We start from the raw sequence: 112,687 nt of genomic DNA, 5'->3' as shown, positions 1-112,687 counted from the left end.
GCGAGCGAGTACGACCCTCCTTCTGACCCCACGGGCTGACCGGGTGGCGACCACCGGAGGTCTTGCCCTCACCACCACCGTGCGGGTGGTCGACCGGGTTCATCGCGACACCGCGGACGGTCGGGCGTACGCCCTTCCAGCGCATACGGCCGGCCTTGCCCCAGTTGATGTTCGACTGCTCGGCGTTGCCGACCTCGCCGATCGTGGCGCGGCAGCGTACGTCGACCATCCGGACTTCGCCGGAGGGCATACGAAGGGTGGCCATGGAGCCCTCCTTCGCCAGCAGCTGGACCGAAGCGCCCGCGGAACGGGAGATCTTCGCGCCGCCGCCGGGACGCATCTCGATGGCGTGGATGGTCGTACCCACCGGGATGTTGCGCAGCGGCAGGTTGTTGCCCGGCTTGATGTCGGCCCCGGGGCCGTTCTCAACCCGGTCGCCCTGGCTCAGCTTGGCCGGGGCGATGATGTAGCGCTTCTCGCCGTCTGCGTAGTGCAGCAGCGCGATGCGGGCGGTGCGGTTGGGGTCGTACTCGATGTGCGCGACCTTGGCCGGCACGCCGTCCTTGTCGTGACGACGGAAGTCGATCACGCGGTAGGCGCGCTTGTGGCCACCACCCTGGTGGCGAACGGTCACACGACCGGCGTTGTTACGGCCGCCCTTGCTGTGCAGCGGGCGGACCAGCGACTTCTCCGGCGTGGACCGCGTGATCTCGACAAAGTCGGCGACGCTGGAGCCACGACGGCCCGGAGTCGTCGGCTTGTACTTGCGGATACCCATTGTCTCTCAGTCCTCGGAAGAATTCCGGATCCTGGACGTCTCGACCTCCGTCAGGAGGTCGGGCCGCCGAAGATGTCGATACGGTCGCCCTCGGCAAGGGTCACGATGGCGCGCTTGGTGTTGGCGCGCTTGCCGAAACCGGTGCGGGTGCGCTTGCGCTTGCCCTGGCGGTTGATCGTGTTGACCCCGGCGACCTTGACCGAGAAGACCGCTTCCACGGCCTGCTTGATCTGGGTCTTGTTGGCGTGGGGCGCCACGATGAACGTGTACTTGTTCTCGTCGAGCAGCGCGTAGCTCTTCTCGGAGACCACGGGCTTGACAAGAATGTCGCGCGGGTCCTCGAAGGTCTTGCTGGTGATCTCGGCCATCAGGCTTCGTCCCCTTCGTTGTTGTCGGCCTTGGGGCCAGACACGAAGGACTCGAAAGCGGCCTGGGTGAAGACCACGTCGTCGGAGACGATCACGTCGTACGTGTTCAGCTGGCCCGGCGCCAGGATGTGCACCTGGGGCAGGTTGCGGGCGGAGAGCCACGCGGCCTCGTCGGAGCGCTCGGCGATCAGGAGCACGTTCTTGCGCTCGGAGATCTTGCCCAGCAGCGTCTTCGCGGCCTTGGTGGAGACCGCGCCGTCGACCACGCCGGACACGACGTGGATACGGGAGTGACGGGCCCGGTCGGTGAGGGCACCGCGCAGGGCGGCGGCCTTCATCTTCTTCGGGGTCCGCTGCGAGTAGTCACGCGGCACGGGGCCGTGGACGACGCCACCACCGGCGAACTGCGGAGCGCGGGTCGAACCCTGACGGGCGCGGCCGGTGCCCTTCTGGCGGTACGGCTTCTTGCCACCACCACGGACTTCGCCGCGGGTCTTGGTCTTGTGCGTGCCCTGTCGGGCAGCGGCCAGCTGGGCGACAACGACCTGGTGGATCAGCGGAATGCTGACCTTGGCGTCGAAGATCTCCGAAGGGAGTTCGACGGTCCCGGCCTTGTCGCCTGCCGGCGAAAGGATGTCAACGGTGCTCATCAGTTACCTCAGGCCCCCTTGGCCGCGGTACGGACCAGGACGAGGCCGCCGTTCGGACCAGGAACCGCACCCTTGATCAGGATGAGGCCCTTCTCCGCGTCAACGGCGTGAACGGTCAGGTTCTGGGTGGTGACCCGCTCGTTGCCCATACGGCCCGCCATGCGGAGGCCCTTGAACACACGGCCCGGGGTGGCGCAGCCACCGATGGAACCGGGAGAGCGGTGCTTGCGCTGGGTGCCGTGACCGGCGCCGAGGCCCTTGAAGTTGTGACGCTTCATGACACCGGCGAAGCCCTTGCCCTTGCTCTTGCCCGTGACGTCAACCTTGACGCCGGACTCGAACGTGGCGGCGGTGATCTCCTGGCCGAGCGTGTACTCGCTGGCGTCGGAGGTGCGGAGCTCCACCAGGTGGCGGCGGGGGGTCACGTCGGCCTTGGCGAAGTGGCCCTTGAGGGGCTTGTTCACCTTGCGAGGGTCGATCTCGCCGAAGGCGATCTGGACCGACTCGTAGCCATCGGAGTCATTCGTACGGACCTGGGTAACGACGCAGGGTCCGGCCTTCACCACGGTGACCGGGACGACGCGGTTGTTCTCGTCCCAGACCTGGGTCATGCCGAGCTTCTCGCCCAGGACACCCTTGATCGGCTTAGTCATCTCTTCCGTGCCTCTCAGAGCTTGATCTCGATGTCGACGCCGGCCGGAAGGTCCAGGCGCATCAACGAGTCAACGGTCTTGGGCGTCGGGTCGAGAATGTCGATCAGGCGCTTGTGCGTGCGCATCTCGAAGTGCTCGCGCGAGTCCTTGTACTTGTGCGGCGACTTGATGACGCAGTACACGTTCTTCTCAGTGGGCAGCGGCACCGGGCCCGCGACCGACGCACCAGTACGCGTCACCGTCTCGACGATCTTCTTCGCCGAGGAATCGATGACCTCGTGGTCGTAGGCCTTGAGCCGGATGCGGATCTTCTGTCCCGCCATGGCTGCTTCGTAGTCCTGTCTCTCGTAACGCTCTGGGACCCGGTAGTTCCGGGCTCTTCTCCGACCCACGCGGTCGGGCGTGTCGCGTCCCCGCCACGAAAATTTCCCGAAGGAATTCCCTGCGAGGGGCGCGGCCCAAGTCCGCGGGCCGGGGTAGAACCGCGACCGCGCAAGCAGTCACATCTCCGCCACCGGGAGCCTGGTCGGTACCCCACTGACACTTCCCGGAAGATTCCCGTACGTCCGTCCCAGCGCTGCCCCGTAAGGCAGTTGGAGACGACGAGTACTGTGGGACTCGCTTCCGGTCCTCCCGGCGGGAGGCGCACAGCATTGGCACTCAACCGAGCAACCTGAACAGTGTGCCACAGGCGCCTCGGCCCTGGCCAATCAGGGTCCAAAAGGGTACCCCACCCCCGGATACCCCAACCCCCGGCCACGCCCCGGGGCGCAGCGGACCGCCCTCTCGGCCGATCTCCGCCCGGGTGCCCGTCGTGGCCTCCAGCGTCCGGATGCGGACCCGCGCCTGCACCCGGGACGCGTACGGGTCCCGCTCCACCACGATGCGCGGATCGCCCGCCCCCAGCCGCTGCCGCACGGAGTGCTCGACCAGGTCCATGTCTGTGACAGCGCCATCACACGGAGCCATGAGCAGCGATCCGCCCAGGTCCGTTTCGCGCAGCGCCCAGGGCGCTCCACCGAGCGCGGTCTTCCGCGGCACGCTCATGAACGTGCCTTCTCCCCTCGTGAACGAGGGGGCTTCTCGCTACGCCGGTTGGGTTTCGCGACGGACCAGCCCGGCCCGTAGAACGTCGAGTGCGCCCACGGTGCCAGCGTGCGTCTGGTGGTCGCAGTTCTGGCAGTGGAACTTTCGGGGCAGGTACGGGAGGTGGAGCACAGCGCAATCGGCACAGCCGACGCGACGCGGGAGCGCCCTTGGCGCCCGGCCCGCAACCACCACACTCAACCGCAAGGGGGCGGCCCCACCCGCCATCCACGTCACCGGCCCACCTCTCACCCCGCCCGCCAGCTCTCCCCCGGTCCCAGGTACGTCGGCGTCAGGCCGCCCGTGTCCACCACCAGCCGTTGCAGGACCACCGTCGGGTCCACCATCCAGAACGACAGCCGGTGTGTTCCCGCCCCGCTCAGCCTGTGCCGGGTGGCGGTGCGGTTGATGTTGTCGGAGGTGTGGCGGGCCCACTGGCGGTTCATGGTCCCGTCGTCGGCACCGGTCGCGGCGATGATGTCCACCGTCTGCGGGGCGTCGTCGTCGAAGGAGACCGCGTACCGCAGACCCTCGACCGGCAGCGCCGGGTTGCGCGGGGATACGTACGCCCAGACCGTCACAGGACCGGGCGCCAGCAGGCCGATCTCGTACTCCAGCCGGGGTGAGCCGCCGCGCGGGGTCTGCCGGGGGGCGGTGACCGGGAAGGGGGTCATGCCCGCGCCCGTACGCCCGATCCGGTCGACGCGCCGCCACGTAACACCCCCACCGCCCCCAACACTCCCGCTGCCCCCGCCGTCCCCACCCACCGCCCGCGTGAAGTGCTCCGCGTCGATGGCGGCATAGCCGCCCGCCGCCACGAAGCCCCGCAGCCCGCGCAGCCCCCGCACCTCGCTCGGCGTCGGGCGCGCCGCGACCGCGCCGACCGTGACCACGGCGCCGTCCGGGCCATGGACGGCGATGTCCGCCTCCGTACGGCCGTAGGGCGCACGGGACCAGTCCACCCGCAGGGTCACCCGTACCTGCTGGTCGACCCGGCCGCTCGGGTGGTCCGCCGTGATCCAGTCCACCGACGGCACCACGCGGTACGCGAACGGCCGCCGCCCCCGGTTGAACACCTCGATGTACTGGTCGGGACAGGTCTGGTACGGACTGAACTCGGCCAGCACGAGAGGCACACCCTCCCGAGCCCCTCCCTCCCCCGGCCACCACCCCGCCGACCCGTCGACCGCCACCCCCAGCGCCGCCGTGTCCGGCGGTTCGACGCGCTGGACGGCGGGGAAGATCTCGTCGGGCAGGGCCACATGGTTGCGCTCGGGCTGCTGCCAGGGCGCGTCGGGGCCGTACCGCTCGATGTCCCCGTATCCGATGTGCGGCTGGGTCTGGAAGCCCCGCCACTTGCCACCCGCGACCTGGCGGTTGTAGTGGTCCGCGAGGGCGAGGTCGTCGGCGAGCCGGGCCTCGGCGGCCGACGCGCGGTCGTTCGTGGCGGCCCGGCCCTGTGCCGCGTACAGCAGGTTGGTGAACTGCGCCTCGCGCAGCGCGTAGACGTTGGCGGTGGCCACGACCGCGTACCCCACCAGCTCGAACCACGCGTCCCGGGCCTCCGCCGGCAGCCGCCGTTCGATCCGGCGCGCGTCCTCGGCCAGCCGGCGCCATTCGCCGGTGACCCGCTCCAGCTCCCGGTGGCCGGTGAGCGAGAACGGCGTGGCGCGGTCGTCGTACACCACCGCCGACCGGTCCCGGGCGGGATCCTTCGCGGGATCCAACGTGATGGCCCGGTTGAGGAGTTCGGGCTTGCGGCGCGACTGGAGCTGGCCGTAGGTGGCGAGTACGTCGGCGACGGCGGCGGCCTGTGCCTCGCCGAAGTTCTGCCGGGCGTAGCGCAGTTCCCATTCGGGGAGCCGTTCGAGCGGCCAACGGTCCGGGTTCCAGGCGTAGTCGAGGAAGAACTGCGTCGGCAGTTCGTTCCCCTTGAGGTCACCCACATTGGTGACCCACAGCCCGTGATTGCCGTACGCGACGGCCTGGTACAGCTGATCCCACAGGTTGGGGAGGGAGGTGGTGTCGACCCACTTGTAGTTGCGGCCGAGGCCCACGTAGTCGAAGTGGTAATACAGCCCGTAGCCACCGCTCCTGGCGGGTTCGGCCGGGTCCGGGTGCTTGCGGATGTTGCCCCAGTTGTCGTCAGTGAGGACGACGGTGACGTCCTCGGGGGCGCGCAGCCCTCGGTCCCAGTAGTGCTGGACCTCCTTGTAGAGCGTCCACACCTGCGGGATCCCGGCGGGGTCCCGGCCGGTGACCTCCGCGAGGATGCTCCGCTGCGCGGCGATGATCTCCCGCATCAGCTCGATGCCGTCGCCGTCCGGCAGCCCGGTGTCACCATTGCCGCGCATGCCGAGGGTGACGACGCCCTCGAAGTCCTCCTCGACCATCCGGACGATGCCGTCGCGCCAGTACGCCCTGATCGCCTCGGCGTTGCGGACGTACGACCACTCGCCCGTACCGCCGTACGGATCGCGCCCGGGGGTGACGATACGGCCCGCGCTGTCGCGTACGGCGGGGACGGCGTGCCGGTTCCACTCCTCGATGCCCCGCATCATGGGCGCCTCGTGGGAGGTGCCCATGACGATGCCGTACTCCTTGGCGCGGGCGTGGTTGAGCGGATCGTCCTCGGCGAACGCGCGCCCCCACACCGCCGGCCACAGGTAGTTCGCCTTCAGCCGCAGCATCACCTCGAAGACCTTGGCGAAGAAGTCCGCGTTGAAGCCGCCGGGGCGGCCGGGCGCCTTGCCGGGACCGAAGAACGCGGGGGCCCAGGTGCCGAGCGCCGGGTTCTCGTCGTTGAGGAAGATGCCGCGGTACTTCACGGCGGGCGTGCCCTGCGTATGGCGGCCGGGCAGGACGTGGAGCGCGTCGCGGCGGACCGGGACCACGTCGTCCCACCAGTACCAGGGCGAGACACCGATCCCGAGGGAGACGTCGTACACCCCGAAGATCGTCCCGCGCGGATCGCTGCCCGCGACGACGAACGCGCGGTCCACCCCGGGCAGCGGGTGCTCGACCACGGTCTGCAACGAGGTCTCCCACTTCCCCTCGATGCCGCTGACGTCCAGCGTCCCGGCCGCGACCAGGCCGTCGATCAGCGCGCTGCGCCCGATCGTCCCGACGAGGACCACCTCCCGGTGCCCACGCACCCCGCGCGCCGTTCCGCGCCGGTCGGTGTCGGGCCGTATCCCTGTCACCCGTTCGATATCGTCCCGCAGGTCCCCCACCACCCGTACGACACCCGGATGGTCGTCCGCCGCGACCACCAGGGCTGCCGCCCGGCCCGAGCTCACCAAGGGGAAGGCCCCGGGCCGGGCACTGAAGGAGATGTACGAGCCCGGGTCGGTCGGCTGCGTACTGCCGCCCGGCGTGGCGGCCGGCGCCTCCCCGGAGAGTCCCGCAGCCCCCGCGAGCGCACCGAGGGCCGTGAGGCTCCCCCACCCCAGCCCCACCCCCGCCCCGGTGCCGAGAACGGCTCTGCGGCTGGGCTGCTGGGGAACATCGCTACCCATGACACTCCTCCAGTCGCTGACGTCACTCACTGACGTCACTTGCATACTGGGTCGGAAAATTCACCGAAACAATGGGTGTGCAGCCTCGAAAACTTTCGGTCTCGGCGCAAAGGCCCCATCCCGGCCAGAGCCGCACCTCCCCCTCCACCGAAGGCAACGCGGCCCCGGAAGCGGGCGCGACCTCGAAGACAACGCGACCCCGGAGGCAACGCGAAAGGCCCCGCCCACCGTCCGTGAGGACGGTGCGCGGGGCCCTTGCAGGTTGCCCGGGGGACGACTCCCCCGGATCACCAGGTCGGATCAGATCCGATCATCCGAGGATGATCAGACGTTGATCTTGGTGACCTGGCCGGCGCCGACGGTCCGGCCACCCTCACGGATGGCGAACTTGAGGCCCTCCTCCATGGCAACCGGCTGAATCAGGTTGACCGTCATGACGGTGTTGTCGCCCGGCATGACCATCTCGGTGCCCTCGGGAAGGGTCACCACGCCCGTTACGTCCGTGGTACGGAAGTAGAACTGCGGGCGGTAGTTGTTGAAGAAGGGGGTGTGACGGCCACCCTCGTCCTTCGACAGGATGTAGGCCTGGGCCTCGAACTCGGTGTGCGGCGTGACCGAACCGGGCTTGATGATGACCTGGCCGCGCTCGACGTCCTCGCGCTTGATGCCACGGAGGAGCAGACCGACGTTCTCACCGGCCTGGCCCTCGTCGAGCAGCTTGCGGAACATCTCGATGCCGGTGACCGTGGTGGTGGTCTTCTCCTGCTTGATGCCCACGATGTCAACGGTCTCGTTGACCTTGAGGACACCACGCTCGATACGACCGGTGACGACGGTGCCACGACCGGTGATCGTGAAGACGTCCTCGATCGGCATCAGGAACGGCTTGTCGACGTCGCGCTCGGGCTGCGGGATCGACTCGTCGACAGCGGCCATCAGCTCGAGGACGGTCTTGCCCCACTCCTCGTCGCCCTCAAGGGCCTTGAGCGCCGAGACCTTGACGACCGGAAGGTCGTCGCCCGGGAACTCGTACTCGGAGAGCAGCTCGCGAACCTCGAGCTCGACGAGCTCGAGGATCTCCTCGTCGTCCACCATGTCGGCCTTGTTCAGCGCGACAACGATGTACGGCACGCCGACCTGGCGGGCCAGGAGCACGTGCTCCTTGGTCTGCGGCATCGGGCCGTCGGTGGCCGCGACCACGAGGATGGCGCCGTCCATCTGCGCCGCACCCGTGATCATGTTCTTGATGTAGTCCGCGTGACCGGGGCAGTCGACGTGCGCGTAGTGACGCGACTCCGTCTGGTACTCGACGTGCGCGATCGAGATCGTAATACCGCGCTGGCGCTCCTCGGGAGCCTTGTCGATCTGGTCGAAGGCCGAGGCCTCGTTCAGGTCCGGGTACGCGTCATGCAGCACCTTGGTAATGGCGGCCGTGAGGGTCGTCTTACCGTGGTCGATGTGACCGATGGTGCCGATGTTGACGTGCGGCTTAGTCCGCTCGAACTTCGCCTTCGCCACTGGGGTCCTCCTGGAGTGGTTCTGTACGCCTTACTCATCGGCGCCAGGTGATCTTTGCTGGGATGCCGGGGCCCTGCGTATCCCCACCGCGGTGCGGCGGGGATACTCCAGGACTTCCGGTGACAAGCCTAAAGCGTGGACTCGGAAGAGTTACTCGCCCTTGGCCTTCGCGATGATCTCCTCGGCGACGTTCCGGGGAACCTCGGCGTAGGAGTCGAACTGCATCGAGTAGCTTGCGCGACCCGAGGTCTTGCTGCGGAGGTCTCCGACGTAGCCGAACATCTCCGACAGCGGTACCAGGCCCTTGACGACCTTGGCGTTGGCCCGGTCCTCCATGGCCTGGATCTGGCCACGGCGGGAGTTGATGTCGCCGATGACATCGCCCATGTAGTCCTCGGGCGTGGTGACCTCGACGGACATCATCGGCTCGAGGAGTACGGGGGACGCCCTGCGGGCACCCTCCTTGAACGCCTGCGAACCGGCGATCTTGAAGGCCAGTTCCGAGGAGTCGACCTCGTGGTAGCCACCGTCGAGAAGCGTGATGCGCACACCGGTCATCTCGTAACCGGCGAGGATGCCGAACTGCATGGCCTCCTGCGCGCCGGCGTCCACCGAAGGGATGTACTCCTTCGGGATACGCCCACCGGTGACCTTGTTCACGAACTCGTACGAGGTGTCGCCACCCTCGATGGGCTCGATCATGATCTGCACCTTGGCGAACTGCCCGGTGCCACCGGTCTGCTTCTTGTGGGTGTAGTCCACGCGCTCGACGGTCTTACGGATCGTCTCACGGTAAGCCACCTGCGGCTTGCCGACGTTCGCCTCGACCTTGAACTCGCGGCGCATCCGGTCGACCAGCACCTCAAGGTGGAGCTCGCCCATGCCGCCGATGACGGTCTGGCCGGTCTCCTCGTTGCTGTGCACCTGGAAGGAGGGGTCCTCCTCCGCGAGAGACTGGATGGCGACACCCAGCTTCTCCTGGTCACCCTTGGACTTGGGCTCGATCGCGACCTCGATGACCGGGGCCGGGAAGTCCATGGACTCCAGGATCACCTGGTTCTTGTCGTCGCACAGCGTCTCACCGGTGGTGGTCTGCTTCAGGCCCATGACGGCGACGATGTCTCCGGCGCCCGCCGACTCGATCTCCTCACGCTTGTTCGCGTGCATACGGTAGATCTTGCCGATGCGCTCCTTGCGGCCCTTCACCGAGTTCAGCACCGCGGTGCCGGACTCCAGAAGGCCGGAGTACACCCGGATGAAGGTGAGCTTGCCCAGGTGCGGGTCGCGCATGATCTTGAACGCCAGCGCGGCCAGCGGCTCGTCGACGGAGGGCTTGCGCTTGACGACCAGCTCGGGGTCCTTCACGTCGTGGCCCTCGATGGCCTCGACGTCGAGCGGGGTCGGCAGGTAGCGCACGACCGCGTCGAGCAGGGGCTGGACGCCCTTGTTCTTGAACGCGGTACCGCAGAACACCGGGGTGACGGTGGTCGTGTCGGCCTTGCCGGAGGCGATGGTGATACGACGGATCGCCGCGTACAGCTGCTCCTCGGTGGGCGTGGTGCCCTCCAGGTACAGCTCCATCAGCTCGTCGTCGTTCTCCGAGACGGTCTCCAGCAGCTTGCCGTGCCACTCCTCGGCGGCCTCGGCGTACTCGGCCGGGATGTCGACGACGTCGTACATCTCGCCCTTGGCCGCCTCGGCGGACCAGACGAGCGCCTTCATCCGTACGAGGTCGATGACGCCCTGGAAGTCGGCCTCGGCACCGATCGGAAGCTGCATGACGATCGGAACCGCGCCCAGGCGGTCCGAGATCATCTCGACGCAGCGGTGGAACTCCGCGCCGGTCCGGTCGAGCTTGTTGACGAAGCAGATGCGGGGGACACCGTAACGGTCCGCCTGGCGCCATACGGTCTCGGACTGCGGTTCCACACCGGCGACACCGTCGAACACGGTGACAGCACCGTCGAGGACGCGGAGCGAACGCTCCACCTCGACCGTGAAGTCCACGTGGCCCGGGGTGTCGATGATGTTGATGGTGTGGTCGACGTCCTCGAGCGGCCAGTGACAGGTCGTCGCGGCGGACGTGATGGTGATGCCGCGCTCCTGCTCCTGCTCCATCCAGTCCATCGTGGCAGCGCCATCGTGGACTTCACCGATCTTGTAGCTCACACCGGTGTAAAACAGGATGCGCTCGGTGGTCGTCGTCTTGCCCGCGTCGATGTGGGCCATGATCCCGATGTTGCGGACCTTGGCCAGGTCAAGCGAAGTGGTGGCCATAAGGCTCAATCTTCTCTCGGTCTCGATGTGGGGAGCGACTACCAGCGGTAGTGCGCGAAGGCCTTGTTGGATTCGGCCATCTTGTGCGTGTCCTCACGCTTCTTGACCGAGGCGCCGAGACCGTTGGAGGCGTCGAGCAGCTCGTTCATGAGGCGTTCGGTCATCGTCTTCTCGCGACGGGCGCGGGAGTAACCCACGACCCAGCGCAGGGCGAGGGTGGCGGCGCGACCGGGCTTGACCTCGATCGGCACCTGGTAGGTGGCGCCACCGACACGGCGGGACTTGACCTCGAGCGTGGGCTTGACGTTCTCAAGCGCGCGCTTCAGGGTGATGACCGGGTCGTTACCGGTCTTCTCGCGCAGGCCCTCCATGGCGCCGTACACGATCCGCTCGGCGGTGGAACGCTTGCCGTTGAGCAGAAGCTTGTTGATCAGTGACGTGACAAGAGGAGAACCATAGACCGGGTCGATGATGACCGGGCGCTTCGGGGCGGGGCCCTTACGAGGCATTCTTACTTCTCCTTCTTGGCGCCGTAGCGGCTGCGGGCCTGCTTGCGGTTCTTGACACCCTGGGTGTCAAGGGAGCCGCGGATGATCTTGTAGCGAACACCCGGCAGGTCCTTCACACGGCCACCACGCACGAGCACGATCGAGTGCTCCTGCAGGTTGTGTCCCTCGCCCGGAATGTAGGCCGTGACCTCGATACCAGAGGTCAGACGCACACGCGCGACCTTCCGGAGAGCGGAGTTCGGCTTCTTCGGGGTGGTCGTGAAGACGCGCGTGCAGACGCCACGACGCTGGGGCGAACCCTCAAGCGCGGGCGTCTTGTTCTTCTCGACCTTGTCCTGCCGGCCCTTCCGGACCAGCTGCTGGATCGTAGGCACTACTTCTCCGGTTTCTGTGTGCCGTTAGTGAAACTAACCTGGAACACCTCCGACCCACGCGGTCGGGTGTGTCGAATACTGCATGACCCCGCGAGAGGCGGAGAGAGCACAGATTGCGGCGGGCCCGTACTCGGACCCCCGATGCGGCTGAAGACACGCACAGGAGCCCAGGCACACCCCAGGCACAAGGTCTGAGCGTACCTACCTCATCGACTCCGGTCAAAACAAATGCCGCGGACCCCGGATCGACCGCACCGCGTACCCACGCGTTGACGCCGCGTACCCGCCCTCGTCACCGTCTCCGAACGCCGGAGGGCGGTCTCCCCGTACCCACTGGTACGAGGAGACCGCCCTCCGGTCCGCTCACGCCTTACTGGTTGTACGGACCGTAGTCGTAGTCCTCCAGCGGTACGGCCTGGCCGGAGCCCGTACCGAACGGCGAGTAGTCGATGTCGTCGTAACCGACGGCCGAGTACATCGCGGCCTTGGCTTCCTCGGTCGGCTCGACCCGGATGTTGCGGTAGCGGGACAGACCCGTACCGGCCGGGATGAGCTTACCGATGATGACGTTCTCCTTGAGGCCGATCAGGGAGTCCGACTTGGCGTTGATCGCCGCGTCGGTGAGGACCCTGGTCGTCTCCTGGAAGGACGCCGCCGACAGCCACGACTCGGTGGCCAGCGAGGCCTTGGTGATACCCATCAGCTGCGGACGGCCGGAGGCCGGGTGGCCGCCTTCCGTGACCACACGACGGTTCTCGGTCTCGAACTTCGAGCGCTCCACCAGCTCGCCCGGCAGCAGCTCCGCGTCGCCGGACTCGATGATCGTCACACGGCGCAGCATCTGCCGGATGATGATCTCGATGTGCTTGTCGTGGATCGACACACCCTGCGAGTTGTAGACCTTCTGGACTTCGCCGACCAGGTGGACCTGGACCGCGCGCTGACCGAGGATCCGCAGCACGTCGTGCGGGTTGGTGGCACCGACGGTGAGCTTCTGGCCCACCTGGACCGGGTCGCCCTCGCCCACCAGCAGACGGGCGCGCTTGGAGATCGGGAACGCCGTCTCCTCGCTGCCGTCGTCGGGGGTGACGACGAGCTTCTTGGTCTTCTCGGTCTCCTCGATACGGACGCGGCCCGCCGCCTCCGAGATCGGGGCGACACCCTTGGGCGTACGGGCTTCGAAGAGCTCGACGACTCGGGGCAGACCCTGGGTGATGTCGTCACCGGCCACACCACCGGTGTGGAAGGTACGCATCGTCAGCTGGGTACCGGGCTCACCGATGGACTGGGCGGCGATGATGCCGACCGCCTCACCGATGTCGACCAGCTTGCCGGTGGCCAACGAGCGGCCGTAGCAGAAGGCACAGGTGCCGACCGCGGACTCGCAGGTCAGGACCGAGCGGGTCTTGACCTCCTCGACCCCGGCGGCCACGACGGCGTCGATCAGGACATCGCCCAGGTCGACATTGGCCGGCGCGATGACCTTGCCGTCGACGACGACGTCCTCGGCGAGCATCCGCGCGTAGACGGACGTCTCGACGTCCTCCGCCTTGCGCAGGACACCGTCGGCGCCGCGCTCGGCGATCCGCAGCTTCAGACCGCGGTCGGTGCCGCAGTCCTCCTCGCGGATGATGACGTCCTGCGAGACGTCCACCAGACGACGGGTGAGGTAACCCGAGTCGGCGGTACGCAGGGCGGTGTCGGCCAGACCCTTACGGGCACCGTGGGTGGAGATGAAGTACTCCAGCACGGACAGACCTTCACGGAAGGACGCCTTGATGGGACGCGGGATCGTCTCGTTCTTGGCGTTGGACACCAGACCACGCATACCGGCGATCTGACGCATCTGCATCATGTTTCCGCGAGCACCCGAGTTCACCATCATGAAGATGGGGTTGGTCTTCGGGAAGTTCGCGTTCATCGCCTCGGCGACCTCGTTGGTCGCCTTGGTCCAGATCGCGATGAGCTCCTGCGTGCGCTCGTCCTTGGTGATCAGACCGCGCTCGTACTGCTTCTGGACCTTCTCGTCCTGCGCCTCGTAACCCTGGACGATCGCCTTCTTCGCCTCGGGCACGACGACATCGGAGATGGCGACGGTGACACCGGAGCGGGTCGCCCAGAAGAAGCCGGCCGCCTTCAGGTTGTCGAGCGTCGCCGCCACGATGACCTTGGGGTAGCGCTCGGCCAGGTCGTTGACGATCTCGGAGAGCTGCTTCTTGCCCACCGAGTAGTCGACGAACGGGTAGTCCTCGGGCAGCAGCTCGTTGAAGAGCGCGCGGCCCAGGGTGGTGCGGAGACGGAACGGGTCGCCCTGCTGCCACGCGACGGCGGTGCCGTCGGTGTCGGCCTCGGCGCTGACCGGCGGGGTCCAGCCGCGCGGCGGGATGGTGCCCACCGGGAAGCGGATGTCGACCTTCGCCTGGAGCGACAGCTCCCGGTTGTCGAACGCCATGGTCGCCTCGGCGGTGGAGCCGAAGGACCGGCCCTCGCCGATGACCTTGCGCTCTTCCTCGTCCGTGGTGAGGAAGAAGAGACCGAGCACCATGTCCTGGGTCGGCATGGTGACCGGACGGCCGTCGGCCGGCTTCAGGATGTTGTTCGAGGACAGCATCAGGATGCGGGCCTCGGCCTGCGCCTCCGCGGAGAGCGGCAGGTGGACGGCCATCTGGTCACCGTCGAAGTCCGCGTTGAACGCGGTGCAGACGAGCGGGTGGATCTGGATGGCCTTGCCCTCGACCAGCTGCGGCTCGAAGGCCTGGATGCCCAGGCGGTGCAGGGTCGGCGCACGGTTCAGCAGCACCGGGTGCTCGGCGATGACCTCTTCGAGCACGTCGTACACGACCGTGCGGCCGCGCTCGACCATGCGCTTCGCCGACTTGATGTTCTGCGCGTGGTTCAGGTCCACCAGGCGCTTCATCACGAACGGCTTGAAGAGCTCCAGTGCCATGGCCTTCGGCAGACCGCACTGGTGCAGCTTGAGCTGCGGGCCGACGACGATCACGGAACGGGCCGAGTAGTCGACTCGCTTGCCGAGGAGGTTCTGACGGAAACGGCCCTGCTTGCCCTTGAGCATGTCGCTCAGGGACTTCAGCGGACGGTTACCGGGACCGGTCACCGGGCGACCACGGCGGCCGTTGTCGAACAGCGCGTCGACGGCCTCCTGGAGCATCCGCTTCTCGTTGTTCACGATGATCTCGGGGGCACCGAGGTCGAGGAGACGCTTGAGGCGGTTGTTGCGGTTGATCACACGGCGGTACAGATCGTTCAGGTCGGAGGTCGCGAAGCGGCCGCCGTCCAGCTGCACCATCGGACGCAGGTCCGGCGGGATGACCGGGACGCAGTCCAGCACCATGCCCTTGGGGCTGTTGCTGGTCTGGAGGAACGCGGAGACGACCTTGAGGCGCTTCAGCGCACGGGTCTTCTTCTGGCCCTTGCCGGTACGGATGATCTCGCGGAGGCGCTCGGCCTCCTCGTCCAGGTCGAAGGACTCCAGGCGCTTCTGCAGCGCCGCGGCACCCATCGAACCGTCGAAGTACGTGCCGAAGCGGTCACGCAGCTCGCGATAGAGCAGCTCGTCGCCCTCCAGGTCCTGGACCTTGAGGTTCTTGAAGCGGCTCCACACCTCGTCGAGGCGGTCGATCTCGCGCTGCGCACGGTCGCGCAGCTGCTTCATCTCGCGCTCGGCACCTTCGCGCACCTTGCGGCGTACGTCGGCCTTGGCGCCCTCGGCCTCCAGCTCGGCCAGGTCGGTCTCGAGCTTCTTGGCGCGGGCTTCGAGGTCGGAGTCGCGACGGTTCTCGGTCTGCTGACGCTCGACGGAGACATGCGCCTCCAGCGACGGCAGATCGCGCGTACGGCGCTCCTCGTCCACGAACGTGATCATGTACGCGGCGAAGTAGATGACCTTTTCGAGGTCCTTCGGCGCCAGGTCCAGCAGGTATCCGAGGCGGGAGGGAACGCCCTTGAAGTACCAGATGTGGGTGACGGGCGCGGCCAGCTCAATGTGGCCCATCCGCTCACGGCGCACCTTGGCGCGCGTGACTTCCACGCCACAGCGCTCACAGATGATGCCCTTGAAGCGGACACGCTTGTACTTGCCGCAGTAGCACTCCCAGTCCCGGGTCGGACCGAAGATCTTCTCGCAGAAGAGTCCGTCCTTTTCGGGCTTGAGCGTGCGGTAGTTGATGGTCTCCGGCTTCTTCACTTCGCCGTGCGACCAGGTCCGGATGTCGTCCGCGGTGGCAAGGCCGATCCGCAGCTCGTCGAAGAAGTTGACGTCGAGCACTTGTCGTCAATCCCTCTTTCGGGGGTTCGAGCCCCTCGCGTCAGCGAGAAAATGGGGCACTTCAGCAATGGTCTGAACGGGTCCGGGGAGAGCCGGCCGGATCGGTGATCCGGCCGGCGAACCCGTCAGACCTCTTCGACGCTGCTCGGCTCGCGCCGGGACAGGTCGATACCGAGCTCCTCCGCCGCGCGGAAGACGTCCTCGTCCGTGTCACGCATCTCGATGGACATGCCGTCCGAGGACAGCACCTCCACGTTGAGGCAGAGCGACTGCATTTCCTTGATGAGCACCTTGAAGGACTCGGGAATGCCGGGCTCGGGGATGTTCTCGCCCTTGACGATGGCCTCGTAGACCTTCACGCGGCCGGTCACGTCGTCGGACTTGATCGTCAGCAGCTCCTGGAGTGCGTACGCGGCGCCATAAGCCTCCAGCGCCCACACCTCCATCTCACCGAAGCGCTGACCACCGAACTGGGCCTTACCACCCAGCGGCTGCTGGGTGATCATCGAGTACGGACCGGTCGACCGGGCGTGCAGCTTGTCGTCGACCAGGTGGTGGAGCTTGAGGATGTACATGTACCCGATCGAGATCGGGTCCGGGAACGGCTCACCGGAGCGGCCGTCGAACATCCGGGCCTTACCGGAGCCCTTGACCATCCGCTCACCGTCGCGGTTCGGGATCGTGGACTCGAAGAGTCCGGAGATCTCGTCCTCGCGGGCGCCGTCGAAGACCGGGGTCGCGACGTTGGTGCCGGGCGCGACCTCGTCGGCGCCGATGGACTTCAGCCGCTCCATCCACTCCTCGTTGCCCTCGACCTTCCAGCCCTGGCTGGCGAGCCAGCCGAGGTGGATTTCGAGGACCTGTCCCGGGTTCATTCGGGACGGCACGCCGAGCGGGTTGAGGATGATGTCGACCGGGGTGCCGTCCTCCAGGAACGGCATGTCCTCGATCGGCAGGATCTTCGAGATGACGCCCTTGTTGCCGTGACGGCCGGCGAGCTTGTCACCATCGGTGATCTTGCGCTTCTGCGCGACGTACACACGAACCAGCTGGTTCACGCCGGGCGGCAGCTCGTCGCCCTCCTCGCGGTCGAAGACGCGGACGCCGATGACCTTGCCGACCTCACCGTGCGGCACCTTCAGCGAGGTGTCGCGGACCTCACGGGCCTTCTCGCCGAAGATCGCGCGGAGCAGCCGCTCCTCCGGGGTCAGCTCGGTCTCGCCCTTGGGCGTGACCTTGCCGACCAGGATGTCCCCGGCGACGACCTCGGCACCGATACGGATGATGCCGCGCTCGTCGAGGTCCGCGAGGACCTCTTCGGAGACGTTCGGGATGTCCCGGGTGATCTCCTCGGGGCCGAGCTTGGTGTCACGGGCGTCGACCTCGTGCTCCTCGATGTGGATCGAGGAGAGGACGTCGTCCTGCACCAGCCGCTGGCTGAGGATGATCGCGTCTTCGTAGTTGTGGCCCTCCCACGGCATGAACGCCACGAGGAGGTTCTTGCCGAGCGCCATCTCACCCTGCTGGGTGGCGGGCCCGTCGGCGAGGACCTGGCTCTCGACGACCCGGTCGCCCTCGTTGACGACGACCTTCTGGTTGACCGAGGTGCCCTGGTTGGAGCGGGAGAACTTGGCGATGCGGTACGTGGTGTACGTACCGTCGTCGTTGGCGACCGTGACGTAGTCCGCGGATACCTCCTGGACCACACCCGTCTTCTCCGCCTTGACGACGTCACCGGCGTCGACCGCGCAGCGGTACTCCATGCCGGTGCCGACGAGCGGCGCCTCGGACGTGATCAGGGGCACGGCCTGACGCATCATGTTCGCGCCCATGAGGGCACGGTTGGCGTCGTCGTGCTCCAGGAAGGGGATCATCGCGGTCGCGACGGACACCATCTGGCGCGGCGAGACGTCCATGTAGTCGACGTCGTCGCCCGGGATGTAGTCGACCTCGCCGCCACGACGGCGGACGAGCACGCGGGGCTCCGTGAAGCGCATGTCCTCGGAGAGCGTCGCGTTGGCCTGGGCGATGACGAAGCGGTCTTCCTCGTCGGCCGTCAGGTAGTCGACCTCGTCGGTGACGACACCATCGGTGACCTTGCGGTACGGCGTCTCCACGAAGCCGAACGCGTTGACCCGGCCGTACGAGGCGAGCGAGCCGATCAGACCGATGTTCGGGCCTTCGGGGGTCTCGATCGGGCACATGCGGCCGTAGTGCGACGGGTGCACGTCACGGACTTCGAAGCCGGCCCGCTCACGGGAGAGACCGCCGGGGCCCAGCGCCGACAGACGGCGCTTGTGGGTCAGACCCGACAGCGGGTTGTTCTGGTCCATGAACTGGGACAGCTGGCTGGTGCCGAAGAACTCCTTGATGGAGGCGACGACCGGCCGGATGTTGATCAGGGTCTGCGGCGTGATCGCCTCGACGTCCTGGGTCGTCATGCGCTCGCGCACGACGCGCTCCATCCTCGCCAGACCCGTACGGACCTGGTTCTGGATGAGCTCGCCGACGTTACGCAGACGACGGTTGCCGAAGTGGTCGATGTCGTCGGTCTCGACGACGATCTGGGTGCCGCTCTCGCCGACCGTCTCGGTCTCCCCGGCGTGCAGCTTGACCAGGTACTTGATGGTCGCGATGACGTCGTCGGTGGTGAGCACGCCGGCGTCCAGCGGCTCGTCCGCGCCGAGCTTCTTGTTCACCTTGTAGCGGCCGACCTTCGCGAGGTCGTAGCGCTTCGGGTTGAAGTAGAGGTTCTCCAGCAGCGTCTGAGCGGCTTCGCGCGTCGGGGGCTCGCCCGGACGCAGCTTGCGGTAGATGTCGAGAAGCGCGTCGTCCTGGCCCTGGGTGTGGTCCTTCTCCAGGGTGGCGCGCATGGACTCGTACTCGCCGAACTCTTCGAGGATCTGCTCGGTCGTCCAGCCGAGAGCCTTGAGGAGGACGGTGACGGACTGCTTGCGCTTGCGGTCGATGCGGACACCGACCATGTCGCGCTTGTCGATCTCCATCTCCAGCCAGGCACCCCGGGACGGGATGATCTTGGCGGAGAAGATGTCCTTGTCGGACGTCTTGTCGATCGAGGAGTCGAAGTAGACACCCGGCGAGCGGACCAGCTGGGACACCACGACACGCTCGGTGCCGTTGATGACGAAGGTGCCCTTGTTCGTCATGAGCGGGAAATCGCCCATGAAGACCGTCTGGGACTTGATCTCACCGGTCTCGTTGTTGGTGAACTCGGCGGTGACGAAGAGCGGGGCGGCGAACGTGAAGTCGCGGTCCTTGCACTCCTCGATCGAATTCTTGGACGGCTCGAAGCGGTGGTCGCGGAAGGTCAGCGACATCGACCCGGAGAAGTCCTCGATCGGGGAGATCTCCTCGAAGATCTCCTCCAGACCTGACTTCCTGGGGACGTCCTGCCCACTCTCGACAGCCGCCTCGACACGAGACTTCCAGGCGGGGTTGCCGAGGAGCCAGTCGAAGCTCTCGGTCTGGAGCGCCAGGAGGTTCGGAACCTCAAGCGGCTCCTTGATCTTTGCAAAGGAGATGCGCAGCGGGGCAGTGCTTGCGCCATTGTTCGTATTCGTGGTCGAGGCGTTGCGCGAGGCGGCCAAGAGGGGGTCCTTCCGAGGGCTCGGACTCACTACGCGCGTACCGGTCCCAAGCGGGGCATCGAGAGGGAAAGCCCAGTTCAGGGCTTTTCATTCACCGATGCTCGTGCGAGGGGGTGCCCCTGGTGACGGGCAGGGAGCAGCTAACAGGCAGCGCAAAGGGTCAGTGTAGCCACTTGGCACACTGATGTCCAGAGCGGGTTTTCCGACACCCTCGTTTTTCTCAACACCCTTGTCTCAACTGCGTGTCTCTACAGCAATCATCGCGCCGAAGGCGCACATCGTTACTGCCCTCTTCGCCGCCGATCCATGCCTCGGATCCGGATCGGTGTGACGACGCGTCCTGAGAATTGCGCGCTGCGTGCGGTTCGTCAAGGCCCCCCACCCCATGCGGACCGTCACGGGGCGTACGGAAGCACGGCGATGATCACGATACTCGCAGCGGGCCGAAGAGCAAGGCACCCCCCGCGGGAACGGCGAAGGGCGACCACCCGACTGGGTGATCGCCCTTCGCGTCAACGCTGCGCCTCACGGCGCCGAGACTGCCTCCGTACGCCTACAGGCGGGCGGCTGCGGACTCGCGTGAGGTCACTTGACCTCGACGGAGGCGCCGGCGGCCTTGAGGGACTCGGCGGCCTTCTCGGCGGCCTCCTTGGCGACCTTCTCGAGGACGGGCTTGGGGGCGCCGTCCACGAGGTCCTTGGCCTCCTTGAGGCCCAGGGAGGTGAGCTCGCGCACAACCTTGATGACCTGGATCTTCTTCTCGCCGGCACCCGTGAGGATGACGTCGAACTCGTCCTGCTCCTCGACGGCGTCGGCGACGGCGGCAGCGCCACCGGCGGCGGCAACGGCGACCGGGGCGGCGGCCGTGACGTCGAACTTCTCCTCGAAGGCCTTCACGAAGCCAGCGAGATCGATGAGGGTCATGTCCTCGAACTGCGCGAGCAGCTCGTCCTGGGTGAGCTTCGCCATGATGGCGGTCCTTCCACTATTCGGCTGGTGCCGTATGTACAGTTCCGCGGGCGTACCGGCCCGCTGTGGCCGACCGAGCGTGATTACTCGGAGTCGGCCTCGACGGGGGCCGGCGTACCGGCACCGTCCTGCTCTTCCTTCTTGGCACGAAGCGCTTCCGCGGTGCGGACGAACTTCGACGGAAGCGCCTGGAAGAGCGCGGCAGCCTGGGACTGCTTGCCCTTCATGGCACCCGCCAGCTTGGCGAGCAGAACCTCACGGGACTCGAGGTCCGCGAGCTTCTTGATCTCGTCGGCGGACAGCGCCTTACCATCAAGGACACCGCCCTTGATGACGAGATTCGGGTTGTCCTTGGCGAAGTCACGAAGACCCTTCGCCGACACCACCGGGTCACCGGTGACGAAGGCAACCGCCGTCGGACCTGCGAACAGGTCGTCCAGCGCGTTGATCCCGGCCTCGTTGGCCGCGATCTTGGTCAGCGTGTTCTTCACCACGGCGTACTGGGCGTTCTCACCGAGAGAACGACGCAGCTCCTTGAGCTGCGCCACGGTGAGACCCCGGTACTCGGTCAGCACGGCGGCATTCGAGCTGCGGAACTTGTCCGTCAGCTCGGCTACCGCGGCAGCCTTGTCGGGCCTTGCCATGAGCGTCGGCCTCCTTCCGGGTGATGAGGACCGCTCAGAAGGGGCTGGGCAAAACGAAACGCCCCGGCGCAGGCGCACGGGGCGTAGCTCAACCGAATGGAATCCGGGAGCTTTCCACAGTCACCTACGCGGGTCGTCCGCAGCTAGCGGATCCTTCGGCCACCGCACCCTCTTACGAGCACACGGCAACGACCAGCGGTCTTTGGCTTCTGGAGCAGAGTACGTGAACGGGGCTTCGACAGGCAAATCGCACCCTGGCGACGGCCTCAGCCCGCCGCGCTCTCCTTCATCATCTCTTCGAGATCCGCGACCTCGGCGGCCGGCGGGGCCTTGATCTCGACCGGCTTGTTGTAACCGGCGAACTTGATCGTCAGGTCCAGCGGACCCTTGTCGGAGGCGCCCCGGACGCGGAACTGCTTGGTCCGGTCGTCCTGGTCGATCCACATGTCCATCGTCAGCTTGTCGACGCCCATGTCCTCGTACCGTTTGAGCGTCTTCTCGGTGTTCTCCCTGGCCGCGGCGGGCTTCTCCGCCAGCGCCGCACGGACCTCGTCGAAGGGGAGCGTGCCCGAGTAGTGCGCGGTCCCGACCCCGTCGATGGTCTCGTCGCCGACCTTCTTCAGGTCTTCGGCGGCGGTCAGCGAGCCCGCCTCGGCCGCCGGGTTCTGGTCGGCCTGACCGGCCATGCCGCCCAGCGGATTCTCCCCGCCCTTCTCGGCGAGCGCGCCGACGGGGAATTTGAGCCAGCTCTTGCCGTCCATCTCGGCGGCGGCTTCCTCGCCCCCGTTGAGGTACAGGCCGTCGGAGGTGAGACGGATCTCCATCTCCTCCCGCTCCCCCTCGACCTCCATGCGCATCGTCATCCGCATGGCCAGGGGCTTCAGGCTCATCGACGCCTCCGCCTCGACGTCGCCCTCCCCGGGCACCTTCCCGCTCATCGTGTACGCCATCGAAGTGAGCTTCTCGTTCTTGTCCGCGGCCCGCTGGACGGCCGCCACCGGCGTCAGCTCCGCCTCGGCGGGCTCGGACCCACAGGCCGCGGTGGAGCACAGCAGAGCGCCCCCGAGCACGGCCACAGCGGCTCTGCGGTACATCGTCTTCATCAGGTTTCCCCCCGGAAATGAATGTGCGCAGACTCTATCTGCCACCACTGACAACGCCACCCGAATAAAAAGCCGGTCCCCGCCCCTCCGAAGAGGCGCGGGGACCGGCTTTCTGTACGGGTGACCCGTGGCTGCCGTCAGTGTCAGACGGCAGCCGGGTCCTCCTCGACGAGGAGGTTACGGGTGCGGTTGGCGTCCAGCGGGATGCCGGGGCCCATCGTGGTGGCCAGGGTGGCCTTCTTGATGTAGCGGCCCTTGGCGGCGGACGGCTTCAGACGGAGGATCTCCTCCAGCGCCGCGGCGTAGTTCTCGACCAGCTTCGTCTCGTCGAAGGAGACCTTGCCGATGATGAAGTGCAGGTTCGAGTGCTTGTCGACGCGGAACTCGATCTTGCCGCCCTTGATGTCGTTGACAGCCTTGGTGACATCCGGGGTGACCGTGCCGGTCTTCGGGTTCGGCATCAGACCACGCGGGCCGAGGACGCGGCCGAGGCGGCCGACCTTGCCCATGAGGTCCGGGGTGGCGACGACGGCGTCGAAGTCCAGACGGCCCTTCGCGACCTCGTCGATCAGTTCGTCGGCGCCGACGATGTCGGCGCCCGCGGCACGCGCGGCCTCGGCGCGGTCACCGGTCGCGAAGACCAGGACCCGGGCGGTCTTGCCGGTGCCGTGCGGGAGGTTCACGGTGCCACGGACCATCTGGTCGGCCTTGCGCGGGTCGACGCCCAGACGCATGGCCACCTCGACGGTGCCGTCGAACTTGGTGGTGGTGGTGTCCTTGGCGATACGGACGGCCTCGAGCGGGGCGTAGTTGCGCTCCCGGTCGATCTTGGCCTCCGCGCCACGGAGTGCCTTGCTGCGCTTCACTTCGTCTCCTGGTGATTCATCAAGTGTGGAGTTCGTGGTCCGGACCGCGCATGGTCCTGCCACTGGATGGAGCTGCCCGGCTGGGTCAGCCCTCGACCGTGACGCCCATGGAACGGGCGGTGCCGGCGATGATCTTCTCCGCGGCATCCAGGTCGTTGGCGTTCAGGTCGGGCATCTTCGTCGTGGCGATCTCGCGCACCTGGTCGCGGGTGAGCTTCGCGACCTTCTTGACGTGCGGCTCGCCGGAGCCCTTCTCCACACCGGCAGCCTTGAGGATCAGCTTGGCGGCGGGCGGAGTCTTGGTGATGAAGGTGAAGGAGCGGTCCTCGTAGACCGTGATCTCCACCGGCACGACCATGCCACGCTGCGACTCGGTCGCGGCGTTGTAGGCCTTGCAGAACTCCATGATGTTGACGCCGTGCTGACCCAGCGCGGGGCCGACCGGCGGGGCCGGGTTGGCCGCGCCGGCCTTGATCTGGAGCTTGATAAGCCCCGTGATCTTCTTCTTCTTGGGAGGCATTTCTCTCTCCGGGTCCTAGTGAGAGTGTTTCGGCCACCATCCGGTCATCCGGACGGAGGCATACCGCACAACGATAACGGGTATGGCCTCGCAGCCAAAAACCAACAGGTCAGACAGGTACGAAACCCCGCCCGACCTGTCGAAACCACTGGCTGCTACATCACCTGCCGCGCTCAACCGGTCACACGGCCCGCTTGGAGCGGCAGTTGGTCACCGCGTAGCAGCGCGCCCCTTCGGGGGCCTCGAACCGGACCGGACGGCTGTCGACGACGTTCCCGTCGGCACGACGGCACCGCGCCCCGCGATAGCTCTGTCCGCGTCTGTCCGCGCACGAAGAAGTCCCCACCCGCGGGCAGACCGCTGGTGGGGACTTCTCGAAAACTGTGGTCCGGCTAGTTCTTCTGGATCTGGTCGAAGCTCAGCTCGACCGGGGTCTCGCGGCCGAAGATCTCGACCAGCCCCTTGACCTTCTTCGAGTCGGCGTTGATCTCGTTGATCGTCGCCTGGAGCGTGGCGAACGGGCCGTCGGTGACGGTGACCGAGTCACCCACCTCGAAGTCCAGCACCTGGACCTCGACCTTGCGGGACGGAGCCGGCTTGCCCTCGGCCTCGGCGGCCTCACGGGCGGCCTTCTCCTCGGCCTCGGGGGCGAGCATCTTGACGATCTCGTCCAGGGTCAGCGGGTACGGGTCGTAGGCGTTGCCCACGAAGCCGGTGACGCCGGGGGTGTTGCGGACGACGCCCCAGGACTCGTTCGTCAGATCCATGCGCACCAGGACGTAGCCCGGAAGCTTGTTCTGGCGAACGTTCTTGCGCTCGCCGTTCTTGATCTGGACGATCTCTTCCTCGGGGACTTCGGCCTGGTAGACGAACTCCTCGACGTTCAGCGAGACGGCGCGCTGCTCCAGGTTGGCCTTCACGCGCTTCTCGTAGCCCGCGTAGGTGTGGATCACATACCACTCGCCGGGCAGCGCGCGCAGTTCCTCGCGGAGCGCGGCGACCGGGTCGACGGCGGGAGCGTCGGCCTCGGCCGCGTCCTCATCGTCCTCGGACTCCTCGTCGGAGTCGATGTCCTCGGAGGACTCGACAGCGTCGGTCTCCTCGTCGGAGTCGGCCTCGCCGGACTCGTCGTCCGTCTCGTCCTCGGCGCGTACGGCGGCCTCTTCGGCCTGCTCGCCCGCAGCGATGTCAGCGGCTTCGGCCCGGTCTGGCTCGACAGCGTCCGCCGCCTCGACGATGCCGGTCTCGTCCTCACGGGACTCCACCGACTCTCGGGCGTCGTTCAGTTTCGGGTCAGACACGGTGGCTGCTTCTTCCTGGCTCAATGGGTGGAACACGCGAAAGGGGCGCCGCACCGGGCGCCACTACGCGGGATCAGCCGAAGACGTACTTGATTGCTTGCTGGAAGCCATAGTCAATCACGGTCACCAGACCGATCATGACGACAACGAAGACAATCACCACTGTGGTGTACGTCGTCAGCTGGCTACGAGTCGGCCAGACGACCTTGCGCAGCTCTGCGACGATCTGGCGGTAGAAGAGCGCGAGACGGCCCAGAGGCCCCTTCTTGCCGCGCTTGCCACCTTTACGGGGCTTCTTCGACTCGGCGGACTCATCGTCGGCATCAGGCTTGTCGATGGAGCCCACGGCGTCCGTCACGCTCTCTCACCTGATTCCGGGTCGTGACCGTGCCGCGCCCGGGGGAGCCGCACGGCGATGCATTGAATGTACGTACATGCGCACACAGCCTGGCGAAGGTGTGTGTAGCAGGGCCGGAGGGACTTGAACCCCCAACCGCTGGTTTTGGAGACCAGTGCTCTACCAATTGAGCTACGACCCTTTGTGGTTTCCCCAACCTACCGCATCCGACCGGATGCGTGGAGTGCCCGGTATGGACTGGCGGCTGAAGGCCAACGACGAGTGAGTGTACGTGGTCGTCGGCCCTGCGTCGAACAGCTCCCCCCGACGGCTCGTCCGGCGGTCCTCCCGGCCCCCCGTCCGCTCGTATGTCCAATCCGCGAAACTTGTGTGCCGCGGAGGTTTCGGGTCTGGGACCATGGCCCCATGAGCGCTGCTGCAACCCCTCCGACCGAGCGCCGGGTCTCCGCCCGTATCGGCGCGATCTCCGAGTCCGCGACCCTCGCCGTGGACGCCAAGGCCAAGGCACTGAAGGCCGCCGGGCGTCCGGTGATCGGCTTCGGCGCGGGCGAGCCCGACTTCCCGACGCCCGGCTACATCGTCGAGGCCGCCGTCGAGGCCTGTCGTAACCCCAAGTACCACCGCTACACCCCGGCCGGTGGGCTCCCCGAGCTGAAGGCCGCCATCGTCGCGAAGACGCTGCGCGATTCCGGTTACGAGATCGAGCCCTCCCAGGTCCTGGTGACCAACGGGGGCAAGCAGGCGATCTACGAGGCGTTCGCGGCGATCCTGGACCCGGGCGACGAGGTCATCGTCCCGGCTCCGTACTGGACGACGTACCCCGAGTCGATCCGGCTGGCCGGCGGTGTCCCGGTAGAGGTCGTGGCCGATGAGACCACCGGCTACCGGGTCTCCGTCGAGCAGTTGGAGGCGGCCCGTACCGAGCGTACGAAGGTCGTGCTCTTCGTCTCCCCGTCCAACCCGACGGGCGCGGTCTACAGCGCGGCCGACACCGAGGCGGTCGGCCGCTGGGCCGTCGAGCACGGCCTGTGGGTGATGACGGACGAGATCTACGAGCACCTCGTCTACGGCGACGCCGCCTTCACCTCGCTGCCCGCCGTCGTGCCGGAGCTGCGCGACAAGTGCGTCGTCGTCAACGGAGTGGCCAAGACCTACGCCATGACCGGCTGGCGGGTGGGCTGGATCGTCGGCCCCCAGGACATCGTCAAGGCGGCGACCAACCTCCAGTCGCACGCCACCTCCAACGTCTCCAACGTCGCCCAGGTCGCGGCCATCGCCGCCCTCACCGGCGACCTCACCGCCGTCGCCGAGATGCGGACCGCCTTCGACCGGCGCCGCCAGGCCATCGTGCGGCTGCTGAACGAGATCGACGGCGTGCTCTGCCCGGAGCCCGAGGGCGCCTTCTACGCGTACCCCTCGGTGAAGGGCCTGCTCGGCAAGGAGATCCGCGGCAGGCGCCCGCAGACCTCCGTCGAGCTGGCGGCGCTGATCCTGGAGGAGGCCGAGGTCGCGGTCGTCCCGGGCGAGGCCTTCGGCACCCCGGGGTATCTGCGGCTGTCGTACGCGCTCGGTGACGAGGATCTCGCCGAGGGCCTCGCGCGGATGCAGAAGCTCCTCGCGGAGGCCCGCGACTAGCGGTTCGCACCATCGGAAAACGGGCTCCTGGACATGTCCAGGAGCCCGTTTTCCGTTCGGACAAGACCACGATCAGGGAAAGTGGCTGCCGCTTCGCCGATCCGTACGGCAGGATCTATGGATGGAGAGCACCATCCCTCGCGATCTCAGCCTGCTGCCCAAGGCACATCTGCATCTGCACTTCACCGGTTCGATGCGGCCCACCACCCTGCTCGAACTCGCCGACAAGTACGGCGTCCGGCTCCCCGACGCGCTGACCGGCGGCGAGCCTCCCCAGCTGCGCGCGACCGATGAGCGCGGCTGGTTCCGCTTCCAGCGGCTGTACGACATCGCCCGGTCCTGTCTGCGCTCGCCGGAGGACATCCAGCGGCTGGTGCGCGAGGCCGCCGAGGAGGATGTGCGCGACGGCTCCGGCTGGCTGGAGATCCAGGTCGACCCCACCTCGTACGCCCCTCACCTCGGCGGACTGATCCCGGCGCTGGAGGTCATCCTCGACGCCGTGGACTCGGCGTCGCGGGAGACCGGGCTCGGTATGCGCGTCCTGGTCGCGGCGAACCGGATGAAGCATCCACTGGAGGCCAGGACGCTGGCCAGGCTCGCCGTGCGGTACGCGGACCGGGGAGTCGTCGGCTTCGGGCTCTCCAACGACGAGCGCCGTGGCATGGCCAGGGACTTCGACCGCGCGTTCGCCATCGCCAGGGAGGGCGGGCTGCTGGCCGCTCCGCACGGCGGCGAGCTGACCGGGCCCTCGTCCGTACGGGACTGCCTGGACGACCTGCTGGCCGCCCGCATCGGGCACGGCGTACGCGCCGCCGAGGACCCCGAACTGCTGCGCAGGCTCGCGGAGCGCGGGGTGACCTGCGAGGTCTGCCCGTCCTCGAACGTCGCGCTCGGCGTCTACGAGAAACCCGAGGACGTCCCCCTGCGAGCCCTCTTCGACGCGGGCGTCCCCATGGCGCTCGGCGCGGACGACCCGCTGCTCTTCGGCTCCCGGCTGGCCGCGCAGTACGAACTGGCGCGGCGCCACCAGGGCTTCGACGACACCGAACTGGCCGAGCTGGCACGCCAGTCGGTACGGGGTTCGGCGGCGCCCGTGGAGGTACAGGAGAAGCTGCTCGCGGGCATCGACGCCTGGTTGGCGACCTGACGCGCGGTGTCCGGTGGGCGGTCCCCCGGCGCCGTCGGAGGCGACTCAGAGGTCGACGCCGACCGTCACCGGTTCGTTGACCAGCGTGATCCCGAACGCGTCCGCGACCCCGGCGACCACCTCGCGGGCGAGCGCCAGCAGATCCTCGGTGCTCGCCCCGCCCCGGTTGGTCAGGGCGAGGGTGTGCTTGGTGGAGATCCTGGCCGGGCCGCTGCCGTACCCCTTGGTGAAACCCGCCTTGTCGATCAGCCAGGCGGCGGAGGTCTTCGTGCGCCCCTCCCCCTCCGGGAATCCGGGCGGGGTCACCGTGTCGCCGAGGCGGGCCCTGGCGCGGGCGACGAAGTCCGCGTACTGCTGGTCGGTGAGGATCGGGTTGGTGAAGAAGGACCCGGCCGACCAGGTGTCGTGGTCCTCGGGGTCGAGCACCATGCCCTTGCCCGCCCGCAGCTTGAGGACGACGTCCCTGGCCTCGGCGGCGGGCACCCGGTCCCCCGGTTCGACGCCGAGCGCGCGGGCCGTCTCCGCGTACTTGAGGGGCGCGGAGAGCCCGCCCGCGTCCTCCAGGCCGAACCGGACCCGCAGAACGACCCAGCGCTCGGGCTGCTCCTTGAAGAGGCTGTGCCGGTACGAGAAGCCGCACTCCGCGTTGGAGAGCGTGACCGTCCCGCCCGTGGACCGGTCGTAGGCGACCACCTCGGTGATCGTGCCGGCCACCTCCTGGCCGTACGCGCCGACGTTCTGGATCGGGGTGGCGCCGGCCGAGCCGGGGATCCCGGCGAGGCACTCGATCCCGGCGAGGCCCGCCTCCACCGTACGGGCGACTGCGTCGGTCCAGATCTCTCCGGCGGCCAGCTCCAGCGTGGTGCCGTCGAGGATGAGGCCCTTGGTGGCGATGTGCAGGGCGGTGCCGTCGAAGCCCTTGTCCCCGATGACCAGATTGCTGCCGCCGCCGATGATCAGGAGCGGGGTGCCGGTGGTGTCCGCCTCACGGACGACGGCGATCACTTCGTCATCGGTGACGGCCGTGACGAGGCGCCCCGCGGGGCCGCCGAGGCGGAAGGTGGTCAGGGGCGCGAGTGGAGCGTCGTGGAGTTCCTGCACGGGGACAAGAGTACGGTCCACGGGGTTTCCCGGCGGGACCACGGGTTGCCCTGCGGAACGCGGGTTCTCGTGGAACACGGGTTCTCGTGGAACGCGGTAAGGGGCGCCTGCCATTGCGGGCGCCCCTTACCGAAGTGCCTCTGTTCAGGCGAGCTGGATGACGGCGCGGGACATGCCCAGCACCTTCCGTCCCGCGCTCATGGCCGTCAGATCCACCCGGACCCGGCTGTCGTCCAGCTTGGCCGCGACCTTGGCGCTGACCTCGACCAGCGCGCCCTCGTCGTCGTTGGGCACGACCACGGGCTTGGTGAAGCGGACGCCGTACTCGACGACGGCTCCCGGGTCGCCCGCCCAGTCGGTCACCACACGGATCGCCTCGGCCATGGTGAACATGCCGTGGGCGATGACGTCCGGGAGCCCGACCTCCTTGGCGAACTTCTCGTTCCAGTGGATCGGGTTGAAGTCCCCGGAGGCGCCCGCGTACCGCACGAGCGTCGCGCGCGTGACGGGGAACCGCTGGGACGGCAGCTCCGTGCCAACCTCGACCTCGTCGTAACCGATCTTCGCGGTCATCGGCTCACGCCTCCACGGCGGCGCGCGCCACCAGCTTGGTCCACGCGGTCACGACATGTTCGCCGGCCTCGTCGTGCACATCGCCGCGGACATCGATGATGTCGTTCCCGGCGAGGGACTTGATCGCCTCGATGGTGGAGGTGACCGTCAGCCGGTCCCCCGCGCGCACCGGGCGGGAGTACGCGAACTTCTGGTCGCCGTGTACCACTCGGCTGTAGTCCAGACCGAGCTGCGGATCGGCGATGACCACGCCCGCGGCCTTGAATGTGATCGCGAACACGAAGGTCGGCGGGGCGATCAGATCGATGTGCCCGAGAGCCTTGGCGGCCTCCGGATCGTTGTACGCCGGATTGGGATCGCCCACCGCCTCGGCGAACTCACGGATCTTCTCCCGACCGACCTCGTACGGCGCGGTGGGCGGATACGTACGCCCCACGAAGGACTGATCAAGCGCCACTGACTCGCTCCCTCCTGATGTAGCTGACCACAACAGATGATCACAGCAAACGACACGAGGCCGCCCCCAGTGGGGACGGCCTCGCATACGAGCCTGTTTCAGCGCGTTTCGCGGTGCGCGGTGTGCGAGTTGCAGCGCGGGCAGTGCTTCTTCATCTCAAGACGGTCCGGGTTGTTACGCCGGTTCTTCTTGGTGATGTAGTTCCGCTCCTTGCACTCCACGCAGGCCAGCGTGATCTTCGGGCGGACGTCGGTGGCAGCCACGTGAGTGCTCCTTGGACGGACAACGGATGAACGGATGAACGCATAAAAGAGTAGCCGATCGAAGGACCGACCCCACAATCGGCTACTTTTGTGTAGCGGTGACCGGACTTGAACCGGTGACACAGCGATTATGAGCCGCTTGCTCTACCGACTGAGCTACACCGCTTCGATGCTGGATCCCCTCGCCCGAAGGCGAGGTTCACCGAACATCTGAGCCCCAATACGGAATCGAACCGTAGACCTTCTCCTTACCATGGAGACGCTCTACCGACTGAGCTATTGGGGCGAGCGATGAAGACATTACACGCTCGGTCGCCGATCGCCCAAATCCGTTTCCCCGCCCCTTGCGCGTGCTTCTTCCCGGCCGTCCCGGAGCCCTCGTCCGCACCGTCGATACGCCACCAGTGGGCACGCCGGTACGACTATTTCGCTCCTCCGCGAAGCCCGGCGGAGGCGCCCCTAGGCTCGACCCCACCCTGAGTGATCTTGCACACCTCGGGTCCCGTCGCAGAGCCTCTCCAGGAGCCCGATGCCCGACAGCCAGCCGCAGCCCTCCGACGGTGCCACGGCCGACACCACCGCGCTCGTCCTCTGCGGCGCCCGTCTCACGGACGGCCGCACCGTCGACGTACGGCTGAGCGCGGGCCGGATCGAGGCCGTGGGCACGGTGGGCAGCCTCAGCACGCACGGCGCCCGGGTGGACCTCGCCGGCTATCTGCTGCTCCCCGCCCCCGCGGAACCGCACGCCCACGGCGACACCGCGCTCACCTCAGGGCCCCCGGGCGCGCCGGTCTCGTACTCCCCCGAGGAGGTGCAGCGCCGCGCCACCGAGGCCACGCTGCTGCAACTCGGCCACGGCGCGACCGCGCTGCGCTCCCACGTACGGATCGGGGACGCCCAGCGCCTCGGCCGGATGGAGGCGGTGCTCCAGGCCCGCCGCTCGCTGCGCGGGCTGGCCGATCTGACCGCCGTGGCCGTGCCCCGGCTGCTGACCGGGGTGGCGGGGGCGGACGGGCTGGCGATGCTGCGGGACGCGGTGCGGATGGGTGCGGGGGTGGTGGGCGGCTGCCCCGATCTGGACCCCGATCCGGTCGGCCATCTGGAGGCGGTCCTCGGTCTCGCCGCCGAGCACGGCTGCCCGGTGGATCTCCATACGGACGGCGCCGACCCGGCCGGGCTCGCCCGGCTCGCGGCGATGGCGGGCGGGATGCGCCAGGGCGTGACGCTCGGGCCCTGTGCGGGGCTGGCGCGGCTTCCGGCCGAGGTGGTGGCCCGCGCCGCCCAGCGGCTCGCGGCGGCCGGTGTGGCGGTCGTCTGCCTGCCCCAGGGCGGCTGTGGGGGCGTCGAGCGGGCCGGGGGCCCCGGTCGTACGGCCGCGGAGCGGGGCATGGCCCCCGTACGGCTGCTGCGGGCGGCCGGGGTGCGGGTCGCGGCGGGCGGTGGCGCGCTGCGGGACATCTCGAACCCGGTGGGGCGCGGCGACCCCCTGGAGGCCGCCTATCTGCTGGCCTCGCAGGGCGGGATGCGCTCGGCGGACGCGTACGGCGCGGTGAGCGCGGCGGCGCGGGCGGTGATGGGGCTGGCCGAGGTGCGGGTGGAGGCGGGTTTCCCCGCGGAGCTGCTGGCCGTGCGCGGGGAGCGGATCGAGGGGGTGCTGTCCCTCGCGTACAGCAGGATCGTCATCCACCGGGGGCGGGTGGTGGCGCGGACGAGCGCGGTACGGGAGTACTGCGACTCGGCGGCGGAGGTGGCGCTGGAGCTGCCGCGACAGGGCCGGTCGGACCTCGGTGCCTGAGCTCCACGCGCGCGTGCGGCGTACGGTCGTGACCATGCGAATGGTGATTGCCGGAGGACATGGTCAGATCGCGCTGCGCCTGGAGCGGCTGCTCTCGGCGCGCGGACACGAGGCGGCGGGCATCGTCCGCGATCCCGGGCAGGCGGACGATCTGCGGGCCGCCGGCGCCGAACCGGTCGTCCTGGACCTGGAGTCGGCCACGGTCGACGAGGTCGCGGCGGCGCTGGCGGGCGCGGACGCGGCGGTCTTCGCGGCGGGCGCGGGCGGCGGCAGCGGCGCGGCCCGCAAGGAGACGGTGGACCGCGGCGCCGCGGTCCTCTTCGCGGACGCCGCGGAGCGCGCGGGGGTACGGCGCCTGGTCGTCGTCTCCGCGATGGGCGCGGACCCGGATCACGCGGGCGACGAGGTCTTCGACGCCTACCTGCGCGCCAAGGGCGCGGCGGACGCGTACGTACGGTCAAGGGCCGCGCTCGACTGGACGATTCTGCGGCCGGGGATGCTGACGAACGACGCGGGGACGGGGCTTGTCGCGCTCGCGGGGTCGACGGGGCGCGGTCCGGTGCCCCGTGACGATGTGGCAGCGGTGCTGGCGGAGCTGTTGGAGACCCCGGAGACGGCCGGTCTGACGCTGGAGCTGATCAGCGGATCGGTGCCGGTGGCCGAGGCGACGGAGGCCGCCGTCGAGCGCTGAGCCGTTGCTCCACCGACTTCACTGGCTCAGCTGGCTCCACGAAGATGGCCCCTGATCCGCGTTTCCGCAGATCAGGGGCCATCTCTATCACGTGGCGGCGCTAGGATTCGAACCTAGGAAGGCTAAGCCGGCGGATTTACAGTCCGCTCCCATTGGCCACTCGGGCACACCGCCATGGGATGTTCGCTGCCGCTGGATGACCACTGGTGGGCGGCGCTCCTTGGCAACGACGTAAACAATACCCGATGCCCAGGGGTGCTCCGCCACTGGATTGATCAGCCCTCGGGGGCGGCTCGGGTAACTAAGCTTTACGCCGAGCGACTGGCGGTGTCCGGTCGCGCACGATCATGTGACGAGTACCCCACAGCACCCCACAGCACCGATTACAAGGAGCCCACAGGACATGGCCGACTCCAGTTTCGACATCGTCTCGAAGGTTGAGCGGCAGGAGATCGACAACGCTCTCAACCAGGCATCGAAGGAACTCGCCCAGCGGTACGACTTCAAGAACGTCGGGGCGTCGATCGGCTGGTCCGGCGAGAAGATCCTCATGCAGGCGAACTCCGAGGAGCGCGTCGCCGCGATCCTCGATGTCTTCCAGTCCAAGCTGATCAAGCGCGGTATCTCGCTGAAGGCGCTGGACGCCGGCGAGCCGCAGCTGTCCGGCAAGGAGTACAAGATCTTCGCCTCGATCGAGGAAGGCATCTCCCAGGACAACGCCAAGAAGGTCGCGAAGTTCATCCGCGACGAGGGCCCGAAGGGCATCAAGGCGCAGGTGCAGGGCGACGAGCTGCGGGTCAGCTCGAAGAGCCGTGACGACCTCCAGACCGTGATCGCCCTGCTCAAGGGGCAGGACTTCGACTTCGCCCTCCAGTTCGTGAACTACCGCTGACGGCCGACGCTGATCGAGTGATCCGGCCTGTACGGACGGATGTCGCCGGGCAGGCCGGTGTCCGCGGACGGAGTGGGCGACATGGGCGGAGAGCTGTTCCCGAGGTCGCGTGCGGTGATCGCGCCGGGGGCGGTGCATGTGCCTTCCTGGTTGCCGGAGGAGCGGCAGCGGGAGCTGGTGGCCGCTTGCCGCGACTGGGCGCGTGGGCCGGTGCCGATCCGGCACACCATCCTGCCGAACGGCGGTGTCATGTCCGTACAGACCGTGTGTGTGGGCTGGCACTGGCAGCCGTACCGCTACACCCGCACCGCCGGGGATGTGAACGGCGCCAGGGTCGCGGAGTTCCCCGACTGGCTCGTCCTGCTGGGGCGCGCCGCGGTCGCCGAGGCGTACGGGGATCCGGGCGCCGCCGCTTCGTACACCCCGGACACCGCGCTCATCAATTTCTACGGGGCGGACGCGCGGATGGGGCTGCACCAGGACAAGGACGAGCGGTCCGACGCCCCGGTGGTGTCCCTGAGCATCGGTGACAGCTGCGTCTTCCGCTTCGGCGGTACGGAGCACCGGGGGCGGCCGTACACCGATGTCGAGCTCTCCTCCGGTGACCTGTTCGTCTTCGGAGGAGAGTCGCGCTTCGCGTACCACGGCGTCCCCAAGGTCCGTCCGGGAACGGCCGATCCCGCGACGGGGATGAGCGGCGGACGGCTGAACATCACCCTGCGGGAGACGGGGCTCGGCCGGGCCGGGTGAGGCGGGGCGGGCTCCGCCGTCAGCGGGATCGCGAGTTGCCGAAGAGGATCCGGTACGCGATGAGCAGGATGAGCGCCCCGCCGATGGCGGCCAGCCAGGTGGCCCCGTCGTAGAAGTTGTTGTTGATCGGGTGGTCGAGCCAACGCGCCGATACCCAGCCGCCGATGAAGGCTCCCGCGATACCGATGAGGGTCGTGCCGATCAGGCCGCCGGGGTCGCGGCCGGGGAGCAGTATTTTGGCGACGGCCCCGGCGAGCAGTCCGAGAATGATCCAGCTGATGACGCCCATGCCATGGACCTGCCTTTCGCTCCGTGTTGCCGTTGTCCTGAAGGACGCCGCCGGGACGGACGACGGTTGCGCAAAACCGCAACTCACGGCGCGTGCACAGGAACACACAGGAACGCGGGAACCGCGCGGGACACTCCGGCGTATCAGCCGACGGACGCCGGCTGTTTCGCGGCGTGTCGTCCGGGCCGGATACTGGCCGCGGACAGTGACGACCGACAGCGCACGCGGAAGGCAATACCCATGAAGCTCATCGAGCTGATCCTCAACGTCCTCTGGCTGGTTTTCTGCGGGATCTGGATGGCGCTCGGGTACGTCATCGCGGCCGTCATCTGCTTCGTCCTGATCGTGACGATCCCCTTCGGGATCGCCTCCCTGCGGATCGCCGGATACGTCCTGTGGCCCTTCGGCCGTACGACGGTCGAGCGCCCGGGTGCCGGGGCACCCTCCCTCATCGGCAACATCATCTGGGTCATCTTCGGCGGCTGGTGGCTGGCGCTCGGTCACCTGCTGACCAGCATCCCGCTGTTCGTCTCGATCATCGGGATCCCCTTCGGCTGGGCGAACCTGAAGATGATCCCCATCTCGCTGATGCCGCTGGGCCGGGAAATCGTCTCGACGGACGAGCGCTTCGGCGGCCGCTAAGTGCCGTGACCGGCAATGTTTGCCCCATGAGGAGCGTCGTCCAGCGTGCGACCGCAAGGCGGCCGGGATCCCTCGGTGGGGGCACCTTCCATGCCCTCAAGGCTATGGGGGAGGAGCTACTGGGTCGTGTCGCGAAAGTCCCCGTATCTCTGCCGGTCAGGGGCGGTGGCCCGCCATCTTCTCCAGTCGCGCGATGCGCTCCGCCATCGGCGGGTGGGTGGAGAACAGCTTCGAGACGCCGGCTCCGGGCCGGAAGGGGTTCGCGATCATCATGTGGCTCGCGGCCTCGATCCTCGGCTCGGGCGGCAGCGGGAGCTGCTTCGTACCGGCCTCCAGCTTGCGCAGCGCGTCGGCGAGGGCGAGCGGGTCACCGGTGAGCCGCGCGCCCGAGGCGTCCGCCTCGTACTCGCGGGAACGACTCACCGCGAGCTGGATCACCGAGGCGGCGAGCGGCCCCAGCAGCATGATCAGCAACATGCCGACCAGGCCGGGGCCGTCGTCGTCGTTGGAGCGGCCGATGGGGATGAGCCAGGCGAAGTTGACCAGGAACATCACCACGGAGGCGAGCGCCCCGGCGACGGACGAGATCAGGATGTCCCGGTTGTAGACATGGCTCAGCTCGTGGCCGAGGACCCCGCGCAGCTCGCGCTCGTCGAGGATGTGCAGGATGCCGTCCGTGCAGCAGACCGCGGCGTTGCGCGGGTTGCGGCCGGTGGCGAACGCGTTGGGCGCCTGCGTCGGCGAGATGTACAGCCGAGGCATGGGCCGGCGGGCGGCGGTCGAGAGTTCGCGGACGATCCGGTAGAGCTGTGGTGCCTCGAACTCGCTGACGGGGCGGGCCCGCATGGCGCGCAGCGCGAGCTTGTCGCTGTTCCAGTAGGCGTACGCGTTGCTGCCGATCGCCACGACGAGCGCGATGATCAGGCCCGTACTGCCGAAGAAACTGCCGATCCCGATGATGAGCGCTGACAGTCCCCCGAGGAGTACGGCGGTCCTCAGCCCATTGTGCCGACGGTGCACGGTACGCCCTCCAAGTGGTGCGGCAGGGGAACCCTTTACGTGGTGCTGCTCCACTCTCCAGTGGACCCTTCCTCACCGGTCAACGCCAGGCGAGCGGTCCGGGTTCCCTGCGGCTCCGGGCAGGGGCGTACACCTGTCCGGGGGAGGTGACGGAGAAGCGGGCTGTCCGGGAGGGGCTGCAGCGGTTCGGGAGGGGCTGCAGCGGCCCGAGGGCTTCAGAAGAGGCTGACTCCGGCGAAGCGCAGCACCAGTTGCGGCAGTCCCGACAGGACCACACCGGCGGCGGCGGTCAGCGCGATGGCCGCGGTGACGGCCGGGGCCGTGGCTACGGGGGCGGCCGGTTCGCCCGTACCGGCGTCCTCGGGGGCCTGGAAGAGGACGGCCGTCCACCGGAGGTAGTAGAAGAGCGCGATGACGACGTTGACGGCCATGACGACGGCCAGCCAGCCGAGGCCCGCGTCGACGGCCGAGGAGAAGACCGTGACCTTGGCGAACAGGCCGATGATGCCCGGGGGCAGCCCGGCCAGGCAGAGCAGGAAGAAGCCCATGGAGAGGGCGACGAGCGGCCGGCGGGCGTAGAGGCCCCGGTAGTCGGAGACGCGGTTCAGCGGTTCCGTACGGGCCACCAGGGTGACGACGGCGAAGGCGCCGAGGTTGACGACGGCGTACATCAGGGCGTACGCGACGGTGGAGCCGACCCGGTCCTCTCCCGCGTACGCGGCGGCGGCGATCGGCACCAGGAGGTAGCCCGCCTGGGCGACGGACGACCAGGCCAGGAGCCGTACCGCGCTCCACGCGCGCGTGGCCGACTGGCGCACTGCCGCCACGTTGCCGAGGGTCATGGTGAGCGCGGCGAGGACCGCGAGGGCGGGGCCCCAGACGTTTCCGTACGAGGGGAACGCGATGACGGTCACCAGGATGAGGCCGGAGAAGCCGACCGCCTTGCCGACGACGGAGAGGTACGCGGCGATGGGCAGGGGCGCTCCCACATAGGTGTCGGGGACCCAGAAGTGGAACGGGGCCGCGGCCGTCTTGAAGGCGAAGCCGACCAGGGTGAGGGCGATGCCGGCCTTGGCGAGGGTCTCCAGCCGGCCGGGGACGTCGTCCAGGTGGGCGGCGATCTCGCCGAGGTGCAGGGTGCCGGTGGTGGCGTACACGAAGCTGACGCCCAGCAGCATCACGGCGGTCGCGGTGACGGAGGAGAGGAAGAACTTGAGCGCCGCCTCGGAGGAGAGCCGGTCGCCGCGCCTGAGCCCGACCAGGGCGAAGGCGGGCAGGGAGGCGACTTCGAGGGCGACGACCAGGGTGACGAGATCGCGCGAGGCGGGCAGCAGGGCCGCGCCGGACGCCGAGGCGAGCAGCAGGAACCAGTACTCCCCCACGGGGAGGTCCTTGCTGTCGTGGAGGGAGAGCAGCACGGTCAGCAGCGCTCCGCCGAGCACCAGCGCCTGGACGACCAGGGCGAAGTGATCGGCGGTGTAGCTGCATACGTCGGCGTTGTCCGTCAGGCAGAACGTCGTGCGGTCGCCGGCGCGCAGCGGTACGAGCGCGAGGAGCGCGGCGGCGAGTCCGGCGACCGCGACACCGCCGAGGAGCGGCTTGCGGTGTTCGGGGACGAAGAGGTCGGCGACCAGCACGATCAGGGCGACCGCCGCTGTGATGGCGGGGGGCGCGATGGCCTGCCAGTCGATCGACTGGACGAGGCCGGCGGCGCTCTCGGTGGCCACGGTCACGACTTGCCTCCTGCGAGGAGCTTCTGCACGGCGGGGTCGGTGAGGCCGAGCAGGATCGCGGGCCAGAGTCCGGCGAGGACAGTCAAGGCGACGAGCGGGGTCCAGGCGGCGAGTTCATAGGGCTGGACGTCGGCGAAGCGCGGGGCGTCGCGCGGCGGCTCCTCCTGTGGCGTCGTGTCCTCCTGTGGCATCGCGGCTTCCCGTGGCGTCGCGCCCATGCAGACACGGCGTACGACCACCAGGAGATAGGCGGCGGTGAGCAGGGTGCCGAGGCCCGCGACCGCCATGAAGGTGCGGAATGCGGGGCGGCTGAGTCCTTCGGCGGGGTTGAACGCGCCGAACATGGTGAGCATCTCGCCCCAGAATCCGGCCAGTCCCGGCAGTCCGAGGGAGGCGACGGCCGCGAAGGCGACCAGCCCGCCGAGGCGGGGCGCCCGGCCGTAGAGCGCGGCGCCCGTCGCCCCCGCGAGCGTGTCGAGGTCGGCGGTGCCGTAGCGGTCCTTGAGAGCGCCGACCAGGAAGAAGAGCAGGCCGGTGATGAGGCCGTGGGCGATGTTGGCGAAGAGCGCGCCGTTGACCCCGGTGGGTGTCATGGTCGCGATGCCCAGCAGGACGAAGCCCATGTGGCCGACCGAGGAGTAGGCGATCAGCCGCTTGAGGTCGCCGCCCGCGCCCATCGGGGGGATGCGCGCGGAGCCCGTCGACGAGGGGTGGCGGTCGGGTGATGGGAGGGCAAGGGCGAGGCAGGCGAGGGAGCCGTAGACGATGCCGACGACGGCGAAGGCCCCGAGGTAGGGCGCGAAGGTCCGCATCCCGTCGGGGGCGATGGGCAGGATGATACGGACGAATCCGTACGTACCCATCTTGAGCAGGACTCCGGCGAGGAGTACGGATCCCACGGTCGGCGCGGCGGTGTGGGCGTCCGGCAGCCAGCTGTGCAACGGCCACATCGGGGTCTTCACCGCGAGCCCGACACCGATCGCCAGAACGGCGATGACCTGCACGGATGTACTGAGTCCCCGGCCGTTGTCAGTGGCGAGTGCCATCATGTCGAACGTGCCTGCGTCGAGCCCGATGAGCAGCAGGCCGAGCAGCATGACCACGGAACCGAGCAGCGTGTAGAGGATGAATTTCCAGGCGGCGGCCTGCCTGCCGCCGGTGACTCCTTCCGAGCCGCCCCAGCGGGCGATCAGGAAGTACATCGGGATCAGCACCATCTCGAACGCCAGGAAGAACAGCAGCAGATCGAGGACGGCGAAGGTGGCGAGCGTGCCGGATTCGAGCACCAGGATCAGTGCGACGAACGCCTTGGGCGAGGGGCCCTCGGGCATTTTGAAGTAGCTGTGGAGCGCGCACAGGAAGGTCAGCAGCGCGGTCAGGACCAGGAGGGGGAGGGAGATGCCGTCGATGCCGAGGTGGATCCGCACGTCCAGCGCCGGGATCCAGCTGATGTCGGTCGTGGCCTGCATCCTCGACGCGTGGTGGCGGTCGAAGCCGAGCGCCAGGACGACCGTGGCGAGAAGGATCGCGCCGGTGACGGTCACGCCGTGGCGGAGTACGGCCTGGTCGGGGTTCTTCCCCCGCAGTCCCGGCGGTGCGGGCAGCAGGGCCGCCACGGCGCCGACGAGCGGCCCGACGATGATCAACGCGAGAAGGAGCTGCATCACGGACTCACTGATATCGATCACGGCTCACGCTCCGGCTGCGACGAGTACGACGGCGATGGCCAGGACGACGGAGCCGGCGAGCAAAGCGCTGAGGTAGGTCTGTACGTTGCCGGTCTGCGCACGGCGTACGGCGGCGCCGAGCCAGCGGGTGCCGGTGCCCGCGCCGCGTACGTAGGTGTCGACGACCTCGCGGTCGAGGAAGCGGACGAGCTGGGCGGCGGCCAGCACGGGGCGTACGAACAGCTGGTGGTAGACGGCGTCGAGGTGGAAGCCGGCCGCCGCGTGCCGGTGCAGCGGCCCCAGCAGGAGCCGACCGGGGTCGGCCGGGTCGTGGGCGCTCGCGGCCGAGCCGTAGCTGCGGGCGTGGGCCTCCATGGCCTCGACCTCCGCGAGGGCGGGTTCGGCCTGGGGGTGGGCGACAGCGGCGGCCATCGGGGTGCGGGCGGCCAGCGCGGTGGTGTGCCGCCAGACCGCGTAGGTGATCAGGCCGCCGACGAGCGCGACCCCGGTGCCCAGGACGGAGGTGGTGAGGTTCGGGGCGAGGCTGTGTCCGTCGAACCAGTCGGTGAGACGGCCGACGGTCAGACCGAGAGCGAGGGAGGGGATCGCCAGCACCCACAGGACCATGTTCATGGCGAGCGGCTGCCTGCCGTGGTCGGGCGCCGGGCGGGCTCCCCGGCCGCGGAAGGCGAGCAGCCAGAGACGGGTGGCGTAGGCGGCGGTGAGCAGCGCGGCGAGCAGACCGGCGATCAGTACGGTCCAGCCCGCGGCGCCGGGGGCGGTGCTCCCTTCGGCGACCGAGGTGCCGAGTGCGGCGTGCTCGGCGGCGACGAGCACGGACTCCTTGGAGAAGAAGCCGGCGAAGGGCGGGATCGCGGCCAGCGCCAGCAGGGCGACAGTCATCGTCCAGTAGGCGTCGGGAATGCGTTTCGGCAGGTCGCGCATGCGGGACATGGTGGCCAGCGAGTTGGTGCCGGCGGCGTGGATGACCACACCGGCGCCAAGGAAGAGGAGTGCCTTGAAGAAGCCGTGCGAGAGGAGATGGAAGACGGCCGCGCCCCGGTCGCCCACCGCCAGGGCGCCCGACATGTAGCCGAGCTGACCGATGGTCGAGTAGGCGAGGACCCGCTTGATGTCGTCCTGGGCGAGGGCGGCGAGCGCCGAGCCGACCATGGTGACCGCGGCCATCGCCGCCAGCACCACCAGGGCCGCCGCCGAGGCGGCGAACACGGGGAGGAGCCGGGCCACGAAATAGATACCGGCGGCGACCATCGTCGCGGCGTGGATCAGCGCGGAGACGGGCGTGGGGCCCGCCATCGCGTCGGGCAGCCAGGTGTGCAGCGGGAACTGGGCGGATTTGCCCGCCACCCCCGCCAGCAGCAGGAGCGCGATCAGGGTGGGGTGGGAGAGGCCACCGTCCTCGACGGTCTTCAGGATGCCGGTGATCCGGAACGTACCGGCGTCGGAGGCGAGGGCGAACAGCCCGATGAGGAAGGGGACATCGCCGAGCTTGGTGACCAGGAACGCCTTGAGGGAGGCCGCGCGGGCCTCGGGGGTCTCCCAGTAGTGGCCGACGAGGAAGTACGAGCAGATGCCCATGATCTCCCAGCCGACCAGCAGCACCATCAGATCGCCGGAGTAGACGACGAGGAGCATCGCGGAGGTGAAGAGGGAGACCAGGGCGGCGTACGACGGATAGCGCGCGTCGTCGCGCAGATAGCCCGTCGAGTAGATCTGCACGCACGACGCGACGACGCCGACGAGGACGGCGACCAGGGCCGCGAAGCCGTCGATGTGCAGGGCGAGGTCGATGGGGACCGATCCCGTGGGCGTGAGCCGGGTGACCGCGTCCAGCGGCGCCGTACCGCTCCCCGCGCCGCCGCCCTGACGTACGGCCACCACGACGGCGAGCGCGGCCGCGCCCAGCGCCGGCAGCACGGCCAGGGGGCGTACGAACCCGGGCGCGGCACGTCCGGACAGCAGTCCGGCGACAGCGCCCAGGAACGGAAGGAGGGGGACGAGCACGGCGAGGGTCGTGGTGGTCACGCGGTGGCCTCAGCCTTCTGTGCCGGAGCGGCGGGGTCTTCCGGCTCGCCGGACCCGGTGTCATCGGTGCCGTCCGGGCCTTCGGCGGTGTCGCGGAGCCTGTCGATGTCCGAGGTGCCACGGTTGCGGTACACCATCAGGACGATCGCCAGACCGATACCGATCTCCGCGGCGGCGATGGCGATGACGAAGAGCGTGAGCGCCTGGCCGGTGTGCAGGGTGTCGCGGAGCCAGACGTCGAAGGCGACGAGGTTGAGGTTGACGGCGTTGAGCATCAGCTCGACGGACATCAGGACGAGGATCGCGTTGCGGCGCGCGAGCACCCCGTACAGCCCGACGCAGAACAGGAGGGCCGCGAGCACGGCGGGATAGGCAAGATGCATCAGCGCTGCTCCTTACCTTTGCCGGTGCTGTTCTTGCGGGACAGGACGATGGCGCCGACCAGGGCGGCCAGCAGCAGCACGGACAGCGCTTCGAAGGGCAGCACCCAGTTCCGGAAGAGGAACTGGCCAGAGACCTCGGTGGAGCCCTGGGTCGGTCCGTCCAGCTCGATCCAGGTCGTACGGAACGCGTCGACGACCACCCAGACCAGCGAGGCGGCCGCGACCACGGCCACCGCCAGAGCGACCGGGCGGTTGCCCGAATCGGCGTCCGGGGAACGGCCGATGGGCGCCTTGGTGAGCATCAGCCCGAAGAGGAGGAGGACCACGATGGACCCGACATAGATCAGGACCTGCACCCAGGCGATGAACTCCGCCGTCAGCAGCAGGTATTCGACGGCCAGCCCGCCGAGCGCCACGACCAGCCAGAGGGCCGCGTGCACCAGCTGCTTGGTCGTGACCGTGACAAGGGCCGCGCCGAGAGTCAGCAGTCCCACGAGGAGGAAGGCGATCTCCACTCCGGTCGGTGACAGGAAACCGGGTCCGGCCGCCGCGATGGTCAGGGGGGTCACTCGCCGGCCCCCGGCTCCCGCTGGGCCGCCTCGGCCGCCGCCGCTTCAGCCGCTGCCGTCTCGGCCGCCGCTGCTGCCGCTGCTGCCGTCTCGGCCGCTGCTGCTGCCGCCGCTGCTGCCGCCGCCGCGAGTTTGTCGGCGGTCTTGCGGGCCGCGCCCAGCTCCTTCGGCTCCTCGGCACCCGGGTCGAGCGCGGGCGGCGCGGGGACCGTCCACATCCATTCGCGGAGTTTGTCCCGCTCGTGGGTGAGTTCCAGGATGTCCGTCTCCGCGTACTCGAACTCCGGTGACCAGAAGAGCGCGTCGAAAGGACAGACCTCGATGCAGATACCGCAGTACATACAGAGCGAGAAGTCGATGGCGAACCGGTCGAGGACGTTACGGCTGCGCTCGCGCCCGCCGGGGGCCACCGCCGGGGCCGTCTCCTTGTGCGAGTCGATATAGATGCACCAGTCGGGGCACTCACGGGCGCAGAGCATGCAGACCGTGCAGTTCTCCTCGAAGAGCCCGATCACCCCGCGGCTGCGGGGCGGGAGTTCGGGCTGTGCTTCCGGGTACTGCTCGGTGACGGACTTCCTCGTCATCGTACGAAGCGTGACGGCCAGGCCCTTGGCCAGGCCGGAGCCGGGGATGGGAGGCATGGTTAGTTGATCGCCACCTTCACGATGCCGGTGAGCGCGATCTGCGCGAGAGCGAGCGGGATGAGAACGGTCCAGGCGAGTTTCTGCAGCTGGTCCTCGCGCAGCCGCGGATAGCTCACGCGCAGCCAGATGACGACGAAGGCGAGCACGGCCGCCTTGAGCAGGGTCCAGACCCAGCCGAGCCCGTCCTCACCGAACGGCCCGTGCCAGCCGCCGAGGAAGAGGACGGTCGTCAGCGCGCAGAGGACGACGATGCCCGCGTACTCGGCGAGCAGGAACAGCGCGAAGCGCAGACCGGTGTACTCGGTGTAGGCGCCGAAGATGATCTCGGAGTCGGCGACCGGCATGTCGAAGGGCGGTCGCTGGAGTTCCGCGAGCCCCGCGACGAAGAAGACCAGGGCTCCGACGATCTGCCACGGCAGCCACCACCACTCGAAGGCGTTGAGGATGCCGGGCAGCGACACGGTTCCGGCCGCCATCGCGACGGACGCGGCGGCGAGCAGCATCGGCAGCTCGTACGCGAGCAGTTGCGCGGCGGTGCGCAGACCGCCGAGGAGGGAGAACTTGTTGGCCGAGGCCCAGCCCGCCATGAGCGAGCCGAGCACGCCGACCCCCATCACCGCGAGCACGAAGAAGACGCCCGCGTCGACGACCTGGCCGACCGCGCCCTCGCTCGGGCCGATCGGGATGACGAGAACGACGAGGAGATACGGCAGGAGCGCGACGGCGGGGGCGAGCTGGAAGACACGGCGATCGGCGTTGGCCGGGATCACATCTTCCTTCTGTACGAACTTCACACCGTCCGCGACGAGCTGGGCCCAGCCGTGGAAACCGCCCGCGTGCATAGGGCCGAGGCGGCCCTGCATATGGGCCATCACCTTGTGCTCGGTCTGGCCGACCACGAGGGGGACGACCATGAACACGGTGAAGACGATGGCCAGCCGGAGGGCGACGTCGAGTACGTCGTTCACGCGTCTCCTTCGGGGCGGTCGCTCTCGGGGGTGGCCGGGTGCGGCGGTTTGCCGGGCTCGGGCGTGCTGCCACCGCCCTCGTCGCCGAAGGCCGGACGCGGCTGATGCCACGGCGCGTCCGCCCCCGCGGCCGACGGAGCAGCGGGGGCGGCCGGGGGCGGCGGAGAGGCGGGCGCGGCAGGCGCGGTGGTCTCCTGCTGCTGGCTCGCCGAGCCGCCCGTGACGCTGCGCGCGCGGCGGACCGGACGGTCCCGTACGGGCCGGTCACCGGCACCGGCGGCGGCGCCTGCTGCACCCGCGGCGCGCGCACCACGGGCCGGGCGGGCCGGGGCCGGGGGCAGCTGGCCCTTGAGCGGACCCCACTCGTTCGGGTCGGGGACCCCGGGCGGGAGCATCTGCCGGCGTTTGGGGCCGCCGTGCTCGGACTCCCCCGGCTCCTTCGCGCCGGGCCACGCCTTGGCGACCCGGGCCGCGAGGACGAAGTCCTTGCGCAGCGGATGGCCCTCGAAGGTCTCCGGGAGCAGCAGGGGTACGAGGTTCGGGTGGCCGGTGAAGGAGACGCCGAACATCTCGTGCGTCTCCCTCTCGTGCCAGTCCGCGCCCGCGTAGACCTCGACGGCCGTCGGCAGGACGGGCTTCTCGTGGGGCACGGTCGTACGGATCAGGAGGCGCCGGACCGTACCGCCGCCCAGGGCGACGAGATGCGCGCAGACCCGGAAGCCGGTGCCCGGCTCGTCGACGGCGCTCAGCCAGTCGAAGTAGGTGCAGCCGAGCCGGTCACGGGCCGTTTCGAGCGCGGTGGTCCAGGAGTCGGCGGGGACGTCGACGGTCAGGAGGTCGTAGGCGCGTTCTGCCGTGGCGGCGGCGCCGAAGATCTCGGCGGCGGTGTCCGGGAGCCCGTCGTACGGGTGCGCGTTCACGGAGCGGTCTCCCCCGGGGTCGTACCCGGCGCGGTTCCCGGGGTCGCACTTGACGCCGTGCCCGAGGCCACACTTGACGCCGTACCCGAGGCCACACTTGACGCCGTACCCGGGGCCGCACTTGACGCCGTACCCGAGGCCACACTTGACGCCGTACCCGGGGCCGCACTTGACGCCGTACCCGGTGTCGGTGGGGCCGTGACCAGGCCGCTGCGGAGCGCGGCGGTCGAGGGGCGGCCCGCCGGGGCGTACCGCTCGCCGAGCGACTCGCGGGCGATCTTCTCCTGGAGCTTCAGAATGCCCTGGAGCAGCGCTTCGGGGCGCGGCGGGCAGCCCGGCACATAGACGTCGACCGGGATGATCTGGTCGACGCCCTTCGTCACGGAGTAGGAGTCCCAGTACGGGCCACCGCAGTTGGAGCAGGCGCCGAAGGAGATCACGTACTTGGGCTCGGGCATCTGCTCGTACAACCGCTTGACCGCCGGTGCCATCTTGTCCGTGACCGTGCCGGACACGACCATCAGGTCCGCCTGGCGGGGGCCCGGCGCGAAGGGGATCACGCCGAGCCGGATGAAGTCGTGCCGGGCCATGGAGGCGGCGATGAACTCGATCGCGCAGCAGGCGAGCCCGAAGTTGAAGACCCAGAGGCTGTAGCGGCGGCCCCAGTTGAGGACCACCTTCATGGGTTCGGGGGCCAGCCGGGAGAGTACGCCGAGCCGGGGTTCCGGCAGCGGTACGGGGGCGGTCGCGCGGGCGGTGGGGGGCGTCGCGCCGGGGGTCACGTCCATTCGAGGACGCCCTTCTTCCATGCGTAGAGCAGTCCCACGGCCAGGAAGCCGAGGAAGACGAACATCTCGACCAGTGTCGTGGCGCCGTATCCGGGGGCGGCGAAGACGGTCGCCCAGGGGAACAGGAAGATCGAGTCGACTGCGAAGATCACGTAGAGAAAGGCGTAGATGTAGTAGCGGACCTGGGTGTGGGCCCAGCCCTCGCCGACCGGGTCGACACCGCATTCGTAGGTGAGCAGTTTCTCCGGCGTCGGCACTACCGGCCGCAGCAGCCGTCCCGCTCCGAAGGCCACGGCGACGAACAGCACACCGACGACCGCGAGCAGTCCGACCACTGAATAGCTCTGGAAGTAGTCCGACGCGAGAACGGTCGGTTGCGACACGTCCGCCCCTCGCTCCCTGACCTCGTAGCAACTTCATCGGCGTTTCCGACGATCTGTACGGACCGGAGTCTAGGCCCTGTTAAAGGGGCCGTAAGCAGTCGCGTCCGAAGAGCGGAGCGAAGGGTGGGGTCATCCCTGGTTCGGGGTGGGGTTGTCCCTGACCGGGGTGGGGTTACCCCTACCCCGCCTCTCCGAGCCGCCCCATGGCGTACGGCACATGGGGCGGGCAGGCTGGGCGCGACTGACCGTACGGCCTTATGCGGCCACGCCACCGCCCGGCCGCCCCTCCCCCTGTCCTGTCCGGCTGTCTCCTCGCGGCGGGCCGGAGCCATCCAGATGCTGGAATGCTGGAGCGCACGGATGGACAGGCTTCGGCAGTGGGGGAATTCAGGACCGTGAAGGACGCGCGGGACAAGGTGCGGGCGGTCATCGCCGAGGACTCGGCGCTGCTCCGGGAGGGGCTGACACGGCTGCTGACCGACCGAGGACACGAGGTGGTCGCCGGGGACGGGGACGGGAGGCGTTGACCAAGGCCGTCGACGAGCCAGCGGACCAGGGCGCGCTGCCCGATGTGGTCGTCGCGGATGTGCGGATGCCGCCGACCCACACCGACGAGGGCGTACGGGCGGCCGTGCGGCTGCGCCGGGACCATCCGGGGGTCGGGGTGCTGGTGCTGTCGCAGTACGTCGAGGAGCAGTACGTCGAGGAGCAGTACGCCACCGAGCCGCTGGCCGGCAGCAGCCGGGGCGTGGGGTATCTGCCTCAAGGACCGGGTGGCCGAGGTCCGGGTGGCCGAGGTCCGGGAGTTCGTGGACGCCGTGGTCCGGGTGGCCAGGGGCGGCACCGCGCTGGACCCCGAGGCCGTGGCCCAGTTGCCGGGCCGCAGCCGCAAGCAGGACGTGCTGTCCGGGCTGACCCCGCGTGAGCGGGAGGTCCTGGGGCTGATGGCCGAGGGACGGACGAATTCGGCGGTGGCGAAGGAGCTGGTGGTGAGTGACGGAGCGGTCGAGAAGCAGGTCGGCGATATCTTCCTGAAGCTCGGCCTCTCGCCGAGCGTAGGGGGACCACCGCCGGGTCCTGACCATGCTGACGTATCCCAGGAACTGACACCTGTCGCTCCCGGGAACGCCCCCACGACCGTCCTCTGTTCGCCGGATCACGGTCGGACCGGATGCGCAGGGAATGCGGTGGACCGGAAGTCCTGGAACCAGAAGTCCTGGAACCAAAGGATGAGAGCCGATCGAGCCTTCACCGAGGCGACCCGGAGCGATTCAGGGGTGACCAATCATGACAGAACCGCACATTCCCGCACCCCGAAAGGGCTTCCACCCTACGCTTGGTAAGGAGATCGTGACTCTTATCGACGTAGGGTGGAATCCGGGACCTCCGGGCAGCCCGCCGGTCCCGAGCCGCCGCCTCGAAGGAGGTCCATTCAGTGACCAGCCAGGTCAGTAGCCCGGCCGAGCAGGCCGATGAGGCCGACGACGCGAGCGAGAACGACCGCGCCGTCGGCGAACAGCGCACCCCGCCGACGGCGGGGGCAGGCGAGAAGCAAGTGCGTCGTCTCGATCGAGTGATTATCCGTTTCGCGGGTGACTCGGGTGACGGGATGCAGTTGACGGGGGACCGGTTCACGTCGGAAACGGCGTCGTTCGGGAACGATCTGTCGACGCTGCCGAACTTTCCGGCCGAGATCCGGGCGCCTGCCGGAACCCTGCCGGGTGTCTCCTCGTTCCAACTGCACTTCGCCGACCACGACATCCTCACCCCGGGCGACGCGCCCAATGTGCTGGTCGCGATGAATCCGGCCGCGCTGAAGGCGAACATCGGCGATGTGCCCCGTGGCGCGGACATCATCGTGAACACCGACGAGTTCACCAAGCGGCCGATGGCCAAGGTCGGTTATCCGACCTCGCCGCTCGAAGACGGCTCGCTCGACGCCTACCAGCTCCACCCGGTGCCGCTGACAACCCTGACGATCGAGGCGCTCAAGGGGTTCGGGCTCTCCCGCAAGGAGGCCGAGCGGAGCAAGAACATGTTCGCGCTCGGGCTGCTGTCGTGGATGTATCACCGGCCGACCGAGGGCACGGAGAAGTTCCTCCGGGCCAAGTTCGCCGGGAAACCGCAGATCGCCGAGGCGAACGTGGCCGCGTTCCGCGCCGGCTGGAACTTCGGCGAGACCACCGAGGACTTCGCCGTCAGCTACGAGGTCGCCCCGGCCAGCACCGCCTTCCCGGCCGGCACCTACCGCAACATCTCCGGGAACCTCGCCCTGTCGTACGGCCTGATCTCCGCCGCCCATCAGGCGGAGCTGCCGCTCTACCTCGGCTCGTACCCGATCACCCCGGCCTCGGACATCCTGCACGAGCTGTCCCGGCACAAGAACTTCGGCGTACGGACCTTCCAGGCCGAGGACGAGATCGCGGCCATCGGCGCGGCGCTGGGCGCGGCGTTCGGCGGTGCGCTCGCGGTGACGACCACCTCGGGCCCCGGGGTGGCGCTCAAGTCGGAGACGATCGGGCTGGCGGTCTCTCTGGAACTGCCGCTGCTCGTCGTCGCCATCCAGCGCGGCGGCCCCTCGACGGGTCTGCCGACCAAGACGGAGCAGGCGGATCTGCTCCAGGCGATGTACGGGCGCAACGGCGAGGCCCCGGTCCCGGTGGTCGCGCCCCGGACCCCGGCGGACTGTTTCGACGCGGCGCTGGAGGCCGCCCGGATCGCGCTGACCTACCGGACCCCCGTCTTCCTGCTGTCCGACGGCTATCTCGCCAACGGTTCCGAGCCGTGGCGGATCCCGGAGCCCGGGGAACTCCCGGACCTGCGAGTGGAGTTCGCCACCGGCCCCAACCACGAGCTGGCGGACGGCACCGAGGTGTTCTGGCCGTACAAGCGCGATGCGCGGACCCTGGCCCGTCCCTGGGCCGTGCCCGGCACGCCCGGTCTCGAACACCGTATCGGCGGCATCGAGAAGCAGGACGGCACGGGCAATATCTCCTACGACCCGGCCAACCACGACTTCATGGTGCGCACCCGCCAGGCCAAGATCGACGGCATCGAGGTCCCCGAGCTGGCCGTCGACGATCCGGACGGCGCCCACACCCTGGTGCTGGGCTGGGGCTCCACGTACGGGCCGATTACCGCCGCCGTCCGTCGGCTCCGGAAGGACGGTGTCCCGATCGCCCAGGCGCATCTGCGCCATCTGAACCCCTTCCCGCGCAACCTCGGAGAGGTTCTCCTCCGCTACGACAAGGTCGTCGTACCGGAGATGAACCTCGGCCAGCTCGCCACCCTGCTCCGGGCCAAATATCTGATCGACGCCCATTCGTACAACCAGGTCAATGGGATGCCTTTCAAGGCCGAGCAGCTCGCCACGGCGCTCAAGGAGGCCATCGATGTCTGATTCCAACGAGTTGCTGTCCCTGGTGCCCCGGGCCGTGGCCGAGCAGTCCATGAAGGACTTCAAGTCCGACCAGGAAGTCCGCTGGTGTCCCGGCTGCGGCGACTACGCCGTCCTCGCCGCCGTCCAGGGCTTCATGCCCGAACTCGGCCTCGCCAAAGAGAACATCGTCTTCGTCTCCGGCATCGGCTGCTCCTCCCGTTTCCCGTATTACATGAACACCTACGGAATGCACTCCATCCACGGCCGCGCCCCCGCCATCGCCACCGGGCTCGCCACTTCGCGCCGCGATCTGTCCGTCTGGGTCGTCACCGGTGACGGCGACGCCCTGTCCATCGGCGGCAACCATCTGATCCACGCGCTGCGCCGGAACGTCAATCTGAAGATCCTGCTGTTCAACAACCGGATCTACGGACTGACCAAGGGCCAGTACTCCCCCACCTCCGAGGTCGGAAAGATCACCAAGTCGACGCCGATGGGCTCGCTCGACGCGCCCTTCAACCCCGTGTCACTGGCGATCGGCGCGGAAGCCTCCTTCGTGGCCCGCACCGTCGACTCCGACCGCAAGCACCTGACGGAGGTCCTGCGGCAGGCCGCCGACCACCCCGGCACCGCGCTCGTGGAGATCTACCAGAACTGCAATATCTTCAACGACGGCGCCTTCGAAGCCCTCAAGGACAAGGAGAAGGCCCAGGAAGCGGTGATCCGGCTGGAGCACGGACAGCCGATCCGCTTCGGCGTGGACGGCTCGAAGGGCGTGGTACGGGACCCGGCCACCGGCGATCTGGAAGTCGTCGCCGTGACCGCGGAGAACGAGTCGCGGATCCTTGTCCACGACGCACACGCCACCAGCCCCACCACGGCGTTCGCGCTCTCCCGGCTCGCCGACCCGGACACCCTGCACCACACGCCCATCGGTGTGCTGCGCAGTGTCCAGCGGCCCGTCTACGACACCCTCATGTCCGACCAGCTCGACGCGGCCGTCGAGCGGCACGGCAAGGGCGACCTCGCCGCCATGCTCGCCGGAAGCGACACCTGGACCGTCGTCGGCTAGGCCGTTTCCCGCAAGAAACAGCGGGACAGGGGTCCGGATCTCTCAGGAGGTCCGGACCCCGCCCGTTCCGCCGTCCTGCGCTTCGCCGCGCGCGCCGACCCGTTCGCCGTTCCGCGCTTCGTCGCGCGCGGCGGCGGCGCGTGCCGTGTCGTACGCCTCGCGGGCCATGAGCACCTCGTCCAGCCGCCGTTCCGTCCAGCGCGCCAGCCCCCACACCTGCTCGGCGGCCTCCCGGCCGAGCCCGGTCAGCGAGTAGTGCACCCGTGGCGGGATGACGGGTTTGGCGTCACGATGGACGAAGCCGTCACGTTCCAGCGTCTGAAGGGTCTGGGCGAGCATCTTCTCGCTGACGCCGTCGATCTCGCGCCGCAGTTCGCCGAAGCGGTACGAGCGCTCCAGCAGGGTGGCCAGTACGAGCACCCCCCAGCGGCTGGTCACGTGTTCCAGGACCAGCCGGGAGGGGCACATCTGCCGGTTGACATCCGGTCCTGGACTGAAGCCGCTGATTACCGTCATGCCAGTACCTTACTTCAAAGTGGGTACTTTCCCTGGGTTAGTGCCCGCCATAGAGTGAGCTTCAGAGCACCACATGGACCGCACGACCCCCGTACGAACTGGAGCGAACCCCATGAGCATCGTCGTCACCGGAGCCACCGGACACCTCGGCCGTCTCACCGTCGAGGCCCTGCTCGCCGCCGATGTCCCGGCCGACGGGATCGCCGTGGTCGTACGGAACAAGGAGAAGGCCGCGCACCTCGTGGCGCTCGGCGTCGAGCTGCGGGTCGCCGACTACAACGAGCCCACGACACTGAAGGGCGCCTTCCGCTCGGGCGACCGTGTCCTGCTGGTCTCGGGCAACGAGGTCGGGCAGCGCGTGGCGCAGCACGGCGCGGTCATCGACGCCGCGAAGGAGGCCGGTGTGGCCCAGCTCGCCTACACCGGCGTGCTCGGCGGCCCCGACGCCGACTTCCTGCTGGCCACCGAGCACAAGGCCACCGAGCAGCTGATCCTGGACTCCGGGCTGCCGTACACCTTCCTGCGCAACGGCTGGTACACCGAGAACTACACGGACAACCTGGCCCCCGTGCTGGAGCACGGCGCCGTCCTCGCCAACGCCGGTGAGGGCCGGGTCGCCTCCGCGTCGCGCGCGGACTTCGCGGCCGCGGCCGCCGCCGTACTGACCGGTGCGGGCCACCTGAACACGGCGTACGAGCTGAGCGGCGACACGGCGTGGTCCCTCGCCGAGTACGCGGCGGAGCTGTCGCGGCAGACCGGCAGGGCCATCGCGTACAACAACGTGCCCGCCGAGACGCACCTCGGGATCCTCACCGGCGCCGGGGTGCCCGAGGCGTTCGCCGAGATCCTGGTCGACGTGGACAAGGCGGTCGAGCGCGGTCTGCTCGCCGTCACCTCCGGCGACCTGGCGCGGCTGATCGGCCGTCCCACCACGCCGCTCGCCGACACGGTCGCCGTGGCGCTCAAGGCCTGACGACACCACGCGACATCCCACGCCACACACCGCATCACCACCCCCATGCGTCATGACCGTATGACGATACGGACATGACATCGCGGCCCGCGCGGCGCTACCTTCTTCGGGGCGCTGCCGGGTCGGCGCGCGGGAGCGTGGGCGGAGGGGTCAGTGAAGGCGGACAACGGCCAGGGCTGCAGCGACCAGCGGTCGGGACTGCTGTACGGGATCGGCGCCTACGGGATGTGGGGGCTGGTCCCGCTCTACTGGCCACTCCTCGCACCGGCCGGGGCGGTGGAGATCCTCGCCCACCGGATGGTCTGGTCGCTGGGGGTCGTCGTCCTCTGGCTGCTGGCGCTGCGCCGCTGGGGCTGGATACGCGAGCTGCTGCGGCAGCCGCGCAAGCTGGGGCTCATCGCCCTGGCCGCCTCCGTGATCTCCGTCAACTGGGGCCTCTACATCTGGGCGGTCAACAACGGCCGGGTCGTCGAGGCGTCCCTCGGATACTTCATCAACCCGCTGGTGACCATCGCCATGGGCGTCCTGCTGCTGAAGGAACGAATGCGGCCCGCCCAGTGGGTGGCGGTCGGCGTCGCGCTGACGGCGGTGCTGGTGCTGGCCATCGGTTACGGGCAGCCGCCCTGGATCTCGCTGATCCTGGCCTTCTCGTTCGCGACCTACGGCCTGACCAAGAAGAAGATCAACATCGGCGGCCTGGAGTCGCTGGCGGCCGAGACCGCTGTCCTGTTCCTGCCCGCCCTCGGTTATCTGATCTGGCTGAGCGCGTCCGGTTCGGCCACGATCGGATCGCAGGGCGCCGGGCATGTGGCGCTGCTCGCCGCGACGGGCGTCGTGACCGCGGTGCCGTTGGTCTGCTTCGGCGCGGCGGCGATCCGGGTGCCGTTGTCGACGATGGGGCTGCTCCAGTATCTGGCCCCGGTCTTCCAGTTCCTGCTGGGCGTCCTGTACTTCCACGAGGCGATGCCGCCGGAGCGCTGGGCGGGCTTCTCGCTGGTCTGGCTGGCGCTGGCGATCCTGACCTGGGACGCGCTGCGGACGGCCCGCCGCAACAGAGCCGTGGCGGCGCGCCTGGCACAGGCCGCGCCCGCCGCTCAAGCGGCCCCCGCCCAGGCGCCCGTCTCGGATCAGGCGTCGCTCAAGGGCTGAACCCCTTACGAGGTCCGGCGCGTCCTGTGGGTCCGCGCCTTCTGGCGGTTGCCACACCGTTCCATCGCGCACCAGCGGCGGCGGCCCGGCCGCGAGGTGTCGACGAAGAGCAGGAAGCAGTCGTCCGAGCCGCACTCGCGCACGCGATGGGCGTACGGCCCGGTGAACAGCTCGACGGCGTCGCGGGCGACGGTCGACAGCAACCGCGTCCCGGTCGCGCCCGGCGCCCAGGCATGGACACCGCCCGGCCCGATGCGGGCGACGAGCGGCGGCTCGGCCGCGGCGGCGTTGACCACCGCGAGATCCGGCGCGGGCAGGCGCCCGTCATGGGCGCGGGCCAGGGCGAGCCGCAGCAGCGCGTCCCGTACCGTACGCGCGTCGCGCACCTCGGCGTCGCTCACGGACAGCCCCGCGTCCAGCCCCGGCGCGAGCCGGCTGCGGCGTACCCACTCGGTCAGCGCGGCCGGCTCGCACAGCACCTCGTGGCGCGCGTACGGCCCCGGGCCGCCGGTCGTCAGCAGCTCCAGACAGAGCGCGCCCGCATCGAACCGGTAGGGGCGGCCTTCCGGCGTACGGAGGATCAGACCGGCCCCGCCCGGCGCCATGGCTGCCGCCGTTCCTGTCGTCGTGCCCGTTGCAGGCTTCTCCATGTAACCACTATAAGTGGTTATGCGACCCTGAGCTGTAAGCTCGTCATCGACGCCCACGATCCGCACGCCCAGGCCGACTCCGGGCGGACGCGCTCGGCTACGCGGTCGAGGACGGCAGCGCGCTCATCGCCCGCGTACTCGGCCTCGACCAGGCCGTGGAGGCGGACATCGTCTAATCCCATGGCCGCCGCGCCTGGCGCGATCCGATCGCTGTCCGGCATCCGGACGATCCGTACCAGCCGGAGAACGGCGTCGGACCGGGCCGACGGATCCTCTTCCAGCGCGCCTCCGCGCCGAAGAGCGCCGAGAACCGTCTCCCCCTCGATCCGCGCACCGGCCCCGGGCAGCGAAACGCCGAGGTGGAGTGGGTGGAAGGGCTGGGCGCGGCGGTGCTCGGGCAGGTGCGGGAGCCGGGAGGGAAGTTCACCGTCATGACAGATCCAGAGGGCAACGAATTCCGCGTCCACGAGAGCGGACGCGTCGGCGATCACCCGTCGGACGCCATGGGAAACGTCCGCTGAACGGATACGGATGACCAGTTTCCGCCCTTGACGATGAGTCAGGCCCTCACTGACCATTCAGCACGCACGACCCACAGTTCACAGCTCGACGCCGCGAGACGCAACGGCACACCGTGCGGCTCGCAGCGCGGCTCACAGCACAAGCCCGACCCGGCAAACACGGCACAGCGCACCACCCGCCCCAGCGCCCCGCGCCATCGCGGACGCGGGGCGGCCCGCACGTTCCGTTCTTGTCCCCGTACGGAATCCGGAGCCCCCCCATGAAGCTCTCTCTCTTCGCCACGCACCGCACGCCCGGCCGAATATCGGCCCGCGGAACGCGCAGAACCAGCGCCGCGATCACCGGAGCCGCCCTCGCCGGGCTGCTCGCCACCGCGACACCGGCGGCCACCGCGGCGCCCGCGCACGAGGCATCCGCGCCCCGGACCGCGTCCGCCGCCGCCGCGCTCGCCGCGCCGGACATCCCCCTCGCCAACGTCAAGGCTCATCTGGCCCAGCTCTCGTCGATCGCCGCCGCCAACGGCGGCAACCGCGCCCACGGCCGGGCCGGTTATCTGGCGTCGATCAACTACGTGAAGGGCAAGCTGGACGCCGCGGGGTTCGTCACCTCCGTACAGCAGTTCACCTCCGGTGGCGCCACCGGCTACAACCTGATAGCGGACTGGCCGGGCGGTGACACCAATCAGGTTGTCATGGCCGGGTCACATTTGGACTCGGTCACCTCGGGCGCGGGCATCAACGACAACGGCTCGGGCTCCGCCGCCGTCCTGGAAGCCGCGCTCGCCGTCTCCCGGGCGCAGCTCCAGCCGACAAAGCATCTGCGGTTCGCCTGGTGGGGCGCGGAGGAGCTGGGCCTGGTCGGCTCCAGGTACTACGTCAACAACCTGTCGACCGCCAACCGCGCCCGGATCAGCGGCTATCTCAATTTTGACATGATCGGGTCACCCAACCCCGGGTACTTCGTCTATGACGACGACCCGACGATCGAGCAGACCTTCAAGGACTACTACGCGGGCCTCGGCGTCCCCACCGAGATCGAGACCGAGGGCGACGGCCGCTCCGACCACGCCCCGTTCAAGAACGTGGGCATCCCGGTCGGCGGTCTCTTCACCGGCGCCAGCAACACCAAGTCCGCCGCACAGGCCCAGAAGTGGGGCGGCACCTCCGGAGTCGCCTTCGACCGCTGCTACCACCGCTCCTGCGACACCCTCGCCAACATCGACGACACCGCGCTCGACCGCAACAGCGACGCCGCCGCCTACGCGATCTGGACCCTGTCCGGCGCCTGAGCTCCGCCCCTGGGCTCGCCGGTGAGCCCGCACCCCGGTCCGGGACTCTCCGCCTCGGTCTCCGATACGGATATTCCGGGCCGGGTACGCGCGGTGGACGCGGCCCCGGGGACAGTGGAGCACCGGCTCCGAGGGCGAGCCGCACCGTCCGCGCGGACGGTGCGGCTCCCCGTTCATGCCGTGATGTCCCTCGTCGTGAACCGCGCCCAGGCCGCCGAGCCGAACACCGCCACATACAGCGCCTGGAGCCCCAGGTTCCTGACGATCCCGTCCCAGTAGACCGGCTCGCGCAGCAGGTCCGAGTAGGACATCCAGTAGTGCGGGAAGAGATACGGCTGTATGCCCTGGAGCTGCGGGATCGAGTTCAGGATCTGGACGGTGATCAGCAGTCCGACCGTCGCCGCCATCGCCGCGATACCGCTGTTGGTCAGGGTGGAGACGAACAGCCCCACCGCCGCGAGCCCGGTCAGCGAGACAGCGACGATCACCGCGATCAGCAGGGCCCGTATCAGCCCGTCCCCGAAGGAGATCCGGGTACCCGAGATCGTGGTGACCTCGCCGAGCGGGAAGAGCAGCGCGCCGACGGCGAGCGCGGAGACCGCCACGACCAGCGTGGCGACCAGGCAGAAGGTCACCGTGGCGGCGTACTTGGCGAGCAGCAGTCCGGTCCGTCCGGCGGGCGCGACCAGCAGATAGCGCAGCGTGCCGCCGTTGGCCTCGCCCGCGACGGCGTCACCCGCGACGACCCCGACCGCCATCGGGAGGAAGACGGGCAGCGTCGCGGCGAGCGCGGCGAAGACCAGGAACAGCCCGTTGTTGGTGATCTGGGTGAGGAACGCGGGTCCGTTCCCCCCACCACCCCCTCCGCCGCCGTCGCCCGTCTCGATCTTCACGGCGACACCGATGAGCACCGGTACGGCGGCGAGCACGCCCAGCAGGGCAAGGGTCCGCCAGCGCCGGAAGGTGATGACCAGCTCCGAGACGAACAGCCCGAGCGTCCACCACAACCGGGGCTCACGGGCCCCCTGCCGACCAGGGGAACCGGGGGAACCGGGGGAACCAGGGGAACCGAAAGGCCCAGAAGGCCCCGGAGCGCCGGGAGGCCCAGAAGACCCCGAAGGCTCCAACGGCCCTGGAGAAGCCGAAGAAGCGGCGCCCGTCCGCCCTGTCGCCTTCCCAGCGGCCGGTGTCTCAGCCCGCGACATCGAATCCCTCTCCCGTCAGTGCCACAAAAGCGTCCTCGAGCGAGGCGCGCTCCACCCCGAAGGCCCGGACGCGCACCCCCGCCCGCACCAGCGCGGCGTTGAGATCGGCCGTGTCCCGTCCCACGGGCGGCTCCCCGGTCACCCGGTCGCCCTCCACCACCACATCGGCTACCCCCAGCTCCGTCAGCACCCCGGCGGCGTCGCCCGGATCCGGGGTGGTGACCGCGAGCCTGCCCCGGGTCCCGGCTGCCAGCTCGGCGACCGTCCCCTGGGTGATCAGCCGTCCCTGGGCCATCACGGCGACATGCGAACACACCTGTTCGATCTCGTCGAGGAGGTGCGAGGAGAGGAAGACCGTCGTGCCGTCCGCCGCCAGCTCACGGACCAGCGTCCTGATCTCCCGCATGCCCTGCGGGTCCAGGCCGTTCGTCGGCTCGTCCAGCACCAGCAATCCACGCGGTTGCAGCAGGGCGGAGGCAAGCCCCAGCCGCTGCTTCATCCCGAGGGAGTACGCCTTCGCCTTCTTGCCCGCGGCGGCGGTCAGCCCCACCCGGTCCAGCGCCTGCGCCACCCGGGCGCGACGGGTGCGGGGATCGGCCGCCGGGTCGGCGGAGTCGTACCGTACGAGATTGTCCCGGCCGGTCAAGTAGCCGTACAGCGCGGGTCCCTCGATCAGGGCGCCCACCTGCGGAAGCACGGTCCGGGCCGCGCGTGGCATGGGACGGCCGAGGAGCGTGGCGGAGCCGGCGGTCGGCTCGATGAGGCCCATCAGCATCCGGATGGTGGTGGTCTTTCCCGAGCCGTTGGGCCCGAGGAAGCCGAAGACACTTCCCGTGGACACGGTCAGATCGAGCCGGTCGACGGCGAGCTGTCCACCTCGGTAACGCTTGGTCAGACCGCGCGTCTCTATCACCGCGCCAACGCCCGCGTCCGTACCGCCGGACATTCCCGTACTGACAGACATTCCCGTACCGCCAGACGCACCCGCACCGACAGACGCGGCCGCATACGCTCCCGTACTGCTATCGGCTGTCATCCGCTCCCCCCGTTCCCCGGTCAACGACTCGGACATATGTCCACGCCCCGAGAACGGACCGGCTCCGGTCCGCGTTCCGCCCCGTCGCGCGGTCCACGCGAACGGGGCGGTCCGCTTCGCGCTACTTCGCCTGGTCGGCAGCCTTGACCAGCGCGTCCTTCGTCACCGCGCCGACGTAGACCTTGCCGTCATCGGTCATCAGGGCGTTGACGATACGGGTCTGGAAGACCGTCCCCGAGCCGAACTTCCCGGTGACCTTGTCGCCCAGCGCGTCCATGAACGACTGCGCCTCCGCCGGGAGGTCGCCCGGCTTCGACGCGTCCGGGCCCTTGGCCCCCGTCGAGTCCGCGCCGTCGCCGGTCTTCAGCTCGTAGACCGTGCTCCAGCCCTTGCCGATGGTCTTCACCTCGTCCAGACCCGCGAGCTGCCCCAGCGGCCCGGCGCCCTTGGATCCGTCGAAGCTTTCGGATCCCTCGAAGCCCTTGGGAAGCCCCTTGGCCCCGTCGGACCCGTGCGCCCCGTCAGACCCGTGCGCCCCGTCGGACCCACCGGCGTCGTCCCGCGTCACCTTCGCGCCCTTGGGCGGCGTGAACTCGAAGACCGAGGCGTCGGGCTTGGCGAAGTCGACCTGCGTGAAGCCGACATCGACCACGGCCTTGCCGCCGCTGCTCGGCGCCAGCGTGAACTTCAGCGGGACACCGGTCCTCGCGTCGACCGCGATCTTGATCGAGCCGACCGTCGACCCGGTCTGCTTGGGCTTGAGCACCAGCTGGTACGCGTCCCGCCCGGCGACCCGCGCCGTGCCGTCGACGCTCACCGCGGTCGTGTCGCCCGCCATCTTCAGCGCCTGCTCGGCGAACTCCCGAGGCGTGGTCGGGGCGCCCTCCGGAACCTTGGAGCCTTCCGGAACCTCGGAGCCTTCCGGGGCCCTGGAATCGTCCGGGCCCTTCTCGCTGCCGCTCTCGTGCGCGCCCCGGGGACCCGCCATGTGGTACGCCGCGTTCGAGCCGCTGTCGTACGCCCACACCTCGTCGCCGTTGCGGATCAGGCTGTACTCCGCCGCGTTCTCCAGGACCGATACCCGCTGCTTCTCGGGGCCGTCCACCGCGATCCGCAGGGTGTGCGTGCCCGAGCCGAGCTGCGTCAGCTTCTCCGTCGGGTCGGCGGAGGATCCGGCTCCGCTCCCGCCGCCCGGGGCGGCGGAGGAGAACGCGCCGCCCGCCAGGTCGCCGAGGCCGGTCAGCGCCGGGAGCCCCAGGTCCACACTGATCTTCACGGACCCCGAGAGCTGCTGGGTGTCCGATGCCGCGATCTTCTCGACGAGCTGCTGTGCGCTGATCCCCGGGAGACTCGGGTCGCCGGTCGCGGCGAGCGCCGGGACGAGCCCGATGGTCGCCGCGGCCACCCCCGCCACCGCGACGGGAAGCGCGTAACGCGCCGCCTTGCGGCGGACCGCGCCCGGCTCCTCGCGCTCGTCGGTGATCTGCGCGCTGTCGTTCGGTGCCATGTGTGCCCTACCTCCGTGGTCGGCGGCCTTCCGTCCTCTGCTCTCGTCCACCCCTCGCCGCCATTCTCACCCGAATTGGTCAGGAGTGGTGTTGTCCATCTGACCAAATCACCGCCGGGGAAGCGTCAGCCCCCGGGATCAACTTCCCGTACTGCTCTGGGATGACATACGGATGAGATGCCCCCGCCGTCCACTAGGGGATGACGGGGGAACCGGGGCACCCGACAGAACGCCAGGACAGGACCCCGGCAAGGACGCCGGGGCAGTACACGACAGCGCGCGCCGGCTCAGCCCGCCCGGTGGACCACCGCGTCGCACAGCTGCACCAGGGCCGACTTCGCGTACCCCTCGGGCAGCGGCTCCAGGGTCGCCCGCGCCGCCTCCGCGTACCGCACCGTGTCGCGGCGGGCCTGCTCCAGCGCCGGGTGGGCGCGCAGCCGGCGCAGCGCCTCGGCGAGCTTCGCGTCGTCCGCGAGATCGCCGTCCAGCAGCTCGACCAGCTCCAGGTCCTCGGGCCTGCCGTACGCCTTCGCCTGGGCACGCAGCAGCAGTACCGGGAGAGTCGGGATGCCCTCGCGCAGGTCGGTGCCGGGGGTCTTGCCGGACTCCTGCGAGTCGCTGGCGATGTCGAGGACGTCGTCGGCGAGCTGGAAGGCCATGCCGAGCCGCTCGCCGTACTGGGTGAGGATGTCGATGACGGAGTCGTCCGCGCCCGAGGTCATCGCGCCGAAGCGGCCGGAGATGGCGATCAGCGAGCCGGTCTTGCCGCTGATGACGTCGAGGTAGTGGTCGACCGGGTCGCGGCCGTCGCGCGGGCCCGCCGTCTCCAGGATCTGGCCCGTCACCAGCCGTTCGAACGCCTCCGCCTGGACCCGGACGGCCTCGGGCCCCAGATCCGCCAGGATGTGCGAGGCGCGGGCGAAGAGAAAGTCACCCGTGAGGATGGCGACGGAGTTGCCCCAGCGGGCGTTGGCGCTGCCCACCCCGCGGCGGACCTCGGCCTCGTCCATCACGTCGTCGTGGTAGAGCGTCGCGAGATGTGTCAGCTCGACCACCACGGCGGCGGGGACGACTCCCGGCGCGTACGGATCCCCGAACTGTGACGCGAGCATGACCAGCAAGGGCCTGAACCGCTTGCCCCCGGCCCGCACCAGGTGCTGGGCAGCCTCCGTGATGAAGGGCACGTCGCTCTTGGTGGCGTCGAGGAGTCCCGCCTCGACTGCCGCCAATCCGGTCTGGACATCGGCCTCAAGAGCGTGGTCCCGCACGCTCAGCCCGAACGGCCCGACGACGGTCACGAGAGGTACTCCTGTCTGCTGACGATCACACGGATTGTCGATGTGTCGCTGTCTTCACTCAAGTCAGCGTATCCGGTCGGCTTTCGATCACCATGGGCGCCTTCCCGGCTCCCCCGGTATGTTCGGGATCATCCATATGACCAGGGGAGTCCCCTTTGTCCCGAACAGTGACCGGCGCGGAAACGAGCGACGAGAACCCGCTCCCCGGAGACGACCACGCCTTCCTCGGCCATCCCCGGGGACTGCTCACCCTCTCCGGTCTGGAGGTCTGGGAGCGGTTCTCGTTCCTCGGCATGCAGGCCATCCTCGTCCTGTATTTCGTGGCCACCGTCAAGGACGGCGGGCTCGGCATGGAAGCGGGCACGGCCGCCTCCATCTCGGCGGCGTACGGAACGCTCGTCTATCTGCTCTCGGTGGCGGGCGGCTGGCTGGCCGACCGCATCCTCGGCTCGTACCGCGCGGTGCTCTGGGGCGGCGTCCTCATCGCCTTCGGGCACTACGCGATGGCCGTCCCCACCGCCGCCATGACCTGGATCGGCCTCGGTCTGATCAGCGCGGGGACGGGCCTGCTCAAGCCCAATGTCTCCGCCATGGTCGGCAAGCTCTACCGCACCGAGGACGAGCGCAGGGACGCCGGTTTCGCCCTCTACTACATGGGCATCAACATCGGCGCCTTCCTCGGCCCGCTGGTCACCGCCTGGCTCGGCGACCACGCGAGCTGGCACTGGGGCTTCTCCGCCGCCGCCGTGGGCATGACCCTCGGGCTGATCCAGTACGTACTGGGCCGCCGTCACCTGGCCGGGCGCAAGCACGCCGCCGAGTTCGCCCTCGCGCCGGAACCGATGCGCCGGGCCGTACGACTGATGGCCGTGGGCGCCGCCGTCGCCGCCGTCCTGGCGGTGGCGCTGTCCCTGGCGGGCTGGCTCACCATCGGCCGCTTCGCCGACGTGCTCACCATGATCTCGGTGATCGCGCCGGTCGTCTACTTCGCGGTGATGTTCCGGAGCCCCCGGGTGACGGCGGAGGAGCGCGGCAGGCTGCGCCCGTACGTGGTGCTGTTCCTGGCCTCGGTCTTCTTCAACTTCATCCTCTTCCAGGCGTACTCCACGATGATCCTGCTGGCCTCGACCAACGCCGACACCTCGATCCTCGGCTTCCACTTCCCGGCCGGCTGGTACGCCTCCGCCCTCGGCGCCTTCGAGGTCGCGCTCGCGCCCGTCGTCGCGGCGCTCTGGGTCCGGATGGGCAGGAGCCAGCCGCACGCCTCGAACAAGATCGCGATCGGGGTGGTCCTCGGCGGGCTGTCCTTCCTGCTGATGGTCCTGCCGACCTCCGGGCACAGCGGCGACACCTACCGGATGGCCGCCTGGTGGATCGTCGGCTCGTACCTCCTGCTCGGTCTCGGCGACATCCTCGTGGAGACCTCCGGCCTCTCCGCCTCCACCAAGCTCGCGCCGAGGGCCTTCGCCAGCCAGACCATGGCGCTGTGGTTCCTCTCCCTGGCCCTCGCCAACGGCATCCAGGCACAGACGGTGAAGCTGTACGGGCAGGTCTCGCAGCCCGCGTACTTCGGCGTCAACGGTGCCATCGCCGTCGTCGCCGGTCTGGCCGTGATCGCGGCGGCGCCCTGGCTGCGCCGCACCATGCACCCCGTCCACTGACGTCGTCCTCCCGAGGTGACCGGTATGTCCCCCACCATCCGTCGCGACTTCCCGTACGAGACGGCCCACGCCGACATCCGTATCCCGCTGTCCGACGGCACCAGGCTGTACGCCAGGATCTGGCGGCCCGTCACCGACGAGCCCGTCCCCGCGCTGCTCGAATACCTGCCGTACCGGCTCACCGACTGGACGGCCCCGCGCGACTGGCAGCGCCATCCCTGGTACGCGGGCCACGGCTACGCGTCCGTACGGGTCGATGTGCGCGGGCACGGCAACAGCGAGGGGCTGCCCGGCGACGAGTACGACGCGACGGAGCTGGCGGACGGCGTCGAGGTGATCAACTGGCTGGCCGCCCAGGACTGGTGCGACGGGCAGGTCGGCATGTTCGGGATCTCCTGGGGCGGCTTCAACTCGCTCCAGCTCGCGGCCCTCGGCCCCGAGCCGCTCAAGGCCGTCGTCACCGTCTGCTCCACCGACGACCGCTACGACAACGACGTCCACTACATGGGCGGTTCGGTCCTCGCCGTCGACATGCACGCCTGGGCCGCGACGATGCTGGCCTTCGTCTGCCGCCCGCCCGACCCGGTGTACGTCGGGGACGCCTGGCGCCGGATGTGGCTGGAGCGGCTCGAAGCCGTCACCCCGTTCGTCCACACCTGGCTGGCCCACCAGACGCGCGACGCCTACTGGCGCCACGGCAGCGTCTGCGAGGACTACGGCGCGATCGACGCGGCCGTCCTCGCGGTGGGCGGCTGGCACGACCCGTACCGCGATACCGTGCTGCGGCTCGTCGAGCGGCTGGATCCGGCGCGGGTACGGGGGCTGATCGGGCCCTGGTCGCACCAGTACCCCGACCGGGGCCTGCCGCCGGGCCCGTCGATCGGCTTCCTCCAGGAGACGCTGCGCTGGTGGGACCACTGGCTGAAGGGCCGGCCCACGGGCATCATGGCCGAGCCTCCGCTGCGGTCCTGGATCAGCGCCTCGCACCCGCCCGCGACGGTCTACCCCGAGCTGCCGGGCCGCTGGGTCGGCGACCCGGCATGGCCCTCGCCGTACGTCACGCCCGTGACGTACGCCTTCGGGGGCGGACCGGTCGTCGTGGACTCCCCGCACCACACCGGGCTGGACGCGGGCCGCTTCTTCCCGTTCGGCAACGACGCGGATCTGCCGCCCGACCAGCGGGACGAGGACGCGAAGTCGGCCTGCTTCGACTTCGCGGTGGAGCCGGTGGAGCCGGGCTCCGCGGGGGCCCTTCCCGCGAGCATCGAGATCCTCGGCCGCCCCCGGGTCCGGCTGCGGCTGCGCGTCGACGCCCCGGCGGGCCAGGTCATCGCCCGGCTCTGCGATGTCGCGCCGGACGGCTCGTCCACCCTGGTCACCCGGGGCGCCCTCAACCTCGCCGCCAGGAACGGCCGGGACCGTACCGCCCCCTGGCCCGAGGGCGCGACCGAGGACGTCACCTTCGAGCTGAACGGCATCGGCCACACCTTCCCGCCCGGCCACCGCGTCCGGCTCGCGGTCTCCTCCGCGTACTGGCCGTGGATCTGGCCGCGCGCGGACTCCGCGGGCTTCACCCTCGACCCGGCGGGCAGCTCGCTCGAACTCCCCGTCCGCGCGCGGGTGGCCGACGAACCGCCGATCACCTTCGAACCGGCGGAGCAGTCGGAGCCGCTGGGCGTCGTGTTCCCCGCGACGCTCGACGAGGAGCGGCCGGAGCGACTGGTGGTACGGGATGTCGCCAAGGGACTCTGGCGGCTGGAGGTCGACCCGCGCTACGGCGGTTCGCGCGTCTACCCGGACGGTCTCGAATTCACCGAGGACGCGCTGGAGACGTACTCCATCCAGGAGAGCGACCCGCTGTCCGCCCGTACCCGCTCCGACTGGACGATCCGGCTGCACCGCCCCGATCTGGCCTGGGACACCCGGATCGAGACCCGCTCCGAAATCAGCTGCGACGCGGACTCCTTCCTCACCACCGACGAGGTGGTCTGCCACCACGGCGACGAGATCGTCTTCCACCGGACCTGGGAGAAACGCATTCCGCGCACTTCCGGATGAGGGCCGTCCCGGACGCTGTGTGATCTTGGGGCGGCACGGGCTTTTCGTCACTGCCGCCACGGGGCAACACCGACGTAACGTGTCCCGTACTGATCCGGAAAGCGAGGCAGCGCCAATGCCCGAGCAGAGCCCGCTCGAACCGGCCGAGGGCGACCCCTTCGGCCCGCACAACCTGCCGTACGGAGTCTTCTCCACGGCCGACGAGCCCGACCGCCGCCGGCTCGGGGTCCGTATCGGCGCCCATGTGCTCGACGCGGGAGCGGCGGCGCTCGCCCTCGGCTCCCCGTACGCGGCACTGCTCGCCCGGCCGAGCCTCAACCCCCTGATGGCGGCGGGCCGCACCACCTGGCGCGATGTACGGCGGGCCCTGACCGCCTGGGTCACGGTCCCCGCGCACCGACCCGACATAGAGCCCCTCCTCCATCCGCTCGACTCGGTCACCCTGCATCTGCCGTACGAGGTCGCCGACTACGTCGACTTCTACGCCAGCGAGCACCACGCCCTCAACGCCGGCCGGATCTTCCGCCCGGACAGCCCCGGGCTCCCCCCGAACTGGAAGCACCTGCCCATCGGTTACCACGGCCGGGCCGGCACGATCGTCGTATCGGGTACGGAGGTGACGCGCCCGTCGGGACAGCGCAGGACACCTTCCGATCCGGCGCCCGTCTTCGGGCCCTCCGGCAAGCTGGACATCGAGGCGGAGGTCGGCTTCGTCGTCGGTACGCCGTCCCGCCAGGGCGATCCGGTGGAGCTGGCCTCCTTCCGCGACCATGTGTTCGGGCTCTCGCTGCTCAACGACTGGTCGGCGCGCGACATCCAGGCATGGGAGTACGTCCCGCTCGGGCCGTTCCTGGGCAAGTCCTTCGCCACCTCCGTCTCCGCCTGGGTGACCCCGCTGGAGGCCCTGGACGCGGCCCGGGTGACGCCCCCGCCCCGTACCGAAACACCGCTCCCCTATCTGGACGACGCGGCCGAGGAGGAACCCGGCGGCTTCGATCTGCGGATCACGGTCGCCCTCAACGGCCAGGTGATCTCCGAGCCGCCGTTCTCCACGATGTACTGGACCGCCGCCCAGCAGCTGGCCCATCTGACGGTCAACGGCGCCTCGCTCCGTACCGGAGACGTCTTCGCCTCCGGTACGGTCAGCGGCCCCGCCCGCGAGCAGCGCGGCTGTCTGCTGGAGCTGACCTGGAACGGCGCCGAGCCCCTCGAACTCCCCGCCGGCAAGCGGACGTTCCTGGAGGACGGCGACGTGGTCACGATGACCGCCTGGGCCCCGGGCCCGGACGGCACCCGGGTCGGCCTCGGTGAGGTGACGGGCCGGGTCGTGCCCCGCTCCTGAGCCCCGGCCGCTCCGCCGGGCGACGACCCGGCGGAGCGGCCGCGTACTACCGGACGAAGCCCCCCGCCTGGCCCGCGAGGTCCAGGAAGTACTGCGGGGCCACGCCCAGCACCAGCGTGACCAGGACACCGACGCCGATCGCCGTCATCGTCAGCGGTGACGGCACCGCGACGGTCGGGCCGTCGGCCTTCGGCTCGCTGAAGAACATCAGCACGATGACGCGGATGTAGAAGAACGCGGCGATGGCCGAGGCGATCACACCGACCACCACCAGCGCCCCCGCGCCGCTCTCCGCCGCCGCCTTGAAGACCGCGAACTTCCCCGAGAAACCCGAGGTCAGCGGGATACCGGCGAAGGCGAGCAGATAGACCGCGAAGACCGCGGCCACCAGCGGCGAACGCCGCCCGAGCCCGGCCCACTTGGACAGGTGCGTGGCCTCGCCGCCCGCGTCGCGCACCAGCGTGACCACGGCGAAGGCGCCGATCGTGACGAACGAGTAGGCCGCCAGATAGAAGAGGACGGACGAGATGCCGTCGCCCGTCCCCGCGATCACCCCGGCCAGGATGAACCCCGCGTGCGCGATCGAGGAGTACGCCAGGAGCCGCTTGATGTCGGTCTGGGTGATGGCGACGATCGCACCGCCCAGCATGGTGAGGATGACGATGCCCCACATCACCGGCCGCCAGTCCCAGCGCAGACCGGGCAGCACCACGTACAGCAGCCGCAGCAGCGCGCCGAAGGCGGCCACCTTGGTCGCGGCGGCCATGAAGCCGGTGACCGGGGTGGGCGCGCCCTGGTAGACGTCCGGGGTCCACATGTGGAAGGGCACCGCTCCGACCTTGAAGAGCAGCCCCATCAGGACCAGCGCGCCGCCGATGAGCAGCAGCGCGTCATTGCCCATGGTGTCGGCGAGCGCCGGGGTGATGTTCTGGGCGGTGCCCTCGACGACCGTCGCGATGCGCGCGTACGACACGGAGCCCGCGTATCCGTACAGCAGCGCGATCCCGAAGAGCAGGAACGCGGAGGAGAAGGAGCCCAGCAGGAAGTACTTGACCGCGGCCTCCTGCGACATCAGCCGCTTGCGGCGGGCGAGGGCGCACAGGAGGTAGAGCGGGAGGGAGAAGACCTCCAGCGCGATGAAGAGCGTCAGCAGATCGTTGGCCGCGGGGAAGACCAGCATGCCCGCCACCGCGAACAGGGCCAGCGGGAACACCTCGGTGGTGGTGAACCCGGCCTTGACCGCGGCCTTCTCCCCGTCGCTGCCCGGTACGGACGCGGCCTGGGCGGCGAAGGAGTCGACGCGCCTGCCATGGGCCGCCGGGTCGAGCCGGCGCTCCGCGAAGGTGAACACGGCGACGGCCGAGGCCAGCAGGATCGTGCCCTGGAGGAAGAGCGCGGGGCCGTCGACGGCGATGGCGCCCATGGCCGCGATGTGCTTCTTGGTGGTGCCGTAACCACCCGCCGCCAGGGCGACCACCGCCGAGAAGGAGGCGGCCAGGGCGACGACGGCGAGGAACAGCTGTGCGTGGTACCGCGCTCTGCGCGGGACGAACGCCTCGATCAGAATGCCGAGCACCGCGGCGCCCAGCACAATCAGCACAGGCGACAGCTGCGCGTACTCGATCTTCGGGGCCGGGATCTTGGCGATCCCGTCGGCCGCCGAAGTTGTCCACAGACTGTGGACGACAGTGGCACTCATGGAGCGGCCTCCACCTCGGGCTGGGGATCGGTCTGCTGGACGTCGGACATCGTGTGCTTCACCGCGGGGTTGACGATCTCGGTCAGCGGCTTCGGATAGACGCCCAGGAAGAGGAGCAGCGCGATCAGCGGAGTGATGACCACCAGCTCCCGGATCCGCAGATCCGGCATGGCCTTGACCTCGGCCTTCACCGGCCCTGTCATGGTGCGCTGGTAGAGGACCAGGACATAGAGCGCGGCGAGCACGATGCCGAGGGTGGCGATGATCCCGACCACCGGATAACGGCTGAACGTCCCGACCAGGACCAGGAACTCACTGACGAACGGCGAGAGCCCCGGCAGCGAGAGCGTGGCGAGCCCGCCGATCAGGAAGGTGCCCGCGAGGACCGGCGCGACCTTCTGCACCCCGCCGTAGTCCGCGATGAGCCGCGAGCCGCGCCGCGAGATCAGGAAGCCCGCCACCAGCATCAGCGCGGCGGTCGAGATGCCGTGGTTGACCATGTAGAGCGTGGCGCCCGACTGGCCCTGGCTGGTCATCGCGAAGATGCCCATGATGATGAAGCCGAAGTGCGAGATCGAGGCGTACGCGATCAGCCGCTTGATGTCGCGCTGGCCGACCGCGAGCAGCGCCCCGTACACGATGCTGACCAGCGCCAGCGCCAGGACCACCGGGGTGGCCCACTTCGACGCCTCGGGGAAGAGCCCGAGACAGAAGCGGAGCATCGCGAACGTGCCGACCTTGTCGACGACCGCGGTGATCAGTACGGCGACGGGCGCGGTGGCCTCGCCCATGGCGTTGGGCAGCCAGGTGTGCAGCGGCCACAGCGGCGCCTTCACGGCGAACGCGAAAAAGAAGCCGAGGAAGAGCCAGCGCTCGGTGTTGGTCGCCATCGACAGCGAGCCGTTGGCCCGCGCCTCGGCGATCTCGGCGAGCGAGAAGCTCCCCGCGACCACGTAGAGCCCGATGACGGCGGCCAGCATGATCAGCCCGCCGACCAGGTTGTAGAGGAGGAACTTGACGGCCGCGTACGAGCGTTGGGTGGCCGCCGCCTCGTCGCCGCCCCCCGCCTCGGTAGCGGAGAATTGGGCAGGTGCCGCGCGGTCGCCGAAGCCGCCGATGAGGAAGTACATCGGGATGAGCATGGCTTCGAAGAGGATGTAGAAGAGGAAGACGTCGGTGGCCTCGAAGGAGAGGATCACCATCGCCTCGACCATCAGGATCAGCGCGAAGAACCCCTGGGTCGGCCGCCAGCGCCGGTTCGGCCGCGCGGCTTCGAGCGGGTCCGCGTCGTGCCAGCCGGCCAGGATGACGAACGGGACCAGCAGGGCGGTCAACCCGAGGAGGGCCACCCCGATGCCGTCCACGCCCAGTTCGTACCGCACCCCGAAGTCGGCGATCCAGGCGTGCGATTCGGTGAGCTGGTAGCGGTCGCCGCCGGGGTCGAAGCGGACCAGTACGACGGCGGCCAGCGCGAGGGTGGCGAGTGAGAAGAACAGCGCCAGCCACTTGGCGGCGGTGCGCCCGGCCGCCGGGACGGCGGCCGTGGCGATCGCGCCGAGCGCGGGGAGCGCCGCCGTGGCCGTCAGAAGAGGGAACGACATTTCCGGTTACACCGCCCTCATCAGCAGGGTCGCGGCGATGAGCACTGCCGTACCTCCGAACATCGAGACCGCATAGGTGCGGGCGTAGCCGTTCTGCAGCTTGCGCAGCCGGCCGGAGAGCCCGCCGAACGACGCCGCGGTGCCGTTGACCACCCCGTCGACCAGGGTGTGGTCGACATAGACGAGGGAGCGGGTCAGATGCTCACCACCGCGGACCAGGACCACATGGTTGAAGTCGTCCTGGAGGAGATCGCGGCGGGCGGCGCGGGTGACCAGCGAGCCGCGCGGGGCGGTCACCGGGATGTCCCCGCGGCCGTACATCAGCCAGGCGACGGCGACACCGATGACCAAAACGACCATGGTGGCGCCGGTGACCGCACCGGCGCCGATGGGCGCGTGCCCGTGGTCGTGTCCGGTGACCGGCTCCAGCCAGTGCAGGAAGCGGTCACCGATGGAGAAGAAGCCGCCCGCGAAGACCGAGCCGACCGCCAGGACGATCATGGGGATGGTCATGGACTTCGGGGACTCGTGCGGATGCGGCGCGTTCCCCTGAGCGTCCGGCTGCCAGCGCTTCTCACCGAAGAACGTCATCAGCATCACGCGGGTCATGTAGAACGCGGTGATCGCGGCACCCAGCAGGGTGACGGCGCCGAGGATCCAGCCCTCCGTACCGCCCTTGGCGAAGGCCGCCTCGATGATCTTGTCCTTGGAGAAGAAGCCGGACAGACCGGGGAAGCCGATGATCGCCAGATAGCCGAGCCCGAAGGTGACGAAGGTGACCGGCATGTACGTTCGCAGGCCACCGTACTTGCGCATGTCGACCTCGTCGTTCATACCGTGCATGACCGAACCGGCGCCCAGGAAGAGCCCGGCCTTGAAGAAGCCGTGGGTCACCAGGTGCATGATCGCGAAGACGTAGCCGATCGGGCCGAGCCCCGCCGCCAGGATCATGTAGCCGATCTGCGACATCGTCGAACCCGCGAGGGCCTTCTTGATGTCGTCCTTCGCGCAACCGACGATCGCACCGAACAGGAGCGTCACCGCGCCGACCACCACGACCGCCAGCTGGGCGTCGGGGGCGGCGTTGAAGATCGCGCCGGACCGGGTGATCAGATAGACGCCCGCGGTGACCATCGTCGCCGCGTGGATCAGGGCCGAGACCGGGGTCGGGCCCTCCATCGCGTCCCCCAGCCAGGACTGGAGCGGCACCTGGGCGGACTTGCCGCAGGCGGCCAGCAGGAGCATCAGCCCGATCGCCGTCAGTCGGCCCTCGGACGCGTCCCCCGTCGCCGCCAGCACCGGTCCGAAGGCGAAGGTCCCGAAGGTGGTGAACATCAGCATGATGGCGATCGAGAGGCCCATGTCGCCCACCCGGTTGACCAGGAATGCCTTCTTGGCGGCGGTGGCCGCGCTGGGTTTGTGCTGCCAGAACCCGATGAGCAGGTACGAGGCGAGACCGACGCCCTCCCAGCCCATGTACAGCAGCAGGTAGTTGTCGGCGAGGACCAGCAGCAGCATCGCCGCCAGGAACAGGTTCAGATAGCCGAAGAAGCGGCGGCGCCGCTCGTCGTGCTCCATGTACCCGATCGAGTAGATGTGGATGAGCGTGCCCACGCCGGTGATCAGCAGGACGAAGGTCATCGACAGCTGGTCGAGCTGGAAGGCGATGTCCGCCCGGAACCCCTCGACGGGGATCCAGCTGAACAGGTGCTGGTGCAGCGAGCGTTCCTCGCCGCTCCTGCCGAGCATGTCGGCGAAGAGCACCACACCGGTCCCGAAGGACGCGGCGGCCAGCAGTGTGCCGAGCCAGTGGCCCACGCGGTCGAGCGCACGGCCGCCGCACAGCAGGACCGCCGCTCCGATCAGAGGCGCCGCGACAAGCAGCGCGATCAAGTTCTCCACGATTCAGCGACCCCTCAGAGCTTCATCAGGCTGGCGTCGTCGACCGAGGCCGAGTGGCGGGAACGGAACAGCGACACGATGATCGCGAGTCCGACGACGACCTCCGCGGCGGCGACGACCATCGTGAAGAAGGCGAAGATCTGGCCGTCGAGATTGCCGTGCATCCGGGAGAAGGCGACGAACGCGAGATTGCAGGCGTTGAGCATCAGCTCAATGCACATGAACACCACGATCGCGTTGCGCCTGATCAGCACGCCCGCCGCACCGATGGTGAACAGCAGCGACGCGAGATAGAGGTAGTGGACCGGGTTCATCGCGTGACCTCCTCCTCGTCACGGCCGAGCCGGTCCGCCGACCGCTGCTCCAGCGCCTTGAGGTCCGCGATGGCCTCGGTGGACACATCGCGGATCTGACCGCGGTCCTTCAGCGTCTTCATGACCGTCAGCTCGGACACGGTGCCGTCCGGCAGCAGACCGGGGATGTCCACCGCGTTGTGCCGGGCGTAGACACCGGGGGCCGGCAGCGGCGGCAGATGCCCGCCCTCGCGGACCCGCTCCTCGGCCATCTCCCGCTGGGTCATGGCCCGTTCGGTGCGCTCGCGGTGGGTGAGCAGCATCGCCCCGACGGCCGCGGTGATCAGCAGCGCGCCGGTGATCTCGAAGGCGAAGACGTACTTGGTGAAGATCAGGGCGGCCAGTCCCTCGACATTGCCGCCCGCGTTGGCCTGGGTGAGCCCCGTGAAGGAGTCCAGCGCGGCGTTGCCGATGCCCGCGATCAGCAGGGTGCCGAAGCCGAGTCCGCAGAGGGCGGCCCACCAGCGCTGGCCCTTGAGGGTCTCCTTGAGGGAGTCGGCCGCGGTGACACCGACCAGCATCACGACGAAGAGGAACAGCATCATGATCGCGCCGGTGTAGACGACGATCTGGACGACGCCCAGGAAGTACGCCCCGTTGGCCAGGTAGAAGACCGCCAGGATGATCATCGTCGCGGCCAGACACAGCGCGCTGTGCACGGCCTTGCGCATCAGGATCGTACAGAGCGCGCCGACCACGGCGACGGTGCCGAGGATCCAGAACTGGACGGCCTCGCCCGTGGAGGTGGTGGAGGCGGCTGCGAGCGCGTTCATGCGCCGGCCTCCTCGTCGTGCGGCTTCTCGCCCTTGCTCACCGCGAGCTGCGGAACGGTCCCGGGCGCGGCCTCGGTGACCAGCCCCCGGTAGTAGTCCTGCTCGTCCGTGCCGGGGAAGATCGAGTGCGGCGACTCGACCATGCCCTCGGTGAGTCCCGCGAGGAGCTGCTCCTTCGTATAAATGAGGCTCTCGCGGGAGCTGTCGGCCAGCTCGAACTCGTTGGTCATGGTGAGCGCCCGGGTGGGGCACGCCTCGACGCACAGTCCGCAGAGAATGCAGCGCGCGTAGTTGATCTGGTAGACGCGGCCGTAGCGCTCTCCCGGGGAGTACCGCTCCTCCTCGGTGTTGTCCGCGCCCTCCACGTAGATCGCGTCCGCCGGGCACGCCCAGGCGCACAGCTCGCAGCCGATGCACTTCTCCAGGCCGTCCGGATGCCGGTTCAGCTGGTGGCGGCCGTGGAAGCGCGGCGCCGTCACCTTCTTCTGTTCCGGATACTGCTCGGTCAGCCGCTTCTTGAACATGGCCTTGAAGGTCAGCCCGAAGCCGGCCACCGGATTCCGGGGGGGGCGCGGAACGTCCCCCCCGTGCGGGGAGACTTCTCCCTCACGCGAAGTGTCAGACACTGTCGGCCTCCTTTCCGCCACTCTCGGTTCCGTCACTCACAGTATTGACCCCGCCACTGACAATCAGCTCCCGCTCCCGTCGCGGACGCCTGCGCGGGACCGGTGGCAGCGTCTGTCCCGGCAACGGCGGTACGGGGAATCCGCCCGCCATCGGGTCGAAGGCCGGCGGTTCCGGCGCGTTCAGCCGGGCCTCCCGTTCCTGTCTGTCGCGGAAGACGTCGACGACGAACGAGATCAGCAACAGGGTGATGACCGCCCCGGCGACGTACAGCAGGATCGACTGGAAGCCGTAGTTCTCGTTGCGCAGCGCCCGTACGGTCGCGACGAGCATCAGCCAGACCACCGAGACCGGGATCAGGACCTTCCAGCCGAGCTTCATCAGCTGGTCGTAGCGCACGCGCGGCAGCGTGCCGCGCAGCCAGATGAAGAAGAAGAGCAGCAGCTGGACCTTGAGGACGAACCAGAGCATCGGCCACCAGCCGTGGTTCGCGCCCTCCCAGAAGGTGGAGATCGGCCACGGAGCGCGCCAGCCGCCCAGGAAGAGCGTGATCGCGACGGCCGAGACGGTGACCATGTTGACGTACTCGGCGAGCATGAACATCGCGAACTTGATCGATGAGTACTCGGTGTTGAAACCGCCGACGAGGTCGCCCTCGGACTCCGGCATGTCGAACGGGTTGCGGTTGGTCTCGCCGACCATCGTGATGATGTAGATGACGAAGGAGACCGGCAGCAGCAGGACGTACCAGCGGTCGGCCTGTGCCTCGACGATCGCCGAGGTCGACATCGAACCGGAGTAGAGGAAGACCGAGGCGAACGCGGCGCCCATGGCGATCTCGTACGAGATCATCTGCGCGCACGAGCGCAACCCGCCGAGCAGTGGATACGTCGACCCCGAGGACCAGCCCGCGAGGACGATGCCGTAGATGCCGATCGAGGCGACCGCGAGGATGTAGAGCATCGCGATCGGCAGGTCGGTGAGTTGCATCGTGGTGCGCTGGCCGAAGATCGAGACCTCGTTGCCGGCCGGGCCGAACGGGATCACGGCGATCGCCATGAACGCCGGGACCGCGGCGACGACCGGCGCGAGAACGTAGACGACCTTGTCCGCGCGCTTGACGACCAGGTCCTCCTTCAGCATCAGCTTGATGCCGTCGGCGAGCGACTGGAGCATGCCCCAGGGGCCGTGCCGGTTGGGGCCGATGCGCAGTTGCATCCAGGCGACGACCTTGCGCTCCCACACGATGGCGAAGAGCACGGTCACCATCAGGAACGCGAAGCAGAACACCGCCTTGACGACCACGAGCCACCAGGGATCGCGGCCGAACATGGACAGGTCCTCGGCGGCCAGGACGCTGCCCGGCGCCGCCGCGAGTCGGTCGAGGGCGGTCATGCGCGCACCTCCGGTGCCGTGTTGACGGAGTCGGCCGGCCCCGCCGGGGCGATACGGACCAGCGTGCCCGGGCGGGAACCGGTGTCCGCGAGGACACCGCCGCCCGTCGAGTTCAGCGGCAGCCAGACCACCCGGTCGGGCATGGCCGTCACCCGCAGCGGAAGGGTGACCGTGCCCGCCGGGCCGGTGACGGCCAGCACGTCGCCGTCCTTGACCCCGGTCTCGGCGGCCGTCGCGACGGAGAGCCGGGCGACCGCGGCGTGGCGCGTACCCGCCAGGGCGTCATCGCCGTCCTGGAGAAGTCCCTGGTCGAGCAGGAGCCGGTGACCCGCGAGGACCGCCTCGCCGTCGGCGGGCCGGGGCACCGGCAGCGACGGCTCCAGCGGCCCGGTCGGGCGCGGCCCGTCCCAGCCGCCGAGCCGGTCCAGCTCGGCCCGCGCGGCCCGCAGATCCGGCAGCCCGAGCCGGCCTTGTCCTTCGGTTCCTCCGTCGTGGGCGAGCGCGTCGGCCAGCATGTGCAGGACCCGCGCGTCGCTCGGCGCGAGGCGCCGGGTCATCTGCTCGGGCTTCAGCGCGGCCTCGAACAGCCGAGCCCTGCCCTCCCAGTTGAGGAAGGTGCCGGATTTCTCCGCGACCGCCGCGACCGGGAGGACCACGTCCGCCCGGTCGGTGACCTCGCTGGGCCGCAGCTCCAGCGAGACCAGGAAGCCGACCGCGTCCAGCGCGGCCCGCGCCGCCGCCGGGTCCGGCAGGTCCGCGAGCTCGACGCCCGCGACCAGCAGGGCGGCCAGCTCACCGGTGGTGGCGGCCTCGACGATCTGGCCGGTGTCGCGTCCGTACCGGTGCGGCAGTTCGCGTACGCCCCAGATCGCCGCGGTCTCCTCGCGGGCCCGCGGGTCGGTGGCGGGCCGGCCGCCGGGCAGCAGCGACGGGAGGGCGCCCGCCTCGATCGCGCCGCGTTCGCCGGCCCGGCGCGGGATCCACACCAGCCGCGCGCCGGTCGCCGTGGCGGTCCTGGTGGCGGCGGTGAGGCCGCCGGGGACGGCCGCGAGCCGCTCGCCGACGACGATCACGGCCCCCGGCGCGCGCAGCGCCTCCGCGGCCCGCGCGCCGTCCTCGTCCAGTCCGGCGCCGGAGGCGAGGGCGTCCAGCCAGTCGGTCTCGGTGCCCGGCGCGGCCGGCAGCAGGGTGCCGCCCGCCTTCTCCAGCCCCCGGGTGGCGTACGCGGCGAGCGCGAAGGTGCGCTGGCCGTGTGTGCGGTGCGCCTTGCGCAGCCGCAGGAAGACGCCGGGCGCCTCCTCCTCGGACTCGAAGCCCACGAGCAGGACCGTGGGCGCCTTTCCGAGGGTGGTGTACGTGACCCCCGTACCGTCCAGGTCACGGCCGTGTCCCGCGACCCGCGCGGCCAGGAAGTCGGCCTCCTCGCCGCTGTGGACGCGGGCGCGGAAGTCGATGTCGTTCGTGTCGAGGGCGACGCGGGCGAACTTGGCGTACGCGTAGGCGTCCTCGACGGTCAGCCGACCGCCCGTCAGGACGCCCGTACGGCCGCGCGCGCCGCTCAGTCCCCGGGCCGCGGCGGCCAGCGCCTCGGGCCAGCTCGCCGGTTCGAGGACGCCGTCCGCGTTCCGTACGAGAGGGGTCGTCAGACGGTCCGGCTTCTGCGCGTACCGGAAACCGAACCTCCCCTTGTCGCAGATCCACTCCTCGTTGACCTCGGGGTCGTCGGCCGCCATCCGCCGCAGGACCTTGCCGCGCCGGTGGTCCGTACGGGTCGCGCAGCCGCCCGCGCAGTGCTCGCAGACGCTGGGCGAGGAGACCAGGTCGAAGGGGCGCGCACGGAAGCGGTACGCCGCAGAGGTGAGCGCGCCGACCGGGCAGATCTGGATGGTGTTCCCGGAGAAGTACGACGCGAAGGGGTCGCCCTGGCCGGTGCCGACCTGCTGGAGCGCGCCGCGCTCGATCAGCTCGATCATCGGGTCGCCCGCGACCTGGTTGGAGAAGCGGGTGCAGCGCGCGCACAGGACGCAGCGCTCCCGGTCGAGGAGCACCTGTGTGGAGATCGCGACGGGCTTCTCGAACGTCCGCTTGCGGCCCTCGAAGCGGGTGTCGGGGGCGCCGACCTGCATCGCCTGGTTCTGGAGCGGGCACTCGCCGCCCTTGTCGCAGACCGGGCAGTCCAGCGGGTGGTTGATGAGCAGCAGCTCCATCACCCCGCGCTGTGCCTTCTCGGCGACCTGCGACGTCAACTGCGACTTGACGACCATGCCGTCGGTGCAGGTGATGGTGCAGGAGGCCATCGGCTTGCGCTGGCCCTCGACCTCGACGATGCACTGCCGGCAGGCGCCGGCCGGGTCGAGGAGCGGATGGTCGCAGAAGCGCGGGATCTCGATGCCGAGCAGTTCGGCGGCCCGGATCACCAGGGTCCCCTTGGGGACGGAGATCTCGATACCGTCGATCGTCAGCGATACGAGATCCTCGGGCGGGACCGCCGCCCCGCCGCCGGAGGGGGCAGAAGTGGTGACTGTCACGCGTTCACCTCCAGGTGCGGGTTCTGGTCTGCCCACGCGGTGGACTTCGCGGGGTCGAAGGGGCAGCCCTTGCCGGTGATGTGCTGCTCGTACTCCGCGCGGAAGTACATGAGCGAGGAGAAGATCGGCGAGGCGGCTCCGTCGCCGAGCGCGCAGAACGACTTGCCGTTGATGCTGTCGGCGATGTCGTTGAGCTTGTCGAGGTCGGCGAGCTGCCCCTTGCCCGCCTCGATGTCACGGAGCAACTGGACGAGCCAGTAGGTGCCTTCGCGGCACGGGGTGCACTTGCCGCAGGACTCGTGCGCGTAGAACTCGGTCCAGCGGGTGACGGCCCGGACGACGCAGGTGGTCTCGTCGAAGCACTGGAGCGCCTTGGTGCCGAGCATGGATCCGGCGGCGCCGACGCCCTCGTAGTCGAGCGGTACGTCGAGGTGTTCCTCGGTGAACATCGGGGTCGAGGAGCCGCCCGGGGTCCAGAACTTGAGCCGGTGCCCGGCCCGCATGCCGCCGCTCATGTCGAGGAGCTGGCGCAGGGTGATGCCGAGCGGGGCCTCGTACTGGCCGGGGCTGGTGACATGGCCGCTGAGCGAGTAGAGCGTGAAGCCGGGTGACTTCTCGCTGCCCATCGACTTGAACCAGTCCTTGCCTCTGTTGAGGATCGCGGGAACCGACGCGATGGACTCGACGTTGTTCACCACGGTGGGGCAGGCGTAGAGGCCCGCCACCGCCGGGAAGGGAGGACGCAGCCGGGGCTGCCCGCGACGGCCCTCCAGGGAGTCCAGCAGCGCGGTCTCCTCGCCGCAGATGTACGCGCCCGCGCCCGCGTGCACGACGACGTCGAGGTCGAGTCCGCTGCCGAGGATGTCGGTGCCGAGATAGCCCGCCGCGTACGCCTCGCGTACCGCTTCGTGCAGTCGGCGCAGTACGGGGACGACCTCGCCGCGCAGATAGATGAAGGCGTGCTGCGAGCGGATCGCGTAACAGGCGATCACGATGCCCTCGATGAGGGAGTGCGGGTTGGCGAAGAGAAGGGGGATGTCCTTGCAGGTGCCCGGTTCCGACTCGTCCGCGTTGACGACGAGATAGTGCGGCTTGCCGTCGCCCTGCGGGATGAACTGCCACTTCATCCCGGTGGGGAAGCCTGCCCCGCCCCTGCCGCGCAGCCCCGCGTCCTTGACGTACGCGATGAGGTCGTCGGGTGTCATGGCGAGGGCCTTGCGCAGCCCCTCGTACCCCTCGTGCCGCTCGTAGGTCGCCAGGGTCCAGGACTCCGGCTGGTCCCAGAAGGCGGAGAGGACGGGCGCGAGGTGCTTCTCCGGGCTGGTCCCGTTCTCGTCGAGCTGTGGAGCCATCGTCATCACTCCCCCTCCTCTTCATGACCGGTCCCGGCCTCGCGCGGGCGCACCACACGGGGTTCGGGGGGCTCGCCCTTGGCGAGCCGCAGACCGGCCAGCGACGCGGGCCCGGCACCGCCGGTGGCCTCGACGGCGCCGGGGCGCTCGTCGGGGAAGCCCGCCAGGATGCGGGCGGTCTCCTTGTACGTGCACAGCGGGGCGCCCCGGGTGGGCTCGACGGTGAGACCGTCGCGCAGGTCGTCGACGAGCCGCTTGGCGCTCTGCGGGGTCTGGTTGTCGAAGAACTCCCAGTTGACCATCACCACGGGTGCGAAGTCGCAGGCCGCGTTGCACTCGATGTGTTCGAGCGTGATCTTCCCGTCCTCGGTCGTCCCGTTGTTGCCGACGCCGAGGTGGTTCCGCAGCTCCTCGAAGATGGCGTCGCCGCCCATCACCGCGCAGAGCGTGTTGGTGCAGACGCCGACCTGGTAGTCGCCGCCGGGCCCGCGCCGGTACATGGAGTAGAAGGTCGCGACGGCGGTGACCTCGGCGGTGGTCAGGGCGAGCAGTTCGGCGCAGAACGCCATGCCCGTACGGGAGACGTGGCCCTCCTCCGACTGCACGAGATGCAGCAGGGGGAGCAGCGCGGACCGGCTGTCCGGATAGCGCGCGATGATCTCCTTCGCGTCGGCCTCCAGCCGGGCGCGCGCGTCGGCCGGGTAGGCCGGGGCGGGCAGCTGGGGCATGCCCAGGCTGACCTCGGAGTTGGGCGGTGTGGCGGTCACCGGTCGACGCCTCCCATCACGGGGTCGATGGACGCGACGGCGACGATGACGTCGGCGACCTGGCCGCCCTCGCACATCGCCGCCATGGACTGAAGGTTGGTGAAGGACGGGTCGCGGAAGTGGACCCGGTAGGGGCGGGTGCCGCCGTCCGAGACGACGTGCGCGCCGAGTTCGCCCTTGGGGGACTCCACGGCGGCGTACGCCTGTCCGGGCGGGACCCGGAAGCCCTCCGTCACCAGCTTGAAGTGGTGGATCAGGGCCTCCATCGAGGTGCCCATGATGTTCTTGATGTGGTCGAGCGAGTTGCCGAGTCCGTCCGGGCCGAGCGCGAGCTGCGCGGGCCAGGCGATCTTCTTGTCGGCGACCATCACGGGGCCGGGTTCCAGCCGGTCGAGGCACTGTTCGACGATCCGCAGCGACTGCCGCATCTCCTCCAGCCGGATGAGGAACCGGCCGTACGCGTCGCAGGTGTCGGCGGTCGGTACGTCGAACTCGAACGTCTCGTAGCCGCAGTACGGGTCGCTCCTGCGCAGGTCGTGCGGGAGTCCGGCGGAGCGCAGGACCGGGCCTGTCGCGCCCAGCGCCATGCAGCCGGTCAGGTCGAGATAGCCGACGTCCTGCATCCGGGCCTTGAAGATGGGGTTGCCGGTGGCGAGTTTGTCGTACTCCGGCAGGTTCTTCCGCAGGACCTTGAGCAGCTCGCGGAGCTGGTCGGTGGCGCCGGGGGGCAGATCCTGGGCGAGGCCGCCGGGGCGGATGAACGCGTGGTTCATCCGCAGTCCGGTGATCATCTCGTAGGCATCGAGGATCAGTTCACGATCCCGGAATCCGTAGATCATGATCGTGGTCGCGCCCAGTTCCATACCGCCGGTGGCGATACAGACGAGGTGCGAGGAGAGCCGGTTCAACTCCATCAGCAGGACACGGATGAGGGTGGCCCGGTCGGGGATGGTCTCCTCGATGCCGAGCAGCTTCTCCACGCCCAGGCAGTACGCCGTCTCGTTGAAGAACGACGTCAGATAGTCCATGCGCGTGACGAAGGTGGTGCCCTGCGTCCAGTTGCGGAATTCGAGGTTCTTCTCGATACCGGTGTGGAGATAGCCGATGCCGCAGCGGGCCTCGGTGACGGTCTCGCCGTCGATCTCCAGGATCAGCCGCAGCACCCCGTGCGTGGAGGGGTGCTGGGGACCCATGTTGACGACGATCCGCTCGTCGTCGGCCTGGGCGGCGGACTGGACGACCTCGTCCCAGTCGCCGCCGGTGACGGTGTACACGGTGCCCTCGGTCGTCTCGCGGGCCGAGGCCGACGCGGAGGCGGGAGCGTGGGGAGTGGACATCAGCTGTACGACCTCCGCTGGTCCGGAGCCGGGATCTGGGCGCCCTTGTACTCGACGGCGATACCGCCGAGCGGGTAGTCCTTGCGCTGCGGGAAGCCCTGCCAGTCGTCCGGCATCATGATCCGGGTCAGTGCCGGGTGCCCGTCGAAGATCAGGCCGAAGAAGTCGTAGGTCTCGCGCTCGTGCCAGTCGTTGGTCGGATAGATCCCGACCAGGGACGGCACATGCGGGTCGGCGTCCGGCGCGGAGACTTCGAGGCGGATCAGCCGGCCGTGGGTGAGCGAGCGCAGATGGTAGACGGCGTGCAGCTCACGGCCCTTGTCGCCGGGGAAGTGGACCCCCGACACACCCGTACACAGCTCGAAGCGGAGCGCGGGGTCGTCGCGCAGGGTGCGCGCGACCTGGAGGAGGTGCTCCCGGGCGATGTGGAAGGTGAGTTCGGCGCGGTCGACGACGGTCTTCTCGATGGCGTTCCCCGGGAGGAGGCCCTGTTCCTCCAGGGCGCCTTCGAGTTCGTCGGCGATCTCGTCGAAGACCCCGCCGGGGCCTCCGTACGGCCGGGGCGTCGCGCCCGGCAGGGTGACGGTCCGTACGAGACCGCCGTAGCCGGAGGTGTCGGCGCCGCTGTCGGCGCCGAACATGCCCTTCCGTACGCGGATGACGTCGCCGGTGTCGCCCCTCGGGGAGGGAACGTTCTTTCCGGGTTGCGGCTCGTCGCTCACCTGAGGAGCCCCTTCATCTCGATCATCGGGAGCGCCTTCAGGGCCGCTTCCTCCGCCTCGCGGGCCGCTTCCTCCGCGTTGACCCCGAGCTTGGAGCTCTGGATCTTCTGGTGGAGCTTGAGGATCGCGTCCATCAGCATCTCGGGGCGCGGTGGGCAGCCGGGCAGATAGATATCGACGGGGACGATGTGGTCCACGCCCTGCACGATCGCGTAATTGTTGAACATTCCGCCCGATGAGGCGCAAACCCCCATGGAGATAACCCACTTGGGGTTGGGCATCTGGTCATAGACCTGCCGCAGGACGGGCGCCATCTTCTGGCTCACCCGGCCGGCCACGATCATCAGGTCGGCCTGGCGCGGCGAACCGCGGAAGACCTCCATGCCGAACCGCGCCAGGTCGTACCGTCCGGCGCCGGTCGTCATCATCTCGATGGCGCAGCAGGCGAGTCCGAAGGTCGCGGGGAAGACGGAGGATTTCCGCACCCATCCCGAGGCCTGTTCGACGGTGGTCAGCAGAAAACCGCTCGGCAGCTTCTCTTCGAGTCCCATTGGTGGCCCCTCAGCCCCTTTAGTCCCATTCCAGACCGCCGCGCCGCCACACATACGCGTAGGCGACGAAGACGGTGAGCACGAAGAGCAGCATCTCCACGAGCCCGAAAATCCCCAGGGCGTCGAAGGTGACGGCCCAGGGGTAGAGGAAGACGACCTCGATATCGAAAATGATGAAGAGCATCGCCGTCAGGTAGTACTTGATGGGGAAACGGCCGCCTCCGGCCGGCGTCGGCGTGGGCTCGATGCCACACTCGTACGCTTCGATTTTCGCCCTGTTGTAGCGCTTTGGGCCGATAAGCGTGGCCATGACCACGGAGAAGATCGCAAACCCAGCCCCGAGGGCGCCGAGCACGAGGATGGGTGCGTAGGCGTTCACGCCCCTCAGCTCCTTCCAGTCGTCGTTGACCGTTGGACCGCACCGGGCGTTCGCGTGCCCGCCTCGTCACGAATCACTGAAGATCGCGTACATGTGAGGCAGTTCACAAGCCCGACTGCCCCGCATCCTATGCCGAGTGGTCTGTGATCTGCGACACGGGGTACGCCAACGCCTTTGTGATCTCCACCACCTGACGAAGGATCATGAAGTCGGATGAGCGGTCATCTTCATACGTGAAGCGGCCACGCGATCACCAGATGTGACATTCGAGCCCGTCGTGGCAGGTCAAAGGCGTATCGCACTATCAAGTGATGCACCGTACATACAAATTGGCGATGAGACGCCTTCGAGTGATAAAGCGACGGACTCACCCAAGAGGGGCGACCCGGGAACCGATGGGGACATGTGCGCGCATTCACGAGCGAGGGGCACAAGACCGGGCAAGCGGGTGCGAGATCGTTCGGGTGCCAGTGCGAGCGCGGACCGGCCGGACGGGCGCGAAGGGAGGCCGTGATCGAGCCGTGATCGTTTCGACCGTCGACCGGTGATCGGATAGTGACCTGCGTCACTTCGCGCAACCTTCCAGACAACCGGCCTTGGCCATGAATATGAAGGGATGGTAAGTGGCGGGCAATTCGGACTTTTACTCGAAAGTCAGTGATCACAACCCTGATCACTCGTGCCCGGTTTGTTCGTTATGGCGTCAATAAGGGTCGCCGTTAAGCGGATTCGATGATTCCGGACGTAACTGTGGCGCAGCACACGTTTCTTGACGCGAATCGGGTCGAGCCTGATAACCGTTGTACTCATGTCCCACACCGCTCAGATACCCAGCCACCGGAAGCCCCGCCGGAGCGCGCCGAAGGTCACCATCCTTCGCGCCGGAGTCGCGGGCGGCGTCCTCAGCACCATCGCCGTGGCCGCTGCCGCCGGACCGGCCAACGCCGAGCCGGTGACGCAGACCATTGAAATGCCCACGCTCACCTCCGGCCTCGCCGGTGACTTCGCCAAGTCCGCCGACGCGACCCAGCGCGTCGCCACCAACCTGGACCTCCAGGCCCAGGAGGACGCCGCGATCGCCAAGGCGGCGAAGGTCGCCAAGACGGCCAAGGCCGAGGCCGAGCGCACGGCGGAAGCCGAGAAGAAGAAGGCCCAGGCCGCCGAGCGGGCCGCCGCCGCCGAGCGGGCCACCCGCGACGCCGAGCGCACGGCGCTCGCCGCGGTCTCCACCAACTCCGCGTCGAACTCGAACTCGACGGCGGACTCGGGAGCCGGCTCGAACGCCTCGACCGGTTCGTCCTCGGCCTCGACGGTCACCTCGCGGGCCACCGGTTCCGCGGCCTCCGTCGTCGCCTTCGTGCAGTCGCACATCGGTGACGCGTACATCATGGGCTCCACCGGCCCCAACGCGTGGGACTGCTCCGGTCTCGTGCAGGCCGCGTACAGCCAGATCGGCATCGATCTGCCGCGGGTCTCGCAGGACCAGTCGACGGCCGGCACCCAGGTCTCGCTGAGCAACCTCCAGCCGGGCGACATCCTGTACTGGGGCGGTGCGGGCAGCGCGTACCACACGGCCATCTACATCGGCGACGGCCAGTTCGTCGGCGCGCAGAACCCCAGCAAGGGCGTCGTGCAGGCGTCCCTGGACTACGACCCGCCGAGCGGCGCCGTCCGCGTCCTCTGACGCACGGCACGGCTCCAGCAGTTCGACCGAGGCCCGCACCCCGCTCGGGGGGATGCGGGCCTCGGTCGTACCCGGGGTGCGGAGACACGCGGATGCGGAGGAGTGGGGTCCGAATGGCGAGTACCGGACAGAGGCGCTGAAAACAATCGCGCCGGGGTATGCCCTGAACGGAGCCGACCGCTCCCGCGTAGTAGTCAGTCAGTACGACCCCGCGCCCTCCGGACCGTCAGGCACCCCCCATGACCATCAAAGGGATCGACGTCTCGTCACACCAGCAGGCGACGTTCAGTACGACCGGCCTCGACTTCGTCTTCGTCAAGGCCACGGAAGGGAAGTCGTACGTCAACCCCCGGATGACCGCGCAGAGCGACTGCGGCCGGGCCGCCGGACTCGTCGTCGGGTTCTACCACTTCCTGCGGCCCGGCGACATGAAGGTCCAGGCGAGATACTTCGTCGACAACTGCGCCGACACCGACCACGATCCGCTGTTCGCCGACTGGGAGGACGAGGGGGTCTCCTGCGCCGAGAAGGACCTGTTCCTCGCCGAGGTGAAGCGGCTGTGCGGCGACACCCACCGGATCGGTCTGTACTGCAACCAGAACTACTGGCTCAACTGCGACACCACGGGGAACGCGGGCGACGCGCTGTGGATCGCGGACTACGTGACCGCCGGAAAGCCCCGGATCAAGGCGGCGTGGAAGTTCCACCAGTACACCGACAGCCCGGTCGACACGAACGTCGGAGCGTTCGCGGACCGGGCCGCGCTGCGGAAATGGGCCGACGGCTAGTGCGCGCGCGGACAGTGCTCCGAGGGATGGCGGCGCTCCGGCCGATGGCGGTGCTGCCCGGCCTGTTCTCAGGCCTTCGGAGCCACCTTAGAGAGGCCGTTGATGATGCGGTCCATCGCGTCGCCGCCGGTCGGATCCGTCAGGTTCGCCAGCATCTTCAGCGTGAACTTCATCAGGAGCGGATGCGTCAGACCGCGCTCCGTCGCGATCTTCATGATCTTCGGGTTGCCGATCAGCTTCACGAAGGCGCGGCCCATCGTGTAGTAGCCGCCGTAGGTGTCCTTGAGGATCTTCGGGTAGTGGTGCAGGGCCAGTTCGCGCTGGGCGGGGGTGGCGCGCGCCTGGGCCTGCACGATGACATCGGCGGCGATCCGGCCCGACTCCATGGCGTACGCGATGCCCTCGCCGTTGAACGGGTTGACCATGCCGCCCGCGTCACCGACCAGCAGCAGTCCCTTGGTGTAGTGCGGCTGCCGGTTGAACGCCATCGGCAGGGCGGCGCCGCGGATCGGCATCGTCATGTTGTCCGGGGTGAAGCCCCACTCCTCCGGCATCGACCCGCACCACGCCTTGAGGACCTCGCGCCAGTCCAGCTCCTTGTACGCGGAGGACGAGTTGAGAATGCCGAGGCCCACATTGGACGTGCCGTCGCCCATGCCGAAGATCCAGCCGTAACCGGGCAGCAGCCGGTCCTCGCCGGGGCCCCGGCGGTCCCACAGCTCCAGCCAGGATTCCAGGTAGTCGTCGTCGTGGCGGGGCGAGGTGAAGTACGTCCGTACGGCCACGCCCATCGGCCGGTCCTCACGGCGGTGCAGCCCCATCGCGAGGGACAGCCGCGTCGAGTTGCCGTCGGCGGCGACGACGAGCGGAGCGCGGAAGGTGACCGGGGTCTTCTCCTCGCCCAGCTTGGCGTGGACCCCGACGATCCGGCCGGTGCGCTCGTCCAGGATCGGGGCTCCGACATTGCAGCGCTCGTGCAGCCGCGCACCGGCCTTCTGGGCCTGCCGGGCGAGCTGTTCGTCGAAGTCGTCGCGCTTGCGGACCAGCCCGTAGTCCGGATAGGACGCGAGATCCGGCCAGTCCAGCTGGAGCCGTACGCCACCGCCGATGATCCGCAGCCCCTTGTTGCGCAGCCAGCCGGCCTCTTCGGAGATGTCGATGCCCATCGACACCAGCTCCTTGGTGGCACGCGGCGTCAGACCGTCACCGCAGACCTTCTCCCGGGGGAACGCGGTCTTCTCCAGCAGCAGGACATCGAGTCCGGCCTTGGCGAGGTAGTACGCGGTCGTCGAGCCGGCCGGGCCCGCTCCGACGACGATCACATCTGCGGTGTTTTCGGCGCGGGACTCGGTCACAGCAAGATCTCCCGAAGACTCGAAAAGGTGTACCGGACGGCACGAGGCACGTGCAGTCTATTGGTGCGTGCTGATCCCCCCAGTGAAGGGCTGCTCCCGTGGACCACCTGACCAAAGCACTCCCCGCGGTGCGGCTCCGCGTGCCCACGGACGAGGACGCGCTCTCCTGGCACCGGGTCTTCAACGACCCCGAGGTGATGGAATTCCACGGCGGCACCTCCGCCGAGCTGTCGGCGTACGAGGAGCTGACCGCCCGTCAGCGCAGACACGACGCCGAGCGCGGCTTCTGCTTCTGGACCATGCTCGACGAGAACGACGAGGTCATCGGCTTCACCGGCGCCCAGCCCTGGCCGCACGAGACCCATGGCCCGGTCGGCGAGATAGAGATCGGCTGGCGCCTCGGCCGGGACCACTGGGGCAAGGGGTACGCGACGGCCGCCGCCCAGGTCACCCTGGAGCGGGTCAGGGCGGCGGGCGTCGGGCGGATCGTGGCGATGGTCGACTCGCGCAACGAACGCTCGGCGGCGGTGGCGCGCAGGCTCGGCATGGAGCTGTCCGAGACCTACCCGTTCACCTCCGCGGCGGACAGGACCGAACAGCTGGAGTACTGCTTCCGGCTGGACCTGTAGGGCGGGGCGCCCGACCGGCTGCCGGGGCGCCCGACCGGCGGGGGCCCGCGCCGCGGCCCGACCGGTCAGACCCGCGGCGCCCCGGCTGTCAGGCCCGTACACCTCGGCCGGTCAGGCCCGTACACCTTGACCTCAGACCCGCGGCGCCCCGGCCGGTCAGGCCCGTACACCTCGGCCGGTCAGGCCCGTACGCCTCGGTGGAGTGCCACGACTCCGCCCGTCAGGTTCCGCCAGGCCACCTTCGACCAGCCCGCGCCCTGGAGCCTGGCCGCCAGCTCGCTCTGGTCGGGCCAGGCGCGGATGGACTCGGCGAGATAGACGTAGGCGGCCGGGTTGGAGGAGACGGCGCGCGCGACCGGGGGCAGGGCGCGCATCAGGTACTCCTCGTACACCGTCCTGAACGGCGCCCAGGTCGGGTGGGAGAACTCGCAGATCACGACCCGGCCGCCCGGCTTCGTCACCCGGTACAGCTCGCGCAGCGCGAGATCCGTGTCCTGGATGTTGCGCAGCCCGAAGGAGATCGTCACCGCGTCGAAGACCTCGTCGGCGAACGGCAGCCGCGTCCCGTCCCCCGCCGTGAACGGCATCCAGGGGTACCGCTTCCGGCCCTCGCGCAGCATGCCCTGGGAGAAGTCGCACGGCACCACGTACGCGCCACCGGCGGCGAACGACATCGAGGAGGTGCCGGTGCCCGCGGCGAGGTCGAGGACCTTCTCCGCGGGGCGCGCGTTCACCGCCTCGGCGACCTCCTTGCGCCATCGCCGGTCCTGGCCGAGCGAGAGCACATCGTTGGTGAGGTCGTAGTTCGCCGCCACGTCGTCGAACATCGAGATGACTTCGTGCGGCTGCTTGTCCAGGGAGGCTCGGGTCACGCGCCCCATTGTGGCAGGCCGCCCCCGGCGCCCCGGTCGTCAGGGCAGCAGCCTCGGCGGCCGTTTCGCCGCGAGGTCCTCCACCCAGCCGAAGAGCGCGACGGCGGCGGCGATCAGCACCCACGCGACCCCGAACTGGAACCACTGACTGTCCAGCGGCAGATACCGCTCGAAGGCGGGGACGTTCCACAGCACATCGATCAGCGGCACGCTCACCATCAGCGCCACCTCGTGCCAGAGGTAGACCGTCACCGCGCGGGCGTTGAAGACCGTGACGACGCGATCGGCCACCGGCCGCCGTGCCAGCCACCCGAAGTCGGGCCGGAAGCGCAGCAGCAGGAGGACGAACCCCGCCGACCACAGCGCCTGTGCGAGCGGGATGTCGTCGAGGTCGTACGTACCGTCGGCCTGGTGGCCGACGGCCCACACCGCGCCCGCCGCCATCACGGGCAGCGCCGCCGCGACCACCGCGCGCGGGCGCAGCCGGTCGAGCACCCCGTCACGGTGCGCGAAGCCGAGCAGCCAGCAGCACAGGAAGACCGACAGATCGCTGAGCGCGCTGCCGAGCCGTCCCTCCGGGAGGCTCCACACCGTCTCGAAGACCACCACGGGCACGAGCGAGCCGAGCAGCACGGGCACCGGCGCGCGCCGGAAGAGCCGCAGCAGGACAGGGGACAGCAGTACGAACCAGAGGTACGTACGGAGGTACCAGAGCACCGCCCACGCCTGCTCGCCCCACGCGTCGCCCGGCGGATCCCCCACCGGCAACACCCAGTAGACGGCGTCCGCCCCGGGCATCCAGCCGTGCCCGGCCATCGCGACGCCGAGCACCAGCCCGAAGACCCACAGCGGGATCAGCAGCCTGCGCAGCCTGCCCCTGATCACCCGGCCCGCGGGCCGCTCCAGGGAGCGCGCCATCAGCGACCCGGCGAGCGCGAACATGACCCCCATGGAGGGGAAGGCCAGCCCCAGCCACGGCCACTCGAAGGTGTGGTAGGTCACCACCCTGACCAGCGCGAAGGCACGCAGCGCGTCGACGTACCGGTCCCGCCCCGACGGTACGGCCTCCGCGACCGCCCCCGGCGGATCCGGAGGCGATCCCGGAAGCGGTCCCGAAGGCCGATCCGGAAGCGGTGCCGGAAGCGGTGTCCCCCTGCGGTGCGCCCCCGCCATCAGGACACCCCCGCCCCGGTCCGTGCCGTGCCGACCTCGCCCGTGCGCTTGAGCTTCTGCCAGCGCAGCCGGCCGCCGGTGAGCGCGGTGACGCCGGAGTGGATCAGCACGAGATACATCAGCTGCCGGTACGCGACCTGTTGCAGCGGCAGCATCAGCAGATACCGGTACTTCTCGCGGTCGAGCCGGAACGCGTACCCGGCGCACAGGAGTTGGACGAGGAGTACGGCGAGCCACGCCAGCAGCGAGGCCCCGAAGTCCACGAAGACCATCGCGTAGACCGTGAAGACGTCGATCAGCGGCGCGAAGACCGGGGTCACGATCTGGAAGAGCACCACGAGCGGCATCCCCACCCGGCCGAACCGCCCCGAGGGCCCCTTGTCCACGACCGACCCGCGGTGCTTCCAGAGGGCCTGCATCGTGCCGTAACTCCAGCGGTAGCGCTGCCGCCACAGCTGGCCGACGCTCGCGGGCGCCTCGGTCCAGGCGCGCGCGTGCTCCGCGTACACGACCCGCCACCCCGCGCGGTGGAGCGCGATGGTGATGTCGGTGTCCTCGGCGAGGGTGTCCTCGCTCATGCCGCCGACGTCGAGGACCGCCGCGCGGCGGAACGCGCCGATCGCGCCGGGGATGGTGGGCATGCAGCGCAGCAGGTCGTACATGCGGCGGTCGAGGTTGAAGCCCATGACGTACTCGATGTGCTGCCAGGCGCCGATCATCGTGTCGCGGTTGCCGACCTTGGCGTTGCCCGCGACCGCGCCGATCCCCGGGTCGCCGAAGGGCTGCACGAGCAGCCGCACGGTGTCGGGTTCGAAGACGGTGTCGCCGTCCATCATCACGACGATGTCGTACGACGCCTGCCGCACCCCGTTGTTGAGCGCGGCCGACTTGCCCGCGTTCTCCTGCCGGATGACGCGTACGTTGGGCAGCCCCATGGCCTCGACGATCTCGGCCGTACCGTCCGTGGAGCCGTCGTCCACGACGACGATCTCTATCGGGTGGGTGCTCGCGACAAGGGAGTTGACGGTGTTGGCGATGCATTCCTTCTCGTTGTACGCGGGCACGATCACGCTCACCGGTTCGTCCACCGGCGGTCCCCAGGAGAAGCGTCGTCTGTTGCGCCGCCGGTAGTGGCGACGGGCCAGGACCAGCATCAGCCCGAACCGTCCCAGCACGGCGACCCCGACGACCGCGAGCCCCGTGGCGAGACCCGGCACCGACCACTCGGCGACCGCGACGGCGGCGATCATCGCCCGGCCCTCCCAGCGGGTGGTGGCGTCGGCCTCGCGATGCGCGGCCTGCTCGACGCTGCCGGTGGACGGAAGCCCGGGACCGCCGGACGGCCGGGTGCCGGGCCGCGCGCTGTCCTCGGCCTGCTGGGCCTTCCGCTGGGCTCCGCTGACCGTGGTGAAGGTGTATCCCGCCGCCTTCATCTTCTTGATGTAGCGCGGCAGCGCCTCCAGCGTCTCCGTACGGTCGCCGCCCGCGTCGTGGAAGAGCACCGACGCGCCCTTGCCGCCCTTCGGGGTCGCCCAATTGATGATCTTACTGACGCCCGGCAGCTGCCAGTCCTCGCTGTCGGTGTCGATGAAGACGCTCGTGTACCCCATCGCGCCGAGCTTCTCGTAGACCGGCCAGCTCTCGTTGTCGATCGCGTTGTTCGTCGAGGAGTACGGGGCCCGGAACAGCGTCGTCGTCATCCCGGTGGCGCCCGCCAGCGCCAGTTGGGTCTGGGCGATCTCGCGCTTGACCCGGGCGGCGCTCTGGTACGAGAGGTCGACATGGGTGAAGGTGTGGACGCCCACCTCGTTCCCCTCGTCGACCATGTCCTTCACGACGCCCGGATAGCGGGCGATCAGGGAGCCGATCAGGAAGAAGGTGCCGGGGACGTCGTTCTCGTCGAGGATCTTGAGGACCTTCTCGGTGTACTGCGGATCGGGACCGTCGTCGAAGGTCAGCACGATGGTCCTGTCCGGCACCGACTCTGTCCGCGCCCGCCCGTTCACGAAGCTCAGGATCGGGCCGCCGTCGATGACCGAGTCCGGCACCTCGCTGTTGCTCGCGTCGGAACGCACCCGGTGGTCGCCACCGACCTCGGAGCGCAGATAGCCGTCGAGGAGCAGCACGCTGATCAGGCCGACGAGGAGCAGCAGGGCGACGATCACCCGGGGCTTGGGCATCGCCTGACGGCCGACGCGCTCGATACGGCCGGGGACCGCGTGCCGGCGCTTGCCGCTGAGGCCGTTGGTGCCGCTGAGGCTGCCAGGACCGACGGCGCCACTGGGACCGTCGATGCCACTGGGACCATCGGTTCCACTGGGATCGCTGGTACCGCTGGGATCGCTGGTACCACTGGGATCGCTGGTACCACTGGTACCACTGGGATCGCTGGTGGTCTGGGTCATCGGATCAGCCACCGCCACCGGCCGAGCCCCCGCCGGGCGGCGGGCCGTCCCCCGGTGGAACGTTTCCCTCCCCGACCTGCGCCACCGCCGGTCCCCCGTCGAACGGCGAGATCTCGGACGGGCTCAGCGAGATCCCGCCCATGAAGGCGAGCCCCAGCACGGCGACGTACCCGACACACGTGATGCCGAGCACGATCCCGGCCCGGCGCAGCAGCCGGGACCTTCGCCCGGAGCTGTCCACGAAAACGGGGCCTTCCTGGGCGGTGCCGCGTCGGCGACGACGACGGCCGCGCCCCGCCGGACGTTTCTCGAGAAGGGGGTCAGAATGCATGCGAGCACGGTGGCTGTCGGCCATGTGTAAAACCTGTGGGTCCCTCGCGGCGTTCCTATGAATTGGCCTCTTCCCTGTCAATCCACTGAGAGGAACGACGGGTCCGGCGGCTTCCCGGACACCCTTCTCCCCGGATAACTCACATCTCCGCATGGGAAGTTGATGATTTTTCCCCGGCGCGGTCCCGGCGAACTGTGTGGTCCGTCACTCGCATTCGATCATGAGAGCCCATGAGAGGGTGCGGAATCCGCCTTCCCCGAATTCCGCTGCCGCCATTCCAGGACGACATCTCCGGACGGCATCTCCGGTCTGAATCTCCCGGACGAGGTCTCCTCGATCGGAACTCCGACGCGGATAACCGGGAACAGAAATCAGAGAGCCGGTGCTTCACCATGCGAAACCCCTTGAGGCCGGTCCTCCGGCTGGCCGGACCGGTCGCGCTGGGTCTGCTCTGCACCGCCTGCGCGACGGGCACCGCCGCCGACACCGGCAGCCGGAGCCGGCCACCCCGGGCGGCCCCCTCCCCGCCCCCGAGCGCCTCCGCCACCGCCTTCGCCCCGTACGTCAGCGCCACCACGGCCGCCGGCACCGACACCGCCGGTGCGCCGAGTACGTACAACCTGGCCTTCGTCGTCAACGGCACCGGCACCGGCACCGGCACCGGCACCTGCGAGCCGTCCTGGGGCGGTACGTCGGCCTTCGACAGCGCGGCCGTGGTGGCGCGTACGGCGAAGCTGACGTCCTCGGGCGCCGATCTGCGCGTCTCCTTCGGCGGCGCGGCCGGTACCGAACTGGCGCTCTCCTGCGCCGACTCCGACCAGCTCGCCGCCGCCTACGCGAAGGTCCTGGACGCGGTCGGCGCGACCAGGGCCGACTTCGACATCGAGGGCGACGCGCTCACCGACACCGCGTCCATCGCCCTGCGCGACCGGGCGCTCGCCCAGCTCCAGAAGAAGCGCGCTCTCGATGTCACCTACACGCTGCCGGTGATGCCGAGCGGGCTGGAGAAGACCGCCGTCGCCGTTCTCGCCGACGCGCGGGACCGGGGCGTCGAGATCTCCGCCGTCAACATCATGGCCATGAACTACAGCAGTTCGGATGACGGGGACATGGGCGACTACGCCGAGCGGGCGGCGCGCGCGGCCCACGGCCAGATCGCCGCCACGCTCGGGCTGTCGTCCGCGAAGGCGTGGAAGGCCCTGCACATCACGGCGATGATCGGCGTCAACGACGTCCCCGGCGAGACGTTCACCCTCGCCGACGCCGCCCAGCTCCGTACCTTCGCCCTGCGCGAGGGCGTGGGCGCGCTCTCGATGTGGGCAACGTTCCGCGACCGGAGCTGCGCGGCCGGGGTGTCGACGGCCACCGCCTCCGACACCTGTAGCGGCGTCGGCCAGTCGGCGGGCGCCTTCGCGAAGGCGCTCTCGGCGGGCTGATCCGAAACCGGCTCAGGCGCGCCGGTGGACCAGTCTGCCCGCGCACACCGTGGCGAGGCACCGGCCGTCCGCGTCGAACACGGCGAGGTCCGCGCGGACCGTCCCGGTGATCGCCGGGCGGTACGCGGCGGGCAGCACCATGACCCCGGCCCGCGCGGCGGCGGCGCGGATGCCCGGCTCGCCGGCGTACTCCGCCAGGACCGCCACCGCGCCCAGCTTCAGCACGGCGTGGATCCGCTCGCGCGGGCTCGGCGCGGCGGGCAGCGGGCCCTCGTGGACACGGGCGGGGCCGAGGACGCCGCGCCAGCTCCGTACCCGGGCAGTGGGGAATCGTACGGTCAGCTCGTCGTACGGACCGACCGCGCCGATCCGGTCTCCGGTCACCAGGACCGCGCCGCCCGCGAGCGGCTCCGGGTCGTCCCAGTCGCGGCGCAGCTCATCGGCGGTGTGCAGGGTCTCCACAGCAGGTCTCTCGGTTCGCCGCGCTCTCAGGTGGTGGCGATGAGCTTCAGCTCGGGGTGGGCCGTGCCGCCCTCGATCGCCGTCGACGAGATGTGCGAGGCCACGCGGTCGTCGACCGGGTCGTTCGCCGGGTCGTCGTGCACGACGAGGTGCTCGTACGTCGTGGCGCGCTGCGCCGGGACCCGGCCCGCCTTGCGGATCAGGTCGATGATCTCCAGCCGGTTGGAGCGGTGCCGCGCGCCCGCCGACGAGACGACGTTCTCCTCCAGCATGATCGAGCCGAGGTCGTCCGCGCCGTAGTGCAGCGACAGCTGGCCGACCTCCTTGCCGGTGGTGAGCCACGAGCCCTGGATGTGCGCGACATTGTCGAGGAAGAGCCGCCCGATGGCGATCATGCGCAGGTACTCGAAGAGCGTGGCCTGCGTCTGCCCCTTCAGCTTGTTGTTCTCCGGCTGGTAGGTGTACGGGATGAACGCGCGGAAGCCGCCCGTCCGGTCCTGCACCTCACGGATCATCCGCAGGTGTTCGATGCGCTCGGCGTTGGTCTCGCCCGTCCCCATCAGCATCGTGGAGGTGGACTCGACCCCGAGGCCGTGCGCCGTCTCCATGATCTCCAGCCAGCGTTCGCCGGACTCCTTGAGCGGCGCGATGGCCTTGCGCGGCCGCTCGGGCAGCAGCTCGGCGCCCGCGCCCGCGAAGGAGTCGAGACCGGCGGCGTGGATACGCTGGATCGCCTCCTCGACGGAGACCTTGGAGAGCCGGGCCATGTGCTCGATCTCGGAGGCGCCGAGAGAGTGGATGACCAGTTGCGGGAATTCCTTCTTGATGGCGGCGAAGTGCTCTTCGTAGTACTCCACGCCGTAGTCCGGGTGGTGCCCGCCCTGGAACATGATCTGCGTCCCGCCCAGCTCCACGGTCTCCGCGCAGCGGCGCAGGATGTCGTCGAGATCACGGGTCCAGCCCTTGGCGGTGTCCTTGGGGGCCGCGTAGAAGGCGCAGAACTTGCACGCCGTCACGCAGACGTTCGTGTAGTTGATGTTCCGCTCGATGATGTACGTCGCGATGTGCTCGGTCCCCGCGTACCGGCGGCGGCGTACGGTGTCGGCCGCGCTGCCCAGCGCGTGCAGCGGCGCGGAGCGGTACAGGTCGAGCGCCTCCTCCGGGGTGATGCGCCCGCCCGCGGCGGCCCGCTCAAGGACTTCGGCGACACCGCCAGTGACATGTACGGACGGGGAGTCGGCCTTCTCGGTCACCGGGGCGGGTCCTTCCCAAGGGGGTTTTCACGACCCGGTCAGCGTACGCCAGGGGCCACGGCCGGTGACGGGCGGCGGCCCCCGGCGCCCCGGCCGCTCACCGCCGCTTCGTCGGGGTCCCGGTGGGGTTGCCCGCGCGCGCGTCGCGGGAGACATAGCGCAGGCCGTCCTCCACCGGCCCGAACCGCAGCCCGGTCGTGTCCCCGCCGCACACCGCCGTACCGCGCGGGCCGCGCTTCGCGTCCACGACCAGGGTCCCGTCCTCGACGGCGGTGAGGGTGAGCAGCTCCTCGCAGACGAAGTCGCCGAGGACATCGGTCTGTTCGGCCGTCCCGATCCGCTCGCCGACCGCGCCCTCCTCGATGGTCACCCTCATCGTCCCGGCGGGGTGAGGGGCGGTTCAGGGCGTCAGCAGTTCGACACGCACATCGGCCGGAAACCCGGTGGTCGGCCCGGTCCTGCGCGCGAACTCCCGTACGCCCGCGAGCTGGTCGGGGCCGAACCGGAAGTCGAGCGTCGTGAAGTAGCGCTCCAGCAGCTCCTCGTCGAAGGTCTCCCAGCGCGCGGCCTGTTCGGCGACCTTGGTGACCTCCGCCAGGGAGAGATCGCGGGACGCCAGGAACGCCTCGTGCGCCTGGCGCACCAGCACCGGTTCGCGCGCCAGATACTCCTTGCGCGCCGCCCACACCGCGAAGACGAACGGCAGCCCCGTCCACTCCTTCCACATCAGCCCCAGGTCATGGACCTGAAGACCCAGCCGGGGCGCGTCGTGCAGCGAGGCGCGCAGCGCGGCGTCCCCGATCAGTACGGCGGCCTCGGCGTCCTGCATCATCAGGCCGAGGTCCGGCGGGCAGGTGTAGTAGTCCGGCTTCACCGCGTACTTCTCGCTCAGCAGCAGCTGCGCGAGCCGGACCGATGTACGGGAAGTCGAGCCGAGGGCCACCCGGGCACCGTCCAGCCGGTCCAGCGGCACCTGCGAGACGATCACACAGGACATCACCGGCCCGTCGCAGCCGACCGCGAGATCGGGGAACGCGACAAGGTCGTCGGCGTTGCGGAGGAATTCGACCAGGGTGACGGGGGCGATATCGAGGTCGCCCCGGATCAGTTGTTCACTGAGCTTCTCCGGAGTGTCCTTCGTCAGGTCCAGATCCAGCAGGCTTCCGGTCCTGGCGAGCCCCCAATAGAGGGGCAGACAGTTCAGGAACTGGATATGGCCGACCCTCGGCCGGGGACTGCCGGGACCGCTCCCCGGCCACTCCCCTGATCCACCGGCCGCCCGGGAACCCGAGCGCCCGGGAACCCCGGAGGACTCCGCCACGGGCGCCGCCACCGCCGTCGCCACTGCCGTCGCTTCTGTCGCTGGGTTTTCCACTGGCCTGTCCACATCGCGAGGCTAGACCCGCGAGCCCCCGGGCAGTTCCCTGGGGCTCGGTTGCGGCGCGTCGGGGGGCTCACCGGAGCACACCGAGGGCTCGATTCGTCAGCACGGCGGGGCCTTATACAAACGTCCGGGTGAAGTGATCTTTCCCTCTACCGCTGCACACAGACCGCGTGCTAGGCTCGCCGCAAGTTGCAGTTTGGTTTCCCTTGCAGTACAGAGCCTGCGGAGCATGTGACCCGCAGGCTTTTGTAGTTTTCAGACTTCTTTGCAGGTTCTGGAGCAGGGCAACCCTTTGGCCCAAGGAGGGCTTATGGCTACCGGAACCGTCAAGTGGTTCAACGCTGAAAAGGGCTTCGGCTTCATCGCCCAGGACGGCGGCGGCCCGGATGTCTTCGTCCACTACTCCGCGATCAATGCGACGGGTTTCCGCTCCCTTGAGGAAAACCAGCCCGTGAACTTCGACGTCACTCAGGGTCCGAAGGGCCCGCAGGCGGAGAACGTCACCCCGGCCTAGTCTCCCGGGTCGGCGAATCGCGTACGACTTAGCAGTACCAAGGAGCCCTGCTTCTCCCACTCGGGTGGGAAAGCGGGGCTCCTGCCTTTTGCTCCGCGAACGGGCGCAGAGCTACGAACGGGCGTGGCGCCGGGCTACTGGGCCGCCGGTCGCGCGTCCTGGATCGCCGCGTCCTTCATCGCCGCGTCCTGAACGGCCGCGTCCTCCTGCGAGCGGTTGGCCTCGATCTTCGCCTTCGTGCTCTCGACCTTGCCGACGATCTGCGCGGACATCTCGTCGCGCTGCTTGCGCAGGAGTACGAAGCTGAGCGGCGCCGAGACGACGATCGCGAGCAGCAGCACCCACATGACGTTGGACGCGCCGGCGCCCTTGGGGATCACGCCGATCTGGACCAGGCCCGCGATGGCGACCAGACAGCCGACGAAGATGGTCAGGCGCATCACGGTGTACCGGATCGTGGCGTTCGTCTTCGCAGCGGTCACAGCGGTGCCTTCTCTCTTTGTCTGCGTGCCCGAACAGTCAAGCACGTCCCGTTCAGTCCCGGTTCAGGGGGAGCAGCATGGTGATGTCGTCGCGGTCGTCGCCCGGGGCGACCCTGATCGCGTCGGGTACGCGGCCGACTTCCTTGTAGCCGCAGGAGGCGTAGAAGGCGTCCACGCCCGTACCGCCCCGGCAGGTGAGCCGGATCGCCTCGATGCCGTCGATGCCACGGGCGGAGTCGGCGGCGGCGGCCATCAGGTCGCGGCCGTACCCCTTGCCCTGGTGGGCGGGGTGCACCATGACGGTGTACAGCCAGAGCCAGTGGCGCATCAGCCGGTGGGTGTTGTACGTGAGGAACGCCGCCGCGGCGACGGCGCCCTCCGTGTCGTACCCGACCAGCAGCCGCGAGCGGCCCTCGGCCATCGCCGTGAAGTGTTTGACCAGCTCGGGCCGGATGTCGTCGGCCGTGACGGGCGGTACGAAGCCGACCGCGCCGCCCGCGTTGGAGACGTCCGCCCAGAGCGCGAGCAGTCCGTCGCGCAGGGCGGGGTCCACCTTCGGGTCCAGCTCGAATATGAGCGCCATGCCGTGAACCGCCTCAGAGCCGCATCGGCTGCGGGGACTCCCGGCGGTCCGCGTCCGGGCCGGGGTACTCGCGGATGATCTCGTACCGGGTGTTGCGCTCGACGGGCCGGAAGCCCGCGTCGCGGATGAGGTCGAGCAGGTCCTCACGGCCGAGCTTGTTGGGCGTGCCGTAGTTGTCGGCGTCGTGCGTGATCTTGTACTCGACGACCGAGCCGTCCATGTCGTCCGCGCCGTGCTGGAGCGCGAGCTGCGCGGTCTGGACGCCGTGCATCACCCAGAAGACCTTGACGTGCGGGACGTTGTCGAAGAGCAGCCGGGAGACCGCGAAGGTCTTCAGCGCCTCGGCTCCGGTGGCCATCGTCGTACGGGCCTGGAGCCTGTTGCGTACCTTGCCGTCCTTCATGTCCACGAAGTCGTGCTGGTAGCGCAGCGGGATGAAGACCTGGAAGCCGCCGGTCTCGTCCTGGAGCTCACGCAGCCGCAGCACGTGGTCGACGCGGTGGCGGGGCTCCTCGATGTGCCCGTACAGCATCGTCGCCGGGGTCTTGAGCCCCTTCTCGTGGGCGAGCCGGTGGATACGCGACCAGTCCTCCCAGTGGGTCCTGTGGTCGACGATGTGCTGGCGGACCTCCCAGTCGAAGATCTCCGCGCCGCCGCCGGTCAGCGACTCCAGACCGGCTTCGATCAGCTCGTCGAGGATCTCGGAGGCCGACAGCCCGGAGATCGTCTCGAAGTGGTGGATCTCGGTGGCGGTGAACGCCTTGAGGGAGACCTGCGGGAGGGCTTCCTTGAGCGCGCTGAGCGAGCGCGGGTAGTAGCGCCACGGCAGCGTCGGGTGCAGGCCGTTGACGATGTGCAGTTCGGTGAGGCTCTCGCCCTCCATCGCCTTGGCGAGGCGGACGGCCTCCTCGATGCGCATCGTGTACGCGTCCTTCTCGCCCGGCTTCCGCTGGAACGAGCAGTAGGCGCAGGAGGCGGTGCACACGTTCGTCATATTGAGGTGACGGTTGACGTTGAAGTGGACCACGTCGCCGTTCTTGCGCGTCCGTACCTCGTGCGCGAGTCCGCCGAGCCAGGCCAGATCGTCCGTCTCGTACAGCGCGACGCCGTCCTCGCGGGTGAGGCGCTCGCCGGCCCGGACCTTGTCCTCCAGCTCACGCCTGAAACCCACGTCCTGGACAGATGCAGTCATCGGGCCGTCTCCCTACCGTCTACCAATCGGGCCAGACGAGCCTACGCCCCCTCAGGGGACGAGGACGACGCGGCCCATGCTCACCCGTTGCTCCAGCAGATCGTGGGCGCGGGCGGCCTCGGCCAGCGGAATCCTGGCGTACACCACCGGCCGTACGGAACCGTCCGCGACCAGGCCGAACAGCAGCCGTACGCCCTCCGCCGCGAGCGCGGGACGGGTGCGCGCGAGGGCGTCCAGGGAGAAGCCCGCGAGGTGGCGCGGCCCCATCAGCTCCAGCGGCGGGACCGGTGGCTGTTCGGCGTGGCCGCCGGACGCGCCGTAGAGGACGAGCCGTCCGTACGGAGCGAGGAGCCGGATCCCGTCGAGGAGCCCGGGGCCCGCGACCCCGTCCAGGACGATGTCCACCCCGCCGGGGCCCGCCGCCGCGGCGGCGCGCGCGGGCCAGTCGGGGGCGCGGTGGTCGACGGCCGCGTCGGCGCCGAGGGACCGTACGAAGTCCAGCTTCCGCGCCGAGCCCGCGGTGGCGACGACCCGGCGGGCGCCGAGCGCGCGGGCCGCCTGTACGGCGAGGTGCGCCACCGTCCCGGCGCCCGCCCGCACCAGCACGCTCTCCCCCGCCGCCAGCCGCGCGGTCAGCAACAGCTGCACCGCGGCCTGCCCCGCCGAGCCGAGCAGGGTGCCCTCCGCCGGATCGAGCCCGGCCGGCAGCGGCAGCACCCGCGCGGCCGGGGCGGTCACGAACTCCGCGTACGCGTCACGCGCCTTCGGTACGACGACCCGCGGCCCGGGAGCGAGCCCGGCCACCCGGCCGCCGACCGCGACCACGGTGCCGACGACATCCGCCACCGGGCAGTACGGGAGCGGCGGCGCGCCGAGCGGGAAGGTGCCGCGTCGGCGCTGGACGTCGGCGAGGTCGACGCCGATCGCCTCGGCCCTGACGAGCACGTCCTCGGGGCCGGGGGCGGGCCGCTCGGCCTCCTCGGTCCTGAGGACCGAGGACGGGCCGTACGTGTGGTGGCGGACGATGCGCATGGTCGGGGGCTCCCTGGTCGGCTCCGCTGCCCCGGGCCCGTCGTCAGCTCTCCTCGGGCAGTTCTCCCACCCTGTTCTCCCACTTCGTGGAGAGAACGATGGTCGTACGGGTCCGCGACACGCCCTTCGTCCCGCTGAGCCTGCCGATCGTGCGCTCCAGGCCGTCCACATCGCTCGCCCGGACCTTGAGCATGTACGAGTCGTCGCCCGCGATGAACCAGCAGTCCTCGATCTCGGAGAGATCGCGCATCCGGCGGGCCACGTCCTCGTGGTCGGCCGCGTCGGAGAGCGAGATCCCGATGAGCGCGGTGACCCCGAGGCCGAGCGAGGCGGAGTCGACGGTGGCGCGGTAGCCGGTGATGATGCCCGCCGCTTCGAGCCGGTTGATGCGGTCGGTGACGCTGGGCCCGGAGAGCCCGACGAGCCGGCCGAGTTCGGCGTACGAGGCTCTGCCGTTCTCCCTGAGGGCCTGGATGAGCTGCCTGTCCACGGCGTCCATAAGCCTGAAACCTTCCATTATTCAACAATCACCGAAGTGGAAATAGAGAATCTAAGGCATGGGGGAACAAAACCCTGCGAATCTTCCCCGCGAATTACTGGATCACATCGGATCCAACCCGCCCGAACCAGTTCGAACCGGACCGAAATCAACCGGGCTGAAAACAATCGAACAGACCGAACAGAACGGAACCGAGCCGAACCAGGCCGACCCGGCCGACCGGGCGGAGCCGACGGCAGGGCTCGGCGGAACCGGCGAACCGCCCCGGCGGAAGGCCGGGCCCCGGCGGATCAGCCGATGGCCCCCCGCGAGCCTCCCAGCTCGCCCTCCCAGCGGCGGTACAGCTGATGGCCGACCCCCGCCGCGTCCAGCGCCCGCCCGGCGACGAAGTCCACCAGGTCCTGGAGGCGCGTCGCGCCCGCGTAGAACGCCGGGGAGGCGGGCAGCACCACGGCGCCCGCGTCGTCCAGCGTCACCAGATGCCGGAGCGTCTGGCCGTTCAGCGGGGTCTCCCGTACGGCGACCACCAGCTTCCTGCGCTCCTTGAGCATCACGCTCGCCGCACGCTGGAGCAGGTCCTTCGAGAGCCCGAGCGCCACCCCCGCCACACAGGCCGTGGACGCGGGCACGATCAGCATCCCCTTGGCCCGGTACGACCCGGAGGACGGCCCGGCGGCCAAATCCCCGGCGCCCCAGTGCCGTACGTCATCGAGCCGCCCGCCCGCGACCTCCGCCGCGAACGTGTCCGGGGTGCCGTCGGCACCGCGCGCCAGCCAGGCGCGCAGGTCGTCCCGCCAGTGCGCGTCCCGGAAGGCGATGCCCGTCTCGTCGAGCAGGGTCAGCCGCGACGCCCGGCTGACCACGAGGTCGACGCTCTCGCCCGCGTCCAGCAGCCCGCGCAGTACGGCGGCGGCGTACGGCGTCCCGGACGCGCCGGAGACACCGACGACCCAGGGTCGCCGGGGCTGTCGCGGGCTGGCGTGGTCTGCGTACGGTCCGGGCTTCACAAACGCGAGCCTATCCGGCGGCCCCGGACCGGAACCGAGGGCCGCCCTCCGTACGTTCAAGGGGGACAGAAGCACGGGAAAACGGACAGGAAGACCCGGACGGGACGAGCAGCGACCAAGGGGGGCTGTGATGGCATATCCGACCACCGGCACGACCGCACGGAGCCGGACCTCACGGATGAAGCCGGCCGCGGCCGTCATGATCGGCTGGGTGGCGCTCCTGTGGCTGCTCGAAGCGGTGAACAGCGCGACGGGCTCGCTCGCTGCGTACGGACTGAGCCCGCGGGACGTCGGCGAGCTGCGCGATGTCGTCCCGATGTCCTTCCTGCACCACGGCTTCGACCATCTCGCCTCCAACTCCGTGCCGCTGCTGGTGCTCGGTTTCCTCGCCGCGCTGACCGGTCTGCGGCGGTTCGCCGCCGTCGTGTTCACGATCATGGTCGTCGGCGGTCTGGGCGTCTGGCTCACCGCCGCCGACCACACGGTCACGGCGGGCGCCTCCGGGGTGGTCTTCGGGCTGCTCGGCTATCTGCTGGTGCGCGGCTTCGTCGACCGGAACGCGGTGGACATCATCACCGGTCTGCTGGTCCTGGTGTTCTACGGCTCGGCGCTGTGGGGCGTCCTGCCGACCAACTCGGCGGTCAGCTGGCAGGGCCATCTGTTCGGGCTGATCGGCGGGGTGCTGGCCGCGTTCCTGTTCCGCAGACAGCCCCCGCTGAACGAACGGATAACCGCCGGGGGCTGAAGGAACCACCGGGGCCGGGACCGGCTCTTCCGGCCCCGGTTCCTCGGCCCCGGGTCAGACCGGCCCCAGCCCCCGTGTCAGCAGGTCCAGCAGCGCGCAGGCGAACAGCGCCATCCCGATGAAGCCGTTCACGCTGAAGAACGCGCGGTTCAGCCGCGACAGGTCGTGCGGCTTCACGATCGTGTGCTCGTACAGGAAGGCACCCACCACGATCATCAGACCGATCCAGAAGAACACCTCGGCGCCCGTGGCCACCCCGTACCAGACCAGCAGCGCCGTGGTCACGACATGGCACGCGCGCGCGCCGTACAGCGCGGCGGGGATACCGAAGCGCGCCGGTACGGACAGCACGCCGTGCGCGCGGTCCGCCTGGACGTCCTGGCAGGCGAAGATCAGGTCGAAGCCACCGATCCAGATCCCGACCGCCAGCCCGAGGAGCACCGCGTCCCACGACCACTCCCCGGTCACCGCGAGCCAGGCGCCGACCGGCCCCATGGCCTGGGCGAGACCGAGGATCGCGTGCGGGAAGTTGGTGAACCTCTTGCCGTACGGATAGACCACCATCGGGATCACCGCGACCGGCGCCAGCGCCAGACAGAGCGGATTCAACGCGGCGGCGGCCCCGAGGAACACGGCGACGGCCACCAGCGCCCCCGTCCACGCCGACCGCACCGACAGCGCCCCGGTCACCAGCTCACGCCCCGCCGTCCGCGGATTGCGGGCGTCGATCTCGCGGTCGATGATCCGGTTGACGGCCATCGCGAACGTACGCAGCCCGACCATCGCGACCGTGACCAGCAGCAGCCGGACCCAGTGGATGGTCCCGTCCAGCTGGAACATCGCGGTCAGCGCGGCGATATAGGCGAAGGGCAGCGCGAAGACCGAGTGCTCGATCATCACCAGCCGCAGAAACCCCCTGGTCCGCCCCGGCGCGGCGGCCGCCGCGCTGGTCACAGCCCGTACTCCTTCCAGCGCCGGTCGACCTTGGCCGCCGTGTCCGGGTCGGACTCGACCATCTCCGGCCAGCCGCCGTCCCGGGTGTACCCCTCCTCGGGGAGTTTGCGGGTCGCGTCGATACCGGCCTTGCCGCCCCAGAACTGCTGGTAGGAGGAGTGGTCGAGATGGTCGACCGGGCCCTCGACCACGGTGAGGTCGCGTGCGTAGTCGGTGTTGCCGAGCGCGCGCCAGGACACCTCGTGCAGGTCGTGGACATCGCAGTCCGCGTCGACGACGACGATCAGTTTGGTCAGCGACATCATGTGCGCCCCCCAGACCGCGTGCATCACCTTCTGCGCGTGCTTGGGGTACTTCTTGTCGATCGAGATGATCGCGCAGTTGTGGAAGCCGCCCGACTCGGGCAGGTGGTAGTCCACGATGTCCGGCACGATGATCTTCAGCAGCGGCAGGAAGAAGCGTTCCGTCGCGCGCCCCAGCGGCCCGTCCTCGGTGGGCGGCCGGCCGACCACGATCGACTGGAGCAGCGGGCGCTCCCGCATCGTCACGCAGTCGATGGTGAGCGCGGGGAACTCCTCCTGCGGGGTGTAGAAGCCGGTGTGATCGCCGAACGGCCCCTCGGGCAGCGTCTTGCCGGGCTCCAGCCATCCCTCGATGACGACCTCGGCGTTGGCCGGGACCTGGAGCGGCACGGTCCTGCAGTCGACCATCTCGATCCGCTGCCCCTGCACGAAGCCCGCGAACAGGTACTCGTCGATGTCGCCGGGCAGCGGCGCGGTGGAGGCGTACGTCACGGCGGGCGGACAGCCGAACGCGATGGCCACCGGCAGCCGCTCCCCGCGCCTGGCCGCGACCTGGTAGTGGTTGTGGCTGTCCTTGTGGATCTGCCAGTGCATCCCGATGGTGCGCCGGTCGTGGCGCTGGAGCCGGTAGAGCCCCAGATTGCGGACGCCGGTCTCCGGGTGCTTGGTGTGCGTCAGCCCCAGGTTGAAGAACGATCCGCCGTCCTCGGGCCAGGTGAACAGCGCGGGCAGCTGGTCGAGATCGACGTCGTCGCCCATGAGGACGACGTCCTGGACGGGCGCGTTCTTGATCTTCTTCGGCGGTACGTGGGTCATCGCGCCGAGCTTCCCGAACGCCTCGCGGACCCCGATGAAGCCCTGCGGCAGCTCCGGCTTGAGCAGTCCGCCGATCTTGTCGCTGATGTCGCTGTACGCCTTCAGCCCGAGCGCCTTGAGGAGCCGCCGGTCCGTCCCGTACACATTCATCGCCAGGGGCATCGACGAGCCCTTGACGTTCTCGAAGAGCAGCGCGGGCCCGCCGGCCTTGTTCACCCGGTCGACGATCTCCCCTACTTCCAGATAGGGATCGACTTCGGCCTTGATGCGCTTGAGGTCGCCGTCGCGCTCCAGCGCCCGGAGGAGCGAGCGAAGATCGTCGTAAGCCATGGGAACCAGTGTGTCATCCTCCCCGGCGCGATCTTCCGGGGCGGTGCCGAATGCTCACGGGTCATCGGATGAGCGCCCACTCGCTACTCTGGAGGGGCCAGGGGGCCGTTCACCCGGTCTCGATCTCCATGCTCAGGGGGGACCCTCCATGCTTCGGGTGCTGATGTTTCTGGTGCCGCTGGCTCTCAGCGTCTACGCCTTCATCGACTGCATCACCACCGAGGAGAAGGAGGTCCGGTTCCTCCCCAAGCCCATCTGGGCCATCCTGGTGCTGCTCTTCCCCCTGGTCGGTTCGGTCTCCTGGCTGATCGCCGGGCGCGATCGGGTGGCGAAGGCACGGGGCGGGACGTGGGTCGCGCCGGATGACAATCCGGAGTTCCTGAAGTCCCTGAGCACCGACGCGTCCCTCAAGAACCCGGAGAAGGACCCGAAGAGGGACCTGGAGAAGGGCGCGGCGAAGTCCTCGGCGGAGGACGACGACTCCTCCCCTCTTGAGCAGCGGGAAGCGGATCTGCGTCGCCGCGAGGAAGAGACAGAGCGTCGGGAGAAGGGCAGCGGCAGCGCCGACGACGCCCCTCCGAAGCCCTGACCCCGGTGGGCCGGGAGCGCGAGTGGCTGGCGGTCGCCGTCGCCGAGGCGCGGGCCGGGCTGGCCGAGGGTGGGGTGCCGATCGGCGCCGCGTTGTACGGGGCGGACGGGGCGTTGCTGGGGCGGGGGCACAACCGTCGCGTCCAGGACGGTGATCCGTCGCTGCACGCCGAGACGGCCGCCTTCCGGGCGGCGGGCCGGCAGCGTTCGTACCGTGGCACGACGATGGTGACGACGCTCTCGCCGTGCTGGTACTGCAGCGGGCTGGTCCGGCAGTTCGGGATCTCCCGGGTGGTCGTCGGCGAGGCGGAGACCTTCCACGGGGGCCATGACTGGCTGGCGGCGCACGGTGTGGAGATCGTCCTGCTCGACGATCCGGAGTGTGCGGCCCTGATGCGGGCGTTCATCGCGGACCGTCCCGAGCTGTGGCACGAGGACATCGGCGTGGAGTGAGCCGCCCGGGAGAAGAGACGGAGAGGCGCCCCTCGCCTGTGCGGGGGGCGCCTCTCGTATCCGTACGTACGTGGTGGTCAGACGCCCGCGTACGAGTGCTTGCCGCTGACGAAGATATTGACACCGTAGTAGTTGAACAGCCAGCAGCCGAAGGCGATCAGCACCAGATAGGCGGCCTTGCGGCCCTTCCAGCCGGCGGTGGCGCGGGCGTGCAGGTAGCAGGCGTAGGCGACCCAGGTGATGAAGGACCAGACCTCCTTGGGGTCCCAGTTCCAGTAGCGGCCCCAGGCGTCGCCCGCCCAGATCGCGCCCGCGATGATCGTGAAGGTCCAGAGCGGGAAGACGGCGGCGTTGACGCGGTACGCGAACTTGTCGAGGCTGGAGGAGGCGGGCAGCCGCTCCAGGACCGAGACGGCGAACGCGCCCGGCTTCAGCCCGGCGGCCAGCTTGGACTCGTACCGCTCGCGGAAGAGGTAGAGCAGCGTCGCGATCGCGCCGACGTAGAAGACCGCTCCGCAGAAGATCGCGGTGGAGACGTGGATCCACAGCCAGTACGAGTGCAGGGCCGGGACGAGCTGGTCGCTCGCGGTGTAGAGGACCGTGACGGCCAGGCCGAGGTCGAGCAGGACCGTGGTCATCAGCGGCAGTCCGAGCCAGCGGATGTTCTTCTTCATCACCAGGAGCGTCAGATAGACGCCGACGACCACCGTGGAGAAGGTGATGTTGAACTCGTACATGTTGCCCCACGGCGCCCGCTGCACGGACAGCGCGCGGGCGACCACGCCCGCCGCCTCGATGGCCCAGCCGAGGACGGTGAGGGAGATGGCCATACGGCCGTACAAATCGCCCTGTTGGTCACCGGCGGCGGCGCCGGGGCCGTCCGGGATGTCGCGGGCACCGGAGGCGGAGCGGGTGATGATCTTCGGCCGCTCCAGGACGGCGGTGGAGCCGCCCTGCTGCGCGGCTCCCTCCTCGGCCCGGGAAGCCTTCGCCTTGGACTTCCCCTTCGCCGTATCCGCCGTGGCGCCCCGGGAGTCGCCGGTCAGCGCGGCGGCGGTACGGGCGACCTTGCTGCGGCTGCCGAACAGCCACTCTGCGATGTGCGCGAAGAAAGCCAGCATGTACACGGCCATGGCCGAGTAGATCAGCACATTGCTGGTGGACGCCAGGCTCTCATTGGTTGTTGCGGCGGCGAGATTCACTTCTCGGCCCCTCCGGCATTCTCTTCTGCTGTTGCGGAATCTGCTGGATCTGCTTGCGTGACGGAGCGGTCCGGGCCGTCCGGCGCGGTGGGGGCCCGTTCGTTGAGGACGTGGGCCAGATCGCCCAGTTCCTCGGGGAGCTTCGCGGACTCGCTGCGGCCGAGCCCCGCCATCTCGACGACGGTGACCCCGTCCGTACCCCGTACCGCGCGGACCCAGACCCGGCGGCGCTGGATGAAGAGCGAGCCCGTCAGCCCCACGATGGCGGCGACGGCGCCGGTCAGGGCCCAGGCGTCACCGGGCTGTTGCGAGATCTGGAAGCTCGCCCACTCCTTGACGCCCTTCTCGAAGGTGATCGATCCCGCGCCGTCCGGCAGGGTGAGCTTGTCGCCCGGCAGCAGGGTCTTCTTCAGGAGCTCGCCCTTGGAGTCCTTGAACGGCTTCATCTTGCGGGTGTTGAGCTGGTACACGTTCTGCGGCAGCCCCGCGTCGACCCCGAGATCGCCGTGGTACGCGCCCACGTTGAGCACCGGGAAGTCGAGCGCCGGGAACCGGGAGAACATCTGCCCGGAGCCCTTGCCGCCGTACGTCGGCACGAAGAAGGCGGCGAAGCCCAGCTGGTCCTTCTTGCCGTTCTTGTCGCGGTAGCCGTCCATCACCTTGATGGCGCCCGTGGACGAGACGTTGGTGTCGATGGGCAGCAACGGGACGGCGCCGGTGAAGACCGTCTTCCCCCTGCCGTCCCTGACCGTGACGACGGGCGCGTACCCGTGGGCGATCAGATAGACCTTCGAGCCGTCGACCTCCAGCGGCTCGTTGACCTTGATGACGGCCTCGCGCTCCTCGCCACCGGATCCCTCGCCGTAGCGGACCTTCGCCTCGAAGGTCCGCGGGGTGCCCAGCTGGGGTCCGCTGCGCTCGTACGTACCGGTGAACTTGTCCAGGGTGAAGTGGAACGGCGCGAGGTCGTCCGTGTCGAACAGGGAGCCCGACCGGAAGTCGTCGTACTGGATGAGGGTGTTGGCGAAGCCGTCGCCCTCGACGATCAGCTTGCCGCCCTCGGACTTGAAGAGCTGCCCGGTGGCGAAGGAGACCAGCATCACGATCAGCGCGATGTGGAAGACCAGGTTGCCCGCCTCGCGCAGATACCCCTTCTCGGCGGCGACCGCGTCACCGACGGCATGGGCCCGGAAGCGGCGCTTCCCGAGCATCGTGAGCGCCGCCCCGCGGACGGCCTCGGGCTCGGCGGTGGTACGCCAGGTGGTGTACGCGGGCAGCCGGTCGAGCCGCTTGGGCGCGCCCGGCGGCCGGGCGCGGAGCTGGCCGACGAACTGCCAGGCGCGCGGGACGATACAGCCGATGAGCGAGACGAACAGCAGGATGTAGATCGCGGAGAACCACACCGAGCTGTAGACGTCGAAGAGCTGGAGCTTCTCGTAGATCGGCGAGAGCGTCCGGTACGCCTCCTTGAAGTCCTGGACCTTCAGCTCGTCCACGTTGTTCTGCGGGATCAGCGAGCCCGGGATGGAGCCGAGGGAGAGCAGGAAGAGCAGGATCAGCGCGACGCGCATGGAGGTCAGCTGGCGCCAGAACCAGCGGCCCCAGCCGATGATCCCGAGCCGGGGACCGCCGATGACGGTGTCCTCGCGCTCCTCGCGGGGAGCGGTGGAGAGCCGCTCGCCCGCGGCGCCGAGCTCCCGGGTGTCGCGCGCGTCGGACTCGGCCCGCGCGCTGTCCGTAGCAGTACCGCTGTCCGTGGAAGTGCCGCTGTCGGCGGACGTGCCGCTGTCCGTGGAAGCGCCGCTGTCGGTGGACGTGCCGCTGTTCGTGGAAGTGCCGCTCATGGAACTAGATCCCTACCGTGAAGCCATTGGTCCAGACCTGCATCTCCTGCACGATGCTGTCCCACACACCTGTGAGCATCAGCAGACCGGTCGCGATCATCAGTCCGCCGCCGGCCCGCATGACCCAGACGTAATGCCGCTTGATCCGGGCGAACGCGCCGAGCGCCTTGCGGAACGCGACCGCGGCGAGCACGAAGGGGACGCCGAGACCGAGGCAGTACGCGACGGTCAGTATCGCCCCGCGGCCCGCGTTCGCCTGGCTGAACGCGAGGGCGTTCACGGCGGAGAGGATCGGCCCGAGACAAGGTGTCCAGCCGACCCCGAAGAGCACACCGATCAGCGGGGCGCCCATCAGACCGGTCACCGGGCGCTTGTGGATGCGGAACTCGCGCTGGGTGATCCAGGGGAACAGCCCCATGAAGAACGCGCCCATGAGGATCATCAGCCCCCCGAGCACCTTCGACAGGATGTCCTGGTACCCGATGAGGGTGGAGCCGAAGTAGCCGAAGAGCGTCCCGCCCGAGACGAAGACCGCCGAGAAACCGAGGACGAACAGCGAGGCCCCGGCGACCATCCGGCCGCGCCGGGCCTCGGCGAGATCGGCGCCGCTGATGCCGGTGACGTACGAGAGGTAGCCGGGGATGAGCGGCAGGACGCACGGCGAGAAGAAGGAGACCAGACCGCCGAGCACCGCGATCGGGAACGCGAGCAGCAGCGCTCCGCTGGAGATCGTCTCGGTCATGCCGGACGCCGCGCGGCCGGTACGGACAGCGGGGCCGGTACGGAGAGAGCGGCCGGTACCGAGAGAGCGACCGGTACGGACAGCGCAGCCGGTACCGAGAGAGCGGCCGGAGTCGGCGTGGCGGCCGACCGGCGGGGGCGCGTGGGCGGCCTCATCACTTCTCCGCGATCAGCGGGTCGATCATCTTGCGCAGCTGCTCCTCGGTGAGCGCCATCAGCGCGCGGGCCGCGATCTTTCCGTTCCGGTCCAGCACGATCGTGGACGGAATGCCCTGCGGGTTGAGCGTTCCCTTGGGGAAGCCGCTGACGATCAGCTTGCTCGTGGGGTCGTACAGACTCGGGTAGGGGACGCCGTAGTCCTTCTCGAAGGCGAGCGCCGGGCCCTTGTTGGGGTCCCGGGCGTTGATCCCGACGAAGCTCACGCCCTTCGCCTCGGTCTCCTTGGCGAGCTTCACCAGGTGCGGCGCCTCGGCGCGGCAGGGGGCGCACCAGGATCCCCAGACGTTCAGCACGACGATCCTGCCCTTGAGATCGGCGACGTCGAGCTTCTTGCCTTCGAGGGTCTCGCCCGCGATCGTGTTGACGGCCTTGCGGTCGGCCGCCGGGACGGTGTCGATGCCACCGGTGTTCGTGACGAAGTTGGTGTCACCGCCGCCGCCGGCCTTGCCACCGCTGCCGCACGCCGAGAGCGTCAACGCCGCCGTGACGACCGCGACCGGTACCAGAGCGGTACGGAGACGACGGCCGGAACGGCGGCGGGGAACGTGCCCTGAGTTCATGTGAAAAGTTTCGCATGGGCGTTTGGGGGATCTTGGGCACCCCCCTGATGCCGCGTGACGGCCGCTGCCGGGCGGCCATCAGAGCTGTCCTGACCGCTCGCCGGAGCTGTCCGGCGCTGTGGCCGGACAGGTTCACCGGCGGCAAACCTTTCCGGTCACAGCACTACTGGGCGGCGGCCTTGAGGTAGGACTTCCAGCCGCCGACCGGGGCCTGTCCGACGCCCAGACCGCGGAGCCTGGCGAGTACGGCGGGGTCCTGGACGTCGAGCCAGTCGGTGAACTGGCGGAACGACACCAGCCGTACGTCCTTCTTGCCCGCCATGTGCGTCAGCGCCTCCTCGACGGAGTCCATGTAGATCCCGCCGTTCCACTGCTCGAAGTGGTTCCCGATGAAGAACGGCGCGCGATTCGATTCGTACGCCCGCTGGAAACCGGAGATGTACGCCTGGGCGGACTGCTTGCGCCATTCCGCATAGCGGGAGGTCATGCCGTTGGTGGAGTTCTTCGACTGGTTGGCGAGCATGTTGTAGTCCATGGAGAGGACTTCGAAACTGTGACCGGGGAAGGGAATCGCCTGGAGCGGGAAATTCCATATGCCCCCTATTTTGTCCGGCCAGGTCTGCGTGCCGCCGGGTGAGCTGGCGTCGTAACGCCAGCCCAGTTTCTCCGCGGTGGGGAGCAGATTCTCCTGGCCGAGCAGGCAGGGCGTACGGGCGCCGATCATTTCCTTGCGGTAGTCGAAGGGCAGCGGGTCGAGATCGGTCCAGCCGGTATTCGTACGCCATTCGGTGACAAAGGAAACGGCCTGGTCGATTTCGCTCCGCCATTGCGCGGGGGTCCATTTGCCGACCGATCCGGATCCGCCGCAGAAGTGCCCGTTGAAATGGGTGCCGATCTCATGGCCGTCCAGCCATGCCTGGCGGACGTTGGTGAGCGTGTCCTTCACATGGGCGTCCGTGAGGTAGCCGATGTCGGACGCGCCGATGGGGTTGTTCGGCGGGCGGTAGAGCGTCTTCTTCGACTCCGGGAGCAGATAGAGGCCGGAGAGGAAGAAGGTCATCGACGCGTCGTGCTTCTTGGCCAGCTCCAGGAAGCGCGGGAAGAGGCCGTTGCCGACCTCGCCCGCGCCGTCCCAGGAGAAGATCACGAACTGCGGTGGGGTCTGCCCGGGTTCGAGCGGTACGGGCTTGGCGGGCTGGTGCGGCTGCTTGCCTGTGTCGGAGGTGGAGCCGTCGCCTATGAGGCGGGCCGGTTTCCCCGTCGGCTTGCCCTTGTCGATCGGGCCGCCCGTCGCGCCGTCACTGCCCCCCTTGCCCGCTTCCGCCTGCGGTGACGTGCTCCCGCCGGTGGAGCAGCCGGCGATCCCGATCGCTGCGGCGGCCCCAATTCCCGCTCCGAGCAGACCCCTTCGGCTGATGTCGCGCATATAGTTCCCATCCGCGTTCGTCCCTGAGTACGCCACTCGTACAGCTTCCCGCGCCGCTCATAGGTAAGTCTTACAAGCGGCAACAGCTGAGATGACGTATCGAACGCGGAGGTTCCATAACTTGTCATATTTTTACTTATGTAACGAAAACCGTGGCCCAAGAGATCACTCGTGCACCACGGCTCTTCGGATTCACCGGCGCCTTCGCGGATGTACCGGTGTCATCCGGCCCTGTCGGGTCTGTCGGCTTATCGCCCTCAGGCCCCGAACGCCTTCGTCCCGCCCTTCACCGGCCGCGCCCCCGCCAGGAGATGCGCCGGTACGAGATCGCGGGCCGGCTCCGAATAGCCCACGGAGACGATCTTGTCGCCCTGATAGGTGAAGCTGGTCAGGGAGGCGAGCGTGCACTGCCGGCGGCGGGGGTCGTGCCACAGCCGACGGCGCTCCACGAAGCTCCGTACGATCCAGATCGGCAGCTGGTGGCTGACGCACACCGCCTCATGGCCACGGGCCGCGTCGCGGGCGGAGTTCAGGGCGCCCATCATCCGTACGACCTGGTCGATGTACGGCTCGCCCCAGGACGGCCGGAACGGGTTGGTGAGGTGCCTCCAGTTGCCGGGCCGACGCAGCGCGCCGTCACCGACGCCGAAGGTCTTGCCCTCGAAGACGTTCGCGGCCTCGATCAGCCGGTCGTCGGTGTCGAGGGTCAGCCCGTGGGACTTGGCGACCGGGGCCGCCGTCTCCTGGGCGCGCTCCAGCGGGGAGGCGACGACATGGGTGATGTCGCGGGTCGCGAGATGCTCGGCGACCCGGTCGGCCATGCGCAGGCCCAGCTCGGAGAGGTGGTAGCCGGGGCGTCTGCCGTACAGGACGCCGTCGGGGTTGTGCACCTCGCCGTGGCGCACGAGGTGGACGACGGTCAGTTCGTTCTTGTCGCTCATGCGTCGGTCTCCGGTTCGGCGGACTCGGTGGACGTGGCGGGCGCGGTGGCCTGCGCGGCGGCGCGGGCGGCGGCCGGGAGCGCGGCGGCGATCCGCTCGATCGCA

102 protein-coding genes, 4 tRNA genes and 3 pseudogenes (2 of these 109 running past the window's edge) are annotated in these 112,687 nt (G+C 69.3%); 25 read left to right on the top strand and 84 right to left on the bottom strand.

Annotated elements, in window-relative coordinates; genetic code table 11:
- From rplB to ACIP8W_RS08050, 21 genes are all read right to left on the bottom strand, one after another.
- Positions 1-778: the 5' portion of a 50S ribosomal protein L2 gene (gene rplB, locus ACIP8W_RS08150; protein WP_114659660.1), read on the bottom strand. 59 nt of this gene lie to the left of the window's left edge; 778 of the gene's 837 nt are visible here — the first part of the coding sequence; the start codon lies at positions 776-778; its stop codon lies beyond the left edge, outside the window.
- A gap of 50 nt (positions 779-828) precedes the next feature.
- Entirely contained in the window at positions 829-1,146 is a 318-nt protein-coding gene (gene rplW, locus ACIP8W_RS08145) for a 50S ribosomal protein L23 (protein ID WP_366393631.1), read from the bottom strand.
- Positions 1,146-1,796, bottom strand: a complete 651-nt coding sequence (rplD, locus tag ACIP8W_RS08140; RefSeq protein WP_401951653.1) for a 50S ribosomal protein L4 — start codon at positions 1,794-1,796, stop codon at positions 1,146-1,148. Before rplD ends, rplW begins: the two co-directional genes overlap by 1 nt.
- Positions 1,797-1,804: 8 nt before the next feature.
- Positions 1,805-2,449 (bottom strand): 50S ribosomal protein L3, encoded by a 645-nt coding sequence (gene rplC, locus ACIP8W_RS08135; protein WP_401951655.1) that lies wholly within the window; start codon positions 2,447-2,449, stop codon positions 1,805-1,807.
- Between the two features lie 14 nt (positions 2,450-2,463).
- Positions 2,464-2,772, bottom strand: coding sequence for a 30S ribosomal protein S10 (gene rpsJ, locus ACIP8W_RS08130; RefSeq protein WP_003948644.1), 309 nt, complete (start codon positions 2,770-2,772; stop codon positions 2,464-2,466).
- Between the two features lie 337 nt (positions 2,773-3,109).
- Positions 3,110-3,496: a hypothetical protein gene (locus tag ACIP8W_RS08125; protein ID WP_401951658.1), complete on the bottom strand. Its 387-nt coding sequence runs from the start codon at positions 3,494-3,496 to the stop codon at positions 3,110-3,112.
- Between the two features lie 287 nt (positions 3,497-3,783).
- Positions 3,784-7,053 carry a glycosyl hydrolase 115 family protein gene (locus ACIP8W_RS08120; protein ID WP_402202372.1) on the bottom strand — a complete coding sequence of 1,090 codons (3,270 nt, stop codon included), beginning with the start codon at positions 7,051-7,053 and terminating at the stop codon, positions 3,784-3,786.
- Between the two features lie 324 nt (positions 7,054-7,377).
- Entirely contained in the window at positions 7,378-8,571 is a 1,194-nt protein-coding gene (tuf, locus tag ACIP8W_RS08115; RefSeq protein WP_401951663.1) for an elongation factor Tu, read from the bottom strand.
- Between the two features lie 150 nt (positions 8,572-8,721).
- Complete coding sequence (gene fusA / locus ACIP8W_RS08110; RefSeq protein ID WP_401951665.1) at positions 8,722-10,848, bottom strand: elongation factor G; 2,127 nt, start codon at positions 10,846-10,848, stop codon at positions 8,722-8,724.
- 38 nt (positions 10,849-10,886) lie between these two features.
- Positions 10,887-11,357 carry a 30S ribosomal protein S7 gene (rpsG, locus tag ACIP8W_RS08105; protein ID WP_030351427.1) on the bottom strand — a complete coding sequence of 157 codons (471 nt, stop codon included), beginning with the start codon at positions 11,355-11,357 and terminating at the stop codon, positions 10,887-10,889.
- 2 nt (positions 11,358-11,359) lie between these two features.
- A complete protein-coding gene (gene rpsL, locus ACIP8W_RS08100; RefSeq protein WP_003948652.1) occupies positions 11,360-11,731 on the bottom strand; it encodes a 30S ribosomal protein S12 in 372 nt (123 codons plus the stop codon).
- Positions 11,732-12,101: 370 nt separating this feature from the next.
- Entirely contained in the window at positions 12,102-16,016 is a 3,915-nt protein-coding gene (locus ACIP8W_RS08095) for a DNA-directed RNA polymerase subunit beta' (protein ID WP_401951667.1), read from the bottom strand.
- Positions 16,017-16,141: 125 nt separating this feature from the next.
- Positions 16,142-19,624, bottom strand: coding sequence for a DNA-directed RNA polymerase subunit beta (rpoB, locus tag ACIP8W_RS08090; protein WP_401951670.1), 3,483 nt, complete (start codon positions 19,622-19,624; stop codon positions 16,142-16,144).
- Positions 19,625-20,209: 585 nt separating this feature from the next.
- Positions 20,210-20,593, bottom strand: a complete 384-nt coding sequence (gene rplL / locus ACIP8W_RS08085) for a 50S ribosomal protein L7/L12 (RefSeq protein ID WP_402150630.1) — start codon at positions 20,591-20,593, stop codon at positions 20,210-20,212.
- Between the two features lie 83 nt (positions 20,594-20,676).
- On the bottom strand, positions 20,677-21,237 hold the full coding sequence (rplJ, locus tag ACIP8W_RS08080) for a 50S ribosomal protein L10 (protein ID WP_401951675.1): 561 nt from the start codon (positions 21,235-21,237) through the stop codon (positions 20,677-20,679).
- A 266-nt stretch (positions 21,238-21,503) separates the two neighbouring features.
- Complete coding sequence (locus ACIP8W_RS08075; RefSeq protein ID WP_402202369.1) at positions 21,504-22,340, bottom strand: DUF6612 family protein; 837 nt, start codon at positions 22,338-22,340, stop codon at positions 21,504-21,506.
- Between the two features lie 143 nt (positions 22,341-22,483).
- Entirely contained in the window at positions 22,484-23,206 is a 723-nt protein-coding gene (gene rplA, locus ACIP8W_RS08070) for a 50S ribosomal protein L1 (RefSeq protein ID WP_401951681.1), read from the bottom strand.
- Positions 23,207-23,291: 85 nt separating this feature from the next.
- Entirely contained in the window at positions 23,292-23,726 is a 435-nt protein-coding gene (rplK, locus tag ACIP8W_RS08065) for a 50S ribosomal protein L11 (protein ID WP_401951684.1), read from the bottom strand.
- Positions 23,727-24,118: 392 nt separating this feature from the next.
- Positions 24,119-25,027: a transcription termination/antitermination protein NusG gene (nusG, locus tag ACIP8W_RS08060; RefSeq protein ID WP_402202366.1), complete on the bottom strand. Its 909-nt coding sequence runs from the start codon at positions 25,025-25,027 to the stop codon at positions 24,119-24,121.
- Positions 25,028-25,100: 73 nt separating this feature from the next.
- Complete coding sequence (gene secE / locus ACIP8W_RS08055; protein WP_114622197.1) at positions 25,101-25,385, bottom strand: preprotein translocase subunit SecE; 285 nt, start codon at positions 25,383-25,385, stop codon at positions 25,101-25,103.
- 108 nt (positions 25,386-25,493) lie between these two features.
- A tRNA-Trp gene (locus ACIP8W_RS08050) sits at positions 25,494-25,566 on the bottom strand.
- A 224-nt stretch (positions 25,567-25,790) separates the two neighbouring features.
- Between ACIP8W_RS08050 and ACIP8W_RS08045 the strand changes: the two genes are divergently transcribed.
- Both ACIP8W_RS08045 and ACIP8W_RS08040 read left to right on the top strand, forming a co-directional pair.
- The gene (locus ACIP8W_RS08045; RefSeq protein ID WP_401951690.1) at positions 25,791-27,020 is read left to right on the top strand and encodes a pyridoxal phosphate-dependent aminotransferase; all 1,230 of its coding nucleotides are present in this window, start codon (positions 25,791-25,793) and stop codon (positions 27,018-27,020) included.
- A gap of 121 nt (positions 27,021-27,141) precedes the next feature.
- The gene (locus ACIP8W_RS08040; protein ID WP_401951693.1) at positions 27,142-28,167 is read left to right on the top strand and encodes an adenosine deaminase; all 1,026 of its coding nucleotides are present in this window, start codon (positions 27,142-27,144) and stop codon (positions 28,165-28,167) included.
- Positions 28,168-28,212: 45 nt separating this feature from the next.
- On the opposite strand, the gene ACIP8W_RS08035 is transcribed toward ACIP8W_RS08040, so the two are convergent.
- The 6 genes from ACIP8W_RS08035 to ACIP8W_RS08010 all read right to left on the bottom strand — a co-directional run bounded on the left by ACIP8W_RS08035 (position 28,213) and on the right by ACIP8W_RS08010 (position 30,847).
- Positions 28,213-29,268: a UDP-N-acetylmuramate dehydrogenase gene (locus ACIP8W_RS08035; protein WP_402202364.1), complete on the bottom strand. Its 1,056-nt coding sequence runs from the start codon at positions 29,266-29,268 to the stop codon at positions 28,213-28,215.
- Positions 29,269-29,412: 144 nt separating this feature from the next.
- Positions 29,413-29,841, bottom strand: a complete 429-nt coding sequence (locus ACIP8W_RS08030) for a MaoC family dehydratase (protein ID WP_401951697.1) — start codon at positions 29,839-29,841, stop codon at positions 29,413-29,415.
- A 4-nt stretch (positions 29,842-29,845) separates the two neighbouring features.
- The gene (locus ACIP8W_RS08025; protein WP_401951699.1) at positions 29,846-30,298 is read right to left on the bottom strand and encodes a MaoC family dehydratase N-terminal domain-containing protein; all 453 of its coding nucleotides are present in this window, start codon (positions 30,296-30,298) and stop codon (positions 29,846-29,848) included.
- A 98-nt stretch (positions 30,299-30,396) separates the two neighbouring features.
- A complete protein-coding gene (gene rpmG / locus ACIP8W_RS08020) occupies positions 30,397-30,561 on the bottom strand; it encodes a 50S ribosomal protein L33 (RefSeq protein WP_003956487.1) in 165 nt (54 codons plus the stop codon).
- A gap of 93 nt (positions 30,562-30,654) precedes the next feature.
- Positions 30,655-30,727 (bottom strand) — tRNA-Met (locus ACIP8W_RS08015).
- Between the two features lie 47 nt (positions 30,728-30,774).
- Positions 30,775-30,847, bottom strand: a tRNA-Thr gene (locus ACIP8W_RS08010).
- Between the two features lie 243 nt (positions 30,848-31,090).
- Between ACIP8W_RS08010 and ACIP8W_RS08005 the strand changes: the two genes are divergently transcribed.
- Both ACIP8W_RS08005 and ACIP8W_RS08000 read left to right on the top strand, forming a co-directional pair.
- Positions 31,091-32,356, top strand: coding sequence for a hydrolase (locus tag ACIP8W_RS08005; protein WP_402202362.1), 1,266 nt, complete (start codon positions 31,091-31,093; stop codon positions 32,354-32,356).
- A gap of 34 nt (positions 32,357-32,390) precedes the next feature.
- Positions 32,391-33,047: an SDR family oxidoreductase gene (locus ACIP8W_RS08000; RefSeq protein WP_401951705.1), complete on the top strand. Its 657-nt coding sequence runs from the start codon at positions 32,391-32,393 to the stop codon at positions 33,045-33,047.
- A 92-nt stretch (positions 33,048-33,139) separates the two neighbouring features.
- Here the strand turns inward: ACIP8W_RS08000 and ACIP8W_RS07995 are convergent.
- Positions 33,140-33,221, bottom strand: a tRNA-Tyr gene (locus tag ACIP8W_RS07995).
- Between the two features lie 229 nt (positions 33,222-33,450).
- On the opposite strand from ACIP8W_RS07995, the gene ACIP8W_RS07990 reads away from it, so the two are divergent.
- Positions 33,451-33,939 carry a YajQ family cyclic di-GMP-binding protein gene (locus tag ACIP8W_RS07990; protein ID WP_114659695.1) on the top strand — a complete coding sequence of 163 codons (489 nt, stop codon included), beginning with the start codon at positions 33,451-33,453 and terminating at the stop codon, positions 33,937-33,939.
- An 81-nt stretch (positions 33,940-34,020) separates the two neighbouring features.
- Positions 34,021-34,689, top strand: a complete 669-nt coding sequence (locus ACIP8W_RS07985) for an alpha-ketoglutarate-dependent dioxygenase AlkB family protein (protein WP_401951707.1) — start codon at positions 34,021-34,023, stop codon at positions 34,687-34,689.
- A 19-nt stretch (positions 34,690-34,708) separates the two neighbouring features.
- Here the strand turns inward: ACIP8W_RS07985 and ACIP8W_RS07980 are convergent, their stop codons facing one another.
- On the bottom strand, positions 34,709-34,978 hold the full coding sequence (locus tag ACIP8W_RS07980; protein WP_401951710.1) for a GlsB/YeaQ/YmgE family stress response membrane protein: 270 nt from the start codon (positions 34,976-34,978) through the stop codon (positions 34,709-34,711).
- Between the two features lie 240 nt (positions 34,979-35,218).
- Between ACIP8W_RS07980 and ACIP8W_RS07975 the strand changes: the two genes are divergently transcribed.
- Positions 35,219-35,620: a YccF domain-containing protein gene (locus tag ACIP8W_RS07975; RefSeq protein WP_401951713.1), complete on the top strand. Its 402-nt coding sequence runs from the start codon at positions 35,219-35,221 to the stop codon at positions 35,618-35,620.
- A 156-nt stretch (positions 35,621-35,776) separates the two neighbouring features.
- Here ACIP8W_RS07975 and htpX read toward each other — a convergent pair whose 3' ends face one another.
- From htpX to ACIP8W_RS07920, 11 genes are all read right to left on the bottom strand, one after another.
- Complete coding sequence (gene htpX, locus ACIP8W_RS07970; RefSeq protein ID WP_401951716.1) at positions 35,777-36,640, bottom strand: zinc metalloprotease HtpX; 864 nt, start codon at positions 36,638-36,640, stop codon at positions 35,777-35,779.
- A 215-nt stretch (positions 36,641-36,855) separates the two neighbouring features.
- Entirely contained in the window at positions 36,856-38,373 is a 1,518-nt protein-coding gene (locus ACIP8W_RS07965) for an NADH-quinone oxidoreductase subunit N (RefSeq protein ID WP_401951719.1), read from the bottom strand.
- A complete protein-coding gene (locus ACIP8W_RS07960; RefSeq protein ID WP_401952138.1) occupies positions 38,370-40,037 on the bottom strand; it encodes an NADH-quinone oxidoreductase subunit M in 1,668 nt (555 codons plus the stop codon). Before ACIP8W_RS07960 ends, ACIP8W_RS07965 begins: the two co-directional genes overlap by 4 nt.
- A gap of 27 nt (positions 40,038-40,064) precedes the next feature.
- Positions 40,065-42,086, bottom strand: coding sequence for an NADH-quinone oxidoreductase subunit L (locus ACIP8W_RS07955; protein WP_401951721.1), 2,022 nt, complete (start codon positions 42,084-42,086; stop codon positions 40,065-40,067).
- Positions 42,083-42,469 (bottom strand): NADH-quinone oxidoreductase subunit NuoK, encoded by a 387-nt coding sequence (nuoK, locus tag ACIP8W_RS07950; protein ID WP_401951724.1) that lies wholly within the window; start codon positions 42,467-42,469, stop codon positions 42,083-42,085. The genes ACIP8W_RS07955 and nuoK (ACIP8W_RS07950) overlap by 4 nt, the downstream gene beginning before the upstream one ends.
- Entirely contained in the window at positions 42,469-43,038 is a 570-nt protein-coding gene (locus ACIP8W_RS07945; protein ID WP_401951727.1) for an NADH-quinone oxidoreductase subunit J, read from the bottom strand. The genes nuoK (ACIP8W_RS07950) and ACIP8W_RS07945 overlap by 1 nt, the downstream gene beginning before the upstream one ends.
- Positions 43,035-43,679 carry a NuoI/complex I 23 kDa subunit family protein gene (locus ACIP8W_RS07940; protein ID WP_402202357.1) on the bottom strand — a complete coding sequence of 215 codons (645 nt, stop codon included), beginning with the start codon at positions 43,677-43,679 and terminating at the stop codon, positions 43,035-43,037. The genes ACIP8W_RS07945 and ACIP8W_RS07940 overlap by 4 nt, the downstream gene beginning before the upstream one ends.
- Before the next feature lie 2 nt (positions 43,680-43,681).
- Entirely contained in the window at positions 43,682-44,650 is a 969-nt protein-coding gene (locus tag ACIP8W_RS07935) for an NADH-quinone oxidoreductase subunit H (RefSeq protein WP_401951733.1), read from the bottom strand.
- Positions 44,647-45,570, bottom strand: coding sequence for an NADH-quinone oxidoreductase subunit C (locus ACIP8W_RS07930; RefSeq protein ID WP_401951736.1), 924 nt, complete (start codon positions 45,568-45,570; stop codon positions 44,647-44,649). The genes ACIP8W_RS07935 and ACIP8W_RS07930 overlap by 4 nt, the downstream gene beginning before the upstream one ends.
- Positions 45,567-46,358, bottom strand: a complete 792-nt coding sequence (nuoB, locus tag ACIP8W_RS07925) for an NADH-quinone oxidoreductase subunit NuoB (protein ID WP_402202354.1) — start codon at positions 46,356-46,358, stop codon at positions 45,567-45,569. Before nuoB ends, ACIP8W_RS07930 begins: the two co-directional genes overlap by 4 nt.
- Entirely contained in the window at positions 46,349-46,741 is a 393-nt protein-coding gene (locus ACIP8W_RS07920) for an NADH-quinone oxidoreductase subunit A (RefSeq protein ID WP_401951742.1), read from the bottom strand. Before ACIP8W_RS07920 ends, nuoB begins: the two co-directional genes overlap by 10 nt.
- A gap of 416 nt (positions 46,742-47,157) precedes the next feature.
- Here ACIP8W_RS07920 and ACIP8W_RS07915 point away from each other — a divergent pair.
- From ACIP8W_RS07915 to ACIP8W_RS07905, 3 genes and pseudogenes are all read left to right on the top strand, one after another.
- A pseudogene (locus tag ACIP8W_RS07915) lies at positions 47,158-47,848 on the top strand (response regulator).
- 328 nt (positions 47,849-48,176) lie between these two features.
- Positions 48,177-50,141, top strand: a complete 1,965-nt coding sequence (locus ACIP8W_RS07910; protein ID WP_401951745.1) for a 2-oxoacid:acceptor oxidoreductase subunit alpha — start codon at positions 48,177-48,179, stop codon at positions 50,139-50,141.
- A complete protein-coding gene (locus ACIP8W_RS07905; RefSeq protein ID WP_401951747.1) occupies positions 50,134-51,192 on the top strand; it encodes a 2-oxoacid:ferredoxin oxidoreductase subunit beta in 1,059 nt (352 codons plus the stop codon). Before ACIP8W_RS07910 ends, ACIP8W_RS07905 begins: the two co-directional genes overlap by 8 nt.
- A 135-nt stretch (positions 51,193-51,327) precedes the next feature.
- Here ACIP8W_RS07905 and ACIP8W_RS07900 read toward each other — a convergent pair.
- A pseudogene (locus ACIP8W_RS07900) lies at positions 51,328-51,708 on the bottom strand (winged helix-turn-helix transcriptional regulator); the annotation flags it as partial.
- Between the two features lie 112 nt (positions 51,709-51,820).
- Between ACIP8W_RS07900 and ACIP8W_RS07895 the strand changes: the two are divergent.
- Together ACIP8W_RS07895 and rarD are read left to right on the top strand one after the other, a co-directional pair.
- Positions 51,821-52,681 carry an SDR family oxidoreductase gene (locus tag ACIP8W_RS07895; protein WP_401951750.1) on the top strand — a complete coding sequence of 287 codons (861 nt, stop codon included), beginning with the start codon at positions 51,821-51,823 and terminating at the stop codon, positions 52,679-52,681.
- A gap of 225 nt (positions 52,682-52,906) precedes the next feature.
- On the top strand, positions 52,907-53,830 hold the full coding sequence (gene rarD / locus ACIP8W_RS07890) for an EamA family transporter RarD (protein ID WP_401952141.1): 924 nt from the start codon (positions 52,907-52,909) through the stop codon (positions 53,828-53,830).
- Positions 53,831-53,835: 5 nt separating this feature from the next.
- On the opposite strand, the gene ACIP8W_RS07885 is transcribed toward rarD, so the two are convergent.
- A complete protein-coding gene (locus tag ACIP8W_RS07885) occupies positions 53,836-54,435 on the bottom strand; it encodes a CGNR zinc finger domain-containing protein (RefSeq protein ID WP_401951753.1) in 600 nt (199 codons plus the stop codon).
- 72 nt (positions 54,436-54,507) lie between these two features.
- Here ACIP8W_RS07885 and ACIP8W_RS07880 point away from each other — a divergent pair.
- Both ACIP8W_RS07880 and ACIP8W_RS07875 read left to right on the top strand, forming a co-directional pair.
- Positions 54,508-55,001, top strand: a pseudogene (locus ACIP8W_RS07880) (VOC family protein).
- Between the two features lie 260 nt (positions 55,002-55,261).
- A complete protein-coding gene (locus ACIP8W_RS07875; RefSeq protein WP_401951756.1) occupies positions 55,262-56,290 on the top strand; it encodes a M28 family metallopeptidase in 1,029 nt (342 codons plus the stop codon).
- A 173-nt stretch (positions 56,291-56,463) separates the two neighbouring features.
- Here ACIP8W_RS07875 and ACIP8W_RS07870 read toward each other — a convergent pair whose 3' ends face one another.
- From ACIP8W_RS07870 to ACIP8W_RS07855, 4 genes are all read right to left on the bottom strand, one after another.
- Positions 56,464-57,495 carry an ABC transporter permease gene (locus tag ACIP8W_RS07870; protein WP_402202350.1) on the bottom strand — a complete coding sequence of 344 codons (1,032 nt, stop codon included), beginning with the start codon at positions 57,493-57,495 and terminating at the stop codon, positions 56,464-56,466.
- Positions 57,482-58,459: an ATP-binding cassette domain-containing protein gene (locus ACIP8W_RS07865; RefSeq protein WP_402202348.1), complete on the bottom strand. Its 978-nt coding sequence runs from the start codon at positions 58,457-58,459 to the stop codon at positions 57,482-57,484. Before ACIP8W_RS07865 ends, ACIP8W_RS07870 begins: the two co-directional genes overlap by 14 nt.
- A 193-nt stretch (positions 58,460-58,652) precedes the next feature.
- Positions 58,653-60,038 carry an outer membrane lipoprotein carrier protein LolA gene (locus ACIP8W_RS07860; RefSeq protein ID WP_402149577.1) on the bottom strand — a complete coding sequence of 462 codons (1,386 nt, stop codon included), beginning with the start codon at positions 60,036-60,038 and terminating at the stop codon, positions 58,653-58,655.
- Between the two features lie 287 nt (positions 60,039-60,325).
- Positions 60,326-61,336, bottom strand: a complete 1,011-nt coding sequence (locus tag ACIP8W_RS07855; RefSeq protein ID WP_401951766.1) for a polyprenyl synthetase family protein — start codon at positions 61,334-61,336, stop codon at positions 60,326-60,328.
- A gap of 155 nt (positions 61,337-61,491) precedes the next feature.
- Here ACIP8W_RS07855 and ACIP8W_RS07850 point away from each other — a divergent pair, with 155 nt between their 5' ends.
- The 3 genes from ACIP8W_RS07850 (at position 61,492) to fahA (ending at position 66,397) form a co-directional block, all read left to right on the top strand.
- Positions 61,492-62,997, top strand: coding sequence for a peptide MFS transporter (locus ACIP8W_RS07850; protein ID WP_402202346.1), 1,506 nt, complete (start codon positions 61,492-61,494; stop codon positions 62,995-62,997).
- Between the two features lie 24 nt (positions 62,998-63,021).
- Entirely contained in the window at positions 63,022-65,055 is a 2,034-nt protein-coding gene (locus ACIP8W_RS07845) for a CocE/NonD family hydrolase (protein WP_402202344.1), read from the top strand.
- A 115-nt stretch (positions 65,056-65,170) separates the two neighbouring features.
- A complete protein-coding gene (fahA, locus tag ACIP8W_RS07840; RefSeq protein ID WP_401951775.1) occupies positions 65,171-66,397 on the top strand; it encodes a fumarylacetoacetase in 1,227 nt (408 codons plus the stop codon).
- A 46-nt stretch (positions 66,398-66,443) separates the two neighbouring features.
- On the opposite strand, the gene nuoN is transcribed toward fahA, so the two are convergent.
- The 14 genes from nuoN to ACIP8W_RS07770 all read right to left on the bottom strand — a co-directional run bounded on the left by nuoN (position 66,444) and on the right by ACIP8W_RS07770 (position 82,380).
- The gene (nuoN, locus tag ACIP8W_RS07835; RefSeq protein WP_401951778.1) at positions 66,444-68,096 is read right to left on the bottom strand and encodes an NADH-quinone oxidoreductase subunit NuoN; all 1,653 of its coding nucleotides are present in this window, start codon (positions 68,094-68,096) and stop codon (positions 66,444-66,446) included.
- Complete coding sequence (locus tag ACIP8W_RS07830) at positions 68,093-69,697, bottom strand: NADH-quinone oxidoreductase subunit M (protein WP_401951781.1); 1,605 nt, start codon at positions 69,695-69,697, stop codon at positions 68,093-68,095. Before ACIP8W_RS07830 ends, nuoN begins: the two co-directional genes overlap by 4 nt.
- A 6-nt stretch (positions 69,698-69,703) precedes the next feature.
- The gene (gene nuoL, locus ACIP8W_RS07825; protein ID WP_401951784.1) at positions 69,704-71,599 is read right to left on the bottom strand and encodes an NADH-quinone oxidoreductase subunit L; all 1,896 of its coding nucleotides are present in this window, start codon (positions 71,597-71,599) and stop codon (positions 69,704-69,706) included.
- A 14-nt stretch (positions 71,600-71,613) separates the two neighbouring features.
- A complete protein-coding gene (gene nuoK, locus ACIP8W_RS07820; RefSeq protein ID WP_401951786.1) occupies positions 71,614-71,913 on the bottom strand; it encodes an NADH-quinone oxidoreductase subunit NuoK in 300 nt (99 codons plus the stop codon).
- Positions 71,910-72,725 carry an NADH-quinone oxidoreductase subunit J gene (locus ACIP8W_RS07815; protein WP_401951789.1) on the bottom strand — a complete coding sequence of 272 codons (816 nt, stop codon included), beginning with the start codon at positions 72,723-72,725 and terminating at the stop codon, positions 71,910-71,912. The genes nuoK (ACIP8W_RS07820) and ACIP8W_RS07815 overlap by 4 nt, the downstream gene beginning before the upstream one ends.
- A complete protein-coding gene (gene nuoI, locus ACIP8W_RS07810; RefSeq protein WP_401952143.1) occupies positions 72,722-73,279 on the bottom strand; it encodes an NADH-quinone oxidoreductase subunit NuoI in 558 nt (185 codons plus the stop codon). The genes ACIP8W_RS07815 and nuoI overlap by 4 nt, the downstream gene beginning before the upstream one ends.
- 64 nt (positions 73,280-73,343) lie before the next feature.
- On the bottom strand, positions 73,344-74,744 hold the full coding sequence (gene nuoH, locus ACIP8W_RS07805) for an NADH-quinone oxidoreductase subunit NuoH (protein ID WP_402202340.1): 1,401 nt from the start codon (positions 74,742-74,744) through the stop codon (positions 73,344-73,346).
- Entirely contained in the window at positions 74,741-77,272 is a 2,532-nt protein-coding gene (locus tag ACIP8W_RS07800; RefSeq protein WP_401951793.1) for an NADH-quinone oxidoreductase subunit G, read from the bottom strand. Before ACIP8W_RS07800 ends, nuoH begins: the two co-directional genes overlap by 4 nt.
- Positions 77,269-78,630 (bottom strand): NADH-quinone oxidoreductase subunit NuoF, encoded by a 1,362-nt coding sequence (nuoF, locus tag ACIP8W_RS07795; protein WP_401951796.1) that lies wholly within the window; start codon positions 78,628-78,630, stop codon positions 77,269-77,271. Before nuoF ends, ACIP8W_RS07800 begins: the two co-directional genes overlap by 4 nt.
- Positions 78,630-79,391, bottom strand: a complete 762-nt coding sequence (nuoE, locus tag ACIP8W_RS07790) for an NADH-quinone oxidoreductase subunit NuoE (RefSeq protein WP_401951798.1) — start codon at positions 79,389-79,391, stop codon at positions 78,630-78,632. The genes nuoF and nuoE overlap by 1 nt, the downstream gene beginning before the upstream one ends.
- Positions 79,388-80,728 carry an NADH-quinone oxidoreductase subunit D gene (locus tag ACIP8W_RS07785; RefSeq protein ID WP_401951801.1) on the bottom strand — a complete coding sequence of 447 codons (1,341 nt, stop codon included), beginning with the start codon at positions 80,726-80,728 and terminating at the stop codon, positions 79,388-79,390. Before ACIP8W_RS07785 ends, nuoE begins: the two co-directional genes overlap by 4 nt.
- Positions 80,728-81,450, bottom strand: coding sequence for an NADH-quinone oxidoreductase subunit C (locus tag ACIP8W_RS07780; protein ID WP_401951804.1), 723 nt, complete (start codon positions 81,448-81,450; stop codon positions 80,728-80,730). The genes ACIP8W_RS07785 and ACIP8W_RS07780 overlap by 1 nt, the downstream gene beginning before the upstream one ends.
- Positions 81,447-82,001 carry a NuoB/complex I 20 kDa subunit family protein gene (locus ACIP8W_RS07775; protein WP_401951807.1) on the bottom strand — a complete coding sequence of 185 codons (555 nt, stop codon included), beginning with the start codon at positions 81,999-82,001 and terminating at the stop codon, positions 81,447-81,449. Before ACIP8W_RS07775 ends, ACIP8W_RS07780 begins: the two co-directional genes overlap by 4 nt.
- A gap of 19 nt (positions 82,002-82,020) precedes the next feature.
- A complete protein-coding gene (locus tag ACIP8W_RS07770) occupies positions 82,021-82,380 on the bottom strand; it encodes an NADH-quinone oxidoreductase subunit A (protein ID WP_401951810.1) in 360 nt (119 codons plus the stop codon).
- Between the two features lie 808 nt (positions 82,381-83,188).
- Here ACIP8W_RS07770 and ACIP8W_RS07765 point away from each other — a divergent pair.
- Both ACIP8W_RS07765 and ACIP8W_RS07760 read left to right on the top strand, forming a co-directional pair.
- On the top strand, positions 83,189-84,064 hold the full coding sequence (locus tag ACIP8W_RS07765) for a C40 family peptidase (protein WP_401951813.1): 876 nt from the start codon (positions 83,189-83,191) through the stop codon (positions 84,062-84,064).
- Between the two features lie 239 nt (positions 84,065-84,303).
- Complete coding sequence (locus ACIP8W_RS07760) at positions 84,304-84,852, top strand: glycoside hydrolase family 25 protein (protein ID WP_401951816.1); 549 nt, start codon at positions 84,304-84,306, stop codon at positions 84,850-84,852.
- Positions 84,853-84,920: 68 nt separating this feature from the next.
- Here the strand turns inward: ACIP8W_RS07760 and ACIP8W_RS07755 are convergent, their stop codons facing one another.
- The gene (locus ACIP8W_RS07755; RefSeq protein WP_401951818.1) at positions 84,921-86,207 is read right to left on the bottom strand and encodes a geranylgeranyl reductase family protein; all 1,287 of its coding nucleotides are present in this window, start codon (positions 86,205-86,207) and stop codon (positions 84,921-84,923) included.
- Between the two features lie 107 nt (positions 86,208-86,314).
- Here ACIP8W_RS07755 and ACIP8W_RS07750 point away from each other — a divergent pair, with 107 nt between their 5' ends.
- Entirely contained in the window at positions 86,315-86,836 is a 522-nt protein-coding gene (locus ACIP8W_RS07750; RefSeq protein WP_401952146.1) for a GNAT family N-acetyltransferase, read from the top strand.
- Between the two features lie 179 nt (positions 86,837-87,015).
- Here the strand turns inward: ACIP8W_RS07750 and ACIP8W_RS07745 are convergent, their stop codons facing one another.
- The 4 genes from ACIP8W_RS07745 to ACIP8W_RS07730 all read right to left on the bottom strand — a co-directional run bounded on the left by ACIP8W_RS07745 (position 87,016) and on the right by ACIP8W_RS07730 (position 91,527).
- The gene (locus tag ACIP8W_RS07745) at positions 87,016-87,708 is read right to left on the bottom strand and encodes a demethylmenaquinone methyltransferase (RefSeq protein ID WP_401951821.1); all 693 of its coding nucleotides are present in this window, start codon (positions 87,706-87,708) and stop codon (positions 87,016-87,018) included.
- Positions 87,709-87,747: 39 nt separating this feature from the next.
- Positions 87,748-88,881 carry an acyltransferase gene (locus ACIP8W_RS07740; protein ID WP_402202336.1) on the bottom strand — a complete coding sequence of 378 codons (1,134 nt, stop codon included), beginning with the start codon at positions 88,879-88,881 and terminating at the stop codon, positions 87,748-87,750.
- Positions 88,881-91,061, bottom strand: coding sequence for a bifunctional polysaccharide deacetylase/glycosyltransferase family 2 protein (locus tag ACIP8W_RS07735; RefSeq protein ID WP_401952149.1), 2,181 nt, complete (start codon positions 91,059-91,061; stop codon positions 88,881-88,883). The genes ACIP8W_RS07740 and ACIP8W_RS07735 overlap by 1 nt, the downstream gene beginning before the upstream one ends.
- A 229-nt stretch (positions 91,062-91,290) precedes the next feature.
- Positions 91,291-91,527: a hypothetical protein gene (locus ACIP8W_RS07730; RefSeq protein WP_401951827.1), complete on the bottom strand. Its 237-nt coding sequence runs from the start codon at positions 91,525-91,527 to the stop codon at positions 91,291-91,293.
- A 482-nt stretch (positions 91,528-92,009) separates the two neighbouring features.
- Here ACIP8W_RS07730 and ACIP8W_RS07725 point away from each other — a divergent pair, with 482 nt between their 5' ends.
- A complete protein-coding gene (locus tag ACIP8W_RS07725; RefSeq protein WP_402202334.1) occupies positions 92,010-93,053 on the top strand; it encodes a chitinase in 1,044 nt (347 codons plus the stop codon).
- A gap of 12 nt (positions 93,054-93,065) precedes the next feature.
- On the opposite strand, the gene ACIP8W_RS07720 is transcribed toward ACIP8W_RS07725, so the two are convergent.
- From ACIP8W_RS07720 to ACIP8W_RS07705, 4 genes are all read right to left on the bottom strand, one after another.
- Complete coding sequence (locus ACIP8W_RS07720) at positions 93,066-93,515, bottom strand: imidazolonepropionase-like domain-containing protein (RefSeq protein ID WP_401951833.1); 450 nt, start codon at positions 93,513-93,515, stop codon at positions 93,066-93,068.
- Positions 93,516-93,541: 26 nt separating this feature from the next.
- The gene (gene mqnC / locus ACIP8W_RS07715; RefSeq protein WP_401951835.1) at positions 93,542-94,768 is read right to left on the bottom strand and encodes a cyclic dehypoxanthinyl futalosine synthase; all 1,227 of its coding nucleotides are present in this window, start codon (positions 94,766-94,768) and stop codon (positions 93,542-93,544) included.
- A gap of 97 nt (positions 94,769-94,865) precedes the next feature.
- Positions 94,866-95,138 (bottom strand): hypothetical protein, encoded by a 273-nt coding sequence (locus tag ACIP8W_RS07710; protein ID WP_401951838.1) that lies wholly within the window; start codon positions 95,136-95,138, stop codon positions 94,866-94,868.
- Between the two features lie 30 nt (positions 95,139-95,168).
- Positions 95,169-95,981: a menaquinone biosynthetic enzyme MqnA/MqnD family protein gene (locus ACIP8W_RS07705; protein WP_401952151.1), complete on the bottom strand. Its 813-nt coding sequence runs from the start codon at positions 95,979-95,981 to the stop codon at positions 95,169-95,171.
- Between the two features lie 481 nt (positions 95,982-96,462).
- Here ACIP8W_RS07705 and ACIP8W_RS07700 point away from each other — a divergent pair, with 481 nt between their 5' ends.
- The gene (locus ACIP8W_RS07700) at positions 96,463-96,666 is read left to right on the top strand and encodes a cold-shock protein (protein ID WP_401951841.1); all 204 of its coding nucleotides are present in this window, start codon (positions 96,463-96,465) and stop codon (positions 96,664-96,666) included.
- Between the two features lie 134 nt (positions 96,667-96,800).
- On the opposite strand, the gene ACIP8W_RS07695 is transcribed toward ACIP8W_RS07700, so the two are convergent.
- The 6 genes from ACIP8W_RS07695 to ACIP8W_RS07670 form a co-directional block, all read right to left on the bottom strand.
- Complete coding sequence (locus tag ACIP8W_RS07695) at positions 96,801-97,148, bottom strand: DUF4229 domain-containing protein (RefSeq protein WP_401951843.1); 348 nt, start codon at positions 97,146-97,148, stop codon at positions 96,801-96,803.
- Between the two features lie 52 nt (positions 97,149-97,200).
- Entirely contained in the window at positions 97,201-97,731 is a 531-nt protein-coding gene (locus tag ACIP8W_RS07690) for a GNAT family N-acetyltransferase (RefSeq protein ID WP_401951846.1), read from the bottom strand.
- Between the two features lie 13 nt (positions 97,732-97,744).
- Positions 97,745-98,923, bottom strand: a complete 1,179-nt coding sequence (mqnE, locus tag ACIP8W_RS07685; protein ID WP_401951849.1) for an aminofutalosine synthase MqnE — start codon at positions 98,921-98,923, stop codon at positions 97,745-97,747.
- 51 nt (positions 98,924-98,974) lie between these two features.
- Positions 98,975-99,955, bottom strand: coding sequence for a zinc-binding alcohol dehydrogenase family protein (locus ACIP8W_RS07680; RefSeq protein ID WP_401951851.1), 981 nt, complete (start codon positions 99,953-99,955; stop codon positions 98,975-98,977).
- Positions 99,956-99,998: 43 nt separating this feature from the next.
- Positions 99,999-100,454 carry an Lrp/AsnC family transcriptional regulator gene (locus ACIP8W_RS07675; RefSeq protein WP_401951853.1) on the bottom strand — a complete coding sequence of 152 codons (456 nt, stop codon included), beginning with the start codon at positions 100,452-100,454 and terminating at the stop codon, positions 99,999-100,001.
- Positions 100,455-100,744: 290 nt separating this feature from the next.
- On the bottom strand, positions 100,745-101,461 hold the full coding sequence (locus ACIP8W_RS07670; RefSeq protein ID WP_401951855.1) for a UbiX family flavin prenyltransferase: 717 nt from the start codon (positions 101,459-101,461) through the stop codon (positions 100,745-100,747).
- Positions 101,462-101,591: 130 nt separating this feature from the next.
- On the opposite strand from ACIP8W_RS07670, the gene ACIP8W_RS07665 reads away from it, so the two are divergent.
- On the top strand, positions 101,592-102,206 hold the full coding sequence (locus ACIP8W_RS07665; protein ID WP_401951858.1) for a rhomboid family intramembrane serine protease: 615 nt from the start codon (positions 101,592-101,594) through the stop codon (positions 102,204-102,206).
- A 54-nt stretch (positions 102,207-102,260) separates the two neighbouring features.
- On the opposite strand, the gene mqnP is transcribed toward ACIP8W_RS07665, so the two are convergent.
- Together mqnP and ACIP8W_RS07655 are read right to left on the bottom strand one after the other, a co-directional pair.
- A complete protein-coding gene (gene mqnP / locus ACIP8W_RS07660) occupies positions 102,261-103,160 on the bottom strand; it encodes a menaquinone biosynthesis prenyltransferase MqnP (RefSeq protein ID WP_402202330.1) in 900 nt (299 codons plus the stop codon).
- The gene (locus ACIP8W_RS07655) at positions 103,157-104,608 is read right to left on the bottom strand and encodes a menaquinone biosynthesis decarboxylase (RefSeq protein ID WP_401951863.1); all 1,452 of its coding nucleotides are present in this window, start codon (positions 104,606-104,608) and stop codon (positions 103,157-103,159) included. Before ACIP8W_RS07655 ends, mqnP begins: the two co-directional genes overlap by 4 nt.
- Before the next feature lie 148 nt (positions 104,609-104,756).
- On the opposite strand from ACIP8W_RS07655, the gene ACIP8W_RS07650 reads away from it, so the two are divergent.
- Both ACIP8W_RS07650 and ACIP8W_RS07645 read left to right on the top strand, forming a co-directional pair.
- Positions 104,757-105,197: a PLD nuclease N-terminal domain-containing protein gene (locus tag ACIP8W_RS07650; protein WP_402202328.1), complete on the top strand. Its 441-nt coding sequence runs from the start codon at positions 104,757-104,759 to the stop codon at positions 105,195-105,197.
- 5 nt (positions 105,198-105,202) lie between these two features.
- Positions 105,203-105,649, top strand: a complete 447-nt coding sequence (locus tag ACIP8W_RS07645; RefSeq protein WP_402151102.1) for a nucleoside deaminase — start codon at positions 105,203-105,205, stop codon at positions 105,647-105,649.
- A 77-nt stretch (positions 105,650-105,726) separates the two neighbouring features.
- On the opposite strand, the gene ccsB is transcribed toward ACIP8W_RS07645, so the two are convergent.
- The 7 genes from ccsB to hemL all read right to left on the bottom strand — a co-directional run.
- Positions 105,727-106,851: a c-type cytochrome biogenesis protein CcsB gene (gene ccsB / locus ACIP8W_RS07640; RefSeq protein ID WP_401951872.1), complete on the bottom strand. Its 1,125-nt coding sequence runs from the start codon at positions 106,849-106,851 to the stop codon at positions 105,727-105,729.
- Positions 106,848-108,695: a cytochrome c biogenesis protein ResB gene (locus ACIP8W_RS07635; protein ID WP_402202326.1), complete on the bottom strand. Its 1,848-nt coding sequence runs from the start codon at positions 108,693-108,695 to the stop codon at positions 106,848-106,850. The genes ccsB and ACIP8W_RS07635 overlap by 4 nt, the downstream gene beginning before the upstream one ends.
- 4 nt (positions 108,696-108,699) lie before the next feature.
- Entirely contained in the window at positions 108,700-109,437 is a 738-nt protein-coding gene (locus ACIP8W_RS07630; protein ID WP_401951878.1) for a cytochrome c biogenesis CcdA family protein, read from the bottom strand.
- Positions 109,438-109,591: 154 nt separating this feature from the next.
- Entirely contained in the window at positions 109,592-110,215 is a 624-nt protein-coding gene (locus tag ACIP8W_RS07625) for a TlpA family protein disulfide reductase (RefSeq protein ID WP_401951881.1), read from the bottom strand.
- A gap of 163 nt (positions 110,216-110,378) precedes the next feature.
- On the bottom strand, positions 110,379-111,641 hold the full coding sequence (locus ACIP8W_RS07620; protein ID WP_401951883.1) for a hypothetical protein: 1,263 nt from the start codon (positions 111,639-111,641) through the stop codon (positions 110,379-110,381).
- A gap of 257 nt (positions 111,642-111,898) precedes the next feature.
- Positions 111,899-112,582 (bottom strand): histidine phosphatase family protein, encoded by a 684-nt coding sequence (locus ACIP8W_RS07615; RefSeq protein ID WP_401951886.1) that lies wholly within the window; start codon positions 112,580-112,582, stop codon positions 111,899-111,901.
- Positions 112,579-112,687: the 3' end of a glutamate-1-semialdehyde 2,1-aminomutase gene (hemL, locus tag ACIP8W_RS07610; protein ID WP_402151095.1), read on the bottom strand. It continues 1,250 nt past the right edge of the window; only the last 109 of its 1,359 coding nucleotides appear in the window; its start codon lies off the right edge, out of view; its stop codon occupies positions 112,579-112,581. The genes ACIP8W_RS07615 and hemL overlap by 4 nt, the downstream gene beginning before the upstream one ends.

The organism is Streptomyces sp. NPDC088554 (genome assembly GCF_044752945.1).
Lineage (GTDB): Bacteria > Actinomycetota > Actinomycetes > Streptomycetales > Streptomycetaceae > Streptomyces.
Note: the sequence above shows the minus strand (reverse complement) of the source record. Positions and strands in the feature narration are given on the sequence as shown.

What these genes read in the sequence shown, in the direction of transcription:
- ACIP8W_RS07905 (WP_401951747.1), top strand. Translation starts at nt 50,134, where the DNA reads ATGTCTGATTCCAACGAGTTGCTGTCCCTGGTGCCCCGGGCCGTGGCC.
- ACIP8W_RS08120 (WP_402202372.1), bottom strand. Translation starts at nt 7,053, where the DNA reads ATGGGTAGCGATGTTCCCCAGCAGCCCAGCCGCAGAGCCGTTCTCGGC.
- ACIP8W_RS07865 (WP_402202348.1), bottom strand. Translation starts at nt 58,459, where the DNA reads ATGTCTGTCAGTACGGGAATGTCCGGCGGTACGGACGCGGGCGTTGGC.
- ACIP8W_RS07775 (WP_401951807.1), bottom strand. Translation starts at nt 82,001, where the DNA reads ATGGGACTCGAAGAGAAGCTGCCGAGCGGTTTTCTGCTGACCACCGTC.
- ACIP8W_RS07990 (WP_114659695.1), top strand. Translation starts at nt 33,451, where the DNA reads ATGGCCGACTCCAGTTTCGACATCGTCTCGAAGGTTGAGCGGCAGGAG.
- rplC (WP_401951655.1), bottom strand. Translation starts at nt 2,449, where the DNA reads ATGACTAAGCCGATCAAGGGTGTCCTGGGCGAGAAGCTCGGCATGACC.
- ACIP8W_RS07665 (WP_401951858.1), top strand. Translation starts at nt 101,592, where the DNA reads ATGGCATATCCGACCACCGGCACGACCGCACGGAGCCGGACCTCACGG.
- ACIP8W_RS07655 (WP_401951863.1), bottom strand. Translation starts at nt 104,608, where the DNA reads ATGGCTTACGACGATCTTCGCTCGCTCCTCCGGGCGCTGGAGCGCGAC.
- rpsG (WP_030351427.1), bottom strand. Translation starts at nt 11,357, where the DNA reads ATGCCTCGTAAGGGCCCCGCCCCGAAGCGCCCGGTCATCATCGACCCG.
- rarD (WP_401952141.1), top strand. Translation starts at nt 52,907, where the DNA reads ATGTGGGGGCTGGTCCCGCTCTACTGGCCACTCCTCGCACCGGCCGGG.
- ACIP8W_RS07885 (WP_401951753.1), bottom strand. Translation starts at nt 54,435, where the DNA reads ATGGCGCCGGGCGGGGCCGGTCTGATCCTCCGTACGCCGGAAGGCCGC.
- ACIP8W_RS08045 (WP_401951690.1), top strand. Translation starts at nt 25,791, where the DNA reads ATGAGCGCTGCTGCAACCCCTCCGACCGAGCGCCGGGTCTCCGCCCGT.
- ACIP8W_RS08040 (WP_401951693.1), top strand. Translation starts at nt 27,142, where the DNA reads ATGGAGAGCACCATCCCTCGCGATCTCAGCCTGCTGCCCAAGGCACAT.
- ACIP8W_RS07680 (WP_401951851.1), bottom strand. Translation starts at nt 99,955, where the DNA reads ATGCGCATCGTCCGCCACCACACGTACGGCCCGTCCTCGGTCCTCAGG.
- ACIP8W_RS07985 (WP_401951707.1), top strand. Translation starts at nt 34,021, where the DNA reads ATGGGCGGAGAGCTGTTCCCGAGGTCGCGTGCGGTGATCGCGCCGGGG.
- rplJ (WP_401951675.1), bottom strand. Translation starts at nt 21,237, where the DNA reads ATGGCAAGGCCCGACAAGGCTGCCGCGGTAGCCGAGCTGACGGACAAG.
- nuoF (WP_401951796.1), bottom strand. Translation starts at nt 78,630, where the DNA reads ATGACGATGGCTCCACAGCTCGACGAGAACGGGACCAGCCCGGAGAAG.
- ACIP8W_RS07870 (WP_402202350.1), bottom strand. Translation starts at nt 57,495, where the DNA reads ATGTCGCGGGCTGAGACACCGGCCGCTGGGAAGGCGACAGGGCGGACG.
- ACIP8W_RS07690 (WP_401951846.1), bottom strand. Translation starts at nt 97,731, where the DNA reads ATGGCGCTCATATTCGAGCTGGACCCGAAGGTGGACCCCGCCCTGCGC.
- ACIP8W_RS07630 (WP_401951878.1), bottom strand. Translation starts at nt 109,437, where the DNA reads ATGACCGAGACGATCTCCAGCGGAGCGCTGCTGCTCGCGTTCCCGATC.
- ACIP8W_RS07675 (WP_401951853.1), bottom strand. Translation starts at nt 100,454, where the DNA reads ATGGACGCCGTGGACAGGCAGCTCATCCAGGCCCTCAGGGAGAACGGC.
- ACIP8W_RS07860 (WP_402149577.1), bottom strand. Translation starts at nt 60,038, where the DNA reads ATGGCACCGAACGACAGCGCGCAGATCACCGACGAGCGCGAGGAGCCG.
- ACIP8W_RS07740 (WP_402202336.1), bottom strand. Translation starts at nt 88,881, where the DNA reads ATGGCGGGGGCGCACCGCAGGGGGACACCGCTTCCGGCACCGCTTCCG.
- ACIP8W_RS07700 (WP_401951841.1), top strand. Translation starts at nt 96,463, where the DNA reads ATGGCTACCGGAACCGTCAAGTGGTTCAACGCTGAAAAGGGCTTCGGC.
- ACIP8W_RS07895 (WP_401951750.1), top strand. Translation starts at nt 51,821, where the DNA reads ATGAGCATCGTCGTCACCGGAGCCACCGGACACCTCGGCCGTCTCACC.
- nuoK (WP_401951786.1), bottom strand. Translation starts at nt 71,913, where the DNA reads ATGAACCCGGTCCACTACCTCTATCTCGCGTCGCTGCTGTTCACCATC.
- ACIP8W_RS07760 (WP_401951816.1), top strand. Translation starts at nt 84,304, where the DNA reads ATGACCATCAAAGGGATCGACGTCTCGTCACACCAGCAGGCGACGTTC.
- ACIP8W_RS07635 (WP_402202326.1), bottom strand. Translation starts at nt 108,695, where the DNA reads ATGAGCGGCACTTCCACGAACAGCGGCACGTCCACCGACAGCGGCGCT.
- rplL (WP_402150630.1), bottom strand. Translation starts at nt 20,593, where the DNA reads ATGGCGAAGCTCACCCAGGACGAGCTGCTCGCGCAGTTCGAGGACATG.
- ACIP8W_RS07960 (WP_401952138.1), bottom strand. Translation starts at nt 40,037, where the DNA reads ATGCAGCTCCTTCTCGCGTTGATCATCGTCGGGCCGCTCGTCGGCGCC.
- rpsJ (WP_003948644.1), bottom strand. Translation starts at nt 2,772, where the DNA reads ATGGCGGGACAGAAGATCCGCATCCGGCTCAAGGCCTACGACCACGAG.
- ACIP8W_RS07620 (WP_401951883.1), bottom strand. Translation starts at nt 111,641, where the DNA reads ATGCGCGACATCAGCCGAAGGGGTCTGCTCGGAGCGGGAATTGGGGCC.
- ACIP8W_RS07940 (WP_402202357.1), bottom strand. Translation starts at nt 43,679, where the DNA reads ATGCCTCCCATCCCCGGCTCCGGCCTGGCCAAGGGCCTGGCCGTCACG.
- rplK (WP_401951684.1), bottom strand. Translation starts at nt 23,726, where the DNA reads ATGCCTCCCAAGAAGAAGAAGATCACGGGGCTTATCAAGCTCCAGATC.
- ACIP8W_RS07830 (WP_401951781.1), bottom strand. Translation starts at nt 69,697, where the DNA reads ATGTCGTTCCCTCTTCTGACGGCCACGGCGGCGCTCCCCGCGCTCGGC.
- fusA (WP_401951665.1), bottom strand. Translation starts at nt 10,848, where the DNA reads ATGGCCACCACTTCGCTTGACCTGGCCAAGGTCCGCAACATCGGGATC.
- ACIP8W_RS07980 (WP_401951710.1), bottom strand. Translation starts at nt 34,978, where the DNA reads ATGGGCGTCATCAGCTGGATCATTCTCGGACTGCTCGCCGGGGCCGTC.
- nuoH (WP_402202340.1), bottom strand. Translation starts at nt 74,744, where the DNA reads ATGACCGCCCTCGACCGACTCGCGGCGGCGCCGGGCAGCGTCCTGGCC.
- ACIP8W_RS07735 (WP_401952149.1), bottom strand. Translation starts at nt 91,061, where the DNA reads ATGCCCAAGCCCCGGGTGATCGTCGCCCTGCTGCTCCTCGTCGGCCTG.
- mqnE (WP_401951849.1), bottom strand. Translation starts at nt 98,923, where the DNA reads ATGACTGCATCTGTCCAGGACGTGGGTTTCAGGCGTGAGCTGGAGGAC.
- ACIP8W_RS08075 (WP_402202369.1), bottom strand. Translation starts at nt 22,340, where the DNA reads ATGAAGACGATGTACCGCAGAGCCGCTGTGGCCGTGCTCGGGGGCGCT.
- ACIP8W_RS08125 (WP_401951658.1), bottom strand. Translation starts at nt 3,496, where the DNA reads ATGAGCGTGCCGCGGAAGACCGCGCTCGGTGGAGCGCCCTGGGCGCTG.
- rplW (WP_366393631.1), bottom strand. Translation starts at nt 1,146, where the DNA reads ATGGCCGAGATCACCAGCAAGACCTTCGAGGACCCGCGCGACATTCTT.
- ACIP8W_RS07785 (WP_401951801.1), bottom strand. Translation starts at nt 80,728, where the DNA reads ATGTCCACTCCCCACGCTCCCGCCTCCGCGTCGGCCTCGGCCCGCGAG.
- ACIP8W_RS07845 (WP_402202344.1), top strand. Translation starts at nt 63,022, where the DNA reads ATGTCCCCCACCATCCGTCGCGACTTCCCGTACGAGACGGCCCACGCC.
- ACIP8W_RS07975 (WP_401951713.1), top strand. Translation starts at nt 35,219, where the DNA reads ATGAAGCTCATCGAGCTGATCCTCAACGTCCTCTGGCTGGTTTTCTGC.
- ACIP8W_RS07765 (WP_401951813.1), top strand. Translation starts at nt 83,189, where the DNA reads ATGTCCCACACCGCTCAGATACCCAGCCACCGGAAGCCCCGCCGGAGC.
- ACIP8W_RS08000 (WP_401951705.1), top strand. Translation starts at nt 32,391, where the DNA reads ATGCGAATGGTGATTGCCGGAGGACATGGTCAGATCGCGCTGCGCCTG.
- nuoB (WP_402202354.1), bottom strand. Translation starts at nt 46,358, where the DNA reads ATGGACGTGACCCCCGGCGCGACGCCCCCCACCGCCCGCGCGACCGCC.
- ACIP8W_RS08005 (WP_402202362.1), top strand. Translation starts at nt 31,091, where the DNA reads ATGCCCGACAGCCAGCCGCAGCCCTCCGACGGTGCCACGGCCGACACC.
- nuoN (WP_401951778.1), bottom strand. Translation starts at nt 68,096, where the DNA reads ATGAGTGCCACTGTCGTCCACAGTCTGTGGACAACTTCGGCGGCCGAC.
- ACIP8W_RS08030 (WP_401951697.1), bottom strand. Translation starts at nt 29,841, where the DNA reads ATGACCGCGAAGATCGGTTACGACGAGGTCGAGGTTGGCACGGAGCTG.
- ACIP8W_RS07725 (WP_402202334.1), top strand. Translation starts at nt 92,010, where the DNA reads ATGCGAAACCCCTTGAGGCCGGTCCTCCGGCTGGCCGGACCGGTCGCG.
- ACIP8W_RS07615 (WP_401951886.1), bottom strand. Translation starts at nt 112,582, where the DNA reads ATGAGCGACAAGAACGAACTGACCGTCGTCCACCTCGTGCGCCACGGC.
- ACIP8W_RS07650 (WP_402202328.1), top strand. Translation starts at nt 104,757, where the DNA reads ATGCTTCGGGTGCTGATGTTTCTGGTGCCGCTGGCTCTCAGCGTCTAC.
- ACIP8W_RS07625 (WP_401951881.1), bottom strand. Translation starts at nt 110,215, where the DNA reads ATGAACTCAGGGCACGTTCCCCGCCGCCGTTCCGGCCGTCGTCTCCGT.
- ACIP8W_RS07815 (WP_401951789.1), bottom strand. Translation starts at nt 72,725, where the DNA reads ATGAACGCGCTCGCAGCCGCCTCCACCACCTCCACGGGCGAGGCCGTC.
- rplD (WP_401951653.1), bottom strand. Translation starts at nt 1,796, where the DNA reads ATGAGCACCGTTGACATCCTTTCGCCGGCAGGCGACAAGGCCGGGACC.
- nuoK (WP_401951724.1), bottom strand. Translation starts at nt 42,469, where the DNA reads ATGCATCTTGCCTATCCCGCCGTGCTCGCGGCCCTCCTGTTCTGCGTC.
- ACIP8W_RS07875 (WP_401951756.1), top strand. Translation starts at nt 55,262, where the DNA reads ATGAAGCTCTCTCTCTTCGCCACGCACCGCACGCCCGGCCGAATATCG.
- fahA (WP_401951775.1), top strand. Translation starts at nt 65,171, where the DNA reads ATGCCCGAGCAGAGCCCGCTCGAACCGGCCGAGGGCGACCCCTTCGGC.